General features: G+C 56.4%; 96 protein-coding genes, 5 tRNA genes, 3 rRNA genes and 2 riboswitches (2 of these 106 cut by a window edge). Of the genes, 41 read left to right on the plus strand and 63 right to left on the minus strand.

Features of this window, described 5'->3' with window-relative positions:
• The 4 genes in view from KB890_RS12615 to KB890_RS12630 are tightly spaced (at most 60 nt apart) and all read right to left on the minus strand, a layout consistent with a single transcriptional unit that may run on beyond the window.
• Positions 1 to 399, minus strand: partial view of an ABC transporter permease gene (locus KB890_RS12615; RefSeq protein ID WP_004186517.1) — the 5' portion only. Its footprint begins 459 nt before the window's first position; the window shows 399 of its 858 coding nt (coding positions 1-399); the start codon lies at positions 397 to 399; its stop codon lies beyond the left edge, outside the window.
• On the minus strand, positions 396 to 1229 hold the full coding sequence (locus KB890_RS12620) for an ABC transporter permease (protein ID WP_004177833.1): 834 nt from the start codon (positions 1227 to 1229) through the stop codon (positions 396 to 398). The genes KB890_RS12615 and KB890_RS12620 overlap by 4 nt, the downstream gene beginning before the upstream one ends.
• 60 nt (positions 1230 to 1289) lie before the next feature.
• Positions 1290 to 2429 (minus strand): ABC transporter substrate-binding protein, encoded by a 1140-nt coding sequence (locus KB890_RS12625; RefSeq protein WP_004177835.1) that lies wholly within the window; start codon positions 2427 to 2429, stop codon positions 1290 to 1292.
• Positions 2430 to 2458: 29 nt separating this feature from the next.
• Positions 2459 to 3490, minus strand: coding sequence for an ABC transporter ATP-binding protein (locus KB890_RS12630; RefSeq protein WP_004178286.1), 1032 nt, complete (start codon positions 3488 to 3490; stop codon positions 2459 to 2461).
• Positions 3491 to 3653: 163 nt separating this feature from the next.
• Here KB890_RS12630 and KB890_RS12635 point away from each other — a divergent pair, with 163 nt between their 5' ends.
• The 3 genes from KB890_RS12635 to KB890_RS12645 are packed head-to-tail and all read left to right on the plus strand — an operon-like array spanning position 3654 to position 6206.
• A complete protein-coding gene (locus tag KB890_RS12635) occupies positions 3654 to 4424 on the plus strand; it encodes an MBL fold metallo-hydrolase (protein WP_004178284.1) in 771 nt (256 codons plus the stop codon).
• Positions 4421 to 5434 (plus strand): LacI family DNA-binding transcriptional regulator, encoded by a 1014-nt coding sequence (locus KB890_RS12640; protein ID WP_002885046.1) that lies wholly within the window; start codon positions 4421 to 4423, stop codon positions 5432 to 5434. Before KB890_RS12635 ends, KB890_RS12640 begins: the two co-directional genes overlap by 4 nt.
• 10 nt (positions 5435 to 5444) lie before the next feature.
• Positions 5445 to 6206, plus strand: coding sequence for an inositol monophosphatase family protein (locus tag KB890_RS12645; protein WP_031280973.1), 762 nt, complete (start codon positions 5445 to 5447; stop codon positions 6204 to 6206).
• A gap of 38 nt (positions 6207 to 6244) precedes the next feature.
• Here KB890_RS12645 and iraM read toward each other — a convergent pair whose 3' ends face one another.
• Positions 6245 to 6598, minus strand: a complete 354-nt coding sequence (gene iraM / locus KB890_RS12650; RefSeq protein ID WP_022631363.1) for an anti-adapter protein IraM — start codon at positions 6596 to 6598, stop codon at positions 6245 to 6247.
• Positions 6599 to 7149: 551 nt separating this feature from the next.
• A complete protein-coding gene (gene bamA / locus KB890_RS12655) occupies positions 7150 to 9573 on the minus strand; it encodes an outer membrane protein assembly factor BamA (protein WP_012737165.1) in 2424 nt (807 codons plus the stop codon).
• Positions 9574 to 9594: 21 nt separating this feature from the next.
• Between bamA and KB890_RS12660 the strand changes: the two genes are divergently transcribed.
• The 3 genes from KB890_RS12660 to KB890_RS12670 all read left to right on the plus strand — a co-directional run bounded on the left by KB890_RS12660 (position 9595) and on the right by KB890_RS12670 (position 12361).
• Positions 9595 to 9825: a potassium:proton antiporter gene (locus tag KB890_RS12660; RefSeq protein ID WP_004192625.1), complete on the plus strand. Its 231-nt coding sequence runs from the start codon at positions 9595 to 9597 to the stop codon at positions 9823 to 9825.
• 373 nt (positions 9826 to 10198) lie between these two features.
• Positions 10199 to 11959: a tannase/feruloyl esterase family alpha/beta hydrolase gene (locus tag KB890_RS12665; protein WP_020324829.1), complete on the plus strand. Its 1761-nt coding sequence runs from the start codon at positions 10199 to 10201 to the stop codon at positions 11957 to 11959.
• Positions 11960 to 11992: 33 nt separating this feature from the next.
• Positions 11993 to 12361 (plus strand): helix-turn-helix transcriptional regulator, encoded by a 369-nt coding sequence (locus KB890_RS12670; protein WP_002885023.1) that lies wholly within the window; start codon positions 11993 to 11995, stop codon positions 12359 to 12361.
• Between the two features lie 263 nt (positions 12362 to 12624).
• On the opposite strand, the gene KB890_RS12675 is transcribed toward KB890_RS12670, so the two are convergent.
• Positions 12625 to 14883 (minus strand): TonB-dependent siderophore receptor, encoded by a 2259-nt coding sequence (locus KB890_RS12675; protein ID WP_020324837.1) that lies wholly within the window; start codon positions 14881 to 14883, stop codon positions 12625 to 12627.
• Positions 14884 to 15470: 587 nt separating this feature from the next.
• On the opposite strand from KB890_RS12675, the gene KB890_RS12680 reads away from it, so the two are divergent.
• Entirely contained in the window at positions 15471 to 17051 is a 1581-nt protein-coding gene (locus tag KB890_RS12680) for an MltF family protein (protein ID WP_020324827.1), read from the plus strand.
• 124 nt (positions 17052 to 17175) lie between these two features.
• Here KB890_RS12680 and ssb1 read toward each other — a convergent pair whose 3' ends face one another.
• The gene (ssb1, locus tag KB890_RS12685) at positions 17176 to 17700 is read right to left on the minus strand and encodes a single-stranded DNA-binding protein SSB1 (protein WP_004151744.1); all 525 of its coding nucleotides are present in this window, start codon (positions 17698 to 17700) and stop codon (positions 17176 to 17178) included.
• A gap of 251 nt (positions 17701 to 17951) precedes the next feature.
• On the opposite strand from ssb1, the gene uvrA reads away from it, so the two are divergent.
• The gene (uvrA, locus tag KB890_RS12690; RefSeq protein ID WP_020324826.1) at positions 17952 to 20777 is read left to right on the plus strand and encodes an excinuclease ABC subunit UvrA; all 2826 of its coding nucleotides are present in this window, start codon (positions 17952 to 17954) and stop codon (positions 20775 to 20777) included.
• On the opposite strand, the gene KB890_RS12695 is transcribed toward uvrA, so the two are convergent.
• The 6 genes from KB890_RS12695 to dnaB all read right to left on the minus strand — a co-directional run bounded on the left by KB890_RS12695 (position 20778) and on the right by dnaB (position 26485).
• Positions 20778 to 21134 (minus strand): MmcQ/YjbR family DNA-binding protein, encoded by a 357-nt coding sequence (locus KB890_RS12695; RefSeq protein WP_002884953.1) that lies wholly within the window; start codon positions 21132 to 21134, stop codon positions 20778 to 20780. It abuts the gene before it with no gap.
• A 3-nt stretch (positions 21135 to 21137) separates the two neighbouring features.
• Positions 21138 to 21554, minus strand: a complete 417-nt coding sequence (locus KB890_RS12700; protein WP_002884951.1) for a secondary thiamine-phosphate synthase enzyme YjbQ — start codon at positions 21552 to 21554, stop codon at positions 21138 to 21140.
• Between the two features lie 130 nt (positions 21555 to 21684).
• Positions 21685 to 22398, minus strand: coding sequence for an acid phosphatase AphA (gene aphA / locus KB890_RS12705; protein WP_004151745.1), 714 nt, complete (start codon positions 22396 to 22398; stop codon positions 21685 to 21687).
• Positions 22399 to 22588: 190 nt separating this feature from the next.
• On the minus strand, positions 22589 to 23782 hold the full coding sequence (gene tyrB, locus KB890_RS12710; RefSeq protein ID WP_009485000.1) for an aromatic amino acid transaminase: 1194 nt from the start codon (positions 23780 to 23782) through the stop codon (positions 22589 to 22591).
• A 176-nt stretch (positions 23783 to 23958) separates the two neighbouring features.
• Positions 23959 to 25038 carry an alanine racemase gene (gene alr, locus KB890_RS12715; RefSeq protein WP_012737157.1) on the minus strand — a complete coding sequence of 360 codons (1080 nt, stop codon included), beginning with the start codon at positions 25036 to 25038 and terminating at the stop codon, positions 23959 to 23961.
• A 31-nt stretch (positions 25039 to 25069) separates the two neighbouring features.
• Positions 25070 to 26485: a replicative DNA helicase gene (dnaB, locus tag KB890_RS12720; protein WP_002884942.1), complete on the minus strand. Its 1416-nt coding sequence runs from the start codon at positions 26483 to 26485 to the stop codon at positions 25070 to 25072.
• Between the two features lie 169 nt (positions 26486 to 26654).
• On the opposite strand from dnaB, the gene KB890_RS12725 reads away from it, so the two are divergent.
• The gene (locus KB890_RS12725; protein ID WP_004186480.1) at positions 26655 to 27638 is read left to right on the plus strand and encodes a quinone oxidoreductase; all 984 of its coding nucleotides are present in this window, start codon (positions 26655 to 26657) and stop codon (positions 27636 to 27638) included.
• Between the two features lie 182 nt (positions 27639 to 27820).
• Here the strand turns inward: KB890_RS12725 and pspG are convergent, their stop codons facing one another.
• The 3 genes from pspG to KB890_RS12740 all read right to left on the minus strand — a co-directional run bounded on the left by pspG (position 27821) and on the right by KB890_RS12740 (position 29790).
• Entirely contained in the window at positions 27821 to 28063 is a 243-nt protein-coding gene (gene pspG, locus KB890_RS12730; RefSeq protein ID WP_004894969.1) for an envelope stress response protein PspG, read from the minus strand.
• A 139-nt stretch (positions 28064 to 28202) separates the two neighbouring features.
• Positions 28203 to 29201, minus strand: a complete 999-nt coding sequence (gene dusA / locus KB890_RS12735; RefSeq protein WP_002884937.1) for a tRNA dihydrouridine(20/20a) synthase DusA — start codon at positions 29199 to 29201, stop codon at positions 28203 to 28205.
• 100 nt (positions 29202 to 29301) lie between these two features.
• Entirely contained in the window at positions 29302 to 29790 is a 489-nt protein-coding gene (locus KB890_RS12740) for a cupin domain-containing protein (protein ID WP_002884935.1), read from the minus strand.
• Between the two features lie 249 nt (positions 29791 to 30039).
• Here KB890_RS12740 and zur point away from each other — a divergent pair, with 249 nt between their 5' ends.
• Complete coding sequence (gene zur / locus KB890_RS12745; RefSeq protein ID WP_002884931.1) at positions 30040 to 30555, plus strand: zinc uptake transcriptional repressor Zur; 516 nt, start codon at positions 30040 to 30042, stop codon at positions 30553 to 30555.
• Positions 30556 to 30650: 95 nt separating this feature from the next.
• Here the strand turns inward: zur and KB890_RS12750 are convergent, their stop codons facing one another.
• A complete protein-coding gene (locus KB890_RS12750) occupies positions 30651 to 30860 on the minus strand; it encodes a CsbD family protein (protein ID WP_004151747.1) in 210 nt (69 codons plus the stop codon).
• A 65-nt stretch (positions 30861 to 30925) separates the two neighbouring features.
• Between KB890_RS12750 and KB890_RS12755 the strand changes: the two genes are divergently transcribed.
• Positions 30926 to 31075 carry a hypothetical protein gene (locus KB890_RS12755; protein ID WP_004219133.1) on the plus strand — a complete coding sequence of 50 codons (150 nt, stop codon included), beginning with the start codon at positions 30926 to 30928 and terminating at the stop codon, positions 31073 to 31075.
• Between the two features lie 19 nt (positions 31076 to 31094).
• Here KB890_RS12755 and dinF read toward each other — a convergent pair whose 3' ends face one another.
• From dinF to KB890_RS12770, 3 genes are all read right to left on the minus strand, one after another.
• Positions 31095 to 32411, minus strand: coding sequence for an MATE family efflux transporter DinF (dinF, locus tag KB890_RS12760; RefSeq protein ID WP_004186472.1), 1317 nt, complete (start codon positions 32409 to 32411; stop codon positions 31095 to 31097).
• A gap of 69 nt (positions 32412 to 32480) precedes the next feature.
• Entirely contained in the window at positions 32481 to 33089 is a 609-nt protein-coding gene (gene lexA, locus KB890_RS12765; RefSeq protein ID WP_002884822.1) for a transcriptional repressor LexA, read from the minus strand.
• 122 nt (positions 33090 to 33211) lie between these two features.
• Positions 33212 to 33580, minus strand: coding sequence for a diacylglycerol kinase (locus KB890_RS12770; protein ID WP_002884819.1), 369 nt, complete (start codon positions 33578 to 33580; stop codon positions 33212 to 33214).
• 128 nt (positions 33581 to 33708) lie between these two features.
• Here KB890_RS12770 and plsB point away from each other — a divergent pair, with 128 nt between their 5' ends.
• Entirely contained in the window at positions 33709 to 36132 is a 2424-nt protein-coding gene (gene plsB / locus KB890_RS12775; RefSeq protein WP_004178269.1) for a glycerol-3-phosphate 1-O-acyltransferase PlsB, read from the plus strand.
• A 48-nt stretch (positions 36133 to 36180) separates the two neighbouring features.
• On the opposite strand, the gene ubiA is transcribed toward plsB, so the two are convergent.
• The 5 genes from ubiA to malK all read right to left on the minus strand — a co-directional run bounded on the left by ubiA (position 36181) and on the right by malK (position 41265).
• The gene (gene ubiA, locus KB890_RS12780) at positions 36181 to 37047 is read right to left on the minus strand and encodes a 4-hydroxybenzoate octaprenyltransferase (protein ID WP_004221868.1); all 867 of its coding nucleotides are present in this window, start codon (positions 37045 to 37047) and stop codon (positions 36181 to 36183) included.
• A 12-nt stretch (positions 37048 to 37059) separates the two neighbouring features.
• Positions 37060 to 37557, minus strand: a complete 498-nt coding sequence (gene ubiC / locus KB890_RS12785) for a chorismate lyase (protein ID WP_002884807.1) — start codon at positions 37555 to 37557, stop codon at positions 37060 to 37062.
• A 187-nt stretch (positions 37558 to 37744) separates the two neighbouring features.
• Positions 37745 to 38668 (minus strand): maltose operon protein MalM, encoded by a 924-nt coding sequence (gene malM / locus KB890_RS12790; protein ID WP_004151749.1) that lies wholly within the window; start codon positions 38666 to 38668, stop codon positions 37745 to 37747.
• Between the two features lie 114 nt (positions 38669 to 38782).
• Positions 38783 to 40072: a maltoporin gene (locus KB890_RS12795; RefSeq protein ID WP_002884747.1), complete on the minus strand. Its 1290-nt coding sequence runs from the start codon at positions 40070 to 40072 to the stop codon at positions 38783 to 38785.
• A gap of 83 nt (positions 40073 to 40155) precedes the next feature.
• Positions 40156 to 41265: a maltose/maltodextrin ABC transporter ATP-binding protein MalK gene (malK, locus tag KB890_RS12800; protein ID WP_002884743.1), complete on the minus strand. Its 1110-nt coding sequence runs from the start codon at positions 41263 to 41265 to the stop codon at positions 40156 to 40158.
• A gap of 370 nt (positions 41266 to 41635) precedes the next feature.
• Between malK and malE the strand changes: the two genes are divergently transcribed.
• The 3 genes from malE (at position 41636) to malG (ending at position 45393) form a co-directional block, all read left to right on the plus strand.
• Positions 41636 to 42826: a maltose/maltodextrin ABC transporter substrate-binding protein MalE gene (malE, locus tag KB890_RS12805; protein WP_002884740.1), complete on the plus strand. Its 1191-nt coding sequence runs from the start codon at positions 41636 to 41638 to the stop codon at positions 42824 to 42826.
• Between the two features lie 117 nt (positions 42827 to 42943).
• Positions 42944 to 44488, plus strand: coding sequence for a maltose ABC transporter permease MalF (malF, locus tag KB890_RS12810; protein WP_002884726.1), 1545 nt, complete (start codon positions 42944 to 42946; stop codon positions 44486 to 44488).
• 14 nt (positions 44489 to 44502) lie between these two features.
• Entirely contained in the window at positions 44503 to 45393 is an 891-nt protein-coding gene (malG, locus tag KB890_RS12815; RefSeq protein ID WP_002884725.1) for a maltose ABC transporter permease MalG, read from the plus strand.
• A gap of 191 nt (positions 45394 to 45584) precedes the next feature.
• Here the strand turns inward: malG and psiE are convergent, their stop codons facing one another.
• Positions 45585 to 45995, minus strand: a complete 411-nt coding sequence (gene psiE / locus KB890_RS12820) for a phosphate-starvation-inducible protein PsiE (RefSeq protein ID WP_002884721.1) — start codon at positions 45993 to 45995, stop codon at positions 45585 to 45587.
• 373 nt (positions 45996 to 46368) lie between these two features.
• Between psiE and KB890_RS12825 the strand changes: the two genes are divergently transcribed.
• From KB890_RS12825 to KB890_RS12850, 6 genes are all read left to right on the plus strand, one after another.
• Entirely contained in the window at positions 46369 to 47646 is a 1278-nt protein-coding gene (locus KB890_RS12825) for an L-cysteine desulfidase family protein (protein WP_004178268.1), read from the plus strand.
• Between the two features lie 83 nt (positions 47647 to 47729).
• Positions 47730 to 48470 (plus strand): AzlC family ABC transporter permease, encoded by a 741-nt coding sequence (locus KB890_RS12830; protein ID WP_004178267.1) that lies wholly within the window; start codon positions 47730 to 47732, stop codon positions 48468 to 48470.
• Positions 48463 to 48783, plus strand: coding sequence for an AzlD domain-containing protein (locus KB890_RS12835; protein ID WP_004177855.1), 321 nt, complete (start codon positions 48463 to 48465; stop codon positions 48781 to 48783). The genes KB890_RS12830 and KB890_RS12835 overlap by 8 nt, the downstream gene beginning before the upstream one ends.
• Positions 48784 to 48803: 20 nt before the next feature.
• Positions 48804 to 49184: a Rid family detoxifying hydrolase gene (locus KB890_RS12840; RefSeq protein WP_004178266.1), complete on the plus strand. Its 381-nt coding sequence runs from the start codon at positions 48804 to 48806 to the stop codon at positions 49182 to 49184.
• A gap of 107 nt (positions 49185 to 49291) precedes the next feature.
• Positions 49292 to 49801: a GNAT family N-acetyltransferase gene (locus tag KB890_RS12845; RefSeq protein ID WP_004177856.1), complete on the plus strand. Its 510-nt coding sequence runs from the start codon at positions 49292 to 49294 to the stop codon at positions 49799 to 49801.
• 8 nt (positions 49802 to 49809) lie between these two features.
• Complete coding sequence (locus KB890_RS12850; protein ID WP_004178265.1) at positions 49810 to 50265, plus strand: acyltransferase; 456 nt, start codon at positions 49810 to 49812, stop codon at positions 50263 to 50265.
• Positions 50266 to 50314: 49 nt separating this feature from the next.
• Here the strand turns inward: KB890_RS12850 and pgi are convergent, their stop codons facing one another.
• Entirely contained in the window at positions 50315 to 51964 is a 1650-nt protein-coding gene (pgi, locus tag KB890_RS12855; protein ID WP_002884631.1) for a glucose-6-phosphate isomerase, read from the minus strand.
• Positions 51965 to 52313: 349 nt separating this feature from the next.
• A riboswitch (Lysine riboswitch) is annotated at positions 52314 to 52549 on the plus strand.
• Positions 52550 to 52728: 179 nt separating this feature from the next.
• On the opposite strand from pgi, the gene lysC reads away from it, so the two are divergent.
• From lysC to KB890_RS12870, 3 genes are all read left to right on the plus strand, one after another.
• Positions 52729 to 54078 (plus strand): lysine-sensitive aspartokinase 3, encoded by a 1350-nt coding sequence (gene lysC / locus KB890_RS12860; protein ID WP_004146591.1) that lies wholly within the window; start codon positions 52729 to 52731, stop codon positions 54076 to 54078.
• Between the two features lie 138 nt (positions 54079 to 54216).
• Positions 54217 to 55146 carry a ketopantoate/pantoate/pantothenate transporter PanS gene (panS, locus tag KB890_RS12865; RefSeq protein ID WP_002884627.1) on the plus strand — a complete coding sequence of 310 codons (930 nt, stop codon included), beginning with the start codon at positions 54217 to 54219 and terminating at the stop codon, positions 55144 to 55146.
• A 116-nt stretch (positions 55147 to 55262) separates the two neighbouring features.
• Positions 55263 to 55535, plus strand: a complete 273-nt coding sequence (locus tag KB890_RS12870) for a YjbD family protein (protein WP_002884625.1) — start codon at positions 55263 to 55265, stop codon at positions 55533 to 55535.
• On the opposite strand, the gene rluF is transcribed toward KB890_RS12870, so the two are convergent.
• Positions 55532 to 56407, minus strand: a complete 876-nt coding sequence (rluF, locus tag KB890_RS12875) for a 23S rRNA pseudouridine(2604) synthase RluF (RefSeq protein WP_004178264.1) — start codon at positions 56405 to 56407, stop codon at positions 55532 to 55534. The two genes, KB890_RS12870 and rluF, sit on opposite strands and share 4 nt — an antisense overlap.
• A gap of 198 nt (positions 56408 to 56605) precedes the next feature.
• Here rluF and pepE point away from each other — a divergent pair, with 198 nt between their 5' ends.
• Positions 56606 to 57295 (plus strand): dipeptidase PepE, encoded by a 690-nt coding sequence (pepE, locus tag KB890_RS12880; protein WP_004178262.1) that lies wholly within the window; start codon positions 56606 to 56608, stop codon positions 57293 to 57295.
• Positions 57296 to 57407: 112 nt separating this feature from the next.
• Here the strand turns inward: pepE and KB890_RS12885 are convergent, their stop codons facing one another.
• On the minus strand, positions 57408 to 59039 hold the full coding sequence (locus KB890_RS12885) for a Na/Pi cotransporter family protein (RefSeq protein WP_004177864.1): 1632 nt from the start codon (positions 59037 to 59039) through the stop codon (positions 57408 to 57410).
• A 129-nt stretch (positions 59040 to 59168) separates the two neighbouring features.
• Entirely contained in the window at positions 59169 to 62852 is a 3684-nt protein-coding gene (gene metH / locus KB890_RS12890; protein WP_004178260.1) for a methionine synthase, read from the minus strand.
• A gap of 194 nt (positions 62853 to 63046) precedes the next feature.
• Between metH and iclR the strand changes: the two genes are divergently transcribed.
• Positions 63047 to 63877 carry a glyoxylate bypass operon transcriptional repressor IclR gene (iclR, locus tag KB890_RS12895; RefSeq protein WP_002884578.1) on the plus strand — a complete coding sequence of 277 codons (831 nt, stop codon included), beginning with the start codon at positions 63047 to 63049 and terminating at the stop codon, positions 63875 to 63877.
• 50 nt (positions 63878 to 63927) lie between these two features.
• Here the strand turns inward: iclR and aceK are convergent, their stop codons facing one another.
• From aceK to metA, 4 genes are all read right to left on the minus strand, one after another.
• Positions 63928 to 65712, minus strand: coding sequence for a bifunctional isocitrate dehydrogenase kinase/phosphatase (aceK, locus tag KB890_RS12900; protein WP_002884575.1), 1785 nt, complete (start codon positions 65710 to 65712; stop codon positions 63928 to 63930).
• Positions 65713 to 65814: 102 nt separating this feature from the next.
• A complete protein-coding gene (gene aceA, locus KB890_RS12905) occupies positions 65815 to 67119 on the minus strand; it encodes an isocitrate lyase (protein ID WP_004192658.1) in 1305 nt (434 codons plus the stop codon).
• A gap of 79 nt (positions 67120 to 67198) precedes the next feature.
• Positions 67199 to 68800, minus strand: a complete 1602-nt coding sequence (gene aceB, locus KB890_RS12910; protein WP_004178259.1) for a malate synthase A — start codon at positions 68798 to 68800, stop codon at positions 67199 to 67201.
• A 260-nt stretch (positions 68801 to 69060) separates the two neighbouring features.
• Positions 69061 to 69990 (minus strand): homoserine O-acetyltransferase MetA, encoded by a 930-nt coding sequence (gene metA, locus KB890_RS12915; protein WP_004146576.1) that lies wholly within the window; start codon positions 69988 to 69990, stop codon positions 69061 to 69063.
• A gap of 156 nt (positions 69991 to 70146) precedes the next feature.
• On the opposite strand from metA, the gene KB890_RS12920 reads away from it, so the two are divergent.
• Positions 70147 to 70608, plus strand: coding sequence for an acetyltransferase (locus KB890_RS12920; RefSeq protein ID WP_004178258.1), 462 nt, complete (start codon positions 70147 to 70149; stop codon positions 70606 to 70608).
• Between the two features lie 162 nt (positions 70609 to 70770).
• On the opposite strand, the gene rrf is transcribed toward KB890_RS12920, so the two are convergent.
• From rrf to KB890_RS12940, 4 genes are all read right to left on the minus strand, one after another.
• Positions 70771 to 70886 (minus strand): 5S ribosomal RNA (gene rrf / locus KB890_RS12925).
• Positions 70887 to 70986: 100 nt separating this feature from the next.
• Positions 70987 to 73888, minus strand: a 23S ribosomal RNA gene (locus KB890_RS12930).
• Positions 73889 to 74070: 182 nt separating this feature from the next.
• A tRNA-Glu gene (locus tag KB890_RS12935) sits at positions 74071 to 74146 on the minus strand.
• 85 nt (positions 74147 to 74231) lie between these two features.
• Positions 74232 to 75771 (minus strand): 16S ribosomal RNA (locus KB890_RS12940).
• Together the 16S, 23S and 5S rRNA genes with 1 tRNA gene alongside form the textbook arrangement of a ribosomal RNA operon.
• A gap of 627 nt (positions 75772 to 76398) precedes the next feature.
• Here KB890_RS12940 and purH point away from each other — a divergent pair.
• Positions 76399 to 77988: a bifunctional phosphoribosylaminoimidazolecarboxamide formyltransferase/IMP cyclohydrolase gene (gene purH, locus KB890_RS12945; protein WP_004178254.1), complete on the plus strand. Its 1590-nt coding sequence runs from the start codon at positions 76399 to 76401 to the stop codon at positions 77986 to 77988.
• A 15-nt stretch (positions 77989 to 78003) separates the two neighbouring features.
• Positions 78004 to 79299, plus strand: a complete 1296-nt coding sequence (gene purD / locus KB890_RS12950; RefSeq protein WP_004178240.1) for a phosphoribosylamine--glycine ligase — start codon at positions 78004 to 78006, stop codon at positions 79297 to 79299.
• On the opposite strand, the gene zraR is transcribed toward purD, so the two are convergent.
• A complete protein-coding gene (gene zraR, locus KB890_RS12955; protein ID WP_004178239.1) occupies positions 79289 to 80620 on the minus strand; it encodes a sigma-54-dependent response regulator transcription factor ZraR in 1332 nt (443 codons plus the stop codon). The genes purD and zraR overlap by 11 nt on opposite strands.
• A complete protein-coding gene (gene zraS / locus KB890_RS12960; RefSeq protein ID WP_004178238.1) occupies positions 80607 to 82001 on the minus strand; it encodes a two-component system sensor histidine kinase ZraS in 1395 nt (464 codons plus the stop codon). The genes zraR and zraS overlap by 14 nt, the downstream gene beginning before the upstream one ends.
• A 259-nt stretch (positions 82002 to 82260) precedes the next feature.
• On the opposite strand from zraS, the gene zraP reads away from it, so the two are divergent.
• A complete protein-coding gene (gene zraP, locus KB890_RS12965) occupies positions 82261 to 82698 on the plus strand; it encodes a zinc resistance sensor/chaperone ZraP (RefSeq protein ID WP_002884346.1) in 438 nt (145 codons plus the stop codon).
• A 3-nt stretch (positions 82699 to 82701) separates the two neighbouring features.
• Here the strand turns inward: zraP and KB890_RS12970 are convergent, their stop codons facing one another.
• The 6 genes from KB890_RS12970 to nudC form a co-directional block, all read right to left on the minus strand.
• Positions 82702 to 83397: a DUF1481 domain-containing protein gene (locus tag KB890_RS12970; RefSeq protein ID WP_002884344.1), complete on the minus strand. Its 696-nt coding sequence runs from the start codon at positions 83395 to 83397 to the stop codon at positions 82702 to 82704.
• A gap of 12 nt (positions 83398 to 83409) precedes the next feature.
• The gene (hupA, locus tag KB890_RS12975) at positions 83410 to 83682 is read right to left on the minus strand and encodes a nucleoid-associated protein HU-alpha (protein WP_002884342.1); all 273 of its coding nucleotides are present in this window, start codon (positions 83680 to 83682) and stop codon (positions 83410 to 83412) included.
• 186 nt (positions 83683 to 83868) lie between these two features.
• On the minus strand, positions 83869 to 84459 hold the full coding sequence (locus tag KB890_RS12980) for a YjaG family protein (protein ID WP_002884331.1): 591 nt from the start codon (positions 84457 to 84459) through the stop codon (positions 83869 to 83871).
• A 42-nt stretch (positions 84460 to 84501) separates the two neighbouring features.
• Positions 84502 to 85173, minus strand: a complete 672-nt coding sequence (nfi, locus tag KB890_RS12985; RefSeq protein ID WP_004152311.1) for a deoxyribonuclease V — start codon at positions 85171 to 85173, stop codon at positions 84502 to 84504.
• A gap of 12 nt (positions 85174 to 85185) precedes the next feature.
• Complete coding sequence (gene hemE, locus KB890_RS12990) at positions 85186 to 86250, minus strand: uroporphyrinogen decarboxylase (RefSeq protein ID WP_004178235.1); 1065 nt, start codon at positions 86248 to 86250, stop codon at positions 85186 to 85188.
• 40 nt (positions 86251 to 86290) lie between these two features.
• Complete coding sequence (gene nudC / locus KB890_RS12995; protein WP_002884327.1) at positions 86291 to 87064, minus strand: NAD(+) diphosphatase; 774 nt, start codon at positions 87062 to 87064, stop codon at positions 86291 to 86293.
• A 93-nt stretch (positions 87065 to 87157) separates the two neighbouring features.
• On the opposite strand from nudC, the gene KB890_RS13000 reads away from it, so the two are divergent.
• The 10 genes from KB890_RS13000 to KB890_RS13045 all read left to right on the plus strand — a co-directional run bounded on the left by KB890_RS13000 (position 87158) and on the right by KB890_RS13045 (position 95930).
• A complete protein-coding gene (locus KB890_RS13000) occupies positions 87158 to 87655 on the plus strand; it encodes an Rsd/AlgQ family anti-sigma factor (protein ID WP_004178233.1) in 498 nt (165 codons plus the stop codon).
• A 52-nt stretch (positions 87656 to 87707) separates the two neighbouring features.
• Positions 87708 to 87832: riboswitch (TPP riboswitch) on the plus strand.
• An 85-nt stretch (positions 87833 to 87917) separates the two neighbouring features.
• On the plus strand, positions 87918 to 89813 hold the full coding sequence (gene thiC / locus KB890_RS13005) for a phosphomethylpyrimidine synthase ThiC (RefSeq protein WP_004178230.1): 1896 nt from the start codon (positions 87918 to 87920) through the stop codon (positions 89811 to 89813).
• On the plus strand, positions 89813 to 90448 hold the full coding sequence (thiE, locus tag KB890_RS13010) for a thiamine phosphate synthase (protein WP_004178225.1): 636 nt from the start codon (positions 89813 to 89815) through the stop codon (positions 90446 to 90448). The genes thiC and thiE overlap by 1 nt, the downstream gene beginning before the upstream one ends.
• Positions 90441 to 91196 carry a thiazole biosynthesis adenylyltransferase ThiF gene (gene thiF / locus KB890_RS13015; RefSeq protein WP_004177871.1) on the plus strand — a complete coding sequence of 252 codons (756 nt, stop codon included), beginning with the start codon at positions 90441 to 90443 and terminating at the stop codon, positions 91194 to 91196. The genes thiE and thiF overlap by 8 nt, the downstream gene beginning before the upstream one ends.
• Complete coding sequence (gene thiS / locus KB890_RS13020; protein ID WP_002884183.1) at positions 91180 to 91380, plus strand: sulfur carrier protein ThiS; 201 nt, start codon at positions 91180 to 91182, stop codon at positions 91378 to 91380. The genes thiF and thiS overlap by 17 nt, the downstream gene beginning before the upstream one ends.
• A 1-nt stretch (position 91381) precedes the next feature.
• Positions 91382 to 92152, plus strand: coding sequence for a thiazole synthase (gene thiG / locus KB890_RS13025; protein ID WP_004146302.1), 771 nt, complete (start codon positions 91382 to 91384; stop codon positions 92150 to 92152).
• Positions 92149 to 93282 carry a 2-iminoacetate synthase ThiH gene (gene thiH, locus KB890_RS13030; protein WP_004177872.1) on the plus strand — a complete coding sequence of 378 codons (1134 nt, stop codon included), beginning with the start codon at positions 92149 to 92151 and terminating at the stop codon, positions 93280 to 93282. Before thiG ends, thiH begins: the two co-directional genes overlap by 4 nt.
• A 316-nt stretch (positions 93283 to 93598) precedes the next feature.
• Positions 93599 to 95131, plus strand: coding sequence for a sensor domain-containing diguanylate cyclase (locus KB890_RS13035; RefSeq protein ID WP_004178221.1), 1533 nt, complete (start codon positions 93599 to 93601; stop codon positions 95129 to 95131).
• Positions 95132 to 95303: 172 nt separating this feature from the next.
• Entirely contained in the window at positions 95304 to 95609 is a 306-nt protein-coding gene (locus KB890_RS13040; RefSeq protein ID WP_002884150.1) for a PTS sugar transporter subunit IIB, read from the plus strand.
• 3 nt (positions 95610 to 95612) lie between these two features.
• Entirely contained in the window at positions 95613 to 95930 is a 318-nt protein-coding gene (locus tag KB890_RS13045) for a PTS lactose/cellobiose transporter subunit IIA (RefSeq protein ID WP_002884149.1), read from the plus strand.
• Between the two features lie 42 nt (positions 95931 to 95972).
• Here the strand turns inward: KB890_RS13045 and dcuB are convergent, their stop codons facing one another.
• The 14 genes from dcuB to KB890_RS13115 all read right to left on the minus strand — a co-directional run bounded on the left by dcuB (position 95973) and on the right by KB890_RS13115 (position 112011).
• Positions 95973 to 97313: an anaerobic C4-dicarboxylate transporter DcuB gene (dcuB, locus tag KB890_RS13050; RefSeq protein WP_002884148.1), complete on the minus strand. Its 1341-nt coding sequence runs from the start codon at positions 97311 to 97313 to the stop codon at positions 95973 to 95975.
• A 400-nt stretch (positions 97314 to 97713) separates the two neighbouring features.
• The gene (gene rpoC / locus KB890_RS13055; protein ID WP_002884146.1) at positions 97714 to 101937 is read right to left on the minus strand and encodes a DNA-directed RNA polymerase subunit beta'; all 4224 of its coding nucleotides are present in this window, start codon (positions 101935 to 101937) and stop codon (positions 97714 to 97716) included.
• Between the two features lie 76 nt (positions 101938 to 102013).
• A complete protein-coding gene (rpoB, locus tag KB890_RS13060; protein WP_004152306.1) occupies positions 102014 to 106042 on the minus strand; it encodes a DNA-directed RNA polymerase subunit beta in 4029 nt (1342 codons plus the stop codon).
• Positions 106043 to 106366: 324 nt separating this feature from the next.
• A complete protein-coding gene (rplL, locus tag KB890_RS13065) occupies positions 106367 to 106732 on the minus strand; it encodes a 50S ribosomal protein L7/L12 (protein WP_002884142.1) in 366 nt (121 codons plus the stop codon).
• Between the two features lie 66 nt (positions 106733 to 106798).
• Complete coding sequence (rplJ, locus tag KB890_RS13070) at positions 106799 to 107296, minus strand: 50S ribosomal protein L10 (RefSeq protein ID WP_001207203.1); 498 nt, start codon at positions 107294 to 107296, stop codon at positions 106799 to 106801.
• Between the two features lie 413 nt (positions 107297 to 107709).
• The gene (gene rplA, locus KB890_RS13075; protein WP_002884036.1) at positions 107710 to 108414 is read right to left on the minus strand and encodes a 50S ribosomal protein L1; all 705 of its coding nucleotides are present in this window, start codon (positions 108412 to 108414) and stop codon (positions 107710 to 107712) included.
• Positions 108415 to 108417: 3 nt separating this feature from the next.
• Positions 108418 to 108846, minus strand: a complete 429-nt coding sequence (gene rplK / locus KB890_RS13080) for a 50S ribosomal protein L11 (RefSeq protein ID WP_002884034.1) — start codon at positions 108844 to 108846, stop codon at positions 108418 to 108420.
• Between the two features lie 156 nt (positions 108847 to 109002).
• A complete protein-coding gene (gene nusG / locus KB890_RS13085; RefSeq protein WP_001287521.1) occupies positions 109003 to 109548 on the minus strand; it encodes a transcription termination/antitermination protein NusG in 546 nt (181 codons plus the stop codon).
• A gap of 1 nt (position 109549) precedes the next feature.
• Positions 109550 to 109933 (minus strand): preprotein translocase subunit SecE, encoded by a 384-nt coding sequence (gene secE / locus KB890_RS13090; RefSeq protein ID WP_002883772.1) that lies wholly within the window; start codon positions 109931 to 109933, stop codon positions 109550 to 109552.
• 336 nt (positions 109934 to 110269) lie between these two features.
• Positions 110270 to 111454 carry an elongation factor Tu gene (gene tuf, locus KB890_RS13095; protein ID WP_004174069.1) on the minus strand — a complete coding sequence of 395 codons (1185 nt, stop codon included), beginning with the start codon at positions 111452 to 111454 and terminating at the stop codon, positions 110270 to 110272.
• A 115-nt stretch (positions 111455 to 111569) separates the two neighbouring features.
• Positions 111570 to 111645 (minus strand) — tRNA-Thr (locus KB890_RS13100).
• Positions 111646 to 111650: 5 nt separating this feature from the next.
• Positions 111651 to 111725, minus strand: a tRNA-Gly gene (locus KB890_RS13105).
• A gap of 115 nt (positions 111726 to 111840) precedes the next feature.
• Positions 111841 to 111925 (minus strand) — tRNA-Tyr (locus KB890_RS13110).
• Positions 111926 to 111935: 10 nt separating this feature from the next.
• A tRNA-Thr gene (locus tag KB890_RS13115) sits at positions 111936 to 112011 on the minus strand.
• Between the two features lie 428 nt (positions 112012 to 112439).
• On the opposite strand from KB890_RS13115, the gene coaA reads away from it, so the two are divergent.
• A complete protein-coding gene (coaA, locus tag KB890_RS13120) occupies positions 112440 to 113390 on the plus strand; it encodes a type I pantothenate kinase (RefSeq protein WP_002883524.1) in 951 nt (316 codons plus the stop codon).
• A gap of 25 nt (positions 113391 to 113415) precedes the next feature.
• On the opposite strand, the gene birA is transcribed toward coaA, so the two are convergent.
• Entirely contained in the window at positions 113416 to 114378 is a 963-nt protein-coding gene (birA, locus tag KB890_RS13125; RefSeq protein ID WP_002883521.1) for a bifunctional biotin--[acetyl-CoA-carboxylase] ligase/biotin operon repressor BirA, read from the minus strand.
• On the minus strand, positions 114375 to 115343 hold the 3' portion of the coding sequence (murB, locus tag KB890_RS13130) for a UDP-N-acetylmuramate dehydrogenase (RefSeq protein ID WP_002883510.1). The gene runs 60 nt beyond the window's last position; the window shows 969 of its 1029 coding nt (coding positions 61-1029); its start codon lies beyond the right edge, outside the window; its stop codon occupies positions 114375 to 114377. The genes birA and murB overlap by 4 nt, the downstream gene beginning before the upstream one ends.

A 115343-nucleotide genomic window follows, 5' to 3' on the forward strand; every position in this document is an offset into this window, starting at 1 on the left:
CGTCAGGTTAGGAAAGGCCTGCGGGATAAGAAATAGCAGCATGAACAGCATCCGTAATGGCATTTTCCGCCGGGAAAGCGCATAGCCGGCGGGTACGGAAATCAGCAAACAGACCCCCACCGATAACAGAGCGATCAGCACGCTGGTTAACAGCGAGCTGGAGACATCGCTGTATGGATTGAAAACCTGATACCAGTACTTCAGCCCCCACCGGCTGGGCAGCGAATGGGGAAAATACCAGCTTTCCGCTACGGTCCAGATCAACAGGTTCAGCAGCGGACCAAACATCGCCAGCAGCATAAACAGCAGCAGCAGGGTCTGCAGCACCGGACTGGCGCGCACTTTACGGCGCCCTTTCACCCACCATGCCGGGGTTGATACGAGGGCCAGCGCTTTCATGATTCACCGCCTTTTTGCTGCAGGCTGTGGCGCAGGTAAAACCACGACAGCGCGCCGCAGATCGCCAGCGACACCACGCCAAGCGCATTCGCCACCGCGTAATCACCATAGGAATTGACGCGAAACGCCATATCCACGGTTAGCATCGTCGGGGTTCCCACGCCGATCATCAACGGTACCGACAGCACCGACATCATGGTCACCGTCGACAGCACCAGCGCCACGCCGATAGTCGGCAGGACCTGCGGCAGCATGATATCGAACAGGATCCGCGGCCGGGAGGCGCCAAGATTACGTGCAGCAAGGATCTGCGACGACTCCAGCGCCGCCATCGCCCCGCAGATCAGCAGCGTGGCAAAGGCCAGTTGCTTCCAGACAAAGGTGATCACTATCCCTTTCCATCCCAGCCAGGAGAGCGTCTCCAGCGGCGTGACCAGGTCGGCCGCCACCAGCGCATTGTTCATCAGGCCATTTTTGGCGAGAAAAGTGCGCATCATCTGGGCAACAACGATAAAAGGAATAAACAGCGGCAGGCGATACAAAAAACCCAGCAGACGCACAACGGGTCGGCAGGGTGACAGCGCAATCACTGCCGACAGGGTAATGGCGAGCAGCGCTAACAGCGCCACCGAGATCAGCACGATAAGCAGCGAAAAGAGCACATCGCTGGCGTAGAGCGCATAGACCTTGCGGAAGTGATCGAGGGTGAACGGCTGTCCCGGCGCGGTAAACGCCGAGACCAGCGAAAACCCCAGCGGATACAAAAACAGGATCGCGATCATCAGCGCCGCCGGGGCAACCAGCAGCAGATATTTTAATGAACTGGACATAATAAACCTGGCGTCAGCACAAGCAAGCGCCCGGGACGGCGGCCCGGGCTGGAAAAAGGTTTAATTAGCCACCTGGCTTTCGTAACCCTCTTTGATATCGTCAAAGTAGGGGGCGATCGGGAAGCTTTTGCCATACTTCGCCAGCGCTTCCGGCGAGATTTCGGCAAACAGCTTTTGCCAGGTCGCCGCATCCAGCTTCGGCTTCACCTGCCCGGCGTCGATGCCCGGATACCAGTTGAACTGCTTGACGATCCCCTGCGCCTGCACTTCCGGGCTGGTGGCTAGCGCGATAAAGTCGCGCGCCAGCTGCGGATTCGCCGCCTTCGCCGGGATGACGTAATACATCGGCTGGCCCGGCATGCCCGGCGCCAGTAAAGCAAGCTTGATCGACGGCGGCAGCTTGCCCTGATCTTTCCAGCTATAGAACATATCGACCCACACCGGGCCCATGGCGATTTCCCCCCGGCTCAGCATATCGAGCGTCCCGGCGTTGCCCGGGGTGAAAGTTACGTTTTTATTGAACGCCTTTAGCTTCTCATAGGCCTGCTGCCAGCCTTTTTCGACGCTTTTATCATAGGGCCCGGCGGAGAGACGCTGGGCGTCGGTCCCGTAGGCGTAGATCCAGCCCACCACAAAGCTGACGCCGGACATGCCATTCTTGATGCCGTTATAGCCAAAAGCCTGCGGGTGTTTCTGCGTCCAGGCCACCAGCTCGTCATACGACGCCGGCGGGGTAGTGACCAGATCGCTGTTCCAGGCGATAGCGGTCTGGCTTAAGAACATCGGCATCACGTATCCGTCAACGTTAACGCCCAGCGCCTGGGTGGCGCTCGGCGAACTCACCATGCCGCCGGTCTGAATATCCTGACGGTATTTTTGCAGCAATCCCTTTGCCACCTGCTCACCGCCCGCCTTCTGGTGCACTACCGCGACGTCGATATCCCACTGCTGCGCGCCGCTCTCCTGCTGGGCCGTTAGCTTCTCGCTAATTTTATTCGACCCGGCGTCGCCGGGGCCGGTACCGATCACCCGCACCTTGACGCCGGGATGAGCGGCTTCAAATTTTGGCCCCAGCCAGGTTTTTACATAATCCACCATATTCTGATCGCCCGCGGTGGCGACGTTGAGAATGGTGTCGGCCTGTGCGCCAAGGCTCAGGAAGAGGGTCGTTACGATCGCTGCTTTCGTCTTAGTCAACATGGATTGTCCCCAGAATGAACACGCTGATATCACTGTGATAGTGGTAAAGGAAAAATATGCAGGGCCGGCGTTGGCACATGGAGCCGAACGCGGCTTTTTGTCGGCCAGCACTGCGCGGCATCCGCCAGCAGCAGGCGGTCATGGCAGCGCACGCTGTGACGATACAGATTGCCCAGAAACGCGCTTTGCTCCACCACGCCTTCCAGAGCCAGCCCCTCCTGCGGCGCAGGCTGCGTTAATTCAGCGAGCGCGGCATCGGCGCTGCGAAAATAAATAACGTTGTCACCCTGCTGAGCGGCAGATAAACCGGATATTGCGGCAGCGGATAATTCACCGGAAATTATTTTATTATCGGCCCCCATAAAATCAGCGACGAAGGGCGTCGCGGGGCGTTGATATATTTCTTCCGGCGTGCCGGTTTGTTCAATACGCCCCTGATTTAATACCGCAATGCGGTCCGCCATCACTAAGGCTTCCTGCTGATCGTGGGTGACAATTAATGACGTGAACCCCAGTCTCTTTTGCAGAGATTTAATTTCATGGCGCACATTCAGGCGCACTTTGGCATCCAGATTAGATAACGGCTCATCCAACACCAGCACCTGGGGCTCTATGGCCAGGGCTCTCGCCAGCGCCACCCGCTGCCGCTGGCCGCCCGACAGTTCGGTCACTTTCACCTCGCCAAGCCCTTCGAGATTGACTATTCGCAGCAGCTCCGCCACCCGCCGCGCGATATCCGCCCCGCGCCATTTGCGCAGCTTCAGGCCATAGCTGATATTGCGCGCTACCGTCAGGTGCGGCCACAGGGCGTAGCTTTGAAATACCATGGTGATATTGCGCTGCTCCGGCGCAAGATGAGTGATCGTTCGGCTGGCAATAGCCACCTCGCCGCTTTGCACCGGAATAAAGCCGCAGAGGGCGTTCAGCAGCGTGGTTTTTCCGCATCCCGACGGGCCCAGTAGAGCAATCATCTCTCCCTGCTCTACCGCCAGATCGATATTATGTAAAACCACCTTATCGCCATAACTAATTTTAAGGCCGGAGATCTGTAAATAACTCATATTCGCTACCTGAAAGCGCTGCTGCGGCATTTTTTTTAGCAAGGTGAACACGTGTTCATTTGGCTGTAAAAAAAATGCAACGTTGACTCGACATGATGTGAGCCTACTTTGTCGGGTATTTATGACAATTTAATTAAGCGGCAAAAAATTTTGGCGAGGGTAAATGAAAATAGATGTGCTTGGCTGCGGGAGCGCCTTTTCCTGCACGCAAAATACCTCCGCGCTGCGGGTGATCGATGCGGACAACAAACAGTGGTTAATCGACTGTGGCCCCACCGTTCCCCGCGCGCTCTGGCAGCGCGGCGGCGAGGTCAACGATATCGACGCGATCTACTTCACCCACGTTCACCCGGACCACTGCACCGGCCTGACGGCGCTACTGAACCACTGGAAAAGTTATTCCCGTCAGAAGCCAGTCATTATCTACTGCCAGCCGGCGCAGCAGCCGGTGCTCATGCAGCTGGCCGCGCTGGCGAACTGGCCGCAGGCGGACCTTGGTTTCACCATCGACTGGCAGGAATGCCGCGAAGCCTGGACGTGGCAGGACTGGCAGATCCGCACTGCCCCCACCCAGCATGAGCTGAGTAATCGCGCCATCCGCATCACCATTGCCGGGCAGACGCTGTTTTACAGCGGCGATGGCCGACCGACCGCCGACTCGATAGCCCTGATGGCCGGCGCCGGGCTGGCGTTTCAGGAGTGCGCCTCGGTAGCAGCCCTGGACGATGACGCCTCGCATGGCGATTTCCCCTCCTGCCTGATGCTGTTCAGAACGCTGCAGCTCCCGGCGCTGGGGCTCTATCACTGCGAGGATGCTTCTCTGTCGGCGCTAAAGCAGGCCTGTCAGCCGTGGCCGGGCTTATTCGTTTCCCGGGATGGACTCACCTTAACGCTGCCGCGTCCCACGCCCACTGACGAGACGTACCTCCTATGAACCCACGCAAACCCAGCGTCACCGCCCAGGATGTTGCCCGGCGAGCGGGCGTCTCCCGGGCAGTTGTGTCCCGGGCGTTGAGCAACAACGGCAGCATCTCTCCCGACGCCCGGGCGCGGGTACTGCGCGCCGCCGAAGAGCTGGGGTATCAGGTTAACTTCCTCGCCCAGGGGCTGAACCGCCAGCGCAGCCACTTAATCGGCGTGATCGTCTCGCGCATCAGCGATCCTTTTCGCAGTACCCTGCTTGATGCGCTGCTTAACGAGATCCAGCGCCAGGGCTTTCAGGCGCTGGTGAGCGAGATCCACAGCGAGCAGGATCTGGCGCAGACCTTGCGCCGTTTCGCTCAGTTTCGCGTCTCCGGCGTTATCGTCACCTCCGGCCAGCCGCCGGAGGCGCTGGTGAACGAGTGCGTCCAGCAGCATATTCCGGTCGTGGGCATTAATCGTCAGCCGACGATCCCCGGCGTGGATTACGTTTGTTCTGACAACGCCGCCGGCGCCGAACTGGCCGCCGACCAGCTGCTGCGCAGCGGCTGTCAGCGCTTTGGCTGGCTCAACCACCATCCTTCCACCTGGGCCGGCCGCATGCGCGGGGAAGCGTTCGGCCGGGCGCTGCAGACGCGCGGAGTGGACGTCGAACGCCACCTGGCGATCCTCGCCTGTCAGCAAGAAGGTTACGCGGGCGGGTTACAGGCTGCGGCGCTCGCCGACGAGGCGCTGGAGGGGATCTTCTGCGCCAACGCCCAGCTTGCCTGTGGCTTTCTCGATGGAATGCGCCAGCGCGGCAGAGAGGCTCCGGCGGATTTTCAGCTGATTGGTTTTGATAACACGCCGACGACCGCGCAATATAGCTATCAGCTCACCACGCTACATCAGGATGTGGCGGCGATCGCCCGCCAGGCGCTCGCCCGGCTTCTGGAGCGCGCCGCCGACCCTTCGCAACCTTCACGCACCACCTGGGTGGAGGTAACCTTAATTCACCGGCGCACGTCGCCCTTTGTTATCTGAGAGCAGGACTATGACGGAAGCACAACGAGAGTCATTATGCGCCTTGATTCGCCAGGCAGGCACCCACGCCCAGGCGCTGCGCGATGCGGGATTACAGGTCGATAAAAAAGCGCGCCAGGACTTTGTGTCGCAGGCGGATCTCGCGGTAGAACAAGAGATTAAAGGCTGGCTGCAGGCCCACTTTCCCGAGGAGGGTTTCCTCGGCGAGGAGAGCGGTTTTGAAGGCGACGACCAGACCGTCTGGGTGCTGGATCCTGTCGATGGCACCACCAACTTTATCCTCGGCATGGATTACTGGTGCATCTCACTGGCACGAGTGTGCCAGGGTGAACTGTCGCTCGGCATCATTTACGCCCCCGATCGCGATGAATTTTTCTTCGCCGCCCGCGGCGAAGGCGCGTATCTCAACGGTCGGCGCCTGACGCTACGCGAGCCGGAGCCCGATGCGGTGGTGATCGGCATGGGGCGCTCCAGCCGGGCCCCGGCCAGCGACTACGCCCGGGCCATCGACACGCTGCTCGATGCCGGTCTGGAGTATCGCCGTTTTGGCGCGGGCGCCCTGATGCTGGCGCATGTCGCCGCCGGTCAGCTCCACGCCTATTATGAAGCGCATATGAACAGCTGGGATGCGCTGGCAGGCATGCTATTGATTGAGGAGGCGGGCGGAACGTGCAATGCGTTTCTCGCCAATGCGGGCCTGCGGCGAGGCAACCTCGTGCTGGCCGGCTGCGCAAGCGTCCAGCCTCGACTGGCCGCCCTGCTGGCGAAATGACGCCACGCCGCCGGTGTCTGACCGGCGGCGTGGACTGGCTAACGCCAGGGTTCACTGCGGGAAATATTATTCGGGCAACGCTTAATCGTGCAAAAGGACTGGTAAAAACAGGAGTCAGACCGCTCGCCACCGGCATGGTAAGGGCACGATGGTCGCTCACGTAATTTTTCCCACTGCGCCTCGTCGTACACCGTAATATTATAGATTTTTAATGAATGATACTGGTCATTAATTAAAACTCTCGAGGAATAGAGTCTTATCGACTCACCGGGCAACAGGATTACATCAGCCTCGTACCACATGATAAATTTCAAGAAACGCAGACTGGATATAGCCGAGAAGGCGATACCAGATTGCGGGCAGATCAGGGTATTAAGAATAGTCCATTTCATATTCCTTCCTTATAAAGATGCTACAAATTATTACAATATATAGTGATAGCATTCATTGTTATAAATCGCAAGCACCCCTGACAATTATGTGATTTAAGACAATTCCTAACAACATACTCCATTATTAGTAACGTTTCATTTCCCTCTCTAAATTTATGGTTAGGCCTGATGAAAAACAGCCAAATTAACCTTAAAAAAGAAAATATAATAAAAAATAAGATAATATAAACTTAATTGACAATACGTCTTAGTCCCTCTGGATGAGGCCTCAGCCATTGGTATTAGATGATGCAGCACTGAGTATTACCCGCGGTTTGGCAAGAAGAGAGGACCATAGCAGGCAGCTATTTATTGCGTGGTTACCTCGTCGTACGTCACCAGGTCCGCGAGGCCCGCAGACCGCGCTCGGGTAAATGTCGCGGGTGTCCCGCCGGATCGCATTCCTTAGCGATAATATCGACATAGCGGTTGAGTATATTCTGCTCAATCGCTATGTCGGAGGACAGTCCACAGAATATAGCCACGCCGGTCTATCAGGCCCCGTTGGAGCCCTACCAGGTTTTGCCGATATTAAACTGAAACTGTTCTGCTTTATCACCATCGTACTTTTTAAACGGCTCTGCCCAGGAGAAGACCAGTGGACCGAGGGGAGACATCCACTGCACGGCAATCCCCGCGGAGAGACGAATATGACTCGGATCGCCGTAGTCAGGGATCCCTGCCGCCAGCGTCTGCGCGGTGTTGTGCCAGGATGTACTCCAGACCGTCCCCGCGTCAACAAACAGCGAGGTTCGCAGACTATCGGCGTATTTGTCATTCACAAAGGGGGTTGGAATGATAAATTCGCTGTTCAGCACCGCCATGGCATTCCCGCCGACCGCATCAGACGAGGCGTCCAGCGGGCAGGCGCTATAGCTGCTTTCGCTACCGTTACAGCGGTAATAGGCCGCTTTAGGCCCAATGGTGTTAGAAGAAAATCCGCGCACTGACGACGAACCGCCAGCGTAAAAGTTATCGTAGAACGGCACACTTTTGCCGTCTAACCCGCCGGCATAGCCTGCGCGCAGGCGTTCCATCCAGACCCAGCGCTTGTTCTCGCTCAGCGGCAGATACTGGGCAGTGTCAAAAGAGAGTTTGTAGTAGCTATTATCCGAACCGGGGAGCGTCACTTTACCGCTCAGGCTGCTCTTGTTTCCCGCACGCGGGAAGAAGCCGCGATCGAGATCGTTGTAGCCCCATCCAAGACTCACAAAATAATCGTTGGCGCTATATTTTGCGCCGCTGTCGCCATCTTTCGTCACCACGCTGGGCTCGATTCCCCGAGAGCTGAGGTAGCGCCAGGTCGTCAGCTCCGGATCCATATTGGTCAGGCGATTATGGACATAATCCAGTCCCAGGTTCAGGGAGTTATTTTCGCTAATGGGAAACCCTAGCGTACTACCTAAACCATAGCTCTGCTGGTTATAGCTCCCGGCATCCGCATCAGAAGCATCATAGCTGTTATAAAAAATCTTTCCGCCCAGGCTGATGCCATCTACGGTAAACCACGGGTTCGTCGCCCCCAGTTCAAGATAAGACTGGTAGCTGTTGCGCGTCCCGTTGAAGCTCACGCTATTACCCGTACCCAGCCAGTTATCCTGCGTCACGCCAAGCTGATAGCTCACGCCGCTGTCCGTACCAAATCCCAGGCCCACGTTGAATGAGCCGGTGTTGCGCTCCTTCACCTTGTAGACCACATCGACCTGATCCGCCGTTCCATTGACCGGAACGATCTGCTGTTCAACGTTCTCAAAAAAACCCGTTCGGTCAAGACGTACTTTCCCTTGATCGACTTTTTCGTTGTTGAGCCACGCCCCTTCCATTTGGCGCATTTCTCGACGCAGCACCGCGTCCCGGGAGGTGTCGTTACCGGAAAAGCGGATCTGGCGTACCGAGTAGCGGCGGCCCGCGTTGACCTGAATGTGCAGCACCACGCGGTGATGCGCATCATCGATTTCCGGTGTGGTCGTCACCTGTGGCCAGGCATAACCATACTTACCAAAATGCTTTTTGATCTCATTTTCAACCGTGGTGACTTGCGCCCCGCTATACCATGCCCCCGCCAGCGGCTGGGCAAGCGCCTCGATCTCCGGCCCATGCTGAGCCAGATCGCCTGTCACCTGAGTTCGGTCGACCCGATAACGTTCGCCTTCATTGAGGGCGATAGTGATATACAGGGATTTTTTATCTGGGGTCATACTGACCTGCGTGGACTCGATAGCAAAGCGCGCATAGCCGCGATCGAGATAAAAACTGCGCAGCGTTTCCAGATCGGCTTCCAGCTTCTGCTTCTGGTATTTTTTATCGGCTACCACGTTCCACCACGGCACATTATCACGTAGCTGAAGCTGGTCCAGGAGCGTCTCTTCCCGAAACGCCTGATTACCGATAATGTTTATTTGTGCGATTTTCGCCGAGATGCCTTCCTGAAAGACGAACGTTAAGTCAACGCGATTACGCGGTAACGGGGTCACCACCGCGTGAACCTGCGCACTGTATTTCCCCGCGCTGTAATAGAAATCCTGCAACCCCTTTTCTATTTCGCTAAGCGAATTTCTGTCCAGTGCGCTACCTGCAGAAATACCGGACGCGGTGAGATTTTCCTTTAGCGCATCATCCTTCACTGCCTTATTCCCGGAAAAACTGACGCTGGCAATAGTGGGCCGTTCCTTAACCTGCACCACCAGCGTTTTCCCATCGCGCAGGATCTGCACATTTTCGAAATTGCCGCTCGCATACAGCGCGCGCACTGCCTCGCTGACATCTTCTGGCGTTACCGCATCTCCCGCGTGCAATGGCATACTTAATAGCGCCGCCCCGACGGTCACGCGCTGTAGCCCCTCAAAACGGATATCATCAACTTGATATGATGTTGCGGCATATAACGTTAAAGGGGCGATCAATAATCCGCTGATGATATGAGTCTTTTTTAACATGAATGTGTCGTCTACGAGATAATGAGCAATAGCAGTGTCCTGCTGGCGTTGAGCTTATTTGTTCAGGATGCATCTCTAAAATATGCGACAGAAAATAACCTGAGCGAGGCGCAGAATTACATGCAATTATGGCGACAAAATGGAGAAAAAATGGATGTTAAAGCATCTTTAAAAATATATTTAATGATGGAACTTTTTCTGAAGCGCATGGTTCTAATGGCCAACACCAGTACTATATTTAGATTTGCCTGAACGTTTTATTAATAAAAAGCCCCCTTTCTTATTAATGGAAAGGGGAAAGGATCTCGTTAGGAATGATGCTCTCTGGGATCACCAGGAACAGGGAGAAAAATAACCTGCAACCCAGCAGATTTAATGAAGAGAAATTGAATAAATTATGCAACTGATATCACAACATTCTACCCCGAATTCACCGCCAGACGCCGTTGGCAAACATCTCCATATTTTCCTCAAAATAGCAGAATACAGTAGGGTCGCCTTATCAAGGCATCAAGGAAAGTCTATCGTTATCTACAATAGCCAAGCAGTGGCGCCTCGCCAGGGAAGGTGAGGCATAGGTTTCGCCATCCTGCCGCCTCCCATCATCAGCCACAGGGAACTGCGTATGACACGCTTACTCAAGACAATCTTGCCCATCATCCTCTGCGCCCTCTTCGGGTTATCGTTCGCTTCACCCACGCAGGCTGTCGCCAGTCTGCCGATCGTTCTTCCCGCGCTGACATGCGATGCGCTAAGCGCTACCGACTTCAGCGCGGCCGTTGGCGCAAAGGTCACTATCAATCACACTGAAATGCAGACCTCCGCGCAGGGAAGCTGGTGCAAGGTGAGCGCCACTATCGCCCCTGAGATTGGCGTGCAGATTGCCCTGCCGACTCAACGCTGGAGTCAACGTTTTTTGCAGGTCGGCTGTGGCGGACTGTGCGGGAGTATTAACCTGAGTCTGTCGAATGCCAGCGGCTGCCTGCCGGCAATGAACGGCGAGTTTGTGGTGGCAGCAACCGATATGGGGCACCATGGCAGTATGATGGATGCGTCATGGGCCGAAGATCCGCAAAAGCGCATCGATTTTGCCTGGCGCGCCAACCACCTGACCGCCGTGCTGGCTAAAGCGGTGATGCAGACGCTTTACCGCCAGCCGCCAAAGTATGCCTACTTTATGGGCTGCTCAGACGGCGGTCGCGAAGCATTGATGGAAGCGCAGCGCTTTCCGCAGGATTTTGACGGTATCAGCGCTGGCGCGCCAGCGGCCTTTTTCCAGTTTCAGAACTCCTTCTTCCACGGCTGGAATGTGGCCGCCAATCAGCGCCCGGACGGTACCGCTATCCTGCTGAAAAATCGCCTTCCTCTGATTCACCAGGCCGTGCTGGCTCACTGCCCGACGCTTTCCGGCGTGCAGGATGGTATCCTGCAAAATCCGTATGCCTGTCAGTTCTCTGAGTCATGGCTCCCCCGCTGTCCTGCCGATGCTCGGGATCGTTCTACCTGCCTGACGCAGGAAGAGATCGAGGTGGTGAAAAAGCTCTACCGCGGCGCTTACGACAGCCACGGCGCCCAGTTCGTCGCGGGCGGTCTGCCGCTGGGTTCCGAGCTACGCTGGCCGGTGCCCGAGACGCCGACCGGCCACTCAATGTCGGAAATGATGGTACTACCGGCTCTGCAATCAGTGCTCCTGCCAGGAGAAAAACAGAAGATCCAATCGATGCGGGATTTCCCGCTTAACCAGCAGAATTTTGACGCCGTAGCCCAACTGGCGCCGCTCTATAACGCGGCAAATACCAATCTTCATGCCTATCAACAGCGCGGCGGCAAGCTTATCCTCTGGCACGGTCTGGCCGATGACTCCGTCAGTCCGGCCTTTTCTATCGCCTATTATCGCGGCGTAGAAGCAGAGATTGGCCATGCCGCAACGGATACCTTCCTGCGGTTATTCCTGCTGCCTGGGGTAGCCCATTGCGGTAATGGCGAAGGTTACGATCAAATTGATCTCCTTACCCCGCTGATGCGCTGGACCGAGGAAGGCATCGCGCCGCAGGAGATCATGGCCGGCAAACGGGCAACAGCCGCTGCCGACCTGCCGCCGATGACAGAAAAACCAGATGCGCAAACGCAGTTTCACGGCGTGCAGAAAGTCAGTCAGCCTTACGCTGACGCCGCTCCAGCTGTTATCGCGACTCGTCCGGTGTATCCCTTCCCGGCCATTGCCCGTTATAACGGGCGCGGCGACGTGAATGACGGCGAAAATTATCATGCAGAGCAAACAACCGCCTTTGGTCATCTGCAGCTGGCAAAACCCGCCAGCGACTATATTGGCCCTGATAATCAAAAAAATTATCAGGTTCGCCACGGCACACTCACTGTTCAATAAACCCCAGGGCTCCTCATTGAGGAGCCCTGCGTTATGGGATTGGCCGCAATTATGCGTAGCAAAACGCTCCAGCAATCGGTATTAAGCGACCTGCTCTTGTGGATCGATAATAATCTGGATAAGAAACTGACCGTCGACGATCTGAGCGATATCTCTGGTTATTCCCCCTGGCATTTGTTTCGGCTCTTCCGTCATTATTTTGATCGTTCGCCAATGGAATATATCCGCCAGCAGCGCATGTCGCTGTGTTGCCGTTTATTACTGACAACGCCTGGTTACCGAATCGTCGATATTTGTATGATGGTCGGTTATGACGATCTCAGTGCGTTTAATCGTACCTTCAAAAAATATCATGCGCTCACGCCCACTCAGTATCGCTATCAGATCACGCGGCAAAAATAAGGAGGTCCCCCTCCTCCGCATCGCTGCGGTTGGGAATGGAAGGGGGACAGGGGATATTACAGAAGGGAAATAGCAGGATGCTATTATCGAACCCGGTCGGGATCAACGACCTTGCGCGACGGAAATCAGTATAAAAGGATATGTTGAGCTAATAATGTAGAGGGCGTGAAGATTTTGTCACGATTTATAACCGCCTCCTCCGCTCTCATCTGAAATAAAAAAACCGGGTCGCGTTGCACCCGGTTTACTCCTCATCAGGATCATCAGAAATGAGTATTAACGCTCATAAAGAAGGTCCGCCCCGACTCGTTATAGGTCTCGGCACCCGCGCCATACAGATAAGCTCCCGTCGTCGCGTTGCCGGTCGTTTGCGCATTCCCTGCCCGGTAGTGGCGGATATCAAACAGGTTATCTATCCCGCTGGTGAAGCTCAGATTTTTGTTCACATCCCAGGTCGCACTGAGGCCGACAATGCTGTATGGGCTGACTTCGTTTAGTTCGCTGCCGCTGACCGCCTCGCCCTTATAATTGAAGCGTTTTGGTTTCTGTCGACCATACCAGGTAAAGGTGCTCTGCAGGGAGAGATCTTCACGAACCTGCCAGCTCAAAGTCGAGTTCAGGGTAAACTGCGGGATCACTGACAGCCGGTCGCCTGTCGTCTTATTCTTGCTCTGCAGCATCCAGGTCAGGTTATTGCTCCAGTTAACCGCCTCCCCCACCGGCAGATTCAGCGTTCCTTCCAGGCCTTCCACTAACGCCTTTGGTACGTTTTCCCACTGATAGATATTGGTGGTGCCGTTGCTGGCGGTACCCACCGCCGCATACCCTGACTCAATCTTATTGTGATAGTCGTTACGGAACCAGGTGATCCCCGCCTGATAGCCATCATGCTTGTACTCAAGACCAATCTCTTTATTAACGCTGGTCTCCGCTTTCAGATCGCTATTCCCCATCAGATAGCAGGCGGAACTACTGGCGTAACAGCCTTGACCGTTGCTGTAGAGAATATAGTTCGGGTTCAACTGGTAGAGGTTAGGCGCCTTGTAAGCGCGGGCAATGCCCAGCTTCAGCGTCCAGTCGTCCGTCAGCTCCTGAGACAGGTTCAGTGAGGGGCTCCAGTTATTGCCGACGATGCTGTGGTGATCGAAGCGCAGAGCGGGTGTCAGCATGGTGCTGTCCGTTAGCGCCATATTATCTTCGGTAAACAGCGAGAAGATCTCGGCGCTGGAGTACGGGCTACGACCGGTAGCCGATACGCCATCGATAGTGCCGTAAGAGAGCGCCTGGGTTGTCGATACGCCATCTTTCATCCGCTGCTGATTCCATTCTGTCCCCAGCGTCAGATTCTGATCGACCCCCAGCGTAAACGGAATATTCACTTCACTATGTAGCAGGACATCGGCCAGATCGATATCTGAAAACTCGCTACTGGAGAAGAGCCCTTCCGTACCGCCCGCCAGCCCTTCATCCATTCGCGAGTTACGGGTGTGTTCGTACTGGGCATAGCTGTTGCTGGTCACGCCATTATCCCAGCCGCCGGTCCATGTTACGCCATAAGTTTGCCGGTAGAGACGGTTGGTCTCTTTCCCGTACATACTCTTCACCAGCGTACTGGTATTGGTGTTTTGTGTGTCGCCGGCATAGAGATTACCCTGGCGGCTGTAACCGGCCTCAAACTCCAGGGCCTGCATCGGGGCAAACTCCCAGCGCAGCTTACTGTGAATATCTTTGTTCACCACCCCTTCACGTCCGGCGGGATAAGAACCGGCGTAGGAACCGGTACGTTCCGCTTCATGCCCGGCGTTAATATCCTGTGCATCGGCCTGGGTTTTACTCAGATTACCCCAGAGATTGAAGCTGACACTATCCGACAGCGGACCATTGAGGCTAAAGTTAGTACGTTTCGTCGCCCCTTCTTTACGGTGCTGCGGAGCATTCATATAGGTATTCCACGACCCGTGCCATTCTCGCGTGGTCGGTTTGGTCACGATGTTGACGACCCCGCCCATCGCGCCATTACCATAGCGCGCCGCCGCCGGGCCGCGGATCACATCGATATGATCGATCATCTCCGCTGGCACCCAACTGGTATCGCCGCGGGAGTCACGATCGCCGCGCCAGCCATACCGCACCGAGTTACGGCTGGTCACCGGTTTACCATCGACCAGCACCAGCGTATTCTCGGGCCCCATGCCACGGATATCAATTTGCCGGTTGTTGCCGCGCTGCCCGCTGGTGGAGTTGCCGGTCAGGTTTACCCCGGGCTGCGTACGAATTAACTCCGACACATCGCGGGCGGGGGGATGTTTGCGGATCTCTTCTGCGGTGATGGTCGACACGCCCGGCGCCTGCAGGTTCTGCCTGGCGGCGGTTATGACCATCGTCTCCTCGTGATTTTCGGCAGTGGCGGCGCTCTCGTCAGGCGTCGATTGTTCGGTCATGTTCTCTGCCGCCAGCAGCGGCACGCTACAGGCGAGCAGAGGAATGACGATCCCCAGCGGGAAGTGAGACGTGTATTTCATAGAATATGCCCTGTTTTCTGTTGCTGTCGGGCATAACGCCTTCCCCAATTGAAAAAACAATGGGATAAAATACTTGCCTCAGCGCCTCGCCAGATTTTGGCGCAGGTCAGCGCCTTCCCGGCATTAATGGGAATAAAAAAACAGCGTGAGACATAATAAAATTAAGTGCCCTGTTTCATCATTAGAGAAAAAGCGCTGCGCGCTATTCTTTGATAGCGTAATCCAGACAGCGTGTCATTAGAGTAATGTGCCGTGTTACGGTAATAAAAATGAGATTCATTATCAAGATGATAATAATCAATATCGGAGAAAAATAAAATAAACACTAACAATCAAAAGGTTATAACAAAACAGATGGGGAGAAATAAAATAAAAACATCATCATTATTTTCTATTTATCATTAAAAACACACATTTTCGCCATATTATCTCCATAGTTAAATTAAAGATAAAAACACATTAATAGTAAGCGATAAAATGGGAGAAAACTATTTGTCGGCATTGTTATGTTTTTTACGCCCTTGTCGTGCCCGGCTAACGGCGGCCGTTCTGCTAAAATAATCACATCCCCTGCGGAGTATTCCTCCATGAACGCCTACTCGCTATCACGTCTGTTTATCGCCTGGCTCACCTGCCTCGCGACACTGTTATTCGCTCCTCTGCTGCCGGCAGTAGAGGTGGAAAAAGCGCCGCCGGCAGCAGCCGAAGACAACACGCTATCGATTCATATCGACGATATGCTACGGCCATGGAGAGGCGATTTGCCTGGCATGATCGACCGTCGTACCATTCGGGTATTAACCACCTACAGCAAGACCTTCTTTTTTATTGATAAAGGCACCCAGCGCGGGGCGACGCACGACATTTTTATCGCGCTGGAAAACGAGCTGAATAAACAGCTAGCGAAGGATAAAAAGCTCAAACAGCGCCACCTGAAGCTGCATATCGTTTTTGTGCCGGTCAGTCGGGATAATCTCTTTATCGCGCTTAATGAAGGTAAAGGCGATATTGCGGCTGCCAATCTGACTATCACGCCCTCGCGGGAAGCACAGGTCGATTTCGCCCAGCCGCTCTACAGCAACGTGAAAGAATTACTGATCTCCGGCCCGGCTTCACCGAAGGTCGACAGCCTGGAGCAACTCTCTGGTCAAACCGTCTTTGTTCGCCGCTCCTCCAGCTATTACGACAGCCTGCAAGCGCTGAACGCCCGATTTGCCGGTGAGTCGCGCCCACCGGTGATACTGGAGGCGGCGCCGGAAGCGCTGGAGGATGAAGATCTGCTGGAAATGCTCAACGCCGGGCTGATTCCGCTGATCGTCGTCGATCAGCATAAAGCGTTGTTCTGGAAACAGGTGTTTCCAAAAATTCAGGTCCATGACAATGTGGTGCTGCGCGAGGGCGGCGACATTGCCTGGGCGGTACGCAAAGACAGCCCGCAGCTGCTGACGGTACTGAACAACTTCGTCAGAAAGAATCGTCAGGGCACCACGCTGGGCAATACTCTCCTGCTGCGTTACCTGAAAAATGCTAAATATGTCAAAAATGCCGCGGCGAGTAAGGAACGACGCAAATTCCTCGCGATGGTAGATGTCTTCCGCAAGTACGGCGATCGTTACGACGTCGACTGGCTGCTGATGGCGGCCCAGGGATACCAGGAGTCGCGGCTGAATCAGTCGGTACGGAGCCACGTCGGCGCCATCGGCGTTATGCAGGTGATGCCCAGCACTGGAAAAGAGCTGAAGGTGGGCGATATTAAACAGCTGGATCCCAATATCCATGCCGGCGTGAAATACATGCGCTGGATGATGGATCGGTACTATGCCGATGAGCCCATGACCCGGCTCGATAAAGCGCTGTTTACCTTTGCCTCCTATAACGCGGGTCCGGCGCGTATCGCCCGCCTGCGCACCATGACTAAACAGCGAGGATTTGACCCGAACGTCTGGTTCGGTAACGTCGAAAATATGGCGGCAGAAAAAATTGGCGCCGAGACGGTAACCTACGTCAGCAATATCTATAAGTATTACATCGCCTATCGGCTGATCGTCGATGACATGGCCCGCAAACAGAAAGCGACGGCCGTACCGCGGCAGGAGCCGGTGGCGCAGCCAGTCAAACCGCAGCCCAGCGTGGCGACAGCCGCCACCGCTCAGGTGCCCGTCATCTGAATCGCTCGTTACCGTAGGTCAAATTCCATCCTGAAATGACGGTGCAGGAATAACAAAGAAAAAGCCCCGGCGAAACCGGGGCTTTCTGTTTTCGACTGCGCAGACAGTGCGCCTAAGGCAAGCCTTAGAACGGGATGTCGTCGTCGAAGTCCATCGGCGGTTCGTTGGAAGGCGCTGCCGGGGCCTGCTGCTGCGGACGGGACTGCGCGCCGCCGCTGAACTGGTTGCCGCCCTGCGGCTGCTGCGGCTGACCCCAACCGCCCTGCTGCTGGCCGCCGCCTGCCGGTGCGCCGCCGCCCTGACGGCCGCCCAGCATCTGCATGGTGCCGCCCACGTTCACCACCACTTCGGTGGTGTATTTGTCCTGACCGGATTGATCGGTCCACTTGCGGGTACGCAGCTGGCCTTCAATGTACACCTGTGAGCCTTTACGCAGATACTCACCAGCGACTTCCGCCAGTTTGCCGAACAGCACAACGCGGTGCCACTCGGTCTGCTCTTTCATTTCGCCGGTCTGCTTGTCACGCCAGGATTCGGAAGTTGCCAGCGTGAAGTTGGCGACAGCGCCGCCACTTGGCATGTAGCGTACTTCCGGGTCCTGCCCCAGATTACCGACGAGAATCACCTTGTTTACGCCTCTGCTGGCCATGTTCGTGTCTCCTGAATACGTTTCTTAATAGTGTAAACGCGCGAGTGTACCATTTCCACGTAGCATTTTAATAGCTGCGAGGCTGATTCCAGAGATAGTACCCGGCTACGACATTGTTGCACACTCGACCCGAATTTGCATTCCGATACTGTATATTCATTCAGGTTAAATTGTGTCATAATTAGCCGTTTCTGCCGTTTGTCCTTCAAGCAAACCAGGCAATCCGTGTATCTACCTACCGGGAAAGGTGAATGGATAAGATCGAAGTTCGGGGCGCCCGCACCCATAATCTCAAAAACATCAACCTCGTTATCCCGCGCGACAAACTCATTGTCGTCACCGGGCTTTCCGGGTCTGGCAAATCTTCACTCGCTTTCGACACCCTGTATGCCGAAGGCCAGCGTCGCTACGTCGAATCGCTCTCCGCCTATGCGCGACAGTTCCTGTCGCTGATGGAGAAGCCGGACGTCGACCATATCGAAGGGCTGTCGCCGGCGATTTCCATCGAACAGAAATCAACCTCTCACAACCCCCGCTCGACGGTGGGTACTATTACCGAAATTCACGACTATCTGCGTCTGCTGTACGCCCGCGTCGGCGAACCGCGCTGTCCGGATCACGACGTGCCGCTGGCGGCGCAAACCGTCAGTCAGATGGTCGATAATGTCCTCGCCCAGCCGGAAGGCCTGCGCCTGATGCTGCTGGCGCCCATTATTAAAGAGCGCAAAGGCGAGCACACTAAAACCCTGGAAAACCTCGCCAGTCAGGGCTACATCCGCGCGCGGATCGACGGCGAGGTCTGCGATCTGTCGGATCCGCCGAAGCTGGAGCTGCAGAAGAAGCACACCATTGAGGTAGTCATCGACCGCTTCAAGGTGCGCGACGATCTGGCGCAGCGCCTGGCCGAGTCGTTTGAAACCGCGCTGGAGCTCTCCGGCGGGACCGCCATTGTGGCTAATATGGATGATCAGAAAGCGGAAGAACTGCTGTTTTCCGCCAACTTCGCCTGCCCGATCTGCGGCTACAGCATGCGCGAGCTGGAGCCGCGTCTGTTCTCCTTTAACAACCCGGCGGGCGCCTGCCCGACCTGCGACGGCCTCGGCGTGCAGCAATATTTCGATCCCGATCGCGTGGTGCAAAATCCCGAGCTGTCGCTGGCGGGCGGCGCCATCCGCGGCTGGGATCGGCGTAACTTCTACTACTTCCAGATGCTGAAGTCGCTGGCGGAGCACTATAAATTCGACGTCGAAGCGCCATGGGGCACCCTCAGTGCCAACGTGCAGAAAGTGGTGCTGTACGGTTCAGGTAAAGAAAGTATTGAATTCAAATACATGAACGACCGCGGCGATACCTCGGTGCGCCGCCATCCGTTCGAAGGCGTGCTGCATAACATGGAGCGCCGTTACAAAGAGACGGAATCCAGCGCGGTGCGCGAAGAGCTGGCGAAGTTCATCAGCAACCGTCCGTGCGCCAGCTGCGACGGCACTCGTCTGCGTCGCGAGGCGCGCCACGTGTTTGTGGAAAACACCCCGCTGCCGACCATCTCCGATATGAGCATCGGCCATGCGATGGATTTCTTCAACAATCTGAAGCTCTCCGGCCAGCGGGCGAAAATCGCCGAAAAAGTGCTGAAAGAGATTGGCGATCGTCTGAAATTCCTCGTCAACGTCGGCCTCAACTACCTGACGCTCTCCCGCTCGGCGGAAACGCTCTCCGGCGGCGAAGCCCAGCGTATCCGTCTGGCAAGCCAGATTGGCGCCGGGCTGGTTGGCGTGATGTACGTGCTGGATGAACCCTCTATCGGCCTGCACCAGCGCGATAACGAACGCCTGCTCGGCACCCTGATCCACCTGCGCAATTTAGGCAACACGGTGATCGTCGTTGAGCACGACGAAGACGCCATTCGCGCCGCCGACCATGTGATCGATATCGGTCCCGGCGCTGGCGTTCACGGCGGCCAGGTAGTAGCGGAAGGGCCGCTGGAGGCCATTATGGCGGTCCCGGAATCCCTGACCGGCCAGTTCATGAGCGGTAAACGCAAAATTGAAGTGCCGAAACAGCGCGTGCCCGCCAACCCGGAGAAAGTCCTCAAGCTGACCGGCGCGCGCGGCAACAACCTGAAGGATGTAACGCTCACCCTGCCAGTGGGCCTGTTTACCTGCATCACCGGCGTCTCCGGCTCGGGTAAATCCACGCTGATCAACGATACCCTGTTCCCGATTGCCCAGCGCCAGCTCAACGGCGCGACCATCGCCGAACCAGCGCCGTATCGCGATATCCAGGGGCTGGAACATTTCGATAAAGTGATCGATATCGACCAGAGCCCGATCGGCCGGACGCCGCGCTCCAACCCGGCAACCTATACCGGGGTGTTTACCCCGGTGCGCGAGCTGTTCGCCGGCGTACCGGAGTCTCGCTCACGCGGCTATACGCCGGGGCGCTTTAGCTTTAACGTTCGCGGTGGGCGCTGCGAAGCCTGCCAGGGTGACGGCGTCATTAAGGTTGAGATGCACTTCCTGCCGGATATCTACGTGCCGTGCGACCAGTGCAAAGGCAAACGCTATAACCGTGAAACGCTGGAGATTAAGTACAAGGGTAAGACCATCCACGAAGTGCTGGATATGACCATCGAAGAGGCGCGTGAATTCTTTGATGCCGTACCGGCGCTGGCGCGTAAGCTGCAAACCCTGATGGACGTCGGCCTGACCTATATCCGCCTTGGCCAGTCGGCGACGACCCTGTCCGGCGGCGAGGCGCAGCGCGTGAAGCTGGCGCGCGAGCTGTCCAAGCGCGGTACCGGCCAGACGCTGTATATCCTCGATGAGCCGACCACCGGTCTGCACTTCGCCGATATCCAGCAGTTGCTGGAAGTCCTGCACCAGCTGCGCGATCAGGGCAATACCATCGTGGTGATTGAGCACAACCTCGATGTGATTAAAACTGCCGACTGGATTGTCGATCTCGGCCCGGAAGGCGGCAGCGGCGGCGGCGAAATCCTGGTCTCCGGTACGCCGGAAACCGTCGCCGAGTGCGAAGCCTCGCACACCGCGCGCTTCCTCAAGCCCATGCTGAAATAATTAGCGGGTAAGCTGCTGCCGGACCGGCTCCGGCAGCATTTTCACCGCCTGCTGATAAGACGCATCGACCAGGTAGTAGATTTGCGAATCCGGCAGCGAGCCATCCAGATAGACGGTGCTCCAGTGCGCTTTATTGAGATGCTGGCTGGGCCGGACATCGCGATGCTGCTGACGCAGCAGCTCAGCCAGCTCCGGACTCGCCTTCAGCGCGACCGCCGGCCGCTGGTCCTCAACCTCCTTCACCATGGCAAACAGCACGTCTGAGACCTTAATCTGCGTGGCTTTCCAGTCGCTGTGGACGCTCTGCTCTGCTCCCGGTTTCGCCATGCAGTACTGTAATAACTCCGAAATTGTCATCTTTTATTCCCCCATGAGCGTCGCAACGATGCGCCGCGAACCGCCGTGTATCCGATGCTCCCCCAGCCAGATGCCCTGCCAGGTTCCCAGCCTGACGCGTCCGTCCTCGACCGGCAGCATTAGCGACACGCCAAGCATCGATGATTTGATGTGCGACGGCATATCGTCAGGGCCTTCATAGTCATGTTCATACGGCGCATTGTCCGGTACGGCGTTGAGAAAATACTGCTCCATGTCATAGCGGACGGTGGGATCGCAGTTTTCGTTGAGCGTCAGGGAAGCGGAAGTATGCTGGAGCAGGAGGTGCAGCAGGCCAACCTTCACCCCGGACAGCCCGCGGATCTGGCCAAGGATTTCGTCGGTGACCAGATGAAAACCGCGGGACTTTGGCCCAAGCGTCAGGGTTTGCTGATACCACATCATTGACTCCTTTTGCGAATGAATCCTTCTAAGTGTGCAGCAATACGTGAAAAGGTAAAACCTTCCACCCCTGATTTTGCATAAAAAAACGGCAGCGCCGTCGCTGCCGTTTATCGCGTTCAGGCGGTCATCAGTATTCGGAATTGACGATTACTTCCTCGCCCAGCGCGCCAGCCATCGGCAACGGCTTATAGGAGGAGTTGGCGGCCCGCAGCACGCGGATGCCACGGGCGCCCGCTTCGCGGGCGGCGGTGATATCGTTATCCGAATCGCCGTAGAAAACCTTTATCTGCTTCGCCTGCAGCCACTGGGTCTTGGTGTTCTGGCCAGGCTTATCGCCAGCGAAAATCACCGGATTCATATTGGCGGCCGGGATGAGAAAATCATCCTGCAGGGTTTTAGAAACGGTTTCGGTTTTGGTCTGGCTGCGGCCGGTGACGAACCAGATGCTGTCCCCGCGCTTCACATGCATCGCAATCAGCTGGCGCGCCACCTCTTTCGGCATGCTGAATTCATCCCAGCCATTGTTCATTTTTTCCCAGAACTGCGGGTTTTTCAGGTAATCCTCGCTGCCGGGAGAGAAGGTTTTTTGCCCGCGCCAGAAACCCGGACTGGAGAAGAGGACGGTGTCATCGATATCAAAGCCGACGGCCATCGGCGGCCGCCCCAGCAGGCTGTTCTCAATTTGCGCCACCGAAACCCAGTGGATTGGCGCCTGCTCGGCCAGCTGGGCCACGTTGGTGCCGACCCACAGCGGCTGCGGCGTGGAGGCGCGCGCCACAACGGCGCTGTTCAGCGTGAACAGGAGAGAAGCCGCCGCAAGGGCGAGAGTAAGTTTGCGCATATTTATCCCTAAATCTATCAATCATTATTGTTTTCAATAATGTGCATGCTTATCAACGTCCCGACCTTACCCGCCGGCGGCATGGATGAAAAGCCTTTTTCGCGCAGATGTCATAGAAAAAGAGGATGATCACATCCGAGGGGGTTGCCCCTGCCCGTTGACCGGCAGAGACAACCCGCTGGAGAGCGGCTTACATTACCGCGGCAAAAGCTTTCGCTACCTGCTGAACATTACGTGAGTTTAACCCCGCCACGCACATGCGTCCGCTGGCAATCAGGTAGACGCCAAACTCATCGCGCAGACGATCCACCTGCGCCGCGCTAAATCCGGTATAGCTGAACATCCCGCGCTGCTTGAGCAGGTAATCCACTTTGCTGCCCGGGGCAACCTGCTGCAGCGCGTCGACCAGCGCCTGGCGCATGGTCAGGATGTGCGCGCGCATGGCGTCCACTTCCGCCTGCCACGTGGCTTTCAGCCCGGCATCGTTCAGCACCGTCGCCACCACCTGCGCGCCAAAGCTCGGCGGGCTGGAGTAATTACGGCGCACGGTGGCCTTCAGCTGCCCCAGCACGCGGCCCGCGGTTTCGCTGTCTTCACAGACCACGGACAGACCGCCGACGCGCTCCCCGTACAGCGAGAAAATTTTAGAGAACGAGTTGCTGACCAGCATCGGCATCCCGGCGCTGGCGATGGCGCGAATAGCGTAGGCATCCTCTTCCAGCCCCCCGCCAAAGCCCTGGTAGGCGATGTCGAGGAAGGGGATCAGCTGACGCGCTTTCAATACCTCAACCACGCGGTCCCACTGGGCTGGCGTCAGGTCGGCGCCGGTCGGGTTGTGGCAGCAAGGGTGCAGCAGCACAATATCGCGGGCCGGCAGCGTTTGCAGCGTCGCCAGCAGGTCCTCAAAGCGCACGCCGTTGGTGGCTTTATCAAACCAGGGGTAAGTACTTACTTCGAAGCCAGCCCCTTCAAAAATGGCGATGTGGTTTTCCCAGGTCGGATCGCTGACCCAGACATGAGACTCAGGAAAGTAACGTTTGAGGAAGTCGGCCCCGACCTTCAGCGCGCCCGAACCGCCGACCGTCTGAATAGAGGCAATGCGATTTTGCTTAAGCGCGGTATGCTCTGCGCCAAACAGCAGTGGCGCAATCGCCTGACGGTAGCCGCTCAACCCTTCCATTGGCAGATACAGCGAGGCGCCATGCGGCTCGGCGTTCAGGCGTGCTTCCGCTTCCGCCACCGCCTGCAGCTGCGGGATAATGCCGTCATCGTTGTAGTACAGCCCGATACTCAGGTTGACTTTGTCGCTTCGCGGGTCTTCTTTGAAGCGTTCCATCAGAGAAAGAATAGGGTCGCCGGCGTAGGCGTCAACTTTTTGAAACACGCGATGTATCTCCAGGTTTACATGGGGCAGGTTCTTACACAATAAACCGGATATGACGGCAGGTCGAGAGGATGTTGAGGGGAAAGTGAGCGCGCAGCGGTATAAACCGCTTTTTTGAGCGCCGCAGGCCTGGTGCGTACCGGATCAGCCTCTGTGCTATCCGGTACGCCAGAGGCTTAGTCGAAGTATTTCATGGCGACGCGGGAGGTCAGTCGCGTAATAAGTTCGTAAGCACTCACTTTCGTTATCTCGGCGATGCGCTCTACCGGGAGCCCCTCTCCCCACAGCACTACCGCATCGCCGGCCTTATCCTGGGCCTGCGGTCCGAGGTCAACGCAGATCATATCCATCGCCACCCGGCCGACAATCGGCACTTCCCGGCCATTGACCAGCACCGGCGTGCCCGACGGTGCCGCGCGCGGATAACCGTCGCCATAGCCCATCGCCACCACGCCGAGACGGGTATCGCGTTCGCTGATCCAGGTGCCGCCGTAGCCGACGGGCTCCCCTGCTTTATGCTCGCGCACCGCAATCAGGCTGGACGTTAGAGTCATCACCGGCTGGCAGCCGAAATCTCTGCCGGTGGAGCGATCGTCCAGCGGCGACACGCCATACAGGATAATTCCGGGGCGCACCCAGTCGTAATGCGATTGCGGCCACAGCAGAATGCCGCCCGAGGCGGCGATAGAGCGCAAGCCCGGCTTGCCTTCGGTAAAGGTGGTGAAGATGTCCAGCTGGCGTTCGGTGGCGCCGCAGGTCGGCTCATCGGCGCGCGCGAAGTGGCTCACCACGTTCACCGGCTGGCGGACGTTTTTACACTGGCTCAGACGCTGATAAAACGCCTCGGCTTCCTCCGGGCGCACTCCTAAGCGATGCATGCCGGTATCCAGCTTCATCCACACGGTCACCGGCTCGGGGAGATCGGCTTGCTCCAGCGCCGCCAGCTGTTCGGGGCTATGCACCGCCGTATGCAGGCGCTGGGCGGCGATCACCGCCAGGTCTTCCGCAGCAAAAAAGCCTTCCAGCAGGAGGATCGGCTGGGCGATGCCCCCCGCTCGCAGGCGCAGCGCCTCTTCCAGGCGGGCGACGCCAAAGGCGTCGGCGTCGGTCAGCGTTCGCGCGGTCTCGAGAAGACCGTGTCCGTAGGCGTTCGCTTTCACTACCGCAACCAGTTTGCTGGCGGGCGCCAGTTCACGCAGACGTTGCAGGTTGTGTCGCAGAGCGCGGCGGTTGATAACTACAGTTGCCGCTTGCATTTGAATTCCTTAATAAAAGAAGGCGGAAGGATTACTCATCATCATACTGAGGACCGGCATAATTATCGAAACGCGACCACTGGCCGTTAAAGGTCAGTCGCACGGTGCCGATCGGACCGTTACGTTGTTTACCAATGATAATTTCCGCGATGCCTTTAAGATCGCTGTTCTCGTGATAGACCTCATCACGGTAAATGAACATGATTAAGTCGGCATCCTGTTCGATAGAGCCGGACTCACGCAGGTCGGAGTTGACCGGGCGCTTATCGGCGCGCTGCTCCAGCGAGCGGTTAAGCTGCGACAGCGCCACCACCGGCACCTGCAGCTCTTTCGCCAGCGCCTTCAGCGAGCGGGAGATTTCGGCAATCTCAAGGGTACGGTTGTCGGAGAGCGACGGCACGCGCATCAGCTGCAGGTAGTCGATCATAATCAGTCCGATGCCGCCGTGCTCGCGGGCGATACGCCGCGCGCGGGAGCGCACCTCCGTCGGCGTCAGGCCGGAGGAGTCATCGATATAGATATTGCGCTTTTCCAGCAGGATGCCCATGGTGCCGGAGATCCGCGCCCAGTCTTCGTCGTCCAGTTGACCGGTACGAATGCGGGTCTGATCGACGCGCGACAGCGAGGCCAGAGAACGCATCATGATCTGTTCCGAGGGCATCTCGAGACTGAAGATTAATACCGGTTTGTCCTGCAGCATCGCCGCGTTTTCCACGAGGTTCATCGCGAAGGTCGTTTTACCCATCGATGGACGGGCGGCGACGATAATCAGATCCGACGGCTGCAGGCCGGCGGTCTTTTTGTTGAGGTCGTCGTAGCCGGTATTGACCCCGGTGACGCCGTCATGGGGCTGCTGGAACAGCTGTTCGATACGGGCGACAGTGGCATCGAGGACATCGGCGATGTTCTTCGGCCCTTCGTCTTTGTTGGCCCGGCTTTCGGCGATTTTGAAAACCCGGGATTCGGCAAGGTCGAGCAGATCTTCGCTGGTTCGCCCCTGCGGGTCGAAGCCGGCTTCGGCGATCTCGTTGGCCACCGAAATCATTTCGCGCACCACCGCGCGTTCGCGCACGATGTCGGCATAGGCGCTGATGTTAGCCGCGCTGGGCGTGTTTTTGGACAATTCGGCCAGATAGGCGAAGCCGCCCACGCTGTCCAGCTGCCCCTGACGCTCCAGCGACTCGGCGAGCGTAATCAGGTCAATCGGACTGCCGGACTCCTGCAGGCGCGCCATCTCGGTAAAAATATGACGGTGCGGACGGGTATAAAAGTCGTCGGCAACGACGCGTTCGGCGACGTCGTCCCAGCGCTCGTTATCCAGCATTAAACCGCCCAACACCGACTGCTCCGCTTCAATCGAGTGCGGCGGGACTTTCAGCCCGGCGAGCTGCGGATCGCGTTCGCGGGTTTCTGTCTGTGGTTTGTTGAAGGGTTTATTTCCTGCCATAGCCTAACATTTCACCGATCCGGAAAAGAGCGTGACAGTATAGCGAGAAAGCCATTGCCGCTAAAGAACCCATTAAGCGTGGCAGGCCTGAGGCGGGTAAGAAAATCCGTCGCCGCCGGCGCAGGCTGTTAAGCTTACTGAATAATCTCGGAACAACACAGGAGCGAACATGGCAACACGCATCGAATTTTCGAAACACGGGGGACCGGAGGTGCTTCAGGCGGTTGAGTTCACGCCACGCGATCCCGCAGAACATGAGATTCAGGTCGAAAACAAAGCCATCGGCATCAACTATATCGACACCTATGTTCGCAGCGGCCTCTATCCGCCGCCGTCGCTGCCGAGCGGCCTGGGCACCGAGGCGGCCGGCATCGTCAGTAAAGTTGGCCATGGGGTCACGCATATTAAGGTAGGCGATCGGGTGGTGTACGCCCAGTCGGCGCTCGGCGCCTACAGCACGGTACACAATGTGCTGGCCGACAAAGCGGCGGTCCTGCCGGACGCTATCTCTTTCGAACAGGCCGCCGCGTCGTTCCTCAAAGGATTAACGGTCTGGTATCTGCTGCGCAAAACCTATGAAATTAAGCCTGATGAGATGTTCCTGTTTCACGCGGCCGCTGGCGGCGTGGGGCTGATAGCCTGTCAGTGGGCGAAAGCGCTGGGGGCGAAACTTATCGGTACCGTCGGCAGCTCGCAGAAAGCGCAGCGCGCCAAAGAGGCGGGCGCCTGGCAGGTGATTAACTATCGCGAGGAGTCTATCGTGGAGCGGCTCAAGGCGCTCACCGACGGTAAGAAAGTGGCCGTCGTCTACGACTCGGTGGGGAAAGATACCTGGGAGGCCTCTCTGGACTGCCTGCAGCGCCGCGGCCTGATGGTCAGCTTTGGTAACTCCTCCGGTCCGGTGACCGGCGTTAATCTGGGGATCCTGAATCAAAAAGGCTCCCTGTACGTCACTCGCCCATCGCTGCAGGGCTATATCACCAACCGGGAAGAACTGGAGGAAGCCTGCAGTGAATTGTTTTCGCTGATCGCCAGCGGGGTGATTAAAGTGGACGTGGCTGAAAGTCAGATCTATCCGCTGAGCGAAGCGCGGCGGGCGCATGAAGTTCTGGAGAGCCGGGTGACGCAGGGTTCGAGTTTGCTGCTGCCATAAGTTGGCAGAAGGGGCAAAAGTTTAGGGCTTCCACCTGGGAAGCCCTTACTTTTTTTTAGTTCGGCTGTATGTAGGGTACAGCGCGATGAATTCGTTAACGCGCTAATAGTGACAGATTTGCGCAGCAATGCCTACGCGGTTGTCTGCAAAATTGTTCAGGTTGTGACGCACCCCTCAATACCTTAGTAACGCCAACGGTTATTGTCGCGAAAAGCGTTTCCGTTCGGGGATTTCAGCGCCCGAATAATCCACACCACCGCCACCGCCAGCAGCAGCCACGGCAGTAATTTGATCATCAAGGCGAACAACCCGCCGACGAACATCAGCGCCGTCGCCACCACGATTGCCGCGATAATCCCCAGCAGCGATACGCCGGTGACCAGCAGCATGACAAAAAATCCAATGACAAATAGCAGTTCCAGCATGGTTCTCTCCCCAAAGAATGAATACTTCACTCTGCAGGTATTACAAAAAGCATGCCAACCATAAGCTTTTGACTTTAAAACAAAACGCCCCGCGACGGTGCGCGAGGCGTGGTCAATTTCACCAGGTTTTGGTCAGAAATTAACGTTTATCTGCCACCAGCTTCAGGGCATGCTCCAGCACTGCAATATCGGCGCCGGCTTTATGCGCATTTTCGCTCAGGTAGCGACGCCACTGGCGAGCGCCGGGGATCCCCTGAAACAGCCCCAGCATATGGCGGGTAATATGGCCCAGATAGGTGCCCTTGCTGAGCTCGCGCTCAATATAGGGGTACATGGCTCGCACCACCGCTACCGGATCGGCATCCGCGCCGGCGACGCCGAAAATTTCGCGGTCGACCGAGGCCAGAATGCCCGGGTTCTGATAGGCCTCACGCCCGACCATCACCCCATCCATATGCTCAAGCTGTACTCTGGCTTCGTCCAGCGATTTGATGCCGCCGTTGATCGCCATCGTAAGGTGGGGGAAATCGCGCTTCAGCTGCCAGACGCGGGGGTAATCCAGCGGCGGGATCTCGCGGTTCTCTTTTGGACTCAGGCCGGAGAGCCAGGCTTTGCGGGCGTGAATAATAAACATCTCACACTCGCCCTTGCCGGAGACCGTCTCAATGAAATCGCACAGAAACTCATAGCTATCCTGGTCGTCAATGCCGATACGGGTTTTCACCGTGACCGGAATCGACACCACATCGCGCATCGCCTTGATGCAGTCGGCCACCAGTGGCGCATTGCCCATCAGGCAAGCGCCAAACATCCCGTTCTGCACGCGGTCGGAGGGGCAGCCGACGTTGAGGTTGATCTCATCATAGCCGCGCGCCTCGGCCAGCTTCGCGCACTGCGCCAGGGCCTGGGGATCGCTGCCGCCGAGCTGCAGAGCAACCGGGTGCTCTTCTTCGCTATAGGCCAGATAGTCCCCTTTGCCGTGAATAATCGCCCCGGTGGTCACCATTTCGGTATACAGCAGCGTATGCCGCGACAGCAGCCGCAGGAAGTAGCGGCAGTGTCGGTCGGTCCAGTCGAGCATCGGCGCGATGGAGAAGCGGTGAGCAGGGAAAACAGGTGACGTTGATTCAGGCATCATGGCGAATAAATAAGCATCCGGGTAAAAAGGGGCGCTACTATAGCATAAAGATACACCACAGGCGCATAGTGCGCCGCGCTTCGCCCCTCACCTGAAATGATTACTTTTTCCGCGGCTTACCGTCGTGTGGACCGAAGAACTGCGGCGGATGGTCAACCCAACGATCCTGGCGCGTCGCGGCATAGCCGGGATTGAGCGGGTAATAAATGCGGTTGTACTTCTTGTTGGCCTCGCCCACCACCAGCAGACGAACTTCCTGCTCGGTGTTATTGAGAAAGGTGTGGCAGATGCCGGTACCAGCGGGAAAACCCACGCTGTCGCCGGGCTCCAGCTTCCAGAGATAGCCGTTTATCCACACTTCCGGATAGCCCTCCAGCACGTAGATGAACTCTTCCTCATCGCTCTCCGCGTGTGGATAAGAGGTGCGCCGCCCGGGCGGCAGCCGCTCGTGGTGGATCCCCAGCCGGTTGAGACGTAAACCTCGCCCCAGCGGCGCGCCGATTGAAAAACGCTCCGGGCTGTCGGGATAAGTAGCATCGTCGGGCCCTTCCAGTTCGCGCCAGTGGCGAATGCAATCAGGTCGTTTCATCGTTTTCTCCCGAAAATGAGACACTTCAGATATAGCATACCCAGGGTCGGGCGTGTTGTGATTAAATCGGACATGGTGGTTTTAGCGAGCGGCTAAGGCGTAGTCTGCTCGAGAATAAGCGGCCAGCGCTCGGGACGGGCGCCGGTGCCGACAACCTGAAGTATGACCCGTATCACCTGCCGGCTCTCGGTGTTTTCTGAGGAACGTGATAAAGTAACAGATTCAAATTCACGCAATCCGAGGATGCTCATGGATAAGACCCCTTCGCAAGAGATGTTAGCGCATGCTGAAAAGCTTTGCGCACAGCGCGGCGTACGCCTGACTCCACAGCGTCTGGAAGTGTTGCGCCTGATGAGCCTGCAGCAAGGGGCAATCAGCGCCTACGATCTGCTGGACTTGCTACGTGAGAAAGAGCCGCAGGCGAAGCCGCCGACGGTTTACCGTGCGCTGGAGTTTTTACTCGAGCAGGGTTTTGTCCATAAGGTAGAGTCAACCAATAGCTATGTGCTGTGCCATCTGTTCGACCAGCCGACCCATAGCTCGGCCATGTTTATCTGCGACCGCTGCGGCGTGGTAAAAGAAGAAGCGGCGGAAGGGGTGGAAGATATCATGCATACGCTGGCGGCCCGCATGGGGTTTGCCCTGCGCCACAATGTGATAGAAGCTCACGGGCTTTGCGCGGGCTGCGTGGAAGTCGAAGCCTGCAGCACCCCGGGACACTGCCAGCACGATCATACTATTCAGCTCAAAAAGAAAGCCCGCTGAGCGTCTGCCGCAGCGGGAAAAAGGGTTAACGGCGCGTCCGTGCGCCATTCAGACAGGCACTAACACAAATGCTTCATTCTTCGGATCAAGGAACACTACCAGCGATAGTCGTTCTTATGCTCCCAGTCTGAGACTTCTTTCTCAGCCTGATCTTTCTCATAGCCGTAACGCTCCTGAATTTTGCCGACCAGCTGGTCGCGCTTCCCTTCGATTACGGTCATATCATCATCGGTAAGTTTGCCCCACTGTTCCTTGGCTTTACCTTTAAACTGTTTCCAGTTACCGCCGATTTCGTCTTTATTCATAATAACGTCCTCATCATTCGGTGGGTTTACAGCCCGTTTTGTGCCGGACATGGTATTAACTATAGATGAGAATGCTGGCGTCGATTCGTTATTCGGAATTTTTAACCATCGCACCGCGGGATAACGCGAAGAGGATGTTCCCGGCTTGCGCCACGCTGAGCCGGGCTATTGAATCGCCCTGTAAGCGTAGCGCGACCGGGGAAGGTCACGGCTAACGGCAATGACGGGAGATGACTAACTAAACCATGTGCCGCGTCGCCAGTGACGACGCCAGATCAGCGCCAGCGACAGGCCGCGCAGGGCGAGGAACACCGCCAGCGCCAGCCACAGACCATGGTTGCCAAGCACCGGTAGCGTAAGCAGCGTCACGGCAAACCCCGCCGCGGCGACCGCCATACTGTTCCTCATCTCAGCGCCGCGCGTCGCGCCGATAAACATGCCGTCCAGCAGATAGCACCAGACGCCGACCACCGGCAGGATCGTCTGCCAGATCAGATAGCGATCGGCCAGCTGCTGCAGGGAAGGCAGTGAGGTTAACAACGCGATAATGTACTGCCCCGCCAGGCTGTAAATCAGGGCAAACGCCAGCGCCACCATGCCGGACTGCCGGCAGGCCGCCCGCCACACCTCCAGCAACTGGCTACCGTCGCGCGCGCCGTAAGCCTGGCCGGAGTGAGCCTCCACGGCATAGGCAAAGCCATCCAGCGCGTAGGCGGTAAAGGTCAGCATGGTCATCAGTACGGCGTTAACCGCCACGATGTCGCTGCCCAGACGGGCGCCGAATACGGTCAGCGCGCCAAAGCACAGCTGCAGCAGCAGCGAGCGCAGCATGATGTCCCGATTCAACGCCAATAAACGGCGCAGATCCCCACGCCAGGCGTCTTTCAGCATCGCCAGCGACACGCCGCGCAGCGTCAGCACCCGCTTCGCCATCAGCAGGCCAATAATGAGGGTGGCGTACTCCGCGGTGACCGTGGCCAGCGCCGCTCCCTGGACGTTCATCCGCAGGCCCATCACCAGCCACAGATCGAGCACAATATTCAACAGATTACCCACCACCAGCAGAATAACCGGCGCCCGGGCGTACTGGACGCCCAGCAGCCAGCCGAGCAGCACCAGGTTGGCCAGCGAGGCGGGGGCGCTGAGCCAGCGAATTTCGAGAAACCGTCTCGCCTGCTCAAGCACCGCCTCGCTGCCGCCGACAATATGCAGAGCGAGGTCAATTAGCGGCAGGCGAAGCAGGATAATCAGCACCCCGGCGCCCAGCGCCAGGGCCAGTGGCTGCACCAGCGCCCGCGCCAGGCGCTGCGGATCTTTGGCGCCCCAGGCCTGAGCGGTGAGCCCGGTGGTGCTCATGCGCAGGAACAGCAGCAGCATGAAGAGGAAACTGGTGGCCGTCGCCCCGACCGCTACGCCGCCGAGGTATACCGGGCTGTCCAGGTGGCCGATCACCGCCGTATCCACCAGCCCCAGCAGCGGGACGGTGATGTTGGAGAAAATCATAGGGAGGGCAAGACGCCACAGCGCTTTATCGGCAGCGTTGAGCAGCATGTTTGAGGACCTGATTGAGGAAAAACGTCGCAGCGTCACGCAACAGATGACGCTGCGCAGAGGCAGGCGCTACAGCCATTCTCCATTACGGATCACGCCAACGGCCAGACCCTCAATGGTAAAACTCTGCTGGCGCAGATCGACGACGATCGGGGAAAACTCGCTGTTTTCCGGCAACAGTTCAACGACATTGCCCTGCTTTTTCAGGCGCTTCACCGTCACTTCTTCATCGATACGCGCGACAACCACCTGGCCGTTACGCACATCCTGGGTTTTGTGGACCGCCAGCAAATCGCCATCCAGAATACCGATGTCTTTCATCGACATCCCACTGACGCGCAGCAGGAAATCGGCGTTGGGCTTAAACATCGACGGGTCGACCTGATAGTGGCCTTCAATATGCTGCTGCGCCAGCAGCGGCTCACCGGCGGCGACGCGGCCGATCAGCGGCAGGCCTTGCTCTTCTTCCGTCAGCAGGCGAATACCGCGAGAAGCGCCGGAGACGATCTCGATCGCGCCTTTACGCGCCAGCGCTTTCAGGTGTTCTTCCGCCGCGTTTGGGGAACGGAACCCCAAGCGCTGAGCAATTTCCGCACGCGTCGGCGGCATGCCCGTCTGGCTGATATGATCCCTAATGAGATCAAACACCTCTTGCTGCCTGGTCGTTAACGCTTTCATTCCGCCCCCTGGGTGTATATACAGTTATGCTGTGAGTATATACAGCTAACGGTGATTTTGGAACCACATGGCACACAAAAATCGGCGGATTGTTCATATTTTGCGAGGGTTAGCGAAGAACGTTAGTGATAATGGCTCCACAGCAGCGTTCCCCAGGTGATCAGCGCGATGATAATCGCCAGCAGAACCGCCGCCGACCCCATATCTTTGGCGCGCCCTGAAAGCTCGTGAAAATCCGAGCCGATACGGTCCACAACCGCTTCAATCGCGCTGTTGAGAATTTCGACTATCATCACTAGCAGGACCGAGCCAATCAGCAATACGCGGGTGATGGCGTCGACGTCCAGCCAGCAGGCTACCGCGACGGCCACGATAGCGGCGACGCCTTCCTGACGAAACGCAGCCTCGTTGATCCACGCCGCGCGAAATCCTTTCCAGGAGTAACCTGCCGCCTTAATGATCCGGGTTAACCCGGTGGTATTATTGGCCATCACAAAACCTTTTTACGTAAATGACGTCGATGAGTGTGCGCGTTTGCCGCGTGGTAACGGAAATTTTGCCCACTTTCTGTTATTCTTGCCGCGCATTTGCATGATTAACCAGAGGCTTCACATCGTTTATGTCCGGCTGGCAACGAATTTACTATAAATTACTGAATTTACCATTACAGGTGCTGGTAAAAAGCAAGTCTATTCCGGCAGAGCCTGCCCAGGAATTAGGACTCGATACCTCGCGTCCGGTCATGTACGTCCTGCCCTATAATTCGAAGGCGGACCTGCTGACGCTGCGCGCCCAATGCCTGGCGCATGATTTACCTGACCCGCTTGAACCGCTGGAAATCGACGGCGCCCTGCTGCCGCGTTACGTATTCATCCACGGTGGGCCGCGCGTATTTACTTATTACACGCCAAAAGAAGAGTCCATCAAGCTGTTCCACGATTACCTCGATCTGCACCGCAACCATCCGGACCTCGATGTGCAAATGGTGCCGGTTTCGGTCATGTTCGGCCGTTCGCCGGGTCGCGAGAAAGGAGAAGTCAATCCGCCGCTGCGGATGCTGAACGGCATTCAGAAATTTTTCGCCGTCTCCTGGCTCGGCCGCGACAGTTTCGTGCGCTTCTCGCCGTCCGTTTCGCTGCGCCGCATGGCGGATGAGCACGGTACCGATAAGATCATCGCCCAGAAGCTGGCTCGCGTCGCTCGCATGCATTTTGCCCGCCAGCGGCTGGCCGCCGTCGGCCCGCGTCTGCCGGCCCGCCAGGATCTGTTTAATAAACTGCTGGCCTCGAAAGCGATTGCCCGCGCGGTGGAAGACGAAGCGCGCAGCAAGAAAATTTCGCACGAGAAGGCACAGCAGAACGCTATCGCGCTGATGGAAGAGATTGCGGCGAACTTCTCATACGAGATGATCCGCCTGACCGACCGCATTCTCGGCTTCACCTGGAACCGCCTGTACCAGGGCATCAACGTGCATAACGCCGAGCGCGTACGCCAGCTGGCGCACGACGGCCATGAAATTGTCTATGTCCCCTGCCACCGCAGCCACATGGACTATCTGCTGCTCTCCTACGTCCTGTACCATCAGGGGCTGGTCCCTCCGCATATCGCGGCGGGCATCAACCTCAACTTCTGGCCGGCCGGGCCGATCTTCCGCCGCCTCGGCGCCTTCTTTATTCGCCGCACCTTTAAGGGCAACAAACTCTATTCCACCGTGTTCCGCGAATACCTTGGCGAACTGTTCAGCCGCGGCTATTCCGTGGAGTATTTCGTCGAAGGCGGCCGCTCCCGTACCGGCCGCCTGCTCGATCCGAAGACCGGTACGCTGTCGATGACCATCCAGGCGATGCTGCGCGGCGGAACCCGACCGATCACCCTGGTGCCGATTTACATCGGCTATGAGCACGTGATGGAGGTAGGAACCTACGCCAAAGAGCTGCGCGGCGCCACTAAAGAGAAAGAGAGTCTGCCGCAGATGGTGCGCGGTTTAAGCAAGTTGCGCAACCTGGGCCAGGGTTACGTTAACTTCGGCGAACCGCTGCCGCTGATGACCTATCTTAACCAGCATGTGCCGGATTGGCGGGAAGCGATCGACCCGATCGAAGCGGTTCGCCCCTCCTGGCTGACGCCGACGGTGAATAGCATCGCCGCTGACCTGATGGTGCGCATCAATAACGCCGGCGCGGCCAACGCCATGAACCTGTGCTGTACGGCGCTACTGGCCTCCCGCCAGCGTTCGCTGACCCGTGAGCAGCTCACCCAGCAGTTAGAGTGCTACCTCGCGCTGCTGCGCAATGTGCCCTATTCTCCGGATGCGACCGCCCCATCCGCTTCGGCCAGCGAGCTCATCGATCATGCGCTGCAGATGAACAAGTTCGAAGTGGAGAAGGACACCATTGGCGACATCATCATCCTGCCGCGCGAGCAGGCGGTGCTGATGACCTACTATCGCAACAATATCGCCCATATGCTGGTGATGCCGTCGCTGTTAGCCGCTCTGGTGACTCAGCATCGTCATCTCAGCCGCGCCGAAGTGCTGCGTCATGTGGAAACACTCTATCCGTTCCTCAAGGCCGAGCTGTTCCTGCGCTGGGAAAAAGCGGAGCTGGCCGGAGTGGTGGATGCGCTGATTGCCGAGATGCTGCGTCAGGAGCTGATCGTCGTCGATGGCGATGTCATGAGCCTCAACCCGTCGCACTCTCGCTCCCTGCAGCTGCTGGCCGCTGGCGCCCGCGAGACGCTGCAGCGCTATGCCATCACCTTCTGGCTGCTGAGCGCTAACCCGGCGATCAACCGCAGCTCGCTGGAAAAAGAGAGTCGCACCGTGGCCCAGCGTCTGTCGGTGCTACACGGCATCAATGCGCCGGAGTTCTTCGACAAAGCGGTGTTCAGCACCCTGGTGTTGACCCTGCGCGATGAAGGCTATATCAGCGACACCGGCGACGCCGAGCCGGAAGAGACCCTGAAGGTTTATCGGATGCTGGCGGACTTGATTACGTCGGATGTCCGACTGACCATTGAGAGCGTCACGCAGGACGACGCGTAACGCGGCGTTTGCTGCCCCCCGGAATGCCGGGGGGCAGCGGACAGGAGGTTACAGGTAGCTCATCGCCAGGCCGAGGAACAGCACCAGCCCGACGTAGTTATTGTTCATAAACGCTTTGAAGCAGTTATCGCGGTCGCGATTGAAGATAAGCTTCTGCTGCCAGCCAAACAGACCCGCCGCCACGAACAGCGACCAGTAATATTCCCAGCCCAGCCCATTCAGCCAACCCACCGCGCCCATCAGCGCCAGCACGGCTACCTGCAGAATACCGATAATCAGTCGATCGTTTTCACCGAACAGGATCGCCGTCGATTTAATGCCGATCTTGAGGTCGTCATCGCGATCCACCATCGCATACTGGGTATCGTAGGCTACCGCCCACAGAATGTTGGCGAGGAACATCAGCCAGCAGCTCAGCGGCAGTGATTCGCTGACGGCCGAGAAGGCCATCGGGATCGACCAGCCAAAGGCCGCGCCCAGCACCACCTGCGGCAGATGGGTGTAGCGCTTCATAAACGGGTAGACCCACGCCAGCGCCAGCGCCGCCACCGACAGCAGAATGGTCATGGTGTTGAGGGTGAGCACCAACAGGAAAGAGAGCAGCACCAGCACGATAAACAGCGTTCGCGCCTCTTTCTCGGTGACATCGCCGCTCGGCAGCGGACGGCGGGCGGTACGCTTTACGTGACCATCAAATTTTCGGTCGGCATAGTCATTCACCACGCAGCCGGCGGCGCGCATCAGCCAGACGCCGGCGACGAATACCGCCAGGATCCACAGCGGCGGGACGCCCGGCGAGGCCACCCATAGCGCCCACAGCGTCGGCCACAGCAGCAGCAAAGCGCCGATCGGTTTGTCAGTGCGCATCAGGCGATGAAACGCCAACAGCTTATTCTGCGACAGACTCCACTCCATTTTTTCTTCCTCTTAGTACAACGGCGACGCAGGCAAAAAAAGCTCGGTCAGCAGCAGGGGTTTGCCGCTCAGCCGCAGGCGGGAACGACGCCCCCACAGCGCTGCATCGCGACCAATTTCAATAAAATCGCGGGTTAATGTCGACGACGTAAACAGGTATCGGCCCAGCGGAGTTTGCCCGAGCTGCTGTAGCGCCAGCTCCGGACCACACAGCGTCGACTCCGGCGCCACCGTGCGCCCGGCCAGCCAGGGCTCGCCATCGGCATTGAGTATAATCTCCCGCAGCCAGTAGCGCGGCTCGTCGGGCAGCAGCGCCGCTTCGTCAGTCAGCGCGTCACGGCCGATATACCCTTCGTTAACCAGGGTCACGGTGACCTGCTTTCCTTGTTGTTCAAAGCGCTGGGTCATTGAGTCCTCCAGCAGCAGCCAGTCACTTAGCGGCGGCGGCAGGGATGGCATAACGGCAAAATAGCGCAGCGCACGCAGTCGCGTAAGCGCAGGATGGGACATGCCTGATTCTCCGGTACATAACGTGAAAGCATTGTATCGCAGAATAGGCGGTTGGTGGCGGGCAAACGTCAATATACGATCATTCACGCAACAGCCATGCAACAGGCTGCCGCGCGTGCAAAAAAAGGTGCATCCCGGAGGATGCACCTAAAGGCTGTGCCTAAACATCAGCATTGTGGGGAGACGATTACCCCTTGCCTTTTACACTGCTGATAAAGGTGGAACGAGCGGATTTCGAGCCGAGGCGCTCAGCTTCGTTCATCAATTTCAGGGCTTTGTCGATGTCACCTTGTTTCACCGCCTGCTTAATACCATTGTTGAAGTAGGTTTCGGTATCGCTGAGCATCGGTTCGCTTTTGGCGGCCGGCGCCGCGGCGGCGGCTGGCGCGGCTACCGGCGCCGCGGTGTTGCCGACGGTTACCGGACCCGGGCCGGAGGAGCCGAACAGCGGCCCTACCAGCACGCTGGAAGTGCTATTAGTTTTCACTTTCAGCTTCAGCACGCCATCGGTGGTATGTTTAGCGATCGGATCCGGGATATCCGGGGCCGCATTGCCGGCGCCTTTGGCATAGGCTTTCGCCGGATCCAGCAGGGTCGTGGTCTGCTGGAGATCTTTTTCAGTGGTAAACACCAGCACATAGAGCTTTTGCTGGCCCAGCGCCGGGGTCAGGCGCATCACGCCGCCCAGGCGGTCAGCGGTCATCACGCCCGGCTGCTGATAGGTAAAGTAATTGCTGGGGAAGAACGCCGCGGGCGTCATGTTCTGGTCGAGAATCAGCACGTTCGGCGCAAAAATCTGCTTATGTTTGTTCAGTTCGCTGTCGAGCGTCAGGGTCAGCTCACCGATATTGGCCGGCACGCTCCAGGCGGCGACCGGTCCGACGATCCCCGGGACATCCAGGCGTTGACCGCCGGTGGTTAAATCAACGCTCTGCGTCTTTGATTGATCGGCAGGCGTCCAGATCAGCTGCTGCAGCGCGCTGGCTGGAATAGCCGGCGCGGCGCTGGTGTTCTGCGGTACAAAGTTAACATCGGCAAGGCTCATCCCCGGCACGCATGCCAACATCCCTGCGGATAAACACAGAGCGACGAGAGTTTTCTTCATTTTCATTCTTCTCACCTTGGATAGCATCGGTTTAGCGGTAGCCAGGCAATAGCGCGCTAACCCTGAATAATCAGGAGGGGCTGACGCCCCTCCCAGGTTACACCCGTCCTGCGGACGGTATTACCACCACACTTCCATCTGGGCACCGAAGGTAACTTCGCTGTCGTCACCGCGGCTGGAGGTGAAAGCGCCGCTTCCGCTGCTGTCTTTCGTCTGCAGACCGGAGGTGTTGCTGTAGCCCCAGTTTTCATCCCACTTCGCGTAGGTTGCGAAGATACGGATAGCCGGACGAGACCAGACGCTGTTGCCTGCCTGCCACTGTTGAGCCAGAGTAATTTTGTACTGGTTGTTGTTTTCGCTGGTACGCTGGGATTTCACGTTGTCGTAACCGATTTCCAGCTGGGTGCTCATGATCGGCGTCCATTTGTACATCGGACGGACACCCACGGTGTACCAGGTAGAACCGTTCTTGCTGTCCAGATCCACGTCCTGGTACATTGCCACGTACATCAGGCCCCAGTCATCGTTGAAGTCCATCGCGCCGTGATCCAGAACGCGGATCATGCTGCCGTTGTTATCGATGCTGGTCCCCTGAGAGTGGCCGCTGTTCCAGGAGGTCATTGCGTCAGTGGCGTACTGAACCACAAACTTGTTGAAGCCGCCCCAGATAGACTGAGTATGTTCACCGGTCCACATCCAGCCGTCTTTCGACGCGCCGTCTTCCAGGCGATAGTCATCCTGCGGGTTAGCACGGCCGTAATCGACCCCTAACTCCAGCACGCCGCCCGGGTTGGTTTCCAGACCCGCCAGACGGATATCAAAGACGTCGTTGGCAGTTTTCGCAGCATATTTTTTGGTGTCATCGCTGGAGAAAGTATAAGAGCCGCCGCTTTCTGAGTTACGGGTAGCGGCCAGAGAGAGCTTACCGAAGCCAAGGTCAACGTTTTCCAGACCTGCACCCGGGCCGGAGATATCCCAGTAGTAGAAGTCGATCATGTGAACGTCATGACGCTGATAGAAGCGTTTACCCGCCCACAGCGTGGAGCCCGGCAGCCAGTCAATCAGGTTTTTACCCTGGATGTTGGCTTCACGGAACGCCGGAGAGGTGCTTTCCCAGTCATCTTCCTGATTCACGGAATAGGCAACGTTAGTATCGAAATAAAAACTCTTATCCCCTTCCTTCCACAGCTCCTGGCCCAGCTTCAGTTCCGCATAGGTTTCACATTCGTTACCAAGACGGTATTTACTTTGAGCGCCGGTCGCTTTGAAGCACTGTTGCTCGCCGCCGCTGCCGGTCCAGCCAATGCCGGAACGCGCGTAGCCATGGAAATCGACAGCCAGCGCCTGAGCAGACATCACGCCTGCTGCGACGGCGACCGCCAGAGGAAGTTTGCGCAGAGTAATCATCATTCTATCTCCTGAGATCATTGCTTTTCTTTGCACGCTTCGCCGGTATATCGCCAGCCGGGTTCGCGCTTTTTTAATGGGAAGCCTTACACGCCCGGCTCTTTATGCAGCCGACGACAAGCGGTGCCATCCTCACGGAATAAATGGCAACGTTCTGGCGGCAAACCGATAGCGAATGTGGCTCCCTCTTCTACCAACACCACGTCGTTCTGGCGGTAAACCAGGTTCTGACGGATGGCGGGGATCTGGATATGAATTTGCGTTTCGTGACCGAGCTGTTCGACGACCTGGACCTCGCCTTCAAGGGTTACATCGGCGATATCGCTGGGCAGTAAATGCTCCGGTCGAATACCTAAGGACATATTGGCGCCCGCCTGCACGTTGGCGCTGTCCACCGGTAGCCAGATTTGCTGACGGTTCGGCAGTTCAACCTGCACCTGATCGATAGCCGTCGCGGTGACTTTGACCGGCAGGAAGTTCATCTTCGGTGAACCAATGAAGCCGGCAACGAAGCGGTCAGCCGGATAGTGATAGAGCTCCAGCGGTTTCCCAACCTGCGCCACACGGCCGGCGTCGAGGACCACGATCTTGTCGGCGAGGGTCATCGCTTCCACCTGATCGTGGGTGACATAGATCATGGTGCGGCCCAGTCGCTTATGCAGACGGGAGATTTCGATACGCATCTGGACGCGCAGGGCGGCATCGAGGTTGGAAAGCGGCTCATCCAGCAGGAAAACGCTTGGCTCTGCCACCAGCGTACGACCAATCGCCACGCGCTGGCGCTGACCGCCGGAGAGGGCTTTCGGTTTACGCTCCAGCAGATGGGCCAGCTGCAGCACTTCCGCAACCTGAGTCACCCGCTGGTTAATCAGATCTTTTTTCGCGCCGGCCAGCTTCAGGCCAAACGACATATTTTCCGCAACGGAAAGGTGGGGATAGAGTGCATAAGACTGGAATACCATCCCAACGCCGCGTTCTGCCGGTGGGATCTCGTTCATGCGGGTGTCACCGATAAACAGGTCCCCGCTGGTAATAGTTTCTAACCCGGCAATCATACGCAGCAGGGTAGATTTGCCGCAGCCCGATGGCCCGACAAACACGACGAATTCCCCTTCGTGGATATCGAGATTGATATCTTTCGATACCACCACGTCACCCCAGGCTTTCGTTACATTTCGCAGCTGTACGCTCGCCATGCCCTTCTCCCTTCGTTACAACCTGTCACTAACAGTCACATTCAAGATGGGTCGACTATGCGGCATTCATTACGCAGGCAAATCCTCCACCCCCCGGCTTTTTTATGGGGGAGGAGATGGGAGGATGAGAGATTGGCTCTCGCCGCGGGGGATGGCGGGCGGAGCGTGATTTCGTGATGGAGGCGACAAAATTGGGCGCTTTTTTCTGTGCTCCAGGACGCAATACGGCCGTTTTTGCAATGGAGATCACACAACCAGCGGGTGGGGCGTAGACCTGGGGAGGATGGAAAGGGGTTGTTAAAAAAGGAAACTCATCATCGTTAAGCCACCGAAGTGTATCCACGAGTACAACACCAAAAAGGACGGGTATATGAAAATCAAAACTGGCGCTCGCATCCTCGCGCTGTCGGCACTGACCACGATGATGTTTTCCGCCTCTGCCCTCGCAAAAATTGAAGAAGGTAAGCTGGTTATCTGGATTAACGGCGACAAAGGCTACAACGGCCTCGCTGAAGTGGGTAAAAAGTTTGAAAAAGACACCGGCATTAAAGTTTCCGTAGAACACCCGGACAAGCTGGAAGAGAAATTCCCGCAGGTTGCGGCGACCGGCGACGGCCCGGACATCATCTTCTGGGCGCATGACCGTTTCGGCGGCTACGCGCAGTCGGGCCTGCTGGCGGAAATCACCCCGGACAAAGCGTTCCAGGACAAACTCTATCCGTTCACCTGGGATGCGGTTCGCTATAACGGCAAACTGATCGCCTACCCGATCGCAGTCGAAGCCCTGTCCCTGATTTACAACAAAGACCTGGTGCCGAACCCGCCGAAGACCTGGGAAGAGATCCCGGCGCTGGATAAAGAACTGAAAGCGAAAGGTAAGAGCGCGCTGATGTTCAACCTGCAGGAACCGTACTTCACCTGGCCGCTGATCGCTGCCGACGGCGGATACGCGTTCAAGTTTGAAAACGGCAAGTACGATGTGAAAGACGTCGGCGTGGACAGCGCAGGCGCGAAAGCGGGCCTGACCTTCCTGGTTGACCTGATCAAGAACAAGCACATGAATGCCGACACCGACTACTCCATCGCGGAAGCGGCCTTCAACAAAGGCGAAACCGCGATGACCATCAACGGTCCGTGGGCGTGGTCTAACATCGATAAGAGCAAGGTTAACTACGGCGTGACCCTGCTGCCAACCTTTAAAGGCAAACCATCGAAACCGTTCGTTGGCGTGCTGAGCGCGGGGATCAACGCCGCCAGCCCGAACAAAGAGCTGGCCAAAGAGTTCCTCGAAAACTACCTGATGACCGATCAGGGTCTGGAAGCCGTTAACAACGACAAACCGCTGGGTGCCGTGGCGCTGAAATCCTTCCAGGAAAAACTGGAAAAAGATCCGCGCATCGCTGCCACCATGGCGAACGCCCAGAAAGGCGAAATCATGCCTAACATCCCGCAGATGTCTGCCTTCTGGTATGCCGTTCGTACCGCGGTTATCAACGCCGCCAGCGGTCGCCAGACTGTCGATGCTGCGCTGAAAGATGCACAGAGCCGTATCACTAAGTAAGAAAACGGCGGGTGGCGCGTGCGCCTACCCGCCCTACCACTACGGCTCGGACCGTAGGTCAGGTAAGCGAAGCGCCACCTGACAAATAAGTTTTCACCGCTGTAGAGGATGATCCCCATGGATGCCGTTAAAAAGAGACACTGGTGGCAAAGCCCGCAACTCACATGGTCTGTGATTGGCTTACTGTGCCTGCTGGTGGGTTACCTTGTTGTTTTGATGTACGCCCAGGGGGAGTACCTGTTCGCCATCATGACGCTGATTTTAAGCTCAGTTGGCCTGTATATTTTCGCTAATCGCAAGGCTTATGCCTGGCGCTATGTTTATCCCGGCCTCGCCGGCATGGGCCTGTTTGTCCTGTTTCCGCTGATCTGCACTATCGCTATCGCGTTTACCAACTACAGCAGCACCAACCAGCTGACCTTTGAGCGTGCGCAGCAGGTGCTGATGGATCGTTCCTTCCAGGCCGGCAAAGCCTATAATTTCACGCTGATCCCTGCGGGTGACGAGTGGAAGCTGGCGCTGACCGACGGCGAAAGCGGTAAAAACTACCTTTCTGACGCCTTTAAATTTGGCGGCGAGCAGAAGCTGGCGTTAAAAGAAACCGACGCCCTGCCGGAAGGCGAGCGCGCCAACCTGCGCGTGATTACCCAGAATCGCACCGCGCTGAACCAGCTGACCGCTGTGCTGCCGGATGACAGCAAAGTCATCATGAGCTCCCTGCGCCAGTTCTCCGGTACCCAGCCTCTGTATACCCTCGGCGAAGACGGGGTACTGACCAACAATCAGACCCACGTTAAATACCGCCCGAACAACGACGTCGGCTTCTACCAGTCAATTAACGCCGACGGCAGCTGGGGCAATGAGAAGCTGAGCCCGGGCTACACTGTGACTATCGGCTGGGACAACTTTACCCGCGTCTTCCACGATGAAGGCATTCAGAAACCGTTCTTCGCGATCTTCGTCTGGACGGTGGTGTTCTCGGTGCTGACCGTGGTGCTGACCGTCGCGGTGGGGATGATCCTCGCCTGCCTGGTGCAGTGGGAAGCGCTGAAAGGCAAAGCGATTTATCGCGTCCTGCTGATTCTGCCGTACGCCGTACCGTCGTTTATTTCGATTCTGATTTTCAAAGGGCTGTTCAACCAGAGCTTTGGTGAAATCAACATGATGCTCAGCACGCTGTTCGGCATTAAGCCGGCCTGGTTTAGCGACCCGACCACCGCGCGCACCATGATCATCATCGTCAACACCTGGCTGGGCTACCCGTACATGATGATCCTGTGCATGGGGCTGCTGAAGGCGATTCCGGACGATCTGTACGAAGCGTCGGCAATGGATGGCGCCGGCCCGTTCCAGAACTTCTTTAAAATTACCTTCCCGCTGCTGATTAAGCCGCTAACGCCGCTGATGATCGCCAGCTTCGCCTTTAACTTTAACAACTTCGTCCTGATTCAATTGTTGACCAACGGCGGTCCGGACCGTCTCGGCACCACCACCCCGGCCGGTTATACCGACCTGCTGGTGAGCTACACCTATCGCATCGCCTTTGAAGGCGGCGGCGGTCAGGACTTCGGCCTGGCGGCGGCTATCGCAACGCTAATCTTCCTGCTGGTTGGCGCGTTAGCGATTGTGAATCTGAAAGCCACGCGCATGAAGTTTGATTAAGGGAGATAACGACAATGGCTATGGTCCAACCCAAATCGCAGAAGCTACGTTTATTTACCACGCATCTCCTGCTACTGATTTTTATCGCCGCGATTATGTTTCCGCTGCTGATGGTTATCGCTATCTCGCTGCGCGAAGGCAACTTCGCCACCGGCAGCCTGATCCCGGATACCATCTCCTGGGAACACTGGCGTCTGGCGTTAGGCTTCAGCGTCGAACACGCCGATGGCCGCGTCACGCCGCCGCCGTTCCCGGTCCTGCTGTGGCTGTGGAACTCGATTAAGGTCGCCGGGATCACCGCGATCGGCATCGTCGCCCTCTCCACCACCTGCGCCTACGCTTTCGCCCGTATGCGCTTCCCGGGGAAAGCGACCCTGCTGAAAGGGATGCTGATTTTCCAGATGTTCCCGGCGGTGCTGTCGCTGGTTGCCCTGTACGCGTTGTTTGACCGCCTGGGCCAGTACATCCCGTTCGTCGGCCTCAACACCCACGGCGGCGTCATCTTTGCCTACATGGGCGGTATCGCGCTGCACGTCTGGACGATTAAAGGCTACTTCGAAACCATCGATGGCTCGCTGGAAGAAGCGGCGGCGCTGGATGGCGCGACCCCATGGCAGGCTTTCCGTCTGGTGCTGCTGCCGCTGTCGGTGCCGATTCTGGCAGTCGTGTTTATTCTGTCGTTCATCGCGGCCATCACCGAAGTGCCGGTAGCCTCGCTGCTGCTGCGCGATGTGAACAGCTATACCCTGGCGGTAGGTATGCAACAGTATCTCAACCCGCAGAACTATCTGTGGGGCGACTTTGCCGCCGCGGCGGTGCTCTCCGCCATTCCGATCACGGTTGTCTTCCTGCTGGCGCAGCGCTGGCTGGTTAATGGCCTGACGGCGGGTGGAGTGAAAGGTTAATTTTTTTTGTAACACCGGCCCCAAATTTCAGCGGAGGGCCGACGGTCTAGCCGCAATACACGACCCCAACCGGGTATTGTCGCCGTCGCCCTCAGCTGAAAAAGTAAGGTCAATGCCACTGCTATCCTCAACTGGACCCTACATAAATTCTATTTGTGACTGTTGGTCAGCGGCCCTGGAGGCCGCTTTTTTTATTCGCGTTTCAGGCGATTGGAGTTACACAGCCAGAGCGTAATCACCAGGATCAGGATCGCCGCGGAGTAAATGAGCACCGCCAGCGGCGACTCATGATCGACGATAATAAGCCGCACAATTGCGGTAATACCGATATAGACGAAATAGCGCAGTGGAAAGTGAAAACCGGATTCAAAATATTTAACAATCAGCGCGATAAACTCAAAGTAGAGAAAATAGACCACCAGCCCTTCGACCAGCTTGTACTTACTCACCGGCTCCGGCGTAAACAGTACGTGCGCCAGATGCAGGGTCTCCTTTCCCAGGAACACCACCAGAATAATTCCCAGGCACAGCAGTGCCAGATTCAGCACGGCCTGCATGGCCTTCGCAACGAAATTAACCAGCGGACGATATACCGACGGCATAGTGACACCTCAAATGCATGAACGTTGTCGATCTGTATAGCGCAAAAGTGTGATCCAGATCTACCTATGATTCCTTCGTCTTACGCTATCTCCGGGCTATTGATTCGAAAAGTACGAACAAGAGAAAATTGTCCTTCCAGCAACGCTGTGAGCAGATTAACAAAATCATCCGTTACGCTTAGAACGAATCAACCCAACTAACTGAAATATAAAAAGTTTACTTTTTGAAACAGGTGTATCTTAAAACCTCCCGTAAGATAATATTTTTCTCCAAACCACAGTCTTTTTATGGTTATTAGGGTAAGTTTTTTCTTATCTTTTGTCTTAGCATTATCGCAGCTGAATAAAATTTAATTTTGGACATTAAATCATTATGAACACCGATAACGCTTCCCTGTACGTAAAATGGCTCAAACAAGAGGTCGCCCCGGCTTTAGGTTGTACTGAACCCGTCGCTATTTCCTTCGCGGCCGCCTACGCCGCACAATATCTGGATCAGCCTTGCACAAAAATTAGCGGTTTTATTTCCGCCAATCTTTATAAAAACGCGATGGGCGTCACCATACCCGGCACCACCGTTTGCGGTGTACCGCTGGCAGCCGCAATTGGCGCATTTGGCGGCGACCCGCAAAAGGGATTAAAAACGCTGGAAGATATCACTCCGCGACACGTTGAAATGGCGCAGAAGCTGATCGCCAATAACGCCGTTGATATTGCCGTCGAAGAGACCCCGGATTTTATCCATCTCGATTTAACCCTCTCTGCTGGCGAGAATTGCTGTCGTGTCGTGGTCAAAGGAACCCACACCAACGTGGTCGAACTTTATATTAATGGCCAGCCGCAGCCATTAAGCGAAAAACAGAATACGCGCACCCAGCGCGAAACGCTGCCCACTTTCTCGCTACAACAAGCTTACGAATTTATTAATCGCGTCGACTTTAATGATATTCGCTTTATTCTCGACGCCGCGCGCTTAAACTCCGCGCTGGCGGCAGAAGGCAAAACAAAAAAATATGGCCTGAACATTAACGGTACCTTTTCTGACGCAGTGAAAAACGGCCTGATGAGCAACGATCTGTTAAGCAAGGTGATCATCAACACCGTCGCCGCTTCAGATGCCCGCATGGGCGGCGCGCCGGTGGTAGCGATGTCAAACTTCGGCTCAGGCAATCAGGGCATTACAGCAACCATGCCGGTAGTGGTGGTTGCAGAGCATCTTGGCGTCGATGAAGAGACCCTGGCTCGCGCTTTGTCTCTCTCTCATCTCACTGCCATCTCAATTCATTCTCGTTATACGCGCTTATCTGCGCTATGCGCAGCCTCAACCGCCGCTATGGGCGCCGCCGCCGGTATGGCATGGCTGTTTACCCGCGATATCAACACCATTAATACCGCAATTATTAATATGGTCAGCGATATTACCGGCATGATTTGTGATGGCGCTTCCAACAGCTGCGCGATGAAAGTCTCGTCAGTGGTCTCCAGCGCCTTTAAGGCGGTACTAATGGCAATGCAAAATAGCTGCGCTGGCGCCAATGACGGTATTGTCTGCGCCGATGTCGAGCAGACTATTAATAACCTGTGCCGTCTGGTGATTAAACCAATGACTCTCACCGATAAAGAAATTATCAGCATTATGGTCGCTAAATAATACCATTTCACGGGCCTGAAAGAGCAGGCCCCGATTAACGTACTCTACCCACACTATTATTTATAAATTAGCAGGTATAGCAGATGAATAAAAAAGTCATCTTCCGCGGCGCCAGCGCTATTATGCCCCTATGCATCGGCGACTTTCCATTTTCATTTATTGTCGGCGCATTAAGCGTTAGCGCGGGCATGAGCGTCTGGCAGAGTACGGCGTGGTCGGCGATCGTCATTGCCGGCTCGGCGCAAATGCTGGCACTGAATATGTTAAAAACCGGCGCCACGCTCGGCGTGATTATTTTCACCACATTAATTATCAATCTTCGCCACGTGCTGTATAGCGCCTCTATTTCCGGAACCGTGCGCGAAGCTTCATTCTTTAAAAAATGCTTTATGTCCTTTGCGCTCACCGACGAGGTGTATGCCACCACCGTCAAAGAGATGGAAGGAAATAAAAAGGAAAAATATCTGTTTTATGGTTCGGCGATGATTACCTTCTGGGCGATTTGGGTGCTGGCTGATTTTCTTGGCGCGCTGGTCGGCGCCTCGTTTCCCCACATTGAGAAATACGGTCTCGATTTCGCCATGGTCGCCGCCTTTATCGCCATCGTGGTGCCGCAAATTAAAAGCCAGGCCTGCACCGTCGCCGCGGTTGTAGCCGCCGTTTCCGGCGTGCTGTTAGTGGTCCTACCCTATTCGCTGGGTATCGTCGTCGCCTCAGTGCTTGGCGTCCTCGCCGGCCTGTGCGTCGACCTGGCGGAAGAGCGCAAGCAGATGGCAAAAACCGAATCCGATATGCCGTTAGTGGAGGCGATGGAAAATGAGTAATAGCTATTTTATCGCCCTGACGCTGGGCATGGCCGCGGTGACTTTTCTCATCCGTTTCTCGTTTATCGGCCTGGCCGGCAAGATCCAGATGTCCGAGCGGGTGACCAAAACGCTACGCTTCGTGCCGGTCACCGTTCTGCCGGCCATCATCACCATTCAGATCCTGAGCGTGAATTCCAGCATGGAGTTCGACTTAAAAAATCCGAAGGTGATCGCCGCCATCATCTGCACGCTCGCCAGCTTCCGTTTAGGTCTGGTGTGGGTGGTAGTGAGCGGCGTCGGCTCGCTGGTGTTGTTAAATTATTTTATGTAACCGTTTGAAGGATAAACCGTATGATTATTACCACCGCTGACGCGCCTGCTGCTATCGGCCCGTACGTGCAGGGCGTCAATCTCGGCGCTATGACCATCACCTCCGGTCAGCTGCCGATTAATCCGCTGGACGGCACCATGCCCGAGGACATTGCCGAACAGGCGCGGCAATCACTGGAAAATGTGAAAGCCATCGTTGAAGCTGCCGGACTCACGGTCGGGCAGATCGTTAAAACTACGGTGTTTGTCAAAGACCTGGCGGATTTTGCCGCCATCAATGCCGCCTACGAGGCCTTCTTTATCGAACACCAGGCGGCCTTTCCGGCGCGCTCCTGTGTGGAGGTAGCAAGGTTACCGAAAGATGCCGGCGTCGAAATCGAAGCGATCGCTTTCGCCCGCTAACCCCCAGGCTGGAGGGAGCGCCTCCAGCCTTCTCCCACCGATTTTTGTCGTTCCACATTGTTCACTTTACAGGCAATATAGCCGCAGAACGACGCGAGGAACGCAGCATGTTAACTATTCGACAGGCATGTCCCGAGGACGCGCCCCAGCTTAGCGCGATGGGCTATGCCAGCTATCATCACCACTTTGCTCATCTCTGGCGCGATGCCGATGAACTGGCGTTATTTCTTAAGCAAGAATATGCCGAAGATGCGCTACGTCGGAGTCTTGCGGATGCGACCCAACACTGGCTCATCGCCGAAGCCCCCTCTCCTGTTGGTTTCGCTAAATATAGCTATCAGCAGCGAATGGCTGACGACGGCAAGATTGGTACGCTGCTGCATAAGCTCTACCTGATGCCGGGGAAGACTGGCCACCGCTACGGCGAGCATATTTTTCACGCCGTCGAGACGCGAGCAAAAACGGCCGGTGAAAGCTGGCTGTGGCTGGAAGTACTCGCCGCGAATCCCGCCGCGCGCCGTTTTTACGAACGTCAGGGGATGCAGCACATCAGAGACACGACTTTCCACTCCGCCAGCCAGCAAAGCACCTTACATATTCTGGCCAAACCGATTTGAGAGGAACTATGCCTGAGCTTCGTGATACCGGCGTACGTAACGTCGTTTGTGGGGAAAATGTCGTTATTTACCAGCCCGCCAACCTCTATGATTGCCGGCTCGGCGATAACGTCTTCGTCGGGCCGTTCGTTGAGATCCAGGGGAATACCCGCATCGGCGCGAACAGTAAAATTCAATCCCATACCTTTATCTGCGAGTACGTCACCATCGGCCAGCGCTGCTTTATCGGTCACGGCGTGATGTTTGCCAACGACCTGTTTCGCGAGGGTAAACCAAACGCCGACCGCGCCAGCTGGGGGCGGATCGAGATTGGCGATGACGTGTCGATCGGCAGCGGCGCCACGATTCTGGCCGTCAGCATCTGCGATGGGGTGGTGATAGGCGCGGGCAGCGTGGTAACGAAGTCCATTACCGAGAAAGGCGTGTGGGCGGGGAATCCGGCGAGGCTGCTGCGGCGGCTATAAATAAAAATGCCGACCAAAGGGTCGGCATTCCGTCTTAGCTGCGCAAGCGTTATGCGCGCCAGGCTTTATAACGGTTAATCAGGCCGTTAGTAGAGCTGTCGTGGCTGCTAACTTCGCTGCCGTCTTTCAGCTCCGGCAGGATGCGGTTAGCCAGCTGTTTGCCCAGCTCAACGCCCCACTGGTCAAAGGTGAAGATGTTGAGGATCGCGCCCTGGGTGAAGATTTTGTGCTCGTACAGGGCAATCAGCGCCCCGAGGCTGAACGGGGTGATCTCACGCAGCAGGATGGAGTTAGTCGGGCGGTTACCTTCGAACACTTTGAACGGCACCACGTGCTCCAGGGTCGCCGGGTCTTTACCCTGATCGCGATATTCCTGCTCAACCACTTCGCGGGATTTACCAAAGGCCAGGGCCTCGGTCTGGGCGAAGAAGTTAGACAGCAGTTTCTGATGGTGGTCAGACAGCGGGTTGTGGGTGATAGCCGGAGCGATGAAATCGCACGGTACCATTTTGGTGCCCTGGTGGATCAGCTGGTAGAACGCGTGCTGACCGTTGGTGCCCGGCTCACCCCAGATGATTGGGCCAGTCTGGTAGTCTACCGCGTGGCCGTTACGGTCAACATACTTACCGTTGGACTCCATGTTGCCCTGCTGGAAGTAAGCGGCAAAGCGGTGCATGTACTGGTCGTACGGCAGAATCGCTTCGGTTTCCGCACCGAAGAAGTTGTTGTACCAGATGCCGATCAGCGCCAGCAGCACCGGCAGGTTTTTCTCCGCCGGAGTGGTGGAGAAGTGCTTATCCATCGCATGCGCGCCGGACAGCAGCTCAACGAAGTTGTCGAAGCCCACGGAGAGAATGATGGACAGACCAATCGCCGACCACAGGGAGTAACGGCCGCCAACCCAGTCCCAGAATTCGAACATGTTGGCGGTGTCGATGCCGAACTCGCCAACCGCTTTCGCGTTGGTGGAAAGCGCGGCGAAGTGTTTCGCCACGTGCTTGTCGTCGCCCGCGGTTGCCAGGAACCAGTCGCGCGCGCTGTGGGCGTTGGTCATGGTTTCCTGGGTAGTGAAAGTCTTGGACGCCACCAGGAACAGAGTCGTTTCCGGATTCACGTTCTTCAGCACTTCGGCGATATGGGTGCCATCGACGTTAGAGACAAAGTGCATGTTGAGGTGGTTTTTATACGGACGCAGCGCCTCGGTCACCATGAAAGGACCGAGGTCGGAGCCGCCGATACCGATGTTAACCACGTCGGTGATCGGTTTGCCGGTGTAGCCTTTCCAGCTACCGGAGATAATCGCTTCGGAGAAGGTTTTCATCTTCTCCAGCACAGCGTTCACTTCCGGCATCACATCTTTGCCATCAACCACAATCGGCGTATTGCTGCGGTTACGCAGCGCGACGTGCAGTACCGCGCGGTCTTCGGTGCGGTTGATCTTCTCACCTGAGAACATCGACTTGATAGCGCCCGCCAGGTCAGTCTCTTTCGCCAGATCCTGCAGTTTAGCCAGCGTCTCTTCAGTGATGCGGTTTTTGGAGAAGTCCACCAGCATCAGATCGTCGAACGTCGCGGAAAATTTAGAAAAACGGTCGCTATCTTTGGCGAAAAGCTCGCTGATAGTGACATCTTTCATTTCGTCGAAGTGTTTCTGTAATGCCTGCCAGGCAGAGGTCTGCGTTGGGTTGATGTTTTTCATTAGCAATACTCTTCTGATTTGAGATTGTGACTTCGGTCGATTGTAGCGCCGGTGACGGAAAATTGTGATGATTTTTGTGACTTGACCCTGACGCCGGTCAGGAATCGGGTCAAAACGGAGTAAAAGGCCCCATTAGTATAGCTATCATAAGGCTTTTTTCTGTTAGCCGCAGAGGCATGAAAAATCCGCATAACCGCAGCGTTGACATAGCTGGCGTTAAGCCTTTATATATCCGCAGTGCTTACGTATTGGTAGGTATCTATTGCTCGCGCATTTCACGCTACAGCGAAAGGGTATTCGCGGGGGATATAATGTCCCTGTTCCCCCGGCCAGGTGAAAGACGTCAGTAATTGCCAGAAGAGGTGCGTTGCCCAGGTAACCGTATTGGAGGAACCAGTCCGGGGAAGATACGTGAGGGGGAGCAACGCCGAGGTGAAAGAGCGTCTGGTCACGCTCCTCGCCGGCCACAGGGGCTGAATCCCCTGGGTTGTCACCAGAAACGTTCGCAGTCGGGCGTTTCATACCCGAACACCTCAGCGCCCAAAGCGGTGAGTCGGGTCTACAAGGTGGAGCACTTCTGGGTGACATCGTAGTTGTTTATCACTCTGCGCCACCCTGTTTATCGCTCTTCCCTTGTGCCATGGCTGAATAATTTGGCCTGGCTTATTAAGACATTTTGTTGCGATCCGGCGGCGTCCAGCCCCTGCCAGGATCGGTGCTCAGGAATCGTTTTAATAAGTCAGGCCCCCTGACACGAGGTTGTTATGACAGATCTAGTCGTCGCCAAATTTGGCGGCACCAGCGTTGCTGATTTTGACGCAATGAACCGCAGCATCGATGTGGCGCTGCTCGATGCCAATACCCGTATTGTTGTGCTCTCCGCCTCTGCCGGCGTGACCAACATTCTGGTGGCCTTAGCGGGAGGGCTGGAACCCACCGAACGTTTTTCCCAGCTGGACGCTCTGCGTCAGATCCAGTTCAATATTCTGGAGCGTTTGCGTTATCCCAACGTGATCCGCGAAGAGATTGAGCGCTTGCTGGAAAATATCACGACGCTGGCGGAAGCCGCCGCGCTCGCCTCCTCAACCGCCCTGACCGACGAACTGGTCAGCCATGGCGAACTGATGTCCACCCTGCTGTTTGTGGAAATTCTGCGTGAACGCGGTATTCAGGCGCAGTGGTTTGACGCCCGTAAAGTGCTGCGCACTAACGATCGCTTTGGCCGCGCCGAACCGGACATCGCCGCCGTCGCCGAACTGACCCAGCAGCAGCTGGCGCCGCGCCTGGCGGAAGGCCTGGTGGTGACCCAGGGCTTTATCGGCAGCGAAGCGAAAGGCCGCACCACCACCCTCGGCCGCGGCGGCAGCGATTATACCGCCGCTCTGCTCGGCGAAGCGCTGAATGCCACCCGCGTCGATATCTGGACCGATGTCCCGGGGATCTATACTACCGACCCGCGCGTCGCGCCGGCGGCGAAACGCATCGACGTCATCGCCTTTGAAGAGGCAGCGGAAATGGCCACCTTTGGCGCCAAAGTGCTGCATCCGGCGACCCTGCTGCCTGCCGTGCGCAGCGATATCCCGGTGTTTGTCGGCTCCAGTAAAGAGCCTAAAGCGGGCGGTACGCTGGTGTGTAAAACCACCGAGAACCCGCCGCTGTTCCGCGCGCTGGCGCTGCGTCGCCGGCAAACGCTGCTGACGCTGCACAGCCTGAATATGCTGCACTCCCGCGGCTTCCTCGCCGAAGTGTTCGGTATTCTGGCGCGCCATAACATCTCAGTTGATTTGATCACCACCTCCGAAGTGAGCGTGGCCCTGACCATGGACACCACCGGCTCGACCTCTGCGGGCGATACCCTGCTGACCCAGGCGCTGCTGACCGAGCTCTCTTCGCTGTGCCGCGTGGAAGTGGAAGAAAATCTGGCGCTGGTCGCCCTGATTGGCAATGAGCTGTCGAAAGCCTGCGGCGTCGGCAAAGAGGTCTTTGGCGTCCTCGAGCCGTTTAACATCCGCATGATCTGCTATGGCGCCTCCAGCCACAACCTGTGCTTCCTGGTGCCGGGCGACGATGCGGAGAAGGTTGTGCAGAAGCTGCATCATAATTTGTTTGAATAAAATTCCTTAGCACGATAAACAATACCTATAGCCGGGCTCGAACCCGGCTTTTTTATAACAACATCAACACAACCAGCTGACCTGCTCGCCGCCCATCGGGATGGCGCGGCCCGGTTCGCGTATCGCAAGGAACACAACATGCTCGCAACTCTGACGCGGCTGTTCCCGTTATGGGCACTGCTGCTCTCCGTTCTGGCCTATTACACTCCCACCACCTTCACCCCAATTGGCCCATGGGTCACCACCCTGCTGATGCTGATCATGTTCGGTATGGGCGTGCATCTGAAGCTGGAGGATTTCAAACGCGTCCTGTCGCGCCCGGCGCCTGTCGCTGCGGGGATCTTTCTCCATTATCTGGTGATGCCGCTCGCCGCCTGGCTGCTGGCGCTGCTGTTTCATATGCCGCCGGAGCTTTCCGCCGGGATGGTGCTGGTCGGCAGCGTCGCCAGCGGGACCGCCTCCAACGTGATGATCTTTCTTGCCAAAGGGGATGTGGCGCTGTCGGTGACCATCTCCTCGGTCTCCACCCTCGTCGGCGTCGTGGCGACACCGCTGCTCACCCGTCTGTACGTCGACGCGCATATTCAGGTCGACGTCATGGGCATGTTGCTCAGCATTCTGCAGATTGTGGTCATTCCTATCGCGCTGGGACTGATTGTCCATCATCTGCTGCCGAAGGTGGTGAAAGCGGTAGAGCCGTTCCTGCCCGCCTTCTCGATGGTGTGCATTCTGGCGATCATCAGCGCGGTGGTGGCGGGTTCCGCCGCCCATATCGCCTCCGTCGGCCTGGTGGTGATTATCGCGGTGATCCTGCATAACACTATTGGTCTGCTTGGCGGGTACTGGGGCGGACGTCTGTTTGGTTTTGATGAATCCACCTGCCGTACGCTGGCGATCGAGGTGGGGATGCAGAACTCCGGCCTGGCGGCCGCGCTGGGTAAAATTTACTTCGGCCCGCTGGCGGCGCTGCCGGGCGCGCTGTTCTCCGTCTGGCATAACCTGTCCGGTTCGCTGCTGGCCGGGTACTGGTCAGGAAAGCCCATCGCCAAAAAAGCCGACAAGCGCTGAGCGTGATACGTCCGGGCGCAGGCCCGGGCGTGTGCCTGCTTTAGTTGCCATACAGGCTATCAGTAAAATATTCATTGCCGTACACTGGGTGCTCTGGTCTGACTGAGGGCACCACCATGGCACTCCCCCGTATTACACAAAAAGAGATGACCGAGCGCGAACAGCGCGAATTGAAAACGCTGCTTGACCGCGCGCGTATTGCGCATGGCCGCCCGCTGAGCAATGCGGAAACGAACAGCGTGAAAAAGGAATATATCGATAAGCTGATGGCGCAGCGCGAAGCGGAAGCGAAGAAAGCCCGCCAGGTGAGAAAACAGCAGGCTTATAAAACGGATAAGGAAGCGACCTTTTCCTGGTCGGCGAATACGCCGACCCGCGGCAGGCGTTAACGCCCTTTCTTTTTACGTCCCGGCTGGGTGAAACGTTTCCCGTTACCAGCCGGGCGGCCCTTATCGTTGCTATTTTCCATCTTCACCACCGGGCGCTTGATGCCGGGAGTCGCCGCTTTGGCCTTCGGCCTGGCTTTCGGCTTCGCTTCGGAAGAGGAGTTTTCAATCAGCTTGAACAGGTCGATCAGCTCGTCATCGGTTAGATCACGCCATTCACCCAAGGGGATCCCCGTCAGGCTCACGTTCATGATCCGCGTACGCTCAAGCTTCGTCACTTCATAGCCAAAGTGCTCGCACATACGACGGATCTGGCGATTCAGCCCCTGCACCAGAGTGATGCGGAAAACGAACGGCGCTTCTTTCTTTACCTTACATTTTTTGGTCACGGTCCCGAGAATCGGTACCCCCGCGCCCATGCCGCGAATGAACTCATCGGTCACCGGCTTATCGACCGTCACCAGATACTCTTTTTCATGGTCGTTGCCGGCGCGCAGGATCTTGTTCACCAGATCGCCGTGGTTGGTGAGGAAGATCAGCCCCTGAGAATCTTTATCCAGACGGCCAATAGGGAAGATACGCTTGCTGTGGTTGACGAAATCGACAATGTTGTCGCGCTCGCCGTCTTCCGTGGTGCTCACAATGCCGACCGGCTTATTCAGCGCAATCAGCACCAGATCATCCGCTTCACGCGGCTCAATCAACTGTCCGTTAACTTTGACTAAATCGCCAGGCTTCACCTGATCGCCAATGGTGGCGCGCTTGCCATTGATAAAGACGTTGCCTTGTTCAATAAAGCGGTCCGCTTCGCGACGCGAGCAGATGCCGCTTTCACTGATGTATTTGTTTAATCGGGTTGATGAGTCGGGCAGCATAGATTCTCCTGTAAAAGCGAAATATACCCTACCTTGTGGGCGAGAAAAAACCTGGATTGTGTGATTCATTCTCCAGAAGCTTCGTCGGGCTTGTGAACAGCATTCCGCTTCCCCACATCATGCGCCATATCAGCGCGCCGGTATGGGGGCGATGCTAGAATTTCTGCTTCAATAATATTTTTAAAACAGGAAGAAAAGATGGAACTGCTGTTACTCAGTAACTCCACGCTGCCGGGGAAAGCCTGGCTGGAACACGCCCTGCCGCTGATTGCCGGTCAGGTCAAAGGCCGCCGTAAGGCGGTATTTATCCCCTTCGCTGGCGTGACGCAATCCTGGGATGATTATACGACCAAAGTGGCTGCGGTTATGGCGCCCATGGCGGTCAGCGTAACCGGTATCCACAGCGTCGACGACCCTATCGCCGCCATTGAAAGCACCGAGATGGTGATCATCGGCGGCGGGAACACCTTCCAGCTGTTGAAAGAGTGCCGCAGCCGCGGTCTGTTGGCGCCGATTGTCGATGTCGTCAAACGCGGGGCGCTGTATATCGGCTGGAGCGCAGGTTCAAACCTCGCCTGCCCGACCATTCGCACCACCAACGATATGCCGATTGTCGATCCGCAGGGATTTGATGCGCTGGGGCTGTTCCCGCTACAGATTAACCCGCACTTCACCAACGCGTTGCCGACCGGGCATCAGGGCGAAACCCGCGAACAGCGTATCCGCGAACTGCTGGTCGTGGCGCCGGAATTAACGGTGATTGGTTTGCCGGAAGGAAACTGGATCCAGGTCACCGATGGTCACGCGACGCTCGGTGGCCCGAACCCGACGCTGTTGTTCAAAGCGGGGGAAGAAGCGATAACCCTGCCTGCGGGCTACCGCTTCTGAGCCTGGGGGGCTAACGTTTCCCGGATAGCGGCGCATTGCGCCTTATCCGGGCTGCCTCAACGGGACGTCCAAACGCAAAACCCCGGTTAGCACAGCGCCGCCGGGGAATGGCTCAGTAGTCATCCCGTTCGTCGTCTTCATCCGGCTGCTCCATCACGCTGTAAGCCACCGAGCAGAACAGGCTGTTCAGACGCTTCATATCCCCCAGCAGCGCCAGGTGCAACGTACTGGTTTCGATGCTCTGCACGTTCTGCTGATGCAGACGGTCAACGTGCGCATGCGAGTAGCGGCGGTTAAGAATGCGGAACCGGTGTTTGCTGCGCCGCAGGCGGCGGGCGCTGGGCACATCGCTGGAGAAGAAGACCGACATCGCCAGCTGCAGGTTGCTGAGCAGCAGATCGTACAGCGCATCAAGCTCCTTTAACCCTTCTACCGAGAAGGCGCGCCGCGCCGCCAGCGATTTATCGGCGATCTCGCTGCCCATTCGCTCGACGATATCGGACGCCTGTTCGAGGTTTAACGACATCTCAATAATTTCCGCCCAGCGCCGGGATTCCTCTTCCGCCAGCTCATCCTTTGGCATTCGCGCCAGATAGAGCTTAATAGCGGTGTAAAGTACGTTGATATCATCCGCCATACGGCGCAGCTCTTTCTCCTGACGCGGTTCGCCATGCATCACCTTGTGCAGGCTCTCCAGCATCTGCTCCATCGCGTCACCAATGCGCAGCGTCTCACGCGCGGCATTGGCCAGCGCCAGCGCCGGGGTGTCCAGCGCCGACGGGTCGAGATGCTTGGGTTTGAGATGGTTATCCAGCTCGGGCTCATCGCGGATCAGACGCTGGCACAGCTTCGCCATCGGTCCGGCAAAGGGCACCATCGCGATGCAGCGCAGCAGGTTGTAAAAGACGTGGAAGTAGATAACCAGCTCGGACTCGGCCAACGGCAGCTTGTGCATCGCCGCGGCCAGCGGATGGACGAACGGCAGAATAATCAGGCTCCCCACCAGCTTAAACAGCAGGCTGCCCAGCGCCACCCGGCGCGCCGCCGCGTTCGCCGCGCTGTTGTTAAGCATCGCCAGCAGCCCCGATCCCAGGTTGGCGCCAATCACCAGACACAGCGCCACCGGGAAAGAGATCGCTCCCGCCGCGGTCAGCGTCGCCGTTAACAGCACCGCCGCCAGGCTGGAGTAGCTAATGATTGCAAATACGGCGCCGATCAAGGCATCCAGCATGATATCCCCGGTCAGCGAGGCGAAAATCACCTGCACGCCGTTCGCCTGGGTTATGGGGTGTACGGCCTGGACAATCAGCTCGAGGGCCAACAGGATCAGCCCCAGACCGATCCCCACCCGTCCAAGCTGCCCAGCGCGGGTCTGCTTGCGGCCGAGGAAGAAAATCACCCCGATAAATATCAACAACGGCGACAGCCACGACAGATCGAAGGTCAACACCCTCGCCATCAGCGCCGTCCCGACGTCGGCCCCCAGCACCATCACCAGCGCTGGCATCAGACCCACTAAATCCTGGGCGACAAATGAGGTCACCAGCATGGTGGTGGCGTTACTGCTTTGCACCAGCGCAGTCACGCCAAGACCCGCGCAGAAGGCGAGCGGCTTTTTCTCTACGCTGCTACTGAGAACGGTACGCAGGCGAGCGCCATAGACGCGCATCACCCCGGTACGCACGATATGCGTGCCCCACACCAGCAGAGCAACCGCGGACAACAGGTGTAGCAGAGTTAACACGGAATCAGCTTCTCCTTATCGTTATAGGTTTTCCGAAGTTCAGGAACCTATCTCAGTATAAGGGGTTAACCTCAATAAAGAGACAAGGCGCTCACAGAGCGCCTTGTTTGTTGTAAGGAAAGATGACGACTAGTCCGCATCATAGCCCAGATTAGGCGCTAACCAGCGCTCAACCTCCGCCGGCGTCATTCCTTTACGCAGCGCGTAATCTTCGACCTGATCGCGCTGGATCTGCGCCACGGCGAAGTACTTGCTATCCGGATGGCTGAAGTACCAGCCGGAAACCGATGCGCCCGGCCACATGGCGAACGATTCGGTGAGTTTCATGCCGGTATGGGCTTCGACGTCCAGTAGCTGCCAGATGGTCCCCTTTTCGGTATGCTCCGGGCAGGCCGGATAACCGGGCGCCGGGCGGATCCCCTGGTAATTTTCGCGGATCAGCTCTTCATTGCTGAGGTTCTCATTGGCCGCATAGCCCCAGTAAACCTTACGCACTTTCTCATGCAGATACTCGGCAAAGGCCTCCGCCAGGCGATCGGCGATGGCTTTAATCATGATCTTGTTATAGTCATCATGCTGCGCTTCATAGGCGTCCGCCAGCGCGTCCTCTTCCAGGCCGCCGGTCACGGCGAAGGCGCCGATGTAGTCCGCCTTGCCGCTCAGCTTCGGCGCGACAAAATCGGCGAGGCAGTAGTTGGCGAAGCCAACCTTCTCCGTCTGCTGGCGCAGATGATGGCTCACCGTCAGCACGTGGGTGCGGGTTTCATCGCGATAGATTTCAATATCGTCGCCCACGCGGTTGGCCGGGAACAGACCCACCACGCCGCGCGGGTTCAGGGTTTTCTCTGCGCTCAGCTTATCCAGCAGCTCGTTAGCATCTTTGAACAGGCGCTGCGCCTCTTCCCCTACCACTTCATCTTCCAGAATGCGCGGATATTTACCCGCCAGCGACCAGGTCATGAAGAACGGCGTCCAGTCGATGTAGTTGCGCAGAGTCTCGATACTGGCTTCCACCGTCTGTACTCCCAGACGATGAGCCACCGGCGGCGTGTAGCTCTCCCAGTCAAAGGCCAGATCGTTTTCCCGCGCGGCGGCAAGGGTCACCGGCGGCGTACGCGGTTTTTTACGCCCATGCTGGATACGCACCGTTTCATACTCTTTGCGCGTGCGGGCGACAAACTCGTCGCGCTGCGTGTCCGAGAGCAGCGCAGACACCACGCCGACGGTGCGAGAGGCGTTCTGTACGTAAACGGTCGGGCCGCTGTAGTTCTGCTCGATTTTCACCGCCGTATGCGCTTTCGAGGTGGTCGCGCCGCCTATCAGCAGCGGGATGGTAAAGCCCTGGCGCTCCATCTCTTTCGCCACGTTAACCATCTCGTCCAGCGATGGGGTAATCAGCCCGGAAAGACCAATTAGATCCGCGTTTACCTCTTTGGCCGTTTTGAGAATTTTATCCGCCGGGACCATCACGCCAAGATCGATGATTTCGTAGTTATTGCACTGCAGCACCACGCCGACGATGTTTTTGCCAATGTCATGAACGTCGCCTTTTACCGTGGCAATCACCATTTTGCCGTTACTGGAGCCCTGCTCTTTACTGGCTTCAATAAACGGCTCAAGGTAGGCCACCGCCTGTTTCATTACACGGGCGGATTTCACCACCTGCGGCAGGAACATTTTGCCTTCGCCGAACAGATCGCCGACCACGTTCATGCCGTCCATCAGCGGCCCTTCAATGACCTCAATCGGGCGGGCGGCCTGCTGACGCGCTTCTTCGGTGTCCTGTTCGATAAATTCGGTAATGCCCTTAACCAGCGAATATTCGAGGCGTTTTTTCACTTCCCAGGTGCGCCACTCCGCCTGCTGGGCATTCGCGCCGTCGTCCGCTTTGCTGCCGCGATATTTTTCCGCCAGCTCAAGTAACCGTTCGGTACTGTCATCGCGGCGGTTGAGGATCACGTCTTCGACCGCGTCGCGCAGCTCGCCCGGGAGGTCATCATAGATGGCCAGCTGACCGGCGTTGACGATCCCCATGTCCATGCCGTTGCGGATCGCGTAGTAGAGGAATACGGCGTGGATCGCCTCACGTACCGGGTCATTACCGCGGAAGGAGAAGGAGACGTTGGAGACCCCGCCGGAGATTAGCGCATGCGGCAGCTCGCGTTTGATGTCTTCGCAGGCGCCGATAAAGTCCTGTGCGTAGTTGTTATGCTCTTCGATACCGGTGGCGACGGCAAAGATATTGGGGTCGAAGATAATATCTTCCGGCGGGAAGCCGACCTCTTCGGTGAGGATTTTGTAGGCGCGACGGCAAATCTCAATTTTACGTTCGCGGGTGTCGGCCTGACCAACCTCGTCGAAGGCCATCACCACCACCGCGGCGCCGTAGCGGCGAACCAGTTTCGCATGGTGGATAAAGGATTCGACGCCCTCTTTCATCGAAATCGAGTTAACGATGCCTTTGCCCTGAATACATTTCAGGCCCTTTTCAATGACTTCCCACTTGGAGGAGTCAATCATGATCGGCACGCGGGCAATGTCCGGCTCGCCGGCAATCAGGTTAAGGAAACGCACCATCGCCGCTTCCGCGTCGAGCATCCCCTCGTCCATGTTGATATCGATAATCTGCGCGCCGCTTTCCACCTGCTGACGCGCAACGTCCAGCGCTTCGCTGTACTTCTCTTCTTTAATCAGCCGCTTAAATTTCGCCGAGCCGGTGACGTTAGTTCGTTCACCGACGTTAACGAACAGGCTATCGTCGCCGATATTCAACGGCTCCAGGCCGGCGAGGCGGCAGGCCACCGCAATTTCCGGCAACTGACGCGGCGGCAGGCCCGCTACCGCCCGGCTCATGGCGGCGATATGCTCCGGGGTGGTACCGCAGCAGCCGCCAACGATATTGAGGAAACCGGCTTCCGCCCATTCGCGAATTTGCGTCGCCATGGTGTCGGCGTCCAGATCGTATTCGCCGAAGGCGTTGGGCAGGCCGGCGTTCGGGTGCGCAGTGACGTAGCATTCGGCAATGCGCGACAGCTCCTGGACGTACTGCCGCAGCTCGTCCGGCCCGAGGGCGCAGTTCAGACCAAACGATAAGGCTTCGGCGTGACGCAGCGAGTTATAAAAGGCTTCGGTGGTCTGTCCGGAAAGCGTGCGGCCGGAGGCATCGGTAATGGTCCCGGAGATCATCAGCGGCAGGTCAACGCCTAACGCCTCCAGCTCCTCTTTCACCGCATAGATAGCCGCTTTAGCGTTCAGGGTGTCAAACACCGTTTCAATCAGGATCAGATCCACGCCACCTTCCACCAGCGCCCGGGTGGATTCGCGATAGGCGGCCACCAGCTGGTCAAAGGTAATATTACGGAACGCCGGATCGTTCACATCAGGCGAAATAGAAGCGGTGCGGTTGGTCGGGCCAAGCACGCCCGCGACATAGCGCGGTTTTTCCGGCGTGCGGGCCGTCCAGGCGTCGGCGCTGGCGCGGGCCAGCTTCGCCGCGGCAAAGTTGATCTCGGCCGACAGGGATTCCATCTGGTAATCCGCCATCGCGATGGTCGTCGAGTTAAAGGTGTTGGTCTCAACGATATCCGCGCCGGCCTCGAAATAGGCGTCGTGGATCTCGCGGATCACTTCGGGTTTGCTGAGCACCAGCAGGTCGTTGTTGCCTTTCAGGTCGCACGGCCAGTCAGCAAAGCGCTCACCGCGAAAGTCCTGCTCACTCAGACGATAGCCCTGGATCATGGTGCCCATGCCCCCATCCAGAACCAGAATACGTTCTTTTAACTGCTGATGCAGTTGCTCAACTTTGCTGCTCACACTTGCTCCCGACAACGCTCGACTCAGGCCAAATAGCCAACAAACCATACTGGCATAAACCACCGGAGCGGAAAAGACAACAACGGGCAATATGAGACATGTTCAGCTTCACTCCTCCGATGAGTCCGGTTGTGATTGCATTATTGCCAAATAAAACGAAAATTATTTCCACGATACAGAAAAAGGAGTTCGCGATGGCCACTACCCCCATTCCCGCGAAACGCGGCAGAAAACCCGCGGCTGCCACTGCCCAGCAGGCTGGCGGTCAGGTTCAGTCGCTGACCCGCGGCCTGAAATTACTCGAATGGATTGCCGAGTCCCACAGCAGCGTCGCGCTGACCGAACTGGCGCAGCAGGCGGGTCTGCCCAACTCCACGACTCACCGTCTGCTGACCACCATGCAACAGCTGGGCTTCGTCCGCCAGGTTGGCGAGCTGGGTCACTGGGCCGTAGGGGCGCATGCTTTCGTGGTCGGCAGCAGCTTTCTACAAAGCCGCAATCTGCTGGCCATTGTCCACCCGATCCTGCGCCAGCTGATGGAAGATTCCGGTGAAACGGTGAATCTGGCGGTGCTCGACCAGAGCGACCACCAGGCGATCATTATCGATCAGGTGCAGTGCACCCAGCTGATGCGGATGTCGGCGCCAATCGGCGGTAAACTGCCGATGCACGCTTCCGGCGCCGGGAAGGCGTTTCTCGCGCAGCTGAGCGAAGAGCAGGTCACCAGTCTGCTGCACCGTAAAGGGCTGCATGCCTATACGCATGCCACGCTGGTCTCCCCGCTGCATCTGAAGGAAGATTTAGCCCAGACCCGCAAGCGGGGGTACTCTTTCGATGATGAGGAGCACGCGCTCGGCCTGCGCTGCGTCGCCGCCTGCATTTACGATGAACATCGCGAACCGTTCGCGGCAATCTCCATCTCAGGCCCCATCTCGCGTATGACCGATGATCGGGTGACTGAGCTGGGCGCGCTGGTGATCAAGGCGGCGAAGGAAGTGACGCTGGCGTATGGCGGGGTTAAATAAAAAAATGCCCCAGAGGAGCATTTTAAGTAGGCCTGATAAGCGTAGCGCCATCAGGCAGATCGGCGCACCTTGCCGGATGGCGGCGTAAACGCCTTATCCGGCCTACTGTCGGCGCCATAGCGCACGCTAAAACGCTGCTTGCGCCGGTAGGCGTAGACATCTTCCACATGGCCGTTTTTAATCCGCATCTGCAGTGCGCGCCAGTAGTCGGCGCGCAGCAGGTCGGCATGCATCTCTTCAAACAGTGGCCCAATGCGCGGGTCGGCGCACAGCCAGTGGCGGAACTCCTCCGGAAACACATCGCCAGGCGAAACGCTGTACCACGGCTCGCTGGCCAGCTCATCCTCCGGATAGCGCGGCGGCGGGATCTCGCGAAAATTCACTTCCGTCATATAGCAGATTTCATCATAGTCGTAGAACACCACCCGGCCATGGCGGGTGACGCCGAAGTTTTTAAATAACATATCGCCGGGAAAGATGTTGGCGGCGGCCAGCTGGCGGATAGCATTGCCATACTCTTCTACCGCATCACGCAATGCCTGGCCGTTAACCTGCTCCAGCCACAGGTTGAGCGGCACCATTCGCCGTTCAATATAGAGATGGCTGATGACGATGCGGTCGCCGAGATCGGTGAGTTTGTTCCCCGCTTCCGCCTGCAGCAGCGCCAGCAGCGCCGGCGCGATTTGCCGTTTATCCAGCACGAAATTTTCAAACTCCTGGGTGTCCGCCATCCGCCCGACGCGGTCATGCTCCTTTACCAGCTGATAGCAAGCCCGCACATGGGCGGCGGTCATCTCTTTCTGCGGCGCGAAGCGGTCCTTGATCACCTTAAACACCCGGTCAAAGCCCGGCAGGGTAAACACCAGCATCACCATCCCGCGAATACCCGGCGCTTCAATAAACTGCTCATCGCAGCGAGTAATGTAGTGTAGATATTCGCGATAGCTTTCGGTTTTGGCGTGCTTCTGACAGCCAATCGCCATGTACAGCTCGGCCGTCGTTTTACCCGGCAAGATCTCGCGCAGCCATTCCACCAGGGCGCCGGGCAACGGCGCATAAACCATAAAATAGGAACGCGCGAAGCCAAAAACGATACTCGCTTCGGCATGGGTTGTGAGGCAGGTGTCAACAAACAGCTCACCCTCTTCGCTGCGGTGGATCGGCAGCAAAAAAGGCAGCGTCGCCATCGGCATGACCAGTTTGCCCACCAGCCAGGCGGCTTTATTGCGGTAGAACAGCTCATTGGCGACCTGCAGATGACAGGTGGCGAGCAGTTCCTCCCCCAGCGCCTCCTGCAGACTGGCAATGATATAGCCGATATCCCGCGCTTTGTTTTGCCACGGTAGCCGCAGCGGCAGATCGGACAGTACTTTACCCAGCAGGTGCGACCAACCGCGTTCCGGAAAGAAATCTTTCGCCAGCGGTCGCGGGAGGGTACGAAAGGGTCGCTCGGGCTGCGAGCTGAAAATAAAGAGCCGCTCGGGGGTCAGCGAGCGGTGGTCAAACAGGCGGCAGTAGACCGAATTGAAAAAGCTCTCAGCAATTTCAAAGCGAGGGTAATCCGGTAAAAGTTGGGTGTACTGCTGTTTCACCCGCAGAAGAAAATCGACGTCGGTGCTTTTCCCTTCGGTGATGCAGCGCAGCTGCTCTACTACCAGGCCCACGTGGTGATCGTAGAGATGGATCCGCTGCTTCATCGCCTGCTGCACGGCGTGCCAGTCAGCCTGTTCAAAGCGCTGCTGCGCGCCGGAAGTGACTTCAAGAAAACGCCCATACTGCGCGTCAAATCCCTGCAATATCGTTTGGGCAATCAGTAATTCCAGACCACGCGTCATCGCTTTCCCCCATCCGGCGCCACGTCATGCCGGATGGCGCGCTCGCTTATCCGGCCTGCGTCCTCTTGCAGGCCCGGTCAGCGTCGCGCCACCGGGCATGGCTTAAAACTGATCTTCTTCGGTCGAGCCGGTCAGCGCCGTTACCGACGAGGTACCGCCCTGGATAATGGTGGTGACCTTGTCGAAGTAGCCGGTGCCCACCTCCTGCTGATGCGAGACGAAGGTGTAGCCTTCCGGCCCGGCGGCGAATTCAGGCTGCTGCACTTTCTCAACATAGTGGCGCATCCCCTCACCCTGAGCGTAGGCATGGGCGAGGTCGAACATGTTGAACCACATGCTGTGGATCCCCGCGAGGGTAATAAACTGGTATTTGTATCCCATGTCCGACAGCTGCTGCTGGAAGCTGGCGATGGTTTTATCATCGAGATTTTTCTTCCAGTTAAACGACGGCGAGCAGTTATAGGCCAGCAGTTTGCCCGGGAAACGCGCATGGATAGCCTCGGCAAAGCGGCGCGCCTGCTCGAGATCCGGTTTCGACGTTTCACACCACACCAGATCCGCATACGGCGCGTAGGCCAGCCCGCGGCTGATCGCCTGCTCGATCCCGGCGTGGGTGCGGAAGAACCCTTCGCTGGTGCGATCCCCGGTAATAAACTCACGATCGTACGGATCGCAGTCTGAGGTAATTAAATCCGCGGCGTCGGCATCGGTACGGGCGATGACCAGCGTCGGGACCCCCATCACGTCGGCCGCCAGACGCGCCGCCACCAGCTTCTGAATCGCCTCCTGAGTCGGAACCAGCACTTTACCGCCCATATGGCCGCACTTCTTCACCGATGCCAGTTGATCTTCGAAGTGAACAGCCGCTGCACCGGCTTCAATCATCGATTTCATCAGCTCAAAGGCGTTCAGGACGCCGCCAAAACCGGCCTCCGCATCCGCCACGATCGGCAGGAAGTAGTCGATAAAGCGCGGATCGTTCGGTTCAATTCCCGCTGACCACTGGATCTGATCGGCGCGGCGGAAGGTGTTGTTGATCCGATCCACCACCGCCGGTACCGAGTTGGCCGGATACAGCGATTGATCCGGATACATGCTGGACGCCAGGTTAGCATCCGCCGCCACCTGCCAGCCGGAGAGATAAATGGCTTCGATACCCGCCTTCGCCTGCTGCAAGGCCTGGCCGCCGGTCAGCGCGCCGAGACTGTTGACGTACCCTTTTTTCGCCTCCCCGTGCAGCAGACGCCACAGTTTCGCCGCGCCAAGCTGCGCCAGCGTGCATTCCGGATTCACCGAGCCGCGTAACTTCACCACCTCTTCCGCGCTGTAGGGACGGGTAATGCCTTCCCAGCGCGGGTTCGTCCATTCTTTGTTTAATTCTTCGATTTGTTGGGTACGGGTTTTCATGTGTAGATGCTCCATATAATTTCCTGGCTCCCCAGGCTCATAGGTGAAGGACTAAATGGCGAACCACACCATCTGGCGATTAGGCCAGCAGGCGGTAGCCCGGCAATGTCAGAAAATCAATTAGCTCGTCGGAGGTGGTGATCTGCTCCATCAGTCGCGCCGCATCGTCAAAGCGGCCGTGGCTGAAGCGGTGCTCTCCCAGCTCCTCCTGAATCACCATCAGCTCTTCCGCCAGCCACTGGCGGAACAGCGCCTTAGTGACCGGGGTACCGTCGTTCAGGGTTTTCTGATGATGGATCCACTGCCAGATAGAGGTGCGCGAGATCTCGGCCGTTGCGGCGTCTTCCATCAGGCCATAAATCGGGACGCAGCCGTTGCCGGAGATCCACGCTTCGATGTACTGCACCGCCACGCGAATGTTGGCGCGCATTCCGGCTTCCGTGCGTTCGCCCTCGCAGGGAGCCAGCAGTTGTTCAGCGGTAATTGGCGCATCCTCGCTCCGGGTGACCGAGAGCTGATTCGGCTTATCGCCCAGCACGCGGTCAAACACCGCCATGGCGGTATCCGCCAGGCCCGGGTGGGCGATCCAGGTCCCATCGTGACCGTTGTTTGCCTCCAGCTCTTTATCGGCGGTGACTTTACTCAGCACCTGGCGGTTACGTTCGGTATCTTTGCTCGGGATAAACGCCGCCATACCGCCCATCGCAAACGCGCCGCGTTTGTGGCAGGTCTTAATCAACAAGCGTGAGTAGGCGCTGAGGAAGGGTTTATCCATCGTCACCACCTGCCGGTCCGGCAGTACGCGATCCGGATGGTTTTTCAGCGTCTTGATATAGCTGAAGATGTAATCCCAGCGGCCGCAGTTCAGGCCAACAATATGGTCGCGCAGCGCATGCAGGATCTCATCCATCTGGAACACCGCTGGCAGCGTCTCAATCAGCAGCGTGGCCTTGATGGTGCCGCGCGGCAGGTCAAAGCGATCTTCCGTAAAACTGAAGACATCGTTCCACCATGCCGCCTCCTGCCAGGCCTGTGTTTTTGGCAGATAGAAGTAGGGACCACTTCCTTTCGCCAGCAGCGCCGGGTAGTTATGAAAGAAATAGAGCGCAAAATCGAACAGGCTGCCGGGGATGGCCTCATTACGCCAGGTCACATGCTTTTCCGGCAGATGCAGGCCGCGCACACGGCATACCAGCACAGCGGGATTGGGCTGCAACTGATAGATTTTGCCGGCCTCGTTGGTGTAGCTGATGGTTCCGTTCACGGCATCGCGCAGGTTGATTTGACCATCAATGACTTTGCGCCAGTCAGGCGCCAGCGAATCCTCAAAGTCCGCCATAAAGACTTTGACGTTGGCATTCAGCGCGTTAATGACCATCTTGCGCTCGACGGGGCCGGTGATTTCCACGCGGCGATCCTGCAAATCAGCCGGGATACCGCGAATAGTCCAGTCGCCATTTCTAATGGAAGCAGTTTCCGAAATAAAATCCGGAAGCTGCCCGTCGTCAATAGCCTGCTGTTGCTGCAAACGCGCGGCCAGCAGCTTATTGCGCGCCGGCGTAAAGCGGCTCACCAGTTCCGTCAGAAATTCTACCGCCTCAGGCGTTAAGATCTGCTTCTCCTGCTCGCCATAGGGCTGACTAAAGGCCAGTTCATCGGTGATTGTCGCCTGCTGCGTCATTGTGCTGCTCCTCTTGGTTGATCCGCTGGAAGCGAGCGAAAGATCATTGTGCAGTTTTCGCTCAGCACAATTAAGACTACTCAATTAATTTCCAAAATCAAAAACAATTTCCATTTTAATTTTAAATTATCATTAACACATTGATAACAATGAAATTAAAGTTATCCTCATGTATGAAGTGAATTTCGGAAATAAAAAAGGCACCCGAAGGTGCCAGAGGCAAAATGCTGAAACGCTTTAGGATCGTCTCACGTAGAGTATTATTCCAGCGTCGGATTCATATGACGCAGATCGTATGGCGTAATCTGGTAGACGTAATAGTTAAGCCAGTTAGCGAACAGCAGATTGCCGTGGCTGCGCCAGGTGGCGCGCGGTTTGTTCTGCGGGTCGTTTTGTGGGAAATAATTATGAGGTATCTCAGGGTTCAAACCGGCTTCCACATCGCGGAAATATTCACTTGCCAGGGTATTGGCATCGTACTCCGGGTGGCCGGTGACAAAGGCGATGCGCTTATCTTTACTGGCAAACAAATACGCATCGCCCTCTTCCGTCTCCGCGAGGATCTCAAGATCGGTATAATCGCGGATAAGTCCGGCCGGAAAATCAGCATAGCGTGAGTGCGGGGCCAGGAAAGAGTCGTCGAAACCGCGGGTCAGTAAGGCGTGCGGATGAAGAATATGGTGTTCATAGACGCCGGAAATCTTTTCGGCGCGGGTCTGCTTGGGAATGCCGTACAGAATGTTCAGCGCGGCCTGAACCGCCCAACAGACGAACAGCGTCGAAGTGACGTGATCCTTGGCCCACTCCAGCACCTGTTTGATCTGCGGCCAGTAAGCAACATCGTTAAACTCAACCAGGCCTAAAGGAGCGCCGGTAACAATCAGGCCGTCAAAGTTCTGATCGCAGATCTCATCGAAATTACAGTAAAAGTTATTCAGATGCTCCGCAGGGGTATTACGCGACTCGCGCGCATCGATACGTAATAACTGGATATCCACCTGCAGCGGAGAGTTTGATAGCAGACGCAGGAACTGGTTTTCCGTCTCGATTTTCTTCGGCATCAGGTTGAGGATTAACACCTTCAGGGGGCGGATTTCCTGAGTCGTTGCACGTGTTGTCGTCATTACGAAGACGTTTTCATTGCGCAAGAAATTGACGGCTGGCAGCTCGTCCTGCACCCGAATTGGCATAACTGTATTACCTCATAGCATACGTATAAACGTTTAGACATCCAGATAGCTGAAGATAACCAGGAATCGGGTGAATGTCGAGTCTGCATGTTCACGGTGAGAAAATTTCACGGCGCTTGTTGAGTTAGAATATAAGAATGTAGAAAAGGAGAAAGTATGGTTATTAACATCCGCCGTTCCCGGCCTGATGAAGGGGATAAACTGACTGCGATCTGGTGTCGGTCGGTCGACGCCACGCATGATTTTCTGACAAAAGCGTATCGAAAGGAGCTGGAGGAGATGGTACGCGCATTTTTACCGGAGGCTCCGCTGTGGGTGGCGGTTAATACGGAAGACCAGCCGATCGCCTTTATGCTGCTGACCGGAGATCATATGGATGCGCTGTTCGTCGATCCGGATGTCCGCGGCTGTGGCGTGGGGAAGTTGCTGATTGAGCATGCGCTGTCGTTAACGCCGAAGCTGACGACCAATGTAAATGAGCAGAATGAACAAGCGGTCGGGTTTTATCAGAAGATGGGTTTTAGGGTGACAGGGCGCTCTGAAACGGACGATCTGGGGCAACCGTATCCGTTATTGAATTTGATGTATGAGCAGCAGGCTGAAGCAGACTACGATTGACGTCGGTAACTTTGCGGCATTGATGTCCCCTCGGCCAGCAGGTGGCCGAGGATCCGTAGCCCCGGTAAGCGCAGCGCCACCGGGGAGACATACCGGCACGCTGGCCGGACGACAGAAACGCAAAAAGCCCATCCGGCAGGATGGGCTCTTCACTTGTTTGATGCCTGGCAGTTCCCTACTCTCACATGGGGAGACCCCACACTACCATCGGCGCTACGGCGTTTCACTTCTGAGTTCGGCATGGGGTCAGGTGGGACCACCGCGCTAGTGCCGCCAGGCAAATTCTTTGTGCTCAGTACGCAATTCTTTATATTGCGTACTCAACTCTGAATCTAAGCTGAAAATTCTCTCAAATCGCCAAAACATCTTCGGCGTTGTAAGGTTAAGCCTCACGGTTCATTAGTACCGGTTAGCTCAACGCATCGCTGCGCTTACACACCCGGCCTATCAACGTCGTCGTCTTCAACGTTCCTTCAGGAGACTTAAAGTCTCAGGGAGAACTCATCTCGGGGCAAGTTTCGTGCTTAGATGCTTTCAGCACTTATCTCTTCCGCATTTAGCTACCGGGCAGTGCCATTGGCATGACAACCCGAACACCAGTGATGCGTCCACTCCGGTCCTCTCGTACTAGGAGCAGCCCCCCTCAATTCTCCAGCGCCCACGGCAGATAGGGACCGAACTGTCTCACGACGTTCTAAACCCAGCTCGCGTACCACTTTAAATGGCGAACAGCCATACCCTTGGGACCTACTTCAGCCCCAGGATGTGATGAGCCGACATCGAGGTGCCAAACACCGCCGTCGATATGAACTCTTGGGCGGTATCAGCCTGTTATCCCCGGAGTACCTTTTATCCGTTGAGCGATGGCCCTTCCATTCAGAACCACCGGATCACTATGACCTGCTTTCGCACCTGCTCGCGCCGTCACGCTCGCAGTCAAGCTAGCTTATGCCATTGCACTAACCTCCTGATGTCCGACCAGGATTAGCTAACCTTCGTGCTCCTCCGTTACGCTTTGGGAGGAGACCGCCCCAGTCAAACTACCCACCAGACACTGTCCGCAACCCCGGTAAGGGGCCAACGTTAGAACATCAAACATTAAAGGGTGGTATTTCAAGGTTGGCTCCACGCAGACTGGCGTCCACGCTTCAAAGCCTCCCACCTATCCTACACATCAAGGCTCAATGTTCAGTGTCAAGCTATAGTAAAGGTTCACGGGGTCTTTCCGTCTTGCCGCGGGTACACTGCATCTTCACAGCGAGTTCAATTTCACTGAGTCTCGGGTGGAGACAGCCTGGCCATCATTACGCCATTCGTGCAGGTCGGAACTTACCCGACAAGGAATTTCGCTACCTTAGGACCGTTATAGTTACGGCCGCCGTTTACCGGGGCTTCGATCAAGAGCTTCTCCTTACGGATAACCCCATCAATTAACCTTCCGGCACCGGGCAGGCGTCACACCGTATACGTCCACTTTCGTGTTTGCACAGTGCTGTGTTTTTAATAAACAGTTGCAGCCAGCTGGTATCTTCGACTGGTCTCAGCTCCATCCGCAGGGACTTCACCTACACACCAGCGTGCCTTCTCCCGAAGTTACGGCACCATTTTGCCTAGTTCCTTCACCCGAGTTCTCTCAAGCGCCTTGGTATTCTCTACCTGACCACCTGTGTCGGTTTGGGGTACGATTTGATGTTACCTGATGCTTAGAGGCTTTTCCTGGAAGCAGGGCATTTGTTACTTCAGCACCGTAGTGCCTCGTCATCACACCTCAGCCTTGATTATCCGGATTTGCCTGGATAACCAGCCTACATGCTTAAACCGGGACAACCGTCGCCCGGCTAACATAGCCTTCTCCGTCCCCCCTTCGCAGTAACACCAAGTACAGGAATATTAACCTGTTTCCCATCGACTACGCCTTTCGGCCTCGCCTTAGGGGTCGACTCACCCTGCCCCGATTAACGTTGGACAGGAACCCTTGGTCTTCCGGCGAGCGGGCTTTTCACCCGCTTTATCGTTACTTATGTCAGCATTCGCACTTCTGATACCTCCAGCAACCCTCACAGGTCACCTTCGCAGGCTTACAGAACGCTCCCCTACCCAACAACACATAGTGTCGCTGCCGCAGCTTCGGTGCATGGTTTAGCCCCGTTACATCTTCCGCGCAGGCCGACTCGACCAGTGAGCTATTACGCTTTCTTTAAATGATGGCTGCTTCTAAGCCAACATCCTGGCTGTCTGTGCCTTCCCACATCGTTTCCCACTTAACCATGACTTTGGGACCTTAGCTGGCGGTCTGGGTTGTTTCCCTCTTCACGACGGACGTTAGCACCCGCCGTGTGTCTCCCGTGATAACATTCTTCGGTATTCGTAGTTTGCATCGGGTTGGTAAGTCGGGATGACCCCCTAGCCGAAACAGTGCTCTACCCCCGAAGATGAATTCACGAGGCGCTACCTAAATAGCTTTCGGGGAGAACCAGCTATCTCCCGGTTTGATTGGCCTTTCACCCCCAGCCACAAGTCATCCGCTAATTTTTCAACATTAGTCGGTTCGGTCCTCCAGTTAGTGTTACCCAACCTTCAACCTGCCCATGGCTAGATCACCGGGTTTCGGGTCTATACCCTGCAACTTAACGCCCAGTTAAGACTCGGTTTCCCTGCGGCTCCCCTATACGGTTAACCTTGCTACAGAATATAAGTCGCTGACCCATTATACAAAAGGTACGCAGTCACACCCGAAGGTGCTCCCACTGCTTGTACGTACACGGTTTCAGGTTCTTTTTCACTCCCCTCGCCGGGGTTCTTTTCGCCTTTCCCTCACGGTACTGGTTCACTATCGGTCAGTCAGGAGTATTTAGCCTTGGAGGATGGTCCCCCCATATTCAGACAGGATACCACGTGTCCCGCCCTACTCTTCGAGTTCACAGCCTGTGCATTTTGGTGTACGGGACTATCACCCTGTACCGTCGGACTTTCCAGACCGTTCCACTAACACACAAGCTGATTCAGACTCTGGGCTGCTCCCCGTTCGCTCGCCGCTACTGGGGGAATCTCGGTTGATTTCTTTTCCTCGGGGTACTTAGATGTTTCAGTTCCCCCGGTTCGCCTCGTTAACCTATGTATTCAGTTAACGATAGTGCAACGAATTGCACTGGGTTTCCCCATTCGGACATCGCCGGTTATAACGGTTCATATCACCTTACCGACGCTTTTCGCAGATTAGCACGTCCTTCATCGCCTCTGACTGCCAGGGCATCCACCGTGTACGCTTAGTCGCTTAACCTCACAACCCGAAGATGTTTCACTTCTGATTGCGAAAATTTGAGAGACTCGAACACACATTGACTGTGTGTCGTTTCAATTTTCAGCTTGATCCAGATTTTTAAAGAGCAAATATCTCAAACATCACCCGAAGATGAGTTTTGAGATACATCGGCACGCGTCTTTCACTCACGAACCAGCAAGTGGCGTCCCCTAGGGGATTCGAACCCCTGTTACCGCCGTGAAAGGGCGGTGTCCTGGGCCTCTAGACGAAGGGGACACTGAAGTCTCAATCGCAAGACGCCTTGCTTCTTTACGTTCATCAGACAATCTGTGTGAGCACTACAAAGGCAGGTTCTTTAAGGTAAGGAGGTGATCCAACCGCAGGTTCCCCTACGGTTACCTTGTTACGACTTCACCCCAGTCATGAATCACAAAGTGGTAAGCGCCCTCCCGAAGGTTAAGCTACCTACTTCTTTTGCAACCCACTCCCATGGTGTGACGGGCGGTGTGTACAAGGCCCGGGAACGTATTCACCGTAGCATTCTGATCTACGATTACTAGCGATTCCGACTTCATGGAGTCGAGTTGCAGACTCCAATCCGGACTACGACATACTTTATGAGGTCCGCTTGCTCTCGCGAGGTCGCTTCTCTTTGTATATGCCATTGTAGCACGTGTGTAGCCCTGGTCGTAAGGGCCATGATGACTTGACGTCATCCCCACCTTCCTCCAGTTTATCACTGGCAGTCTCCTTTGAGTTCCCGGCCGAACCGCTGGCAACAAAGGATAAGGGTTGCGCTCGTTGCGGGACTTAACCCAACATTTCACAACACGAGCTGACGACAGCCATGCAGCACCTGTCTCACAGTTCCCGAAGGCACCAATCCATCTCTGGAAAGTTCTGTGGATGTCAAGACCAGGTAAGGTTCTTCGCGTTGCATCGAATTAAACCACATGCTCCACCGCTTGTGCGGGCCCCCGTCAATTCATTTGAGTTTTAACCTTGCGGCCGTACTCCCCAGGCGGTCGATTTAACGCGTTAGCTCCGGAAGCCACGCCTCAAGGGCACAACCTCCAAATCGACATCGTTTACGGCGTGGACTACCAGGGTATCTAATCCTGTTTGCTCCCCACGCTTTCGCACCTGAGCGTCAGTCTTTGTCCAGGGGGCCGCCTTCGCCACCGGTATTCCTCCAGATCTCTACGCATTTCACCGCTACACCTGGAATTCTACCCCCCTCTACAAGACTCTAGCCTGCCAGTTTCGAATGCAGTTCCCAGGTTGAGCCCGGGGATTTCACATCCGACTTGACAGACCGCCTGCGTGCGCTTTACGCCCAGTAATTCCGATTAACGCTTGCACCCTCCGTATTACCGCGGCTGCTGGCACGGAGTTAGCCGGTGCTTCTTCTGCGGGTAACGTCAATCGCCAAGGTTATTAACCTTAACGCCTTCCTCCCCGCTGAAAGTGCTTTACAACCCGAAGGCCTTCTTCACACACGCGGCATGGCTGCATCAGGCTTGCGCCCATTGTGCAATATTCCCCACTGCTGCCTCCCGTAGGAGTCTGGACCGTGTCTCAGTTCCAGTGTGGCTGGTCATCCTCTCAGACCAGCTAGGGATCGTCGCCTAGGTGAGCCGTTACCCCACCTACTAGCTAATCCCATCTGGGCACATCTGATGGCATGAGGCCCGAAGGTCCCCCACTTTGGTCTTGCGACGTTATGCGGTATTAGCTACCGTTTCCAGTAGTTATCCCCCTCCATCAGGCAGTTTCCCAGACATTACTCACCCGTCCGCCGCTCGTCACCCGAGAGCAAGCTCTCTGTGCTACCGCTCGACTTGCATGTGTTAGGCCTGCCGCCAGCGTTCAATCTGAGCCATGATCAAACTCTTCAATTTAAGTTTGATGCTCAAAGAATTAAACTTCGTAATGAATTACGTGTTCACTCTTGAGACTTGGTATTCATTTTTCGTCCGAGGACGTTAAGAATCCATGTCACTTTGAGTGCCCACACAGATTGTCTGATAAATTGTTAAAGAGCAGTTGCGACGCGCTTTAGCGCTCTGTCGCGAGGTGGCGTATATTACGCTTTCCTCTTTCAGAGTCAACCCGTTTTTCAGGATTTTTCTCTGCAACCGAACCGGCTGTTTGTGTGAAGTGATTCACATCCGCCGTGTCGATGGAGGCGCATTATAGGGAGTTCTCGAGCGTCCGCAATAGAAAAATGGCAGAAAAATGACTGACTGCTGCATTCCCCAGCAAAACCCCGCTTTATACCTCGTTACACACAGAATTATCCACAGGAGAGCGTAAAAACATGACCGCTAGCCCCGTGGATCGCCAGCTATATAGAAGAAGGATCACCGGCCTGGAGAGAAACATAAAAATTCGCGAGCGTTGCGCAAACGTTTTCGTTACAATGCCGCGCTATGACACAGATGCCCGGTTGGGTGCGTTAGGTGAGTTTTTAGGCAAAAACTCACCTAACGCTCTCTGTAATGTTCAAATCCTGGGGATTTAATACCATGCAACAACGTCGTCCAGTCCGCCGCGCTCTGCTCAGTGTTTCTGACAAGGCCGGTATCGTCGAATTCGCGCAGGCGCTTTCCGCTCGTGGTGTCGAGCTGCTGTCCACCGGCGGCACCGCTCGCCTGCTGGCAGATAAAGGCCTGCCGGTTACCGAAGTCTCTGACTACACCGGTTTCCCGGAAATGATGGATGGACGCGTGAAGACCCTGCATCCGAAAGTACACGGCGGCATCCTCGGTCGTCGCGGTCAGGATGACGGTATCATGCAGCAACACGGTATCGCGCCTATCGATATGGTTGTCGTGAACCTTTACCCGTTCGCCCAGACCGTCGCTCGTGAAGGGTGCTCGCTGGAAGACGCGGTGGAAAACATCGATATCGGCGGCCCGACTATGGTGCGCTCTGCGGCGAAGAACCATAAAGATGTCGCCATCGTAGTAAAGAGCAGCGACTACGACGCCATCATTAATGAGATGGACGCCAACGAAGGTTCCCTCACGCTGGCCACCCGCTTCGACCTCGCCATTAAAGCCTTCGAACACACCGCCGCTTACGACAGCATGATCGCCAACTACTTCGGCAGCATGGTTCCGGCCTATCACGGCGAAAGCAAAGAAGCCGCTGGCCGCTTCCCGCGTACCCTGAATCTGAACTTCATTAAGAAGCAGGATATGCGCTACGGCGAAAACAGCCACCAGCAGGCGGCTTTCTATATAGAAGAGAATGTAAAAGAGGCCTCCGTGGCGACCGCCACTCAGCTGCAGGGCAAAGCGCTCTCCTATAACAACATTGCCGATACCGATGCGGCGCTGGAGTGTGTAAAAGAGTTCAACGAGCCGGCCTGCGTTATCGTTAAGCACGCCAACCCGTGCGGCGTTGCCGTCAGCAACTCGATTCTTGACGCCTACGATCGCGCTTACAAAACCGACCCGACCTCCGCGTTCGGCGGCATCATTGCCTTTAACCGCGAGCTGGATGCTGAAACCGCGCAGGCGATCATCTCTCGCCAGTTCGTCGAAGTGATCATCGCGCCGTCCGCCAGCGAAGAAGCGCTGAAAATCACCGCCGCGAAGCAGAACGTCCGCGTACTGACCTGCGGCCAGTGGGATACTCGCGTTGCCGGCCTCGATTTCAAACGCGTTAACGGTGGTCTGCTGGTTCAGGACCGCGATCTCGGCATGGTCACCGCAGGTGAACTGCGCGTGGTCAGCAAACGTCAGCCAACCGAGCAGGAACTGCGCGATGCGCTGTTCTGCTGGAAAGTGGCGAAATTCGTCAAATCCAACGCCATTGTGTATGCCAAAGATAATATGACCATCGGCATAGGCGCCGGTCAGATGAGCCGCGTCTACTCGGCGAAAATCGCCGGAATTAAAGCCGGTGATGAAGGTCTGGAAGTGAAAGGTTCCGCCATGGCCTCTGACGCTTTCTTCCCGTTCCGCGACGGCATCGATGCCGCAGCCGCGGTAGGCATCACCTGCGTTATTCAGCCGGGCGGCTCTATCCGTGACGACGAAGTGATTGCCGCCGCTGACGAACACGGCATCGCCATGATCTTCACCGACATGCGCCACTTCCGCCATTAATTCATGGAGCAGCAGATGAAAGTATTAGTAATCGGCAACGGCGGGCGTGAGCACGCGCTGGCCTGGAAAGCGGCTCAGTCGCCGCTGGTTGATACCGTCTACGTCGCGCCGGGCAACGCCGGTACCGCCCTGGAGCCGTCGCTGCAAAACGTCGCCATCGGCGTCACCGATATTCCGGCGTTGCTTCGCTTCGCGCAGGATGAGAACATCGATCTGACCATCGTTGGCCCGGAAGCGCCGTTGGTCATTGGCGTGGTCGACGCGTTCCGTGCCGCCGGTCTGAACATTTTCGGGCCAACCGAAGGCGCCGCGCAGCTGGAAGGCTCAAAAGCCTTCACCAAAGATTTTCTCGCCCGTCATCATATTCCGACGGCGGAATACCAGAACTTCACCGAAGTGGAGCCTGCGCTGGCTTATCTGCGCGAGAAAGGCGCGCCGATCGTCATCAAAGCCGACGGTCTGGCGGCGGGTAAAGGCGTTATCGTGGCGATGATCCTCGAGGAAGCCGAAGCGGCGGTCAAAGATATGTTGGCTGGCAACGCCTTTGGCGACGCAGGCCACCGCATCGTGATTGAAGAGTTCCTCGATGGCGAAGAGGCTAGCTTTATTGTGATGGTCGACGGCGAGCACGTCCTGCCGATGGCCACCAGCCAGGATCACAAGCGCGTCGGCAACGGCGATACCGGCCCGAACACCGGCGGGATGGGGGCGTACTCCCCGGCACCGGTGGTTACTGACGAAGTCCACCAGCGCACCATGGAGCGGATTATCTGGCCAACCGTGAAAGGCATGGCCGCTGAAGGCAACACCTATACCGGTTTCCTCTACGCCGGTCTGATGATCGACAAGCAGGGCAACCCGAAGGTGATTGAGTTCAACTGCCGCTTTGGCGACCCGGAAACCCAACCGATCATGCTGCGCATGAAGTCCGACCTGGTCGAGCTGTGCCTCGCCGCCTGCGCGGGCAAGCTGGACGAGAAAACCTCCGAGTGGGATGACCGCGCGTCGCTGGGCGTGGTGGTTGCCGCCGGCGGCTATCCGGGCAGCTACAATACGGGCGATGAGATCTACGGCCTGCCGCAGCAGGAAGTCGCAGACGGTAAAGTCTTCCACGCCGGCACCAAACTGTCTGACGACCAGCGCGTGGTCACCAACGGCGGGCGCGTGCTGTGCGTCACCGCGCTGGGTGACTCCGTGGCGCAGGCGCAGCAGCGCGCCTATCAGCTGCTGACCGACATTCGCTGGGACGGTAGCTTTAGCCGTAGCGATATCGGCTGGCGCGCCATCGAACGTGAAAAGGCTAACGGCTAAGTTTCGCCAGCAGTGTTTTGCGCGTAATGCCTAACTGACGGGCGGCTTCGGTTTTGTTGCCGCCCGTTTTTTCCAGCGCCGCCAGAATCACCTCTTTCTCCACTTCCACTAACGGCTGAATTCCCCCCTCCTCGCTCCCGCCTGATGGCAGCGGCGTACCGGCGATCGCCAGGGGCAGCTCTCGCTCAGAGATATAGTTTCCGGTCAGTAGCACCACCGCCCGCTCCACCGCGTTTTCCAGCTCGCGTATATTGCCCGGCCAGGGGTAGTGGATCAGCAGGTCCATCGCCTGTGGCGTGAACCCCTTTACCGTCTTACGATTGCGTTCGGTATAGCGTTTGAGAAAATGCTGCGCCAGCTGCGGAATATCTTCCCGTCGCCGGCGCAGCGGCGGTATCTCGATGGTCACGACGTTGAGTCGGTAATAGAGATCCTGGCGAAAGCGCCCGGCGCTCACCTCTTCCGCAAGGTTGCGATGGGTGGCGGCGATAAGCCGCACATCAACGGCAAGCGTCTGGTTGCTGCCGACCCGCTGCACCTCCCGCTCCTGAATCGCCCGCAGCAAGCGGACCTGCATCACTGGCGAGATATCGCCTATCTCATCAAGAAACAGCGTGCCGCCATCCGCTTCGACAAAGCGTCCTTCCCGCCGCCGATCCGCCCCGGTAAACGCCCCTTTTTCATGACCGAACAGCTCGGATTCCAGCAGTGACTCATTCAACGCCGCGCAGTTGAGCGTAACCAACGGCTTGTCACGACGCTCGCTGCAGGCGTGGATGGCGTGCGCCACCAGCTCCTTACCGGTTCCCGACTCCCCATAAATCAGCACCGTCGCGTCCGAAGGGGCCACCAGCGTAATATTGTTAAGAAGCGCCTGCATCGCCGGGCTGTCGCCAATCATGCCCCACCGTGAATCCGTCGCAACGCTGGGGTCGCTCTCGCTCTGCCGGGTGTGCGCCAATGCCTGAACCAGCGTCTGCTGCAGGGTGTCAAAATCCAGCGGTTTAACCAGATAATCCAGCGCCCCGGACTTAATAGCTTCTACCGCCGTACCGACGCTGGAAAACGCCGTCATGATCAGCACCGGTATCGCCGGGTTATAGGCCTTAATCTCTTTTAACGTTGCGATACCGTCCATCTCCGCCATACGGATATCGCACAGCACCAGGTCGAAGACCTGCTGATGGATCTGCTCCAGTGCCTGCAGGCCGTTGTGAGCCAACCCCACCTGATAGCCCCAGCCGCGCAGCAGCGCCTGCAGGATCGTGCAGTGGCTGACGTCATCATCAACGACCAGAATCTGTACTTTATCGCTGCTCATCTTCCCTCCGTTGAGCATCCACCGGTAACCAAAGCGTAAATATCGCTCCAGCTCCCGGCTGACTTTCGGCGCGGATCGTCCCGCCATGTTGTTCGATAATATTCTGCACTACGGCCAGCCCCAGCCCGGTGCCGTCCGCCTTGGTGGTGAAATACGGCGTGAAGATAGCCTGTAACTCTTCATCGCTCATCCCCTTACCGCTATCCGTGACGACGATTTTCACCCACTGACGATCGGCTTCGCTTGCTGTTACGCGAATGACGCCGTCACGACCAATCGCCTGCATTGCATTCAGGTACAGGTTCAACAGCACCTGATTCAGGCGATCGGGGTCGGCGCTGATCGTGGTTAACTCAGGTCGCGGAGTAAATTGCAGCGCGATCCCGCGGCTCTGCGCATCCTGGCTTACCAACTGCAATGAGTGGCGGATAAGCGCGTTGATATCGACTGTTTGGTAGTTTAGATGGGCGGGACGGACCAGCTCCAGCAGCTCGCTGACCACCCGGTTCAGGCGATCAGCCTCTTTGGCCATCACCTGGGCTAACTGATGCGACTCGCCGCCAGGCGACGTGCGCTCGGCAAAATATTTCGCCAGCCCTTTAATCGACGAGAGCGGGTTGCGGATCTCGTGCGCGACCCCCGCCGCCAGATGGCCAAGCGCCACCAGCTTTTCCTTGCGGGCCATCGCCTCCAGCAGCTGTTTCCGCGAGCGACGATAGCGGCGGAACCAGAACTGAGCGAGGATCGTCGCCGCTATCACCAGCGCGGCGGCACCCAGCATGATGGCCATATTTCGCTGCCCGCGGGCCTGCGCGGCATCCAGCTCGCGGCTATCAAAGGCGATAAAAATCACCTGCGGGACAGTGGCCTGAGCCAGGGCGCTATTGCCGCGGTTCATCATTCCCATATGGTGGCCGCGGGCCGGATTAAGCGGGCGAAAATGGCGATAGATCTCCAGCGCCGGCCGCGGTTCGCTAAGCCGGCGCCAGCGGGCCTGTTCGCCAACCGCTAACGCACGCATCTGCGCCGGGCTATACAGCGTTTTACCCACCTGCTGCGGATCGCTATGGGCGATAATTTTACCGTTTTCATCGGTCACCGCGAACCACAGGACGCCCGGTTGCCAGGCCATCTCTTCCAGCAGGGCCTGCAGCTGCGCATGATGCATACGCATCCCCATCCCGACGCGCGTGCCGGACTCCAGCGCGCGGATCAGCACGCTCCCTTTCTCTTCAATGGTTTGTCGGGCAGCGGTCGTCTCGCGACCGTAGTCGCGGACGATCATCGCGGAGAACAGCATGACCAGCAGCACAACCGTGCCGGTCAGCAGCCAGCTCAGCGCGCCAGCGGCGGCGTCCCGGGAGAGAGATTTGATCTTCATCGGCGAGTCCTTGTCATCTCTTTTTCACTATCTGCAGGCTCCTTCAGCAGAAATCATGCCATGTTTCCGCGCGGCCAATCCTGCTCTCAAACATATCGCCTGCGCTTAAGCGAGTAAAAATGACTCGCCTGACCCTGGCGGAACGGGTCATTTTTACTCGCTCTCCTCGGCAAAGGCTTCGGCAGGCCCACACAGACGGGCTTTTTCAGACTGGCATGGAAGATGCAATACCGAGGGAAACCACACAGGAGAAAATGCCATGAAACGGAACCGTACCTTACCTCTCGCCCTCGTTACCTTTGCCGCGCTGACCTTCGCCAGCAACGCGGCCTGGGCCAACCACCACTGGGGCAACAATAACGGGATGGGCAACCAGGGCTACAGTCAGCTGACCCAGGAGCAGCAGGCTACCGTGCAAAAGCTGCATAACGATTACTATGCGCAAACCAGCGCCCTGCGCCAGCAGCTGCAGTCCAAACGCTATGAGTACAATGCGCTGCTCACGGCGCAAAAGCCGGACAGCGGGAAGATTGAAGCTGTCGCTCAGGAGATGGAAGGCTTACGCCAGAAGCTGGATCAGCAGCGGGTGAAGTTTGATATCGCCCTGGCTGAGGCGGGCGTTCCCCGCGGCGCAGGAATGGGATATGGCGGCTGTCGCGGTAGCGCCGGCGGTCATATGGGCATGAACCACTGGTAAAGGTTAGAAGCTTTTTTCCGTCGGCTGCCAGGTGCAGAAGTTTTCATTGGCGACCAGCAGCAGTTGAGAGCCTTCCGGCGCCTCCAGCCAGGCAATGCTCACTGCGGCGGAAGCGTGGCTCTGGCGGCGTTCAATGTGCGCCAGGGCCCGGCTATCGAGGTCGGGCGTAACCGTCTGCCCTTCGCAGGTCAGCACGGTATGCGCGGCAGCGTTCCAGCGCCCCTGGCGCAGGACGACCCGCCCCTGGCGGAGGGCGTCGCTGGTCTGGCGGATCTGTTCGGCGCGATAACGATATAGCGCGACCTGGTCGCTGGAGAGCTGCTGCTTCTGTCCGTCCACTTCCCGTTGCATAAAGCTCAGATCGCCCTGCGCGTCGAAACGGGCGCGAATATGTTCCGGCGGTTTGCCATAGACATTGAGTTCGATAAGCGCCAGTTGATCGCCCTGCCAGCGATATTCGCTGGTCGAGGTGTCCCCGTGACGCCACGGGCTGAAGGCGGCGAGAAGATGGACTTCATCGCCAGAATCTTTACGCCAGATGCGCATCGCTCCCTGATTGTCCGCATATCCGCTGGCGGTAAACGGCGGTAGCGACGTGTCGTGGCTGCAGGCAGTCAGCAACAGGATGCCCGCCAGCGCCAGAGGCCGGCGCCAGACAGACAAAAGGGGCTTAATAGCCCCTTCGATAAAACTGTTCACTGCCACGCGGTCTTACTTAACAGCGTCTTTCAGTGCTTTGCCAGAAACAAATGCCGGCACGTTAGCTGCAGCGATTTTGATCTCTTTACCGGTCTGCGGGTTGCGGCCAGTACGCTCAGCGCGGTGGTTCACTTTGAAGGTACCGAAACCAACCAGTTGAACAGCATCACCTTCTTTCAGAGACTCAGTAATTGCAGCCAGGGTAGATTCCAGGGCAGCTTTAGCCTGTGCTTTGGACAGGTCAGCTTTGTCCGCAATTACATCAATCAGTTGAGTCTTGTTCATAAGTTATCCTTACAATGTGTTTATCGCTTGCTAAGCATCGAGTGCGACGGAAATGCCAAAAAAGCACCCTCCTGCATACACGCACCGATAGCCACTTTTTTTCGCCCTCCAAATGTAGACCAGACGGGGGGCGGAATGGAAGCCTTCAGACGCTACAATTCAGGCGGTAAATCACGTTTTCTGGTCTCACTGCTGAAAATTTATACCAATATTGCTCTCGCCAGCCTCGCGCAGGTCCGCGCGCAGGCCTTTTATCAGCTCAAGATCACGCTCTTCACAGTCGGCCAGCAGGCGGAAAATTTCCCACTGAATATCCCATTCCTGCTCTACCGCCGGATTCGCTTTCAACTCTTCGTCGGTCATTTCGCGACCTTCCTGGGTCATTTCCAGCATCGCCACGGTGGTGATGGAGGTCTTGCTCACCTCGATCGCGTGCTCGAGCGTTTCGCCGCTCAGACGAGAATGAATCAGTTCACTCAACGCCACGCAAGCGTCTATGGCCGGATAGACACCGTACATGTCGAAATCATCTGCCGCCGGGATCGCCTCTTCCAGCTTCTCCAGCTGGCTGTCGAAATTCACCTTCGCATCTTTAACCGTCAGCGTTTCCCAGATCAGGTCCAGGATACGACGATAAAGCAGGCCGTCGCCAAACTCGGTTTGCTTGCAGAACATCGCGTAGTTGGGATACATACGTTCGCACAGGCAGGCCATAAAAGTGACATGCTGCCAGCTTTCCAGCTTCTCCAGGCGCAGGTGAATCGGGTTTTGTAACATGATGAATTCTCGAAGTCAGAAATTAGGCGCAGTGTACCTGAATCAGCTGTGATTTGCTTGCCAACGCACAAACGACGGACGACGGGACGCCACCGCATCGGCCCAGCGCGTCGGCTCGGGCAGACGGTAGCCTCGCATGCAGCGCTCAACCCACATTAAAGCGCTGTCCATGCCTACCCGGTGGCCGGTGCTAATAAACAGCGGGTTGCAGCGCACTTTGCTGCGCCAGACCCAGGCCAGTTGCTCATTTTTATCCATCAGCGGGGCCAGCGCGCCAGGCTCATCACCCAGGTCGCCGATTTTGCCGCACAGGCGTTTTTTCGCCACTCCGATAGTCGGCACATCAATCATCAGGCCAAAATGGCTGGCGACGCCCAATCTCCGGGGATGAGAAATGCCGTGTCCGTCAACGAACAGCAGGTCCGGTTTTTGCGAAAGCTGCTCCCACGCCGCCAGCAGCGCAGGCGTTTCGCGAAACGAGAGAAAGCCGGGAATATAGGGCATAGAGGTGGCGACCCGCGCCACCTGATACTCCACCAGCTCAAGCTCAGGCCAGGTCAGCAGCACCATCGCAGCCCGGGTGATCTCCCCTTCCTGCTCAAACCCGACGTCCGCGCCGCCGATCAACGCCGGCGGGTCGCGATCCAGTCGATCCGCACGCTCTACCGACGCGGCTAACTGTTGCTGTTGGGTACGTAGTGCGGCTAAATCCATAGGGCTTATCTCCTACTGGTGATAGGGTGCGGACAGACGGTGCACAGCCTCAACAAAGACGCCCGCATGCTCGGGGTCAACGTCCTGATGAATACCGTGTCCAAGGTTAAAGACGTGGCCTTCCCCCTGGCCAAAGCCGGCAAGAATGGTTGCCACTTCTTCTTCAATACGCGGGGCGGGCGCATAGAGCATCGACGGATCCATATTGCCCTGTAGCGCTACTTTGTTACCCACGCGACGGCGAGCATCGGCAATATCGGTGGTCCAGTCGAGACCCAACGCATCGCAGCCGGTCTCCGCCATCGCTTCCAGCCACTGACCACCGCCTTTGGTGAACAGAGTCACCGGCACGCGGCGGCCTTCGTTTTCCCGCAGCAGGCCATCGACGATCTTATGCATGTAGTAGAGGGAGAACTGCTGATAGTCGCGGCCGGTCAGCACCCCGCCCCAGGTGTCAAAAATCATCACCGACTGCGCGCCGGCTTTGATCTGCGCGTTGAGATACAGGGTAACGCTCTTCGCCAGCTTATCCAGCAGCGCATGCAGCGCCTGCGGCTCGGCGTACATCATCTTTTTAATCACGGTGAAGGCCTTGCTGCTGCCGCCCTCCACCATGTACGTAGCCAGCGTCCATGGACTACCGGAAAAACCGATCAGCGGCACTTCGCCTTTCAGTTCGCGGCGAATGGTGCGCACGGCGTTCATTACATAGCCCAGCTCCTGCTCCGGATCCGGGATCGGCAGCTTGTCGACGTCGGCTTTACTTTTTACCGGCGAGGTGAAGCGCGGACCTTCGCCAGCTTCAAAGTACAGCCCCAGCCCCATGGCGTCCGGGATGGTCAGGATGTCCGAAAAGAGGATCGCCGCGTCCAGCGGGTAACGGCGCAGCGGCTGGAGCGTCACTTCGCAGGCCAGCTCGGCATTTTTACACAGCGACATAAAGTCGCCCGCTTGCGCACGGGTGGCTTTGTACTCCGGTAAATAGCGGCCCGCCTGGCGCATCATCCACACCGGGGTGACATCAACCGGCTGACGCAGCAGCGCGCGCAGGTAACGATCGTTCTTCAGTTCGGTCATTTTTACATTCCTTTAGCGTTGATACGCCCAGTGTAACATGTCACTCGAACTCTGCCCGACACATCGCGACGGTATCTTCGATAAGCCGCCGCGCCACTGTCCCCGGTGGCGGCAGAAGCGGCAGGTCGTCATAGCGATACCAGTCCGCGGTCAGTAACTCTTTTTTGTCGACCACGATCTCGCCATCTGCGTAATCCGCCATAAAGGCGGTCATCAGCGACTGCGGGAACGGCCATGGCTGAGAGGTCACGTAACGCAGATTTTTTACCCGAATACCGCTCTCCTCCATCACCTCGCGAGCCACCGCCTGCTCAAGGGTTTCGCCGACCTCGACAAAGCCGGCCAGCACGGTGTGCACGCCGTTGCGATGGCGCGTATGTTGCGCCAGCAGGATCGCATCGTCGCGACGGATTGCCACGATAATGCAGGGGGCAATTTGCGGGTAGTAACGTTCACGGCAGTGGCTGCACAGCATCGCCCATTCGCTTTTGCTGGCATGCATCGGGTGGCCGCAGTAACCGCAAAATTTATGCGAGCGATAAAATTCGGCGAGCTGGATCCCCCGCCCAGCCAGCTGGAAGAGTCCCGGATCCTGATCCAGCACCTGGCGCAACGATCCCATGTCATGGCGACGATCCTGGCGCACCATCCACACGGACTCGCCCTGCCACTCGCCAATATGCAGCGCATGCTGGCCGACAAGATCGAAATTAACCGCTTCGCCATGTGGTAATTCTCCACCAGGCAACCATAATTTTTGTTCGTGACTGACAACCCACCAGCCGCGATCTAATTTTTCAATAATACGATCCATATCTATTGCACTACCTTTGCTTCACTGGCATGTTGTTAACATTATACTTACATTTTGGTGAGCAGATTTAAATCAAAACTAGCGGAGTCAATCATGCTAAACCAGCTGGAAAATCTGACGGAGCGCGTTGGCGGTAGTAATGAACTGGTCGATCGCTGGCTACAAGTGCGTAAGCATCTGCTCGTGGCTTACTACAACCTGGTTGGCCTGAAACCGGGCAAAGAGTCGTTTATGCGGCTAAACGAAAAGGCGCTGGATGACTTTTGCCAAAGTCTGGTGGATTACCTCTCATCCGGTCATTTTAGTATTTATGAACGCATTATTGGCGAAATGGAAGGCGATACCCCTCTTTTAGCCGCCACCCGGCTTTACCCGCAGCTGGAAGCCAATACCCAGCAGATGATGGACTACTACGATACCTGCCTCGAAAACGCCATCGATCACGATAACTATCTTGAATTTCAGCAGGCGCTGTCGGATATCGGCGAGTCGCTGGAGGCGCGTTTCGCGCTGGAAGATAAACTGATCGCCCTGGCTGTCGCCCATAACCTGAACAATGACGTGCGCGATAATATTGCGCCGACCGCTTGAGTTGTGAACCGTTAACGCGTAATTTACGTACATTATCCCTCTGCGGAGGGATTTCATCTTGTCGGAGTGCCTATTTTCCATGCGCAGGCTAACGTGGAAAAGGCTGAGACCGTTAATTCGGGATCCGCGGAACCTGATCAGGCTAATACCTGCGAAGGGAACAAGAGTAAACTGCTGTTCGCGTCAGTCCGTCAGGGCCGATCGCATCTGTTACTCCATCCGTCGTCTGACAAGCCATGTCCTTTTTTAACTGGAATGCGCTATGTCTACTACCAAACTAACCCGTCGGGAACAACGCGAGCACGCGCAGCGATTCATTGATACGCTGGCGGGTACCGCTTTTCCTAATTCACGCCGCATCTATGTTCACGGCTCACAAGCGGATATCCGCGTCCCGATGCGTGAAATTCAGCTCAGCCCAACTCTCGTCGGCGGCGATAAAGATAACCCCCGGTACGAAACCAACGAACCGATCCCGGTGTATGACACCTCCGGGCCGTATGGCGACCCGGATATTAGCATTGATGTCCGCCAGGGGCTGGCAAAGCTGCGCCAGCCGTGGATCGACGCGCGTAACGACTGCGCGCCGCTCAGCGAACGCAGCTCGGCCTATACCAAAGCGCGGCTGGCCGACGACGGTCTCGATGAGCTGCGCTTCAGCGGCCTGCTGACGCCCAAACGCGCCGTCGCTGGCAAATGCGTTACCCAGCTGCACTACGCCCGCCAGGGGATAGTCACCCCGGAGATGGAGTTCATCGCCATTCGCGAAAACATGGGTCGCGAACGTATCCGCAGCGAGGTTCTGCGCCAGCAGCACGCAGGTGAAGGCTTCGGCGCCCACCTTCCGGAAAACATCACCCCCGAGTTTGTTCGCGATGAAGTGGCCGCCGGACGCGCCATCATCCCCGCCAACATCAACCACCCGGAGTCTGAACCGATGATTATCGGCCGCAACTTCCTGGTGAAAGTGAATGCCAATATCGGCAACTCGGCGGTGACCTCTTCCATCGAAGAAGAGGTCGAGAAACTGGTCTGGTCAACCCGCTGGGGCGCCGACACGGTGATGGACCTCTCCACCGGCCGCTATATCCACGAAACCCGCGAGTGGATCCTGCGCAACAGCCCGGTGCCGATTGGTACCGTGCCGATTTACCAGGCGCTGGAGAAGGTCAACGGCATCGCCGAGAATCTCACCTGGCAAGTCTTCCGCGATACCCTGCTGGAACAGGCCGAGCAAGGCGTCGACTACTTCACGATTCACGCCGGCGTACTGTTGCGCTACGTCCCGATGACGGCGAAGCGCCTGACCGGTATCGTCTCGCGCGGCGGCTCAATCATGGCTAAGTGGTGCCTGTCGCATCATCAGGAAAACTTCCTCTACCAGCATTTCCGCGAAATCTGCGAAATCTGCGCCGCCTATGACGTGTCGCTGTCGCTGGGCGATGGCCTGCGCCCCGGCTCCATTCAAGATGCCAACGACGAGGCGCAGTTTTCCGAGCTGCGCACCCTCGGAGAACTGACGAAAATCGCCTGGGAATATGACGTGCAGGTGATGATTGAAGGCCCTGGCCACGTGCCGATGCAGATGATCCGCCGTAATATGACCGAACAGCTGGAGCACTGCCACGAAGCGCCATTCTACACCCTGGGGCCGCTCACCACTGATATCGCGCCGGGCTACGACCATTTCACCTCCGGTATCGGCGCGGCAATGATCGGCTGGTTCGGCTGCGCCATGCTGTGCTATGTCACGCCGAAAGAGCATCTCGGCCTGCCCAACAAAGAGGATGTCAAACAGGGGCTGATTACCTACAAAATCGCCGCCCACGCCGCCGACCTCGCGAAAGGCCATCCCGGGGCGCAGATCCGCGACAACGCGATGTCAAAAGCGCGTTTTGAATTCCGCTGGGAAGACCAGTTCAACCTCGCGCTCGACCCGTTCACCGCGCGGGCCTATCACGATGAAACCCTGCCGCAGGAGTCCGGCAAAGTCGCCCACTTCTGCTCCATGTGCGGGCCGAAATTCTGTTCGATGAAAATCACTCAGGAGGTCCGCGACTACGCCGCGAAGCAAAGTATAGAAGCCGGCATGGCCGATATGTCGAATAACTTCCGCGCCCGCGGCGGCGAAATCTACCTGAAACAGGAGGAAGCCTGATGTATCAACCTGATTTTCCACCCGTCCCGTTTCGTCTCGGACTCTACCCGGTGGTGGACAGCGTGGCGTGGATTGAGCGCCTGCTCGAAGCTGGGGTACGTACCCTTCAATTACGCATCAAAGACCGGCGCGACAGCGAAGTGGAGGATGACGTGATCGCCGCCATCACCCTTGGTCGCCGCTATCACGCCCGACTGTTCATTAACGATTACTGGCAGCTGGCGATTAAGCATCAGGCCTATGGCGTGCATCTCGGACAAGAAGATCTGGAAACCACCGATCTGAGCGCTATCCGCCAGGCCGGGCTGCGTCTTGGCGTCTCTACTCACGATGATATGGAAATTGATGTCGCCCTTGCGGAGCGCCCCTCTTACATTGCGCTAGGTCACGTCTTCCCGACGCAAACCAAACAGATGCCTTCCGCGCCGCAGGGCCTCGAGCAGCTTGCCAGACATATTCAACGCCTGGCGGATTACCCCACCGTGGCGATCGGCGGAATTAGCCTGGAAAAGGCGCCGGGGGTACTGGCGACCGGCGTCGGCAGCATCGCGGTGGTCAGCGCCATCACCCAGGCGGCGGACTGGCGGGCAGCGACCGACCAACTGCTGGCGCTGGCGGGAGCGGGCGATGAATGATCACGACTTTATGCGCTATAGCCGCCAGCTGCTGCTGGAGGATATTGCCATCGAAGGGCAGCAGAAGCTGTTAGCCAGTCGAGTGCTGATTATCGGCCTTGGCGGGCTGGGCTCCCCGGCGGCGCTCTATCTGGCCGGGGCTGGCGTCGGGACGCTGACCCTGGCCGATGACGACGCGGTGCATCTCAGCAACCTGCAACGGCAGATCTTGTTCACCAGCGCGGATATCGATCGGCCAAAAGCCGCAGCGGCACAGACCCGGCTCAGCCAGCTAAACCCGCAGATCAAACTGGTAGCGCTCCAGCAGCGCTTAAGCGGCGAGGCGCTCCGCGCCGAAGTGGCGAAAGCGGACGTGGTGCTGGACTGTACCGATAATATGGTCACCCGCCAGGCGATCAATGCCGCCTGTGTGGCCCTCGATACCCCGTTAGTGACCGCCAGCGCCGTGGGCTTCGGCGGTCAGCTGATGGTGCTCACCCCGCCCTGGACGCAGGGCTGCTATCGCTGCCTGTGGCCGGAAAGCGATGAACCGCAGCGCAACTGCCGCACCGCGGGGATCGTCGGCCCGGTGGTCGGCATGATGGGCACCCTGCAGGCGCTGGAGACGATTAAGCTGCTCAGCGGCATGGCGACGCCGCGCAACACCCTGCGGCTGTTCGACGCCCGCACCAGCAACTGGCGCGCCCTTGCGCTACAGCGCTCCCGGAGCTGCCCGGTGTGCGGAGGGCGGCATGCAGATCTGGTTTAACGACGAGCCGCTGGCGTGCGCCGACAATCTCAGCGTCAGCGCCCTGCTGACCCAGCTCGAACAGCAGCAGCCGGGCGTTGCGCTGGCGCTCAATCAACACATCCTGCCGCGCGACCGGTGGGAAGATCATCTCTTGCAGGAAGGCGATCGGGTCCTGCTTTTTCAGGTTATCGCTGGAGGCTGACATGTTACGTATTGCAGACAAAACGTTTGAATCCCATCTTTTCACCGGTACCGGCAAATTCGCCGCCCCGGAGGTGATGGTCGAGGCGATTCGCGCCTCGGGCAGCCAGCTGGTAACCCTGGCGATGAAGCGCGTCGATTTACGCCAGCGCAATGACGCCATCCTCGCCCCGCTGCTGGCGGCGGGAGTCAGCCTGCTGCCGAATACCTCGGGCGCCAAGACGGCGGAAGAGGCGGTGTTTGCCGCCCGTCTGGCGCGGGAAGCCCTGGGTACCCACTGGCTGAAGCTGGAGATCCACCCGGACGCCCGCTGGCTGCTGCCCGACCCGATTGAAACCCTGAAAGCGGCGGAGCTGCTGGTCCGCGAAGGGTTCGTGGTGCTGCCCTACTGCGGCGCCGATCCGGTGCTGTGTAAACGACTGGAAGAGGTGGGCTGCGCGGCGGTGATGCCGCTGGGTGCGCCGATCGGCTCCAATCAGGGGCTGGAAACCAAAGCCATGCTGGAGATTATTATCGAGCAGGCGACGGTCCCGGTGGTGGTCGACGCCGGGATCGGCGTCCCGAGCCATGCGGCGCAGGCGCTGGAGATGGGCGCGGACGCGGTGCTGGTCAATACCGCCATTGCCGTCGCCGACGACCCCGTGGCCATGGCCCGCGCCTTCCGTATGGCGATCGATGCCGGATTACTGGCGCGTCAGGCCGGACCGGGGGCACGCAGTACGCAGGCGCAGGCCACCAGCCCGCTCACCGGATTCCTGGAGGCGCTGGCATGAAAACCTTTAGCGATCGCTGGCGGCAGCTGGAGTGGGACGATATCCGCCTGCGCATCAACAGCAAAACCGCCGCCGACGTCGAACGGGCGCTGGCGGCCAAACAGCTCACCCGCGACGATATGATGGCCCTGCTCTCGCCTGCCGCGGCCAATTACCTTGAACCGCTGGCCCAGCGCGCGCAGCGCCTCACCCGCCAGCGCTTCGGCAATACCGTCAGCTTTTACGTGCCGCTGTATCTTTCCAACCTGTGCGCTAACGACTGCACCTACTGCGGCTTCTCGATGAGCAACCGCATTAAGCGCAAGACGCTGGATGCCGCCGAGATTGCCCGCGAGTGCGCCGCGATCCGCAACCTGGGCTTTGAGCATCTGCTGCTGGTGACCGGCGAACATCAGGGTAAGGTGGGAATGGATTATTTCCGTCAGCACCTACCGGCTATCCGCAGCCAGTTTGCCTCGCTGCATATGGAGGTGCAGCCGCTGGCGACTGAAGAGTATGCCGAGCTGAAAACCCTGGGGCTCGACGGGGTGATGGTCTATCAGGAGACCTATCATGAAAGCATGTACGCCCAACACCATCTGAAAGGAAAAAAGCAGGATTTCTTCTGGCGGCTGGATACGCCGGATCGCTTAGGCGCGGCGGGGATCGATAAGATCGGCCTTGGCGCGCTCATCGGCCTTTCCGACAGCTGGCGAGTGGACTGCTTTATAGTCGCTGAGCACCTGCTGTGGCTGCAGCAGCGCTACTGGCGCAGCCGCTATTCGGTCTCCTTCCCGCGCCTGCGTCCCTGCGCCGGCGGTATTGAACCGGCTTCGCTGATGGATGAGCGCCAGCTGGTGCAAACTATCTGCGCCTTCCGCCTGCTGGCGCCAGAGGTTGAGCTGTCGCTATCCACCCGCGAATCACCCTGGTTCCGCGACCGGGTGATCCCGCTGGCGATCAATAACGTCAGCGCCTTCTCTAAAACCCAGCCCGGCGGCTACGCCGACGATCATCCGGAGCTCGAGCAATTTGCCCCGCACGACGATCGCCGCCCTGAAGAGGTCGCCAGCGCGCTGGCCGCCCGCGGCCTGCAGCCGGTATGGAAAGACTGGGATAGCTGGCTGGGACGCGCTTCGCAAACCTCATGATGTACAGTGTAAACGCCTGATAATTTTGCGCGCCTGCACGAGAGATGAAAAACGGAGGCTGGCCCGCCCGACGCCGTTTTTCTATTCTGCCCTGGTCAGCAGCGGACGCTGACCAGGGCGAACCTTTTCTTCCTCATTTTCGCCCTGCCTCTCCGCGCTGAGCAGAGGCCTGCACATTATCGCCGAATATAAATCACGATACATGAAGGCCTCAGAGTTATAATTGAGCAATAGTGAACTGATTCGATCGGCAGGCGTCCCAGACGCAACCTGCGTTCGGACCCATGGTTTATACATCCGGGACGATTAACGATTCATGGCTCTACACAACAGAAAGCTCTCTTTTACGACGCCGATCGTCGTGGGGTTTGCCGGTATTTTGCTCAGTTTTATGCTGATCGCTATTTTTGTGACTCTGGCGCAACAGAAAGATTTTCTCGAAGATTATCACGATATTAACCGCAATTTTACCCATAACCTGGCGATCAACTATACGGAAACCCTGCTGCGGGAAAATGATTTTATCCTCGGGCGCGCAGCCGCCTTCTTTGCCCGCAATGACGAACTGAATCGCGCAGTCAATGTGGAGCCGGAGAAAGGTTTAACCACGCTGATGCAGTTACAGAACATGATGCCAAGCGTCTCATCCATCTCGCTGGCGGATACCGAGGGCCACTATCTGCGCGCCCCGGAGGTGCTGGAAAATGAAGACAGTCGGGCTTTCGATCCCAGAACGCGGCCCTGGTTTATCAAACAGGCGGAAGCCAGCACCTTCAGCCACTACACCAGTCCGTATATGGATTATTTCACCCACCATCCGACGATTACCATTTTCAAACCCATCATTACCCCGGAAGGGAAACTCAAGGGCAGCCTGGCCTTTCATCTCGATCTCACCTCCATGGGGTTCGCGCTGCGCCAGATGGTGGCGCCCGTACAGGGGGAATTTTTTGTGGTGCAACGGGATGGCAAAGTGGTCCTGCACTCCGACCCGGGCGCGCTGTTTAAACCCTTCGTCAGGGACGAGCTGATGGATAAAATGACCAGCGGAGAGGGGCAGCTTTACGATCCCGGGAGCGACACCTGGTATTACTATTACTCCTTTACCAATCCCGACTGGTTTGTGATTTTCCGTGTCGATAACGCCACCCTGGTCAATCTGACACGTCATGAGACCAATTTAGTGATCGGCGGTTTCACTCTCGCAGCGATCATTATTATCCTGTTCGGTCTTTATCTGCGTCATGCTTCCCGTACCGTGCTGATGAATATCATCAATGCGATTAAAACCGGTGACGTCAAACGCGCCCCGCGCCTTGAGGCGATGCTGAGTAAAGCGATTGAAACCAATAAACAGCGCGAACTGTCCTACGTCCGCCAGGCGACCATCGACGCTCTCACCGGCTGCAAAAACCGCCGCGCCTTCGACAGCGATATTGCCGCCCTGATGAACGATCACCAGCCGTTCGCCCTCGCGCTGGTCGATATCGATAACTTTAAATCGATCAACGACACCTGGGGCCACCTCAATGGCGATATCGTCCTGCGTAACGTCGCCCGCGAAGGGCTGCAGGTCCTCCAGCCGCTGGAGATATCCCTCTATCGCTACGGCGGCGAAGAGTTCGCGGTGGTCTTTCCTGCCGAACATATCGATAACGCCCGCACGCTGCTGGAAACATGGCGGGTAAACGTCGAACGACGCACCTGGCGCGAAGATGGCCTGACGGTCACCTTCAGCGCCGGCCTCGGGGAATGGAATATGGAGCCACTGGATAAGCTGGTGGTGAGCGTCGATGAAGCGCTGTACAAAGCCAAACAGCAGGGTAAAAACCGTATCCTGCGCGCGTAAGACTTCAGCGCCGCCACCGCCCACTTCGGTGGGCTTTTTTATTTTTTCCGGAAAAAATGAAACCGGTTTCAATTATTGTGTGATGCCTTGCACACAATCACGGTAAAGCGGTTGTCGCATCGCCAGGGCCGCGATAAAGATAAGACATCACGGAACACAAGGGCCACTGACTATGAAGAATATCGTTTTGTGCTGTGCCGCCGGTATGTCTACCAGCATGCTGGTTCAGCGTATGCAAGATGCCGCGCAGAAGAAGGGTGTTGAGGTCTCTATCAAGGCCGTACCGGTCGCTGAGTTTAAAGATAATCTGGCCGCCGCCGACATTATTTTGCTCGGCCCGCAGGTGAAATATGAGCAGGCGAAGCTGCAGGCGCTGGCCGACCCGTTCGGCAAGAAGGTCGCCGTGATCGATATGATGGACTACGGCATGATGAAAGGTGATGCCGTTCTGGATAAAGCCCTTAAGATGCTGGAGTAATCGATGGAAGATTTAGAAACGATCATCATGGAGCTGCTGGTTAACGCGGGTTCCGCACGTAGCGCGGCGCTGACGGCGCTACAGCTGGCGCGCAAAGGCGATTTTGTCGCCGCGGAGCAGGCCATGGCTGAATCCCATGAGTTCGTCAAACATGCGCATAAAATTCAGACCCAGCTTATCGGCATGGATGAAGGCAGCGGTAAATTGCCGGTCAACTTGATCACCGTGCATTCCCAGGACCATCTGATGAACGCTATGGTCATTCAGGATCTGGCGACCGACATGATTGAACTCTATCGTCGTCTGCCCCTCGCGCAATAATCTCACGGATTTAACGGGCGTCGCTGTCGGCGCCCGTCCTTCTTACAGAAAGCCGTACATCGCCGCGAATACCCAGCCAAACACGCAGGAGACGCCGACGCCGATGAGCCCGGGCAGGATAAAGCTGTGGTTAATCACAAAGCGGCCGATATGGGTGGTCCCTGAGCGATCAAACTGGATCGCCGCCAGATCGCTTGGGTAGGTCGGCAGAATATAGTAGCCATAGCAGGCCGGCGCAGAAGCCACGATATAGGCCGGGTCGACGCCGATGGCCAGGGCTACTGGCACAATCGCCGCCAGCGCTGCCGCCTGGGAGTTCACAAATTTCGAAACCAGTAGCAGCACGATGGCATAAGCCCACGGATACTCTTTTACCATTTCACCAAGCACGCCTTTAATCTCGGTCATGTGCGCGCCAAACATGGTCTCCGCCATCCACGCGATGCCGTACACCGCGACGATAGCGATCATTCCCGAACGAAAGACCTCATTTTTGGAAATCGATGCCGGGTTAGTTTTTGTAATGATGATGATCAGCGCTCCGGAGAGCAGCATAAACATCTGGATAACCAGCACCATCGACAGTGGTTTACCGTCAAAGGCCGGGCGCAGTTCAGAAAAAGCGCCAAGCAGCGCCACCACGGCGATAGAGGCCAGAAAAATCCACATTGCTATCCAGTTGCTGGTCGGCAGCTTTTTGTCCAGCAGGGTCGCCGTATCGCCATAGACGTAATGGCGGTTCTCCGGGAGCGCAATAAACGCCTGGAAGGCTTCGTCCTGATCCAGGTCTTTGCCGCGGAACCAGCTGAAGATACCGATGGCTAAAATACCCAGCAGCGTGGACGGAATGGTTATCGCCAGCAGATCGAGAAACTCCAGGTGTTTCCCGTTAAAGGTAAAATTTCCCAGCATCGCCACCAGCGATACCACCGCCACCGAGACCGGGCTGGCGATGATCCCCATCTGAGCGCCAATGGAGCTGGCGGCCATCGGACGCTCCGGACGAATGTTATTCTTAATCGCCACATCGTAGATAATCGGCAGGATGGTATACACCACGTGGCCGGTACCGCAGAGGATGGTCAGCGTGCAGGTGACGAAAGGCGCCACGATAGAAACATATTTCGGGTTACGCCGCAGCAGCTTCTCGGCAATCTGCAGCATCACGTCTAACCCGCCGGACGCCTGCAGGGTCGCCGAGGCGGCTACCACTGCAATGATCACCAGCATCACATCAACCGGCGGTTTGCCCGGCTGGAGATGAAAAACAAAGACGAGGATCACCAAACCGATGCCGCCCAGCAGCCCCAGCGCAATACCCCCTTTTCGGGCACCATAAAACAGACAAATTAATATAATAATGAGTTGTATCGCGAATTCCATGCAGCCCCCAGAGCCTGTCCACTCAGATCTAAAAATGATCCCTACCTGCCTGTCGGGATTATTTCTGCGCCTGACCGGGAGAAGCATGAGATGCGGCTATCCCTCTCCAGCGCCGTCGCGCCGAAGATACAGCAACAGAAGTAATCCCATGATTCATCAGGTATTTTGAATATATACCCTTTGAATTGATTATTTTTTGATATGAGTAGAAGTTTTACCCATACATAAAGAAAGGTTTTAGAAAAAGGCTTCTAATAGATATTTTGCATGAATTAATTGCTAAGAAAATGAAGATTTAATATGTCGTAAATGTAATTAAGGGCCGGGAAAGCGGCGGAAAATAGACAATAAAAAAAGCCGGTCAGGAAACCTGACCGGCTTTTTAGCAGTGCATCAACGATTAATCGTTGTCAGAACCGCCCAGACCTGCGTTCAGCAGCTCTGCCAGGTTGGCAGACGCTTCTTCCACGCTCACCTGCGGTGCCGCCGGCAGCTCGCCAGCAGCGCGACGGCGCATACGATCCTGGTGATACGCATAACCGGTACCGGCCGGGATCAGACGACCCACGATGACGTTCTCTTTCAGACCGCGCAGTTCGTCGCGTTTGCCCGCAACGGCTGCTTCGGTCAGCACGCGAGTGGTCTCCTGGAACGATGCCGCGGAGATGAAGGACTCGGTGGCCAGAGACGCTTTGGTGATACCCAGCAGATCGCGGGAGAACGTTGCGCCCACTTTGCCGTTCGCTTCCAGTTCGCGGTTCGCGATCTTGACGCGGGAGTATTCCACCTGCTCGCCTTCGAGGAAGTCGGAGCTGCCTGCGCTTTCGATGGTGGCTTTACGCAGCATCTGACGAACGATAACTTCGATGTGCTTATCGTTAATCTTAACGCCCTGCAGACGGTATACGTCCTGGACTTCGTTAACAATGTAACGGGTCACAGCATGTACGCCACGCAGACGCAGAATGTCGTGCGGTGCTTCCGGACCGTCGGAAACCACATCACCACGTTCCACACGTTCACCTTCGAACACGTTGAGCTGACGCCATTTCGGGATCATCTCTTCGTACGGCTCGCTACCGTCTACCGGGGTGATAACCAGGCGACGTTTCCCTTTGGTTTCTTTACCGAAGGAAATGATACCGCTGATTTCAGCCAGGATAGCCGGCTCTTTCGGACGACGTGCTTCGAACAGGTCCGCAACGCGCGGCAGACCACCGGTGATATCCTTGGTACCGCCGGATTCCTGCGGAATACGCGCCAGGGTGTCACCCGAGCTGATCTGTACGCCATCTTCCAGCTGAACAATCGCTTTACCCGGCAGGAAGTACTGAGCAGGCATATCAGTGCCTGGGATCAGAACGTCGTTGCCCTGAGCATCAACAATTTTCAGTGCTGGACGCAGATCTTTACCACCTGCGGTACGTTCTGCAGAGTCCAGAACCACCAGCGAAGACAGACCGGTCAGCTCGTCAGTCTGACGAGTAATGGTCTGGCCGTCGATCATGTCAGTGAAACGGATGAAACCGCTAACTTCGGTGATAACCGGCATGGTGTGCGGATCCCAGTTTGCGACGGTTTCACCGCCGGCAACCTGCTCACCGTCGCCTTTCGCCATAACCGCACCGTAAGGTACTTTATAGCTCTCTTTGGTACGACCGAATTCGTCGATCAGCTTCAGCTCGGTATTACGGGAAGTGATAACCAGCTTACCACTGGAGTTCACAACCGACTTCGCGTTGCTGAGCTTGATGCTACCTTTGTTTTTCACCTGGATGCTGGATTCAGCAGCCGCACGAGATGCCGCACCACCGATGTGGAACGTACGCATCGTCAGCTGTGTACCCGGCTCACCGATGGACTGTGCCGCGATAACGCCGATAGCCTCACCTTTGTTGATGAGGTGGCCACGCGCCAGGTCACGACCATAGCAGTGCGCGCAGACGCCAAAGTCGGTGTCACAGGATACAACGGAACGCACTTTGACGGAGTCAACGGAGTTCGCTTCCAGCAGGTCACACCAGTGCTCATGCAGCAGCGTGTTGCGTGGAACCAGAATATCCGCGGTACCCGGCTTCAGAACATCTTCCGCAGTCACACGACCCAGTACGCGATCGCGCAGCGGCTCTTTAACGTCGCCACCTTCGATAACCGGCGTCATGGTGATGCCTTCCAGGGTGCCGCAGTCGTCTTCAGTGACGACCAGGTCCTGCGCAACGTCAACCAGACGACGAGTCAGGTAACCGGAGTTCGCTGTTTTCAGTGCGGTATCCGCCAGACCTTTACGAGCACCGTGGGTGGAGATGAAGTACTGGAGTACGTTCAGACCTTCACGGAAGTTCGCGGTGATCGGCGTTTCGATGATGGAGCCATCCGGCTTCGCCATCAGACCACGCATACCAGCCAGCTGACGAATCTGTGCCGCAGAACCACGCGCACCGGAGTCGGCCATCATGTAGATGCTGTTGAAGGAAACCTGCTGCTCTTCCTGACCGTCACGGTTAATCACGGTTTCGGTTTGCAGGTTATCCATCATCGCTTTGGATACACGATCGTTCGCCGCAGCCCAGATATCGATAACTTTGTTGTAGCGTTCGCCCGCGGTCACCAGACCGGACTGGAACTGTTCCTGAATCTCAGCAACTTCCGCTTCCGCTTCGCTGATGATTTCGTATTTTTTCTCCGGGATGACCATGTCATCGATACCAACGGATGCACCTGAACGCGCTGCGTAAGCAAAGCCGGTGTACATCGTCTGGTCCGCAAAAATAACGGTCGGTTTCAGACCCAGAATACGGTAACAGGTGTTCAGCATCTTGGAGATCGCTTTCTTACCAAGCGCCTGGTTCACGATAGAGAACGGCAGACCTTTCGGTACGATCATCCACAGAATGGCACGGCCAACGGTCGTGTCTTTCAGGCTGGTTTTCGCGACAAACTCACCATTGTCGTCTTTTTCGTATTCAGTGATACGCACTTTAACGCGCGCATGCAGAGAGGCCAGGCCGGCGCGATAAATACGCTCAGCTTCTTTCGGGCCAGTCAGCACCATGCCTTCGCCTTTGGCGTTAACACTGTCACGGGTCATGTAGTACAGACCCAGTACAACGTCCTGAGACGGAACGATGATTGGTTCGCCGTTCGCCGGGGACAGGATGTTGTTGGTAGACATCATCAGCGCACGCGCTTCCAGCTGGGCTTCCAGCGTCAGCGGTACGTGAACAGCCATCTGGTCACCATCGAAGTCGGCGTTGTATGCCGCACAAACCAGCGGGTGGAGCTGGATGGCTTTACCTTCGATCAGAACCGGTTCGAATGCCTGAATACCCAGACGGTGCAGGGTTGGCGCACGGTTCAGCAGGACCGGGTGTTCGCGGATAACTTCGTCCAGGATATCCCAAACGACAGCTTCTTCGCGCTCAACCATCTTCTTAGCGGCTTTGATGGTGGTGGCCAGGCCACGCAGTTCCAGCTTGCCGTAGATGAACGGTTTGAACAGCTCCAGCGCCATTTTCTTCGGCAGACCGCACTGATGCAGACGCAGGTATGGACCTACGGTGATAACAGAACGACCGGAGTAGTCAACGCGTTTACCGAGCAGGTTCTGACGGAAACGACCCTGTTTACCTTTGATCATATCGGCCAAAGATTTCAGAGGACGTTTGTTAGAACCGGTGATCGCACGACCGCGACGACCGTTATCCAGCAGGGCGTCAACCGCTTCCTGCAGCATACGTTTTTCGTTGCGTACGATGATATCCGGCGCAGCCAGATCCAGCAGACGTTTCAGACGGTTGTTACGGTTGATCACGCGACGATACAGATCGTTGAGGTCAGACGTCGCGAAACGACCACCGTCCAGCGGAACCAGCGGACGCAGATCTGGCGGCAGTACCGGCAGAACGGTCAGGATCATCCACTCCGGCTTGTTGCCAGACTGAACGAAAGCTTCCAGCAGCTTAATGCGCTTGGTCAGCTTTTTACGCTTGGTTTCGGAGTTGGTTTCGTTCAGCTCTTCACGCAGCTGCTCGCATTCCTGCTCCAGATCCATATTGCGCAGCAGCGCCTGGATCGCTTCCGCGCCCATTTTCGCGTCGAATTCGTCACCGAACTCTTCCAGCGCGTCCAGGTACTGTTCTTCCGTCAGAATCTGGTTGCGTTCGAGGTTGGTCATGCCACCTTCGATAACCACATAGGATTCAAAGTACAGTACACGTTCGATATCGCGCAGCGGCATATCCAGCAGCAGACCGATACGGGACGGCAGGGATTTCAGGAACCAGATGTGCGCAGTCGGACATGCCAGCTCGATGTGGCCCATGCGCTCACGACGCACTTTAGTCTGGGTCACTTCAACGCCGCACTTCTCACAGATCACACCGCGGTGTTTCAGGCGCTTGTACTTACCGCACAGGCACTCATAATCTTTTACCGGCCCAAAGATACGGGCGCAGAAAAGGCCGTCACGCTCAGGTTTGAACGTACGGTAGTTAATGGTTTCCGGCTTTTTAACTTCACCGAAAGACCATGAACGGATCATGTCTGGCGAAGCCAGAGCAATTTTGATCGCATCAAACTCTTCGGTTTTAGTTTGCGCTTTCAGAAACTTTAATAAGTCTTTCACGGATTTGCTCCCGTCGGAGTTAGCACATTCCGCTGCCGGGCGTTAACCCGGCAGCAGTGACCTGTTTGAGCGAGAATTACTCGTCTTCCAGTTCGATGTTGATGCCCAGCGAGCGAATTTCTTTCAACAGTACGTTGAAGGATTCCGGCATGCCCGGTTCCATCTGGTGATTGCCGTCCACGATGTTTTTATACATCTTGGTACGACCGTTCACGTCATCAGACTTAACGGTGAGCATTTCCTGCAGGGTGTAGGCCGCGCCGTATGCTTCCAGCGCCCACACTTCCATCTCACCGAAGCGCTGACCACCGAACTGTGCCTTACCACCCAGCGGCTGCTGAGTAACCAGGCTGTAAGAACCGGTGGAACGAGCGTGCATTTTGTCGTCGACCAGGTGGTTCAGTTTCAGCATGTACATGTAACCCACGGTTACCGGACGTTCGAACTGTTCACCGGTGCGGCCATCAAACAGGGTGATCTGACCGGAAGTCGGCAGGTCGCCCAGCTGCAGCAGCTCTTTGATTTCAGCTTCTTTCGCACCGTCGAATACCGGCGTTGCGATCGGCATGCCTTTACGCAGGTTTTCAGCCAGACGCAGAACTTCTTCATCGCTGAAGGTATTCAGGTCAACTTTCTGGCGAACGTCAGCGCCCAGATCGTAAGCACGCTGGATGAATTCGCGCAGTTTCGCGACTTCCTGCTGCTGCTTCAGCATGGCGTTGATCTTATCGCCGATGCCTTTTGCAGCCATACCCAGGTGAGTTTCAAGGATCTGACCGATGTTCATACGAGACGGTACGCCCAGCGGGTTCAGTACGATATCTACCGGCGTACCGTTAGCATCGTGCGGCATATCTTCGATCGGGTTGATCTTAGAGATAACACCCTTGTTACCGTGACGACCTGCCATCTTATCACCAGGCTGGATACGGCGTTTAACGGCCAGATATACCTTAACAATCTTCAGCACGCCCGGTGCCAGATCGTCGCCTTGGGTGATTTTACGGCGTTTCGCTTCGAGTTTTTTCTCGAACTCGTGTTTCAGTTCGTCATACTGCTCAGCCAGCTGTTCCAGCTGATTTTGTTTCTCTTCGTCGGTCAGGCCCAGTTCCAGCCAGCGATCGCGAGGCAGCTTGTCGAGCTTCTCAGCTTCAACGCCACCGGAGACCAGCACCGCGTAGATACGACTGAACAGACCGGCTTCGAGGATCTGCAGTTCTTCAGACAGGTCTTTTTTGGCCTGCTTCAGCTGCATCTCTTCGATTTCCAGAGCACGTTTGTCTTTTTCTACGCCGTCACGGGTAAAGACCTGAACGTCGATAACGGTACCAGAGACACCGTTCGGTACGCGCAGAGAAGAGTCTTTAACGTCAGACGCTTTCTCACCGAAGATCGCGCGCAGCAGTTTCTCTTCCGGCGTCAGCTGGGTTTCACCTTTCGGCGTTACCTTACCAACCAGAATGTCGCCGCCGGTCACTTCCGCACCGATATAAACGATACCGGATTCATCCAGTTTGGAGAGCGCAGCTTCACCCACGTTCGGGATGTCAGCGGTGATCTCTTCCGGCCCCAGCTTGGTGTCACGGGACACGCACGCCAGTTCCTGAATGTGGATAGTGGTGAAACGGTCTTCCTGGACAACACGCTCGGAAACGAGGATGGAGTCTTCGAAGTTGTAACCGTTCCACGGCATGAACGCTACACGCATGTTCTGACCCAGCGCCAGCTCACCGAGGTCGGTGGACGGGCCGTCTGCCAGCACGTCGCCGCGCTCAATAGGTTCGCCCAGGGACACGCAAGGCATCTGGTTGATGCAGGTGTTCTGGTTAGAACGGGTGTACTTGGTCAGGTTATAGATGTCGATACCTGCTTCGCCCGGGTACATCTCGTCTTCGTTAACTTTGATAACGATACGGGAAGCATCCACGTACTGAACGGTACCGCCACGTTTAGCCACGGCAGTAACACCGGAGTCAACGGCAACAGCACGTTCCATACCGGTACCAACCAGCGGCTTATCAGCGCGCAGAGTCGGAACCGCCTGACGTTGCATGTTCGCACCCATCAATGCACGGTTGGCGTCATCGTGTTCCAGGAACGGGATCAGGGACGCACCGACGGATACCACCTGCTGGGTGGATACGTCCATGTAGTCAACCTGGTCGCGGCTGAACAAGCTGGATTCGCCTTTGCTACGGCAGGTAACCAGATCTTCTACGAAGTGGCCGTTTTCATCCAGGTTGGAGTTCGCCTGAGCGATAACGTAGTTGCCTTCTTCGATAGCAGACAGGTAGTGAATTTCGTCAGTAACCACACCGTTGGTCACTTTACGATACGGCGTCTCAAGGAAGCCATATTCGTTGGTCTGCGCGTACACGGACAGGGAGTTAATCAGACCGATGTTCGGACCTTCAGGCGTTTCGATCGGACATACGCGACCGTAGTGGGTCGGGTGTACGTCTCGAACTTCGAAGCCTGCGCGCTCACGGGTCAGACCGCCTGGGCCGAGTGCGGAGATACGACGTTTGTGCGTAATCTCAGACAGCGGGTTGTTCTGGTCCATAAACTGAGACAGCTGACTGGAACCAAAGAACTCTTTCACTGCTGCGGAAATCGGCTTGGCGTTGATCATATCCTGAGGCATCAGGGTATCCAGATCGCCAAGAGACAGACGCTCTTTCACCGCACGCTCTACACGTACCAGGCCAACGCGGAACTGGTTTTCCGCCATTTCGCCAACGGAACGGATACGACGGTTGCCGAGGTGGTCGATATCGTCCACTTCGCCTTTACCGTTACGGATATCGATGAGCTTCTTCATCACTTCGATGATGTCGTCTTTGCTCAGGATACCGGAACCTTCGATTTCGTCGCGCAGCAGAGAACGGTTGAACTTCATACGACCAACCGCGGACAGATCGTAGCGGTCTTCAGAGAAGAACAGGTTCTCAAACAGACTTTCAGCGGCTTCACGAGTCGGCGGCTCGCCAGGGCGCATCATGCGGTAGATTTCTACCAGCGCGCTCAGACGATCGTTAGTCGGGTCGACGCGTACCGTTTCAGAGATGTACGGGCCGTGGTCCAGATCGTTGGTGAACAGCGTTTCGATACGCTTGTGGCCAGACTGGCTCAGCTTAGCCAGCAGATCCAGGCTCAGCTCCATGTTCGCCGGGCAGATCAGTTCGCCAGTCGCTTCATCGATATAGTCTTTAGCCGCCACTTTGCCCGCGATATATTCAACCGGCACTTCGATATGCTTGATATCGTCTTTTTCCAGCTGACGGATATGACGAGCCGTGATGCGACGGCCTTTCTCAACGTACACTTTGCCGTTGGCTTCGATATCGAAGGAGGCAGTTTCACCGCGCAGACGCTCCGGAATCAGCTCCATCTGCAGCTTGTTGTCGCGAATTTCAAAGACCACTTTTTCGAAGAACAGGTCAAGGATCTGCTCAGTGGTGTAATTCAGCGCGCGCAGGATGATGGTAGCCGGCAGCTTACGACGACGGTCGATACGAACGAACAGGTTGTCTTTCGGGTCGAATTCGAAGTCCAGCCAGGAACCGCGGTAAGGGATGATACGTGCGTTATACAGAACCTTACCGGAGGAGTGGGTCTTACCTTTGTCACTGTCAAAGAAGACGCCCGGGCTACGGTGCAGCTGAGAAACGATAACACGCTCGGTACCGTTGATAACAAAGGTACCGTTGTCGGTCATGAGCGGAATTTCGCCCATGTAGACTTCTTGTTCTTTAATGTCTTTGACGGTGCCTTCTGGCGCTTCGCGCTCGTAGATCACCAGACGCAGTTTTACGCGCAGCGGTGCAGAATAAGTCACGCCACGGATCTGACATTCTTTAACGTCAAAAACCGGTTCGCCCAGACGGTAGCTGACGTATTGCAGCTCGGAATTACCGCTGTAGCTCTGAATCGGGAATACGGAACGGAAAGCAGCTTCCAGACCATACTGCCCTTCAGGATCTTGCTCGATAAACTTCTGGAACGAGTCAAGCTGGATAGAAAGGAGATATGGCACATCCAGAACTTGTGGACGTTTACCAAAATCCTTACGAATACGTTTTTTCTCGGTATAGGAGTAAACCATAGGGTTCCTCAGCTCGCTGACAAGTCGACCCATCTGCCCGCAGAGGGCAGTTTTTTATGCAACACTATTTTGTTGACCGGAAAATGGAACACTTTCCGCAATGCCTGTTGCTATCACGCTTAAACCATTTCATTGCGATTTACACAGCCCAGGAACCCTAACCTGTCGCAGTATATTAAGTCGTCGATAGAAACAAGCATTGAGAGGCAAACCAGTAGTCAAACAGCGTGAAACGCTACTGGCGCCTTACAGCGCAAAAAGGCTGGTGACCAAAAAGTCACCAGCCTCAGCCTGATTTCTCAGGCTGCAACCGGAAGGGTTGGCTTATTTAACTTCAACTTCAGCGCCAGCTTCTTCCAGAGATTTTTTCAGAGCTTCAGCGTCGTCTTTGCTGATGCCTTCTTTCAGTGCAGCCGGAGCAGATTCTACCAGGTCTTTAGCTTCTTTCAGACCCAGGCCAGTTGCGCCACGTACTGCTTTGATAACAGCAACTTTGTTAGCGCCAGCAGCTTTCAGAATTACGTCGAATTCAGTTTTTTCTTCAGCAGCTTCAACCGGGCCAGCAGCTACAGCTACAGCAGCAGCAGCGGAAACACCGAATTTTTCTTCCATTGCAGAGATCAGCTCAACAACGTCCATTACGGACATAGCGGATACTGCTTCAATGATTTGATCTTTAGTGATAGACATTTAAATTGTTCCTGAATATCAGAATAAGTTTATACGTAAGCGAATGCTTTACAAAGATAACTGCGATTAAGCAGCTTCTTTCGCATCGCGTACAGCAGCCAGAGTACGAACCAGTTTGCCAGCCGAAGCTTCTTTCATGGTTGCCATCAGGCGTGCAATTGCTTCTTCGTAGGTCGGCAGAGTTGCCAGGCGGTCGATCTGCGACGCCGGGATCAGCTCACCTTCAAAGGCAGCGGCTTTGACCTCAAATTTTGCATTCGCTTTCGCGAACTCTTTGAACAGACGAGCAGCAGCGCCCGGGTGTTCCATAGAGTATGCAATCAGGGTCGGACCAACAAACGTGTCTTTCAGGCACTCGAACTGAGTACCTTCAACGACGCGGCGCAGCAGGGTGTTACGAACAACACGCATGTATACGCCAGCTTCACGACCTGCTTTACGCAGTTCAGTCATTTTATCTACAGTTACGCCACGGGAATCCGCAACTACTGCAGACAGCGCGCCTTTGGCTACTTCGCTGACTTCAGCAACAATCGCTTGTTTGTCTTGAAGATTTAAAGCCATTAGCTTTGCTCCTGGATGTTTGCCAGAGCCTATGCTCTGGAACTCACTTCACTCAATTCAACGAAAAGAGCGTCTAAATACGGTGAGCAGAAACAAGCCAGAATATCCAAAAATAATCTTAGCGTTCTGTCACCGTCTACGCAGGGGATTAAGTTTCTTGCGAAACACCTGCGGTCTTCGACGGAGGCCTGGATAGGCCAGGCTCCAACGAACAAATTCTTCCTATGACTTCGTCCTTCGAACCGCAGCGGCGTTAGCTGCTCTCGTTCACACCGGTCATGTAGTTAACTACACTCCCGGTGATTCACTCGATTGCTGCCTTGCTGCAATTCAAATGACTCGCATAGCGTCTGTCTTATTGACAGAATCGTGGGGGTAAGATTGTAGACAAAATCACCGCCCACGTAAAGGCATTAGTTTGCAGAAGCGTTCAGGCCAGCCTGATCTACTGCAACACCTGCACCCATAGTGGTGGAGATGCTAACTTTCTTGATGTACACGCCTTTCGCCTGAGTCGGTTTTGCTTTTTTCAGCGCAACCAGCAGAGCTTCCAGGTTTTCTTTCAGTTTGTCAGCGTCAAAGTCCACTTTACCGATGGTGGTGTGGATGATGCCGTTTTTGTCGTTACGGTAACGAACCTGGCCTGCTTTCGCGTTTTTAACCGCTTCAGCAACGTTCGGAGTTACGGTACCTACTTTCGGGTTCGGCATCAGGCCACGCGGACCCAGAACCTGGCCCAGCTGGCCAACAACGCGCATTGCATCCGGGGAAGCAATAACAACGTCAAAGTTCATTTCGCCTTTTTTGATCTGCTCAGCCAGATCTTCCATACCTACCAGCTCAGCGCCTGCAGCTTTAGCAGCTTCAGCGTTTGCGCCCTGGGTAAATACGGCTACGCGAACGGAACGGCCAGTACCGTGCGGCAGTACAGTTGCGCCACGGACGTTCTGGTCAGATTTACGAGCGTCGATGCCGAGGTTAACGGCAACGTCTACGCTTTCGGTAAATTTAGCGGTGGCCAGCTCTTTCAGCAGAGCAATGGCTTCGTTGATGTCGTACTGTTTAGTTGCATCAACTTTCTCACGGATCACGCGCATGCGCTTGGTCAGTTTAGCCATTTCTTAGTCCTCCACTACCAGGCCCATGGAACGTGCAGTACCTTCGATGGAGCGAGTCATCGCTTCAATGTCGGCACCAGTCATGTCGGCAGCTTTGGTCTGCGCGATTTCCTGCAGCTGAGCGCGGGAGATTTTACCCACTTTATCTTTGTTCGGCTTACCGGAACCAGACTTGATGCCTGCAGCTTTCTTCAGCAGAACAGCAGCCGGCGGAGTCTTGGTAACAAAGGTAAAGGAACGGTCAGCGTAAACGGTGATAACAACCGGGATCGGCAGACCTTTCTCCAGGGAATCAGTTTTGGCGTTGAACGCTTTGCAGAATTCCATGATGTTCACGCCCTGCTGACCCAGTGCTGGGCCGACCGGCGGGCTCGGGTTCGCCATACCAGCTGCAACCTGCAGCTTGACGTAGGCTTGGACTTTCTTAGCCATTCTTAAATCCTCAAAATGGGTATTAACGCTTCAGAGAAGCTCCCCGTAATTAAACATCGTTTTACGGGCCGGGCCCATAAAAACAAAAGGCGCGAAATTGTATGCCAATTTCGCGCCCTATGCAACGATTAAATCGCTGCTTTTTTGATCGCCGGCTTACGCCTTCTCAACCTGGCTGAAGTCCAGTTCTACCGGGGTCGCACGACCGAAGATAGAAACGGAAACTTTCAGGCGGGACTTCTCATAGTCCACTTCTTCCACCACGCCGTTAAAGTCAGCGAACGGACCGTCGTTAACGCGAACCATTTCACCCGGTTCAAACAGCGTTTTCGGACGCGGCTTATCGCCAACCTGCTGCAGACGATTCATGATGGCGTCGACTTCTTTGTCGCTGATCGGCGCCGGACGGTCAGAGGTGCCGCCGATGAAGCCCATCACGCGCGGTACGCTGCGCACCAGGTGCCAGCTTGCGTCGTTCATGACCATCTGAACCAGGACATAGCCCGGGAAGAATTTACGTTCGCTTTTGCGACGCTGGCCGCCACGGATCTCAACCACTTCTTCGGTCGGGACCATGACTTCGCCAAATAACTCTTCCATGTTGTGTAATTTGATATGTTCACGCAGCGACGTGGCTACGCGACCTTCAAAACCGGAAAACGCCTGAACGACGTACCAGCGCTTTTTAGGAGCTTCAGACATCTCAGAACCTCAGGCCAGTGATAAAGGAGACCAGGCGAACCAGAATACCATCCAGTCCCCACAGGATCAGTGACATTACTGCAGTCACGGCAGCAACAATCAGCGTAGTATGCAGCGTTTCCTGGCGAGTCGGCCAAATCACTTTACGAACTTCGGTTCTCGCTTCGCGAGCAAAAGCAACGGTCGCCTTACCTTTCGTCGTCAACAGCGCGACGCCACCGGCAGCAGCAATAAGAATAACCACGGCCAGCGCACGCACCGCCAGCATAATGTCACGATAAAGGAAGTTGCCCACGATCGCCACGATCAGCAGCACGGCAACGATAATCCACTTCATCGCTTCCAGGCCGCGCCCGCTCCCTTGAGCTTCGGTATTCGCACTCATAAACCAACCTGTCAGAAGTATTCTACAAACAATTTCACCCCGCGGGGGCGAGGCGATCCAAACCGAAATTAAGTTTCGGATTATACACTTAACTATTCAAATTGCTTCAATGTTGACGGTGGTGTCACTCCTGCCCTGCTGTTGCAAAGAAGGAGTTGATTAGCCGTCGCCCTGAGGCTCGAATGGTTTGGTGTATAAACGCCCTCTTCAGAGCCTGTCTCAGCAATGATTATGACAAATAAAATCACTGATGAGCCAGGTTCTGGTGTGAAAGCGTGCAAAAAGGGCATCAAATGATGCCCTTTTATTGCGCATTGCGTCAAATGTTATCAGCGATTAGCCGAGAACTTTAGCAACCACGCCCGCGCCAACGGTACGACCGCCTTCACGGATTGCGAAACGCAGACCGTCGTCCATCGCGATCGGGTGGATCAGGGTAACAACCATTTTGATGTTGTCGCCCGGCATTACCATCTCTACGCCTTCCGGCAGTTCGATGGTGCCAGTCACGTCAGTAGTACGGAAGTAGAACTGCGGACGGTAGCCTTTGAAGAACGGAGTATGACGGCCGCCTTCATCTTTGGACAGGATGTACACTTCAGATTCGAACTTGGTGTGCGGGTTGATGGTGCCCGGCTTAGCCAGTACCTGACCACGTTCGATTTCTTCACGTTTGATACCACGCAGCAGAACACCTACGTTCTCACCAGCACGGCCTTCGTCCAGCAGTTTGCGGAACATTTCAACGCCAGTACAGGTGGTTTTCGCGGTTTCTTTGATACCAACGATTTCAACTTCTTCACCTACTTTGATGATACCGCGCTCTACACGACCGGTAACAACGGTACCACGACCGGAGATGGAGAATACGTCTTCGATCGGCAGCAGGAACGGCTTGTCAATCGCACGCTCTGGTTCCGGGATATAGGTATCCAGGTGGCCAGCCAGTTCGATGATTTTCGCTTCCCACTCTGCGTCGCCTTCCAGCGCTTTCAGAGCAGAACCACGAACGATCGGGGTGTCGTCGCCCGGGAAATCGTACTGAGACAGCAGTTCACGAACTTCCATCTCAACCAGTTCCAGCAGCTCTTCGTCATCAACCATGTCGCATTTGTTCAGGAACACGATGATGTACGGAACGCCTACCTGACGACCCAGCAGGATGTGCTCACGAGTCTGCGGCATCGGGCCGTCAGTCGCAGCAACAACCAGGATCGCGCCGTCCATCTGCGCAGCACCGGTGATCATGTTTTTAACATAGTCGGCGTGGCCCGGGCAGTCTACGTGCGCGTAGTGGCGAGTCGGGGTGTCGTATTCAACGTGAGAGGTGTTGATGGTGATACCACGAGCTTTTTCTTCCGGCGCGTTATCGATCTGGTCGAATGCGCGAGCGGAACCACCGTAGGTTTTAGCCAGTACGGTAGTGATGGCAGCGGTCAGCGTTGTTTTACCATGGTCAACGTGGCCGATAGTACCGACGTTAACGTGCGGTTTTGTACGTTCAAACTTTTCTTTAGACATCGATTGTCCCTCTAAGACACGGATAAATCGGTGATATCACCACATCAACCAGGCAACATGCCCGACTTGTTGAATGAACATAACAGAAGAGAAACAGGGAAGGAGAGAAAAGAAGTGGTGCTGATACCCAGAGTCGAACTGGGGACCTCACCCTTACCAAGGGTGCGCTCTACCAACTGAGCCATATCAGCACGTCTGGAGCGGGCAGCGGGAATCGAACCCGCATCATCAGCTTGGAAGGCTGAGGTAATAGCCATTATACGATGCCCGCATCCTGAAACTCGGCTACCCAGTTCTTTCTGTAATACTAAAGAGACTGCTCTCTTTAGTATTGAGCTGATTAGTTTACCCAACCAACTCCGGCTCCGCAAAGCGTCGCCAGAAAGTGGTGGTGGGGGAAGGATTCGAACCTTCGAAGTCGATGACGGCAGATTTACAGTCTGCTCCCTTTGGCCGCTCGGGAACCCCACCCAAATTGTTATGGTGCCGACTACCGGAATCGAACTGGTGACCTACTGATTACAAGTCAGTTGCTCTACCTACTGAGCTAAGTCGGCATCAAGTAGCGCGCATTCTAGGGAGAGGAGCGAGTTCATGCAACTAAAAATTTGCATAAAACGTTCTCTTGCTCACATTTTGTGCTCTCACGCGAAAAAACGGTGTAATTTCAAGCAGCGGAGTGCAAATATTCGCCAATAATTCGGCTCTTCAGGCGCTGTCCGATCATCTCCGGTTACCTCTATCGCATGCTGACCGCTGACGGAAAGGATTCAGGCCGCTAGCCTAGCCTGTTAGCAAAGGCCATGCTTTGCAAAGAATAAGAAACTTATTCTTCTCTTGTGATGCTGGCGCGAGAAAGCAGCATTCAATGAGTTTTTTTCTTATTATTCCCGGCAATCTGGTGTTACCCTCCTGCCCATTGTCCTGATTAACTCGTGTGAAGCATCACCGTTTCAAGGTATTCGGTGATAGTAAGAACATGCTTATGAGCCAAAAAGAGCAGACGTTAATGACACCGTACCTACAATTTAACCGCCACCAATGGGCTGCACTTCGTGATTCTGTCCCGATGACGTTAACCGAGGAAGAAATCACGCGGTTAAAAGGCATCAACGAAGATCTCTCTCTGGAAGAGGTTGCCGAGATCTATTTGCCGCTGTCGCGTTTGCTCAACTTCTATATCAGTTCTAACCTGCGTCGCCAGGCTGTTCTCGAACAATTTCTTGGCACCAATGGTCAGCGAATTCCCTATATTATCAGTATCGCTGGCAGCGTTGCGGTAGGAAAAAGCACCACCGCCCGCGTTCTGCAAGCTTTGCTTAGTCGTTGGCCGGAGCATCGCCATGTCGAACTCATTACCACCGACGGTTTTTTGCACCCTAACTCGGTTTTAAAAGAACGTGGGTTAATGAAGAAAAAAGGCTTTCCGCAGTCCTATGATATGCATCGCCTGGTGAAGTTTGTCTCCGATCTCAAATCAGGGGTACCGCAGGCAACCGCGCCGGTTTATTCCCATCTGATTTATGATGTTATTCCCAACGGTGACAAAACCGTCGCGCAACCGGATATTTTAATTCTTGAAGGGCTGAATGTTCTGCAAAGTGGAATGGATTATCCGCACGATCCCCATCATGTATTCGTTTCCGATTTTGTCGACTTTTCTATTTATGTCGATGCCCCGGAAGAATTATTGAAAAGCTGGTATATCAACCGCTTTCTTAAATTCCGGGAAGGGGCGTTTACCGATCCGGATTCCTATTTCCATAATTACGCTAAGCTCTCGAAGGAAGAAGCGGTAGATATTGCCACTTCGCTATGGAATGAAATCAACCTAATGAATCTTAAAGAAAATATCCTTCCAACTCGCGAGCGCGCCAGCCTGATCATGACTAAGAGCGCCAATCACTCAGTGAATCAGGTACGCTTACGTAAATAAAATAAGGGAGCCGAAGCTCCCTTTTTTATTCTGCACTGCGCAATGATATTTCACCACCCACCCAGGCTTTTATTACACCATCCTGCTCCAGCAATAGTGCGCCCTGGGCGTCAATGCCACGCGAAATGCCGTAAATTTCTTTATCACCGATAATCAGTTTCACCGGGCGATGAATAAAGTTATCCAGTTTTTCCCAGCGCGGTAGATAGGGAGCCAATCCTTCCTGCTCGAACAGCTCCAGTCCCAGGCGCAGCTCTTTAATCAGGCGCGCGGCGAGGAGGTTACGGTCGATGACCACCCCCGCTTCCTGAAGGCTGATCCATCCCTGATTGACGACATCAGACTCCACGCGACGCATCACAAGGTTGATACCCGCGCCGCTGACGATTTGTGCGGCATCGCCCGTTTTCCCCGTCAGTTCCACGAGGATCCCTGACAGCTTACGATCCTGCAGGTAAATATCGTTTGGCCATTTCACGCGAACCTGTTCGGCCCCGAGCTGCTGCAGAACTTCAGCGATCACAATACCGATTACCAGGCTTAGACCAATAGCCGCTGCCGGGCCCTGCTCCAGACGCCAGTACATCGAGAGATAGAGATTCGCGCCAAAGGGCGAAAACCATTTTCTGCCTCGCCGGCCTCGCCCTGCTTGCTGATATTCAGCCACACAGGCATCTCCGGACGTCAGCTCATCAAGCCTGTCCAGCAAATACTGGTTAGTAGAGTCGATGACGGGAAGGACCGTCACTCGGCCATGGTCTATCTCTTGAGAAATCTTTTTCTCATCTAATAGATGAATAGGCTCCGGCAGGCTGTAACCCTTGCCCGGCACAGTAAACACATCGACGCCCCAGTCACGTAAGGTCTGGATGTGCTTATTAATCGCCGCCCGGCTCATGCCTAACTGCTCACCAAGCTGTTCGCCAGAGTGAAACTCGCCATCAGCAAGGATAGAAATTAGCGTTAAAGGGATAGTATGGTCTTTCACGCAATGCTCTCCTCTGCGTTGACTTCACCATGCGTGCCAATGAAGCGCACCTCGGGCTGAAGCCATACATCGAATTTCGCACCCACCCGCTGGCGAACATAATGAGCAAGTTTCACCACATCCTCGCTGGTCGCTCGATCTTCATTAATCAGTACCAGCGCCTGCTGCCGATGGACGGCAGCGCCGCCGATGCGTTGTCCTTTGAGCTCACATTGATCGATTAGCCAGCCAGCGGCCAGCTTGACGCTGCCATTTGCCTGCGGATAGTGCGGTGCATGAGGGAACTGCGCCAGCAGCGCTTCCGCAACCTGAGCGCTGACGATCGGGTTCTTAAAAAAGCTGCCGGCATTACCGTTAATCTTTGGATCCGGCAATTTAGTCATTCGCATATGACAGACCGCATCAAATACCTGCTGCGGCGTGACGGTCTGCGGATCGAGACGCGTTAAATCACCGTAACTCAGTACAGGCTGCCATGTTTTCGCTAACGATAAGCCAATCGCAACGATGGCATAGCGGTCCTGATATTCATGTTTGAAGATACTGTCGCGATAGCCAAAACGGCATTCCGCGGCTGAAAGACGTTGCTTACGCCCGGTTTCCAGCTCAATGCAGTCAACATATTCGCAAACCCGCTGTAGCTCAACGCCGTAGGCGCCAATATTCTGGATCGGCGAAGATCCTGCGCAGCCAGGGATTAACGCCAGATTTTCCAGACCTGGCATCGCATGCTGTAGCGTGAACTGCACCAGTTGATGCCAGTTTTCGCCGGCGCCGACGTGCAAGCGCCAGGCTTCCGGCGTTTCGCTCACCTCGATCCCCATAATCCGGTTGAGGATCACCGTACCGGCATAGTCGTTCAGAAACAGGACATTACTGCCTTCCCCAAGGATCAGCGTGGGTTCGCCTGCCGCGGCAGCGGTTTGCCAGGCGCTTAGCAACTGTTGCTCAGTTTCGGCGCGTAC

Source organism: Klebsiella sp. P1954 (assembly GCF_018199955.1).
Classification (GTDB): Bacteria; Pseudomonadota; Gammaproteobacteria; order Enterobacterales; family Enterobacteriaceae; genus Klebsiella; species Klebsiella pneumoniae.

Bases quoted from the DNA above. Each gene is read 5' to 3' on its own strand.
- KB890_RS12620 (WP_004177833.1), bottom strand. From the start codon at position 1,229: ATGTCCAGTTCATTAAAATATCTGCTGCTGGTTGCCCCGGCGGCGCTG.
- KB890_RS12625 (WP_004177835.1), bottom strand. From the start codon at position 2,429: ATGTTGACTAAGACGAAAGCAGCGATCGTAACGACCCTCTTCCTGAGC.
- KB890_RS12630 (WP_004178286.1), bottom strand. From the start codon at position 3,490: ATGAGTTATTTACAGATCTCCGGCCTTAAAATTAGTTATGGCGATAAG.
- KB890_RS12635 (WP_004178284.1), top strand. From the start codon at position 3,654: ATGAAAATAGATGTGCTTGGCTGCGGGAGCGCCTTTTCCTGCACGCAA.
- KB890_RS12640 (WP_002885046.1), top strand. From the start codon at position 4,421: ATGAACCCACGCAAACCCAGCGTCACCGCCCAGGATGTTGCCCGGCGA.
- KB890_RS12645 (WP_031280973.1), top strand. From the start codon at position 5,445: ATGACGGAAGCACAACGAGAGTCATTATGCGCCTTGATTCGCCAGGCA.
- iraM (WP_022631363.1), bottom strand. From the start codon at position 6,598: ATGAAATGGACTATTCTTAATACCCTGATCTGCCCGCAATCTGGTATC.
- bamA (WP_012737165.1), bottom strand. From the start codon at position 9,573: ATGTTAAAAAAGACTCATATCATCAGCGGATTATTGATCGCCCCTTTA.
- KB890_RS12660 (WP_004192625.1), top strand. From the start codon at position 9,595: ATGAGCAATAGCAGTGTCCTGCTGGCGTTGAGCTTATTTGTTCAGGAT.
- KB890_RS12665 (WP_020324829.1), top strand. From the start codon at position 10,199: ATGACACGCTTACTCAAGACAATCTTGCCCATCATCCTCTGCGCCCTC.
- KB890_RS12670 (WP_002885023.1), top strand. From the start codon at position 11,993: ATGGGATTGGCCGCAATTATGCGTAGCAAAACGCTCCAGCAATCGGTA.
- KB890_RS12675 (WP_020324837.1), bottom strand. From the start codon at position 14,883: ATGAAATACACGTCTCACTTCCCGCTGGGGATCGTCATTCCTCTGCTC.
- KB890_RS12680 (WP_020324827.1), top strand. From the start codon at position 15,471: ATGAACGCCTACTCGCTATCACGTCTGTTTATCGCCTGGCTCACCTGC.
- ssb1 (WP_004151744.1), bottom strand. From the start codon at position 17,700: ATGGCCAGCAGAGGCGTAAACAAGGTGATTCTCGTCGGTAATCTGGGG.
- uvrA (WP_020324826.1), top strand. From the start codon at position 17,952: ATGGATAAGATCGAAGTTCGGGGCGCCCGCACCCATAATCTCAAAAAC.
- KB890_RS12695 (WP_002884953.1), bottom strand. From the start codon at position 21,134: ATGACAATTTCGGAGTTATTACAGTACTGCATGGCGAAACCGGGAGCA.
- KB890_RS12700 (WP_002884951.1), bottom strand. From the start codon at position 21,554: ATGTGGTATCAGCAAACCCTGACGCTTGGGCCAAAGTCCCGCGGTTTT.
- aphA (WP_004151745.1), bottom strand. From the start codon at position 22,398: ATGCGCAAACTTACTCTCGCCCTTGCGGCGGCTTCTCTCCTGTTCACG.
- alr (WP_012737157.1), bottom strand. From the start codon at position 25,038: ATGCAAGCGGCAACTGTAGTTATCAACCGCCGCGCTCTGCGACACAAC.
- dnaB (WP_002884942.1), bottom strand. From the start codon at position 26,485: ATGGCAGGAAATAAACCCTTCAACAAACCACAGACAGAAACCCGCGAA.
- KB890_RS12725 (WP_004186480.1), top strand. From the start codon at position 26,655: ATGGCAACACGCATCGAATTTTCGAAACACGGGGGACCGGAGGTGCTT.
- pspG (WP_004894969.1), bottom strand. From the start codon at position 28,063: ATGCTGGAACTGCTATTTGTCATTGGATTTTTTGTCATGCTGCTGGTC.
- dusA (WP_002884937.1), bottom strand. From the start codon at position 29,201: ATGATGCCTGAATCAACGTCACCTGTTTTCCCTGCTCACCGCTTCTCC.
- KB890_RS12740 (WP_002884935.1), bottom strand. From the start codon at position 29,790: ATGAAACGACCTGATTGCATTCGCCACTGGCGCGAACTGGAAGGGCCC.
- zur (WP_002884931.1), top strand. From the start codon at position 30,040: ATGGATAAGACCCCTTCGCAAGAGATGTTAGCGCATGCTGAAAAGCTT.
- KB890_RS12750 (WP_004151747.1), bottom strand. From the start codon at position 30,860: ATGAATAAAGACGAAATCGGCGGTAACTGGAAACAGTTTAAAGGTAAA.
- KB890_RS12755 (WP_004219133.1), top strand. From the start codon at position 30,926: ATGAGAATGCTGGCGTCGATTCGTTATTCGGAATTTTTAACCATCGCA.
- dinF (WP_004186472.1), bottom strand. From the start codon at position 32,411: ATGCTGCTCAACGCTGCCGATAAAGCGCTGTGGCGTCTTGCCCTCCCT.
- lexA (WP_002884822.1), bottom strand. From the start codon at position 33,089: ATGAAAGCGTTAACGACCAGGCAGCAAGAGGTGTTTGATCTCATTAGG.
- KB890_RS12770 (WP_002884819.1), bottom strand. From the start codon at position 33,580: ATGGCCAATAATACCACCGGGTTAACCCGGATCATTAAGGCGGCAGGT.
- plsB (WP_004178269.1), top strand. From the start codon at position 33,709: ATGTCCGGCTGGCAACGAATTTACTATAAATTACTGAATTTACCATTA.
- ubiA (WP_004221868.1), bottom strand. From the start codon at position 37,047: ATGGAGTGGAGTCTGTCGCAGAATAAGCTGTTGGCGTTTCATCGCCTG.
- ubiC (WP_002884807.1), bottom strand. From the start codon at position 37,557: ATGTCCCATCCTGCGCTTACGCGACTGCGTGCGCTGCGCTATTTTGCC.
- malM (WP_004151749.1), bottom strand. From the start codon at position 38,668: ATGAAAATGAAGAAAACTCTCGTCGCTCTGTGTTTATCCGCAGGGATG.
- KB890_RS12795 (WP_002884747.1), bottom strand. From the start codon at position 40,072: ATGATGATTACTCTGCGCAAACTTCCTCTGGCGGTCGCCGTCGCAGCA.
- malK (WP_002884743.1), bottom strand. From the start codon at position 41,265: ATGGCGAGCGTACAGCTGCGAAATGTAACGAAAGCCTGGGGTGACGTG.
- malE (WP_002884740.1), top strand. From the start codon at position 41,636: ATGAAAATCAAAACTGGCGCTCGCATCCTCGCGCTGTCGGCACTGACC.
- malF (WP_002884726.1), top strand. From the start codon at position 42,944: ATGGATGCCGTTAAAAAGAGACACTGGTGGCAAAGCCCGCAACTCACA.
- malG (WP_002884725.1), top strand. From the start codon at position 44,503: ATGGCTATGGTCCAACCCAAATCGCAGAAGCTACGTTTATTTACCACG.
- psiE (WP_002884721.1), bottom strand. From the start codon at position 45,995: ATGCCGTCGGTATATCGTCCGCTGGTTAATTTCGTTGCGAAGGCCATG.
- KB890_RS12825 (WP_004178268.1), top strand. From the start codon at position 46,369: ATGAACACCGATAACGCTTCCCTGTACGTAAAATGGCTCAAACAAGAG.
- KB890_RS12830 (WP_004178267.1), top strand. From the start codon at position 47,730: ATGAATAAAAAAGTCATCTTCCGCGGCGCCAGCGCTATTATGCCCCTA.
- KB890_RS12835 (WP_004177855.1), top strand. From the start codon at position 48,463: ATGAGTAATAGCTATTTTATCGCCCTGACGCTGGGCATGGCCGCGGTG.
- KB890_RS12840 (WP_004178266.1), top strand. From the start codon at position 48,804: ATGATTATTACCACCGCTGACGCGCCTGCTGCTATCGGCCCGTACGTG.
- KB890_RS12845 (WP_004177856.1), top strand. From the start codon at position 49,292: ATGTTAACTATTCGACAGGCATGTCCCGAGGACGCGCCCCAGCTTAGC.
- KB890_RS12850 (WP_004178265.1), top strand. From the start codon at position 49,810: ATGCCTGAGCTTCGTGATACCGGCGTACGTAACGTCGTTTGTGGGGAA.
- pgi (WP_002884631.1), bottom strand. From the start codon at position 51,964: ATGAAAAACATCAACCCAACGCAGACCTCTGCCTGGCAGGCATTACAG.
- lysC (WP_004146591.1), top strand. From the start codon at position 52,729: ATGACAGATCTAGTCGTCGCCAAATTTGGCGGCACCAGCGTTGCTGAT.
- panS (WP_002884627.1), top strand. From the start codon at position 54,217: ATGCTCGCAACTCTGACGCGGCTGTTCCCGTTATGGGCACTGCTGCTC.
- KB890_RS12870 (WP_002884625.1), top strand. From the start codon at position 55,263: ATGGCACTCCCCCGTATTACACAAAAAGAGATGACCGAGCGCGAACAG.
- rluF (WP_004178264.1), bottom strand. From the start codon at position 56,407: ATGCTGCCCGACTCATCAACCCGATTAAACAAATACATCAGTGAAAGC.
- pepE (WP_004178262.1), top strand. From the start codon at position 56,606: ATGGAACTGCTGTTACTCAGTAACTCCACGCTGCCGGGGAAAGCCTGG.
- iclR (WP_002884578.1), top strand. From the start codon at position 63,047: ATGGCCACTACCCCCATTCCCGCGAAACGCGGCAGAAAACCCGCGGCT.
- aceK (WP_002884575.1), bottom strand. From the start codon at position 65,712: ATGACGCGTGGTCTGGAATTACTGATTGCCCAAACGATATTGCAGGGA.
- aceA (WP_004192658.1), bottom strand. From the start codon at position 67,119: ATGAAAACCCGTACCCAACAAATCGAAGAATTAAACAAAGAATGGACG.
- aceB (WP_004178259.1), bottom strand. From the start codon at position 68,800: ATGACGCAGCAGGCGACAATCACCGATGAACTGGCCTTTAGTCAGCCC.
- metA (WP_004146576.1), bottom strand. From the start codon at position 69,990: ATGCCAATTCGGGTGCAGGACGAGCTGCCAGCCGTCAATTTCTTGCGC.
- KB890_RS12920 (WP_004178258.1), top strand. From the start codon at position 70,147: ATGGTTATTAACATCCGCCGTTCCCGGCCTGATGAAGGGGATAAACTG.
- purH (WP_004178254.1), top strand. From the start codon at position 76,399: ATGCAACAACGTCGTCCAGTCCGCCGCGCTCTGCTCAGTGTTTCTGAC.
- purD (WP_004178240.1), top strand. From the start codon at position 78,004: ATGAAAGTATTAGTAATCGGCAACGGCGGGCGTGAGCACGCGCTGGCC.
- zraR (WP_004178239.1), bottom strand. From the start codon at position 80,620: ATGAGCAGCGATAAAGTACAGATTCTGGTCGTTGATGATGACGTCAGC.
- zraS (WP_004178238.1), bottom strand. From the start codon at position 82,001: ATGAAGATCAAATCTCTCTCCCGGGACGCCGCCGCTGGCGCGCTGAGC.
- zraP (WP_002884346.1), top strand. From the start codon at position 82,261: ATGAAACGGAACCGTACCTTACCTCTCGCCCTCGTTACCTTTGCCGCG.
- hupA (WP_002884342.1), bottom strand. From the start codon at position 83,682: ATGAACAAGACTCAACTGATTGATGTAATTGCGGACAAAGCTGACCTG.
- KB890_RS12980 (WP_002884331.1), bottom strand. From the start codon at position 84,459: ATGTTACAAAACCCGATTCACCTGCGCCTGGAGAAGCTGGAAAGCTGG.
- nfi (WP_004152311.1), bottom strand. From the start codon at position 85,173: ATGGATTTAGCCGCACTACGTACCCAACAGCAACAGTTAGCCGCGTCG.
- hemE (WP_004178235.1), bottom strand. From the start codon at position 86,250: ATGACCGAACTGAAGAACGATCGTTACCTGCGCGCGCTGCTGCGTCAG.
- nudC (WP_002884327.1), bottom strand. From the start codon at position 87,064: ATGGATCGTATTATTGAAAAATTAGATCGCGGCTGGTGGGTTGTCAGT.
- KB890_RS13000 (WP_004178233.1), top strand. From the start codon at position 87,158: ATGCTAAACCAGCTGGAAAATCTGACGGAGCGCGTTGGCGGTAGTAAT.
- thiC (WP_004178230.1), top strand. From the start codon at position 87,918: ATGTCTACTACCAAACTAACCCGTCGGGAACAACGCGAGCACGCGCAG.
- thiE (WP_004178225.1), top strand. From the start codon at position 89,813: ATGTATCAACCTGATTTTCCACCCGTCCCGTTTCGTCTCGGACTCTAC.
- thiF (WP_004177871.1), top strand. From the start codon at position 90,441: ATGAATGATCACGACTTTATGCGCTATAGCCGCCAGCTGCTGCTGGAG.
- thiS (WP_002884183.1), top strand. From the start codon at position 91,180: ATGCAGATCTGGTTTAACGACGAGCCGCTGGCGTGCGCCGACAATCTC.
- thiG (WP_004146302.1), top strand. From the start codon at position 91,382: ATGTTACGTATTGCAGACAAAACGTTTGAATCCCATCTTTTCACCGGT.
- thiH (WP_004177872.1), top strand. From the start codon at position 92,149: ATGAAAACCTTTAGCGATCGCTGGCGGCAGCTGGAGTGGGACGATATC.
- KB890_RS13035 (WP_004178221.1), top strand. From the start codon at position 93,599: ATGGCTCTACACAACAGAAAGCTCTCTTTTACGACGCCGATCGTCGTG.
- KB890_RS13040 (WP_002884150.1), top strand. From the start codon at position 95,304: ATGAAGAATATCGTTTTGTGCTGTGCCGCCGGTATGTCTACCAGCATG.
- KB890_RS13045 (WP_002884149.1), top strand. From the start codon at position 95,613: ATGGAAGATTTAGAAACGATCATCATGGAGCTGCTGGTTAACGCGGGT.
- dcuB (WP_002884148.1), bottom strand. From the start codon at position 97,313: ATGGAATTCGCGATACAACTCATTATTATATTAATTTGTCTGTTTTAT.
- rpoB (WP_004152306.1), bottom strand. From the start codon at position 106,042: ATGGTTTACTCCTATACCGAGAAAAAACGTATTCGTAAGGATTTTGGT.
- rplL (WP_002884142.1), bottom strand. From the start codon at position 106,732: ATGTCTATCACTAAAGATCAAATCATTGAAGCAGTATCCGCTATGTCC.
- rplJ (WP_001207203.1), bottom strand. From the start codon at position 107,296: ATGGCTTTAAATCTTCAAGACAAACAAGCGATTGTTGCTGAAGTCAGC.
- rplA (WP_002884036.1), bottom strand. From the start codon at position 108,414: ATGGCTAAACTGACCAAGCGCATGCGCGTGATCCGTGAGAAAGTTGAT.
- rplK (WP_002884034.1), bottom strand. From the start codon at position 108,846: ATGGCTAAGAAAGTCCAAGCCTACGTCAAGCTGCAGGTTGCAGCTGGT.
- nusG (WP_001287521.1), bottom strand. From the start codon at position 109,548: ATGTCTGAAGCTCCTAAAAAGCGCTGGTACGTCGTTCAGGCGTTTTCC.
- secE (WP_002883772.1), bottom strand. From the start codon at position 109,933: ATGAGTGCGAATACCGAAGCTCAAGGGAGCGGGCGCGGCCTGGAAGCG.
- tuf (WP_004174069.1), bottom strand. From the start codon at position 111,454: ATGTCTAAAGAAAAGTTTGAACGTACAAAACCGCACGTTAACGTCGGT.
- coaA (WP_002883524.1), top strand. From the start codon at position 112,440: ATGAGCCAAAAAGAGCAGACGTTAATGACACCGTACCTACAATTTAAC.